General features: G+C 36.6%; 113 protein-coding genes and 6 tRNA genes (1 of these 119 running past the window's edge). 33 read left to right on the top strand and 86 right to left on the bottom strand.

What is annotated here, in order from left to right:
• From KDE13_RS03715 to KDE13_RS03640, 16 genes are all read right to left on the bottom strand, one after another.
• On the bottom strand, positions 1 to 404 hold the start of the coding sequence (locus tag KDE13_RS03715; RefSeq protein WP_212142884.1) for a tetratricopeptide repeat protein. It extends 1966 nt beyond the left edge of the window; only the first 404 of its 2370 coding nucleotides appear in the window; its start codon is at positions 402 to 404; its stop codon lies off the left edge, out of view.
• Positions 405 to 440: 36 nt separating this feature from the next.
• On the bottom strand, positions 441 to 1931 hold the full coding sequence (gene nuoN / locus KDE13_RS03710; RefSeq protein ID WP_212142883.1) for an NADH-quinone oxidoreductase subunit NuoN: 1491 nt from the start codon (positions 1929 to 1931) through the stop codon (positions 441 to 443).
• On the bottom strand, positions 1924 to 3438 hold the full coding sequence (locus tag KDE13_RS03705) for an NADH-quinone oxidoreductase subunit M (protein WP_212142882.1): 1515 nt from the start codon (positions 3436 to 3438) through the stop codon (positions 1924 to 1926). Before KDE13_RS03705 ends, nuoN begins: the two co-directional genes overlap by 8 nt.
• Positions 3438 to 5279, bottom strand: a complete 1842-nt coding sequence (nuoL, locus tag KDE13_RS03700) for an NADH-quinone oxidoreductase subunit L (RefSeq protein ID WP_212142881.1) — start codon at positions 5277 to 5279, stop codon at positions 3438 to 3440. The genes KDE13_RS03705 and nuoL overlap by 1 nt, the downstream gene beginning before the upstream one ends.
• A gap of 1 nt (position 5280) precedes the next feature.
• The gene (gene nuoK / locus KDE13_RS03695) at positions 5281 to 5583 is read right to left on the bottom strand and encodes an NADH-quinone oxidoreductase subunit NuoK (RefSeq protein WP_212140642.1); all 303 of its coding nucleotides are present in this window, start codon (positions 5581 to 5583) and stop codon (positions 5281 to 5283) included.
• Positions 5580 to 6116 carry an NADH-quinone oxidoreductase subunit J gene (locus KDE13_RS03690; RefSeq protein ID WP_212143045.1) on the bottom strand — a complete coding sequence of 179 codons (537 nt, stop codon included), beginning with the start codon at positions 6114 to 6116 and terminating at the stop codon, positions 5580 to 5582. Before KDE13_RS03690 ends, nuoK begins: the two co-directional genes overlap by 4 nt.
• Positions 6109 to 6729, bottom strand: coding sequence for an NADH-quinone oxidoreductase subunit NuoI (gene nuoI, locus KDE13_RS03685; protein WP_212142880.1), 621 nt, complete (start codon positions 6727 to 6729; stop codon positions 6109 to 6111). Before nuoI ends, KDE13_RS03690 begins: the two co-directional genes overlap by 8 nt.
• Before the next feature lie 16 nt (positions 6730 to 6745).
• Positions 6746 to 7738 (bottom strand): NADH-quinone oxidoreductase subunit NuoH, encoded by a 993-nt coding sequence (gene nuoH, locus KDE13_RS03680; RefSeq protein ID WP_212142879.1) that lies wholly within the window; start codon positions 7736 to 7738, stop codon positions 6746 to 6748.
• Complete coding sequence (locus KDE13_RS03675) at positions 7731 to 10193, bottom strand: NADH-quinone oxidoreductase subunit G (protein WP_212142878.1); 2463 nt, start codon at positions 10191 to 10193, stop codon at positions 7731 to 7733. Before KDE13_RS03675 ends, nuoH begins: the two co-directional genes overlap by 8 nt.
• Positions 10183 to 10920 (bottom strand): hypothetical protein, encoded by a 738-nt coding sequence (locus tag KDE13_RS03670; protein ID WP_212142877.1) that lies wholly within the window; start codon positions 10918 to 10920, stop codon positions 10183 to 10185. The genes KDE13_RS03675 and KDE13_RS03670 overlap by 11 nt, the downstream gene beginning before the upstream one ends.
• A gap of 2 nt (positions 10921 to 10922) precedes the next feature.
• Complete coding sequence (locus tag KDE13_RS03665) at positions 10923 to 11147, bottom strand: NADH-ubiquinone oxidoreductase subunit E family protein (protein ID WP_212142876.1); 225 nt, start codon at positions 11145 to 11147, stop codon at positions 10923 to 10925.
• Positions 11144 to 12373, bottom strand: coding sequence for an NADH dehydrogenase (quinone) subunit D (gene nuoD, locus KDE13_RS03660; RefSeq protein WP_212141441.1), 1230 nt, complete (start codon positions 12371 to 12373; stop codon positions 11144 to 11146). Before nuoD ends, KDE13_RS03665 begins: the two co-directional genes overlap by 4 nt.
• Positions 12370 to 13164: an NADH-quinone oxidoreductase subunit C gene (locus KDE13_RS03655; RefSeq protein ID WP_212142875.1), complete on the bottom strand. Its 795-nt coding sequence runs from the start codon at positions 13162 to 13164 to the stop codon at positions 12370 to 12372. The genes nuoD and KDE13_RS03655 overlap by 4 nt, the downstream gene beginning before the upstream one ends.
• Positions 13161 to 13673, bottom strand: coding sequence for a NuoB/complex I 20 kDa subunit family protein (locus KDE13_RS03650; protein ID WP_212140634.1), 513 nt, complete (start codon positions 13671 to 13673; stop codon positions 13161 to 13163). Before KDE13_RS03650 ends, KDE13_RS03655 begins: the two co-directional genes overlap by 4 nt.
• Positions 13655 to 14044 (bottom strand): NAD(P)H-quinone oxidoreductase subunit 3, encoded by a 390-nt coding sequence (locus KDE13_RS03645; protein WP_212141443.1) that lies wholly within the window; start codon positions 14042 to 14044, stop codon positions 13655 to 13657. Before KDE13_RS03645 ends, KDE13_RS03650 begins: the two co-directional genes overlap by 19 nt.
• A gap of 112 nt (positions 14045 to 14156) precedes the next feature.
• The gene (locus KDE13_RS03640) at positions 14157 to 15797 is read right to left on the bottom strand and encodes a multidrug ABC transporter permease/ATP-binding protein (protein ID WP_212142874.1); all 1641 of its coding nucleotides are present in this window, start codon (positions 15795 to 15797) and stop codon (positions 14157 to 14159) included.
• A gap of 93 nt (positions 15798 to 15890) precedes the next feature.
• Between KDE13_RS03640 and KDE13_RS03635 the strand changes: the two genes are divergently transcribed.
• Complete coding sequence (locus tag KDE13_RS03635; RefSeq protein WP_229204359.1) at positions 15891 to 16898, top strand: AI-2E family transporter; 1008 nt, start codon at positions 15891 to 15893, stop codon at positions 16896 to 16898.
• Here the strand turns inward: KDE13_RS03635 and KDE13_RS03630 are convergent.
• The 7 genes from KDE13_RS03630 to rpsU form a co-directional block, all read right to left on the bottom strand.
• Complete coding sequence (locus KDE13_RS03630) at positions 16895 to 18268, bottom strand: coproporphyrinogen III oxidase family protein (RefSeq protein ID WP_212142873.1); 1374 nt, start codon at positions 18266 to 18268, stop codon at positions 16895 to 16897. The two genes, KDE13_RS03635 and KDE13_RS03630, sit on opposite strands and share 4 nt — an antisense overlap.
• Positions 18269 to 18416: 148 nt before the next feature.
• Positions 18417 to 18914 carry a YajQ family cyclic di-GMP-binding protein gene (locus KDE13_RS03625; RefSeq protein ID WP_212142872.1) on the bottom strand — a complete coding sequence of 166 codons (498 nt, stop codon included), beginning with the start codon at positions 18912 to 18914 and terminating at the stop codon, positions 18417 to 18419.
• Positions 18914 to 19843, bottom strand: a complete 930-nt coding sequence (locus KDE13_RS03620; protein WP_212142871.1) for a D-2-hydroxyacid dehydrogenase — start codon at positions 19841 to 19843, stop codon at positions 18914 to 18916. Before KDE13_RS03620 ends, KDE13_RS03625 begins: the two co-directional genes overlap by 1 nt.
• Before the next feature lies 1 nt (position 19844).
• Positions 19845 to 21026: a glutathionylspermidine synthase family protein gene (locus tag KDE13_RS03615; protein WP_212142870.1), complete on the bottom strand. Its 1182-nt coding sequence runs from the start codon at positions 21024 to 21026 to the stop codon at positions 19845 to 19847.
• 2 nt (positions 21027 to 21028) lie between these two features.
• Positions 21029 to 21664: a UPF0323 family lipoprotein gene (locus tag KDE13_RS03610; protein ID WP_212142869.1), complete on the bottom strand. Its 636-nt coding sequence runs from the start codon at positions 21662 to 21664 to the stop codon at positions 21029 to 21031.
• Positions 21661 to 22356, bottom strand: a complete 696-nt coding sequence (locus tag KDE13_RS03605) for a helix-turn-helix domain-containing protein (protein WP_212142868.1) — start codon at positions 22354 to 22356, stop codon at positions 21661 to 21663. Before KDE13_RS03605 ends, KDE13_RS03610 begins: the two co-directional genes overlap by 4 nt.
• A gap of 109 nt (positions 22357 to 22465) precedes the next feature.
• Positions 22466 to 22678 carry a 30S ribosomal protein S21 gene (gene rpsU, locus KDE13_RS03600; protein WP_169937989.1) on the bottom strand — a complete coding sequence of 71 codons (213 nt, stop codon included), beginning with the start codon at positions 22676 to 22678 and terminating at the stop codon, positions 22466 to 22468.
• A gap of 143 nt (positions 22679 to 22821) precedes the next feature.
• Between rpsU and ccoG the strand changes: the two genes are divergently transcribed.
• The 6 genes from ccoG (at position 22822) to KDE13_RS03570 (ending at position 30986) form a co-directional block, all read left to right on the top strand.
• Positions 22822 to 24150: a cytochrome c oxidase accessory protein CcoG gene (gene ccoG, locus KDE13_RS03595; RefSeq protein WP_212142867.1), complete on the top strand. Its 1329-nt coding sequence runs from the start codon at positions 22822 to 22824 to the stop codon at positions 24148 to 24150.
• A gap of 54 nt (positions 24151 to 24204) precedes the next feature.
• Positions 24205 to 24822 carry a TetR/AcrR family transcriptional regulator gene (locus KDE13_RS03590; protein ID WP_212142866.1) on the top strand — a complete coding sequence of 206 codons (618 nt, stop codon included), beginning with the start codon at positions 24205 to 24207 and terminating at the stop codon, positions 24820 to 24822.
• 116 nt (positions 24823 to 24938) lie between these two features.
• The gene (locus tag KDE13_RS03585; protein ID WP_212142865.1) at positions 24939 to 26087 is read left to right on the top strand and encodes an efflux RND transporter periplasmic adaptor subunit; all 1149 of its coding nucleotides are present in this window, start codon (positions 24939 to 24941) and stop codon (positions 26085 to 26087) included.
• Entirely contained in the window at positions 26087 to 29242 is a 3156-nt protein-coding gene (locus KDE13_RS03580) for an efflux RND transporter permease subunit (protein WP_212142864.1), read from the top strand. The genes KDE13_RS03585 and KDE13_RS03580 overlap by 1 nt, the downstream gene beginning before the upstream one ends.
• Entirely contained in the window at positions 29235 to 30617 is a 1383-nt protein-coding gene (locus tag KDE13_RS03575; RefSeq protein WP_212141453.1) for an efflux transporter outer membrane subunit, read from the top strand. Before KDE13_RS03580 ends, KDE13_RS03575 begins: the two co-directional genes overlap by 8 nt.
• Positions 30618 to 30743: 126 nt before the next feature.
• Positions 30744 to 30986: a hypothetical protein gene (locus tag KDE13_RS03570; protein WP_212140620.1), complete on the top strand. Its 243-nt coding sequence runs from the start codon at positions 30744 to 30746 to the stop codon at positions 30984 to 30986.
• A 74-nt stretch (positions 30987 to 31060) separates the two neighbouring features.
• Here the strand turns inward: KDE13_RS03570 and KDE13_RS03565 are convergent, their stop codons facing one another.
• The 16 genes from KDE13_RS03565 to tig all read right to left on the bottom strand — a co-directional run bounded on the left by KDE13_RS03565 (position 31061) and on the right by tig (position 43283).
• Positions 31061 to 32053, bottom strand: a complete 993-nt coding sequence (locus KDE13_RS03565) for an iron-sulfur cluster assembly scaffold protein (protein WP_212140619.1) — start codon at positions 32051 to 32053, stop codon at positions 31061 to 31063.
• A gap of 29 nt (positions 32054 to 32082) precedes the next feature.
• The gene (locus tag KDE13_RS03560; RefSeq protein ID WP_212142863.1) at positions 32083 to 33273 is read right to left on the bottom strand and encodes a NifS family cysteine desulfurase; all 1191 of its coding nucleotides are present in this window, start codon (positions 33271 to 33273) and stop codon (positions 32083 to 32085) included.
• Between the two features lie 353 nt (positions 33274 to 33626).
• A tRNA-Leu gene (locus KDE13_RS03555) sits at positions 33627 to 33711 on the bottom strand.
• Positions 33712 to 33724: 13 nt separating this feature from the next.
• Positions 33725 to 33801: transfer RNA gene (locus KDE13_RS03550), tRNA-Arg, on the bottom strand.
• Positions 33802 to 33810: 9 nt separating this feature from the next.
• A tRNA-Arg gene (locus KDE13_RS03545) sits at positions 33811 to 33887 on the bottom strand.
• Between the two features lie 6 nt (positions 33888 to 33893).
• Positions 33894 to 33970: transfer RNA gene (locus KDE13_RS03540), tRNA-His, on the bottom strand.
• A gap of 8 nt (positions 33971 to 33978) precedes the next feature.
• Positions 33979 to 34056: transfer RNA gene (locus KDE13_RS03535), tRNA-Pro, on the bottom strand.
• 105 nt (positions 34057 to 34161) lie between these two features.
• Positions 34162 to 35487, bottom strand: a complete 1326-nt coding sequence (locus KDE13_RS03530; protein ID WP_212142862.1) for an MATE family efflux transporter — start codon at positions 35485 to 35487, stop codon at positions 34162 to 34164.
• 5 nt (positions 35488 to 35492) lie between these two features.
• Positions 35493 to 36212 (bottom strand): TerC family protein, encoded by a 720-nt coding sequence (locus KDE13_RS03525; protein ID WP_212142861.1) that lies wholly within the window; start codon positions 36210 to 36212, stop codon positions 35493 to 35495.
• A gap of 46 nt (positions 36213 to 36258) precedes the next feature.
• Positions 36259 to 36834, bottom strand: coding sequence for a phosphoribosylglycinamide formyltransferase (purN, locus tag KDE13_RS03520; RefSeq protein WP_212142860.1), 576 nt, complete (start codon positions 36832 to 36834; stop codon positions 36259 to 36261).
• Positions 36816 to 38228 carry an NAD(P)H-hydrate epimerase gene (locus KDE13_RS03515; RefSeq protein ID WP_212142859.1) on the bottom strand — a complete coding sequence of 471 codons (1413 nt, stop codon included), beginning with the start codon at positions 38226 to 38228 and terminating at the stop codon, positions 36816 to 36818. Before KDE13_RS03515 ends, purN begins: the two co-directional genes overlap by 19 nt.
• Position 38229: 1 nt before the next feature.
• Entirely contained in the window at positions 38230 to 39786 is a 1557-nt protein-coding gene (locus tag KDE13_RS03510; RefSeq protein WP_212142858.1) for a YifB family Mg chelatase-like AAA ATPase, read from the bottom strand.
• Entirely contained in the window at positions 39783 to 40316 is a 534-nt protein-coding gene (gene def / locus KDE13_RS03505; RefSeq protein ID WP_212140612.1) for a peptide deformylase, read from the bottom strand. Before def ends, KDE13_RS03510 begins: the two co-directional genes overlap by 4 nt.
• 1 nt (position 40317) lies before the next feature.
• Positions 40318 to 41361 (bottom strand): GGDEF domain-containing protein, encoded by a 1044-nt coding sequence (locus tag KDE13_RS09740; protein ID WP_212140611.1) that lies wholly within the window; start codon positions 41359 to 41361, stop codon positions 40318 to 40320.
• A gap of 9 nt (positions 41362 to 41370) precedes the next feature.
• Complete coding sequence (gene clpP, locus KDE13_RS03495) at positions 41371 to 41961, bottom strand: ATP-dependent Clp endopeptidase proteolytic subunit ClpP (protein WP_212142857.1); 591 nt, start codon at positions 41959 to 41961, stop codon at positions 41371 to 41373.
• Entirely contained in the window at positions 41961 to 43283 is a 1323-nt protein-coding gene (tig, locus tag KDE13_RS03490; RefSeq protein WP_212142856.1) for a trigger factor, read from the bottom strand. The genes clpP and tig overlap by 1 nt, the downstream gene beginning before the upstream one ends.
• Positions 43284 to 43408: 125 nt before the next feature.
• Here tig and folE point away from each other — a divergent pair, with 125 nt between their 5' ends.
• Together folE and fliI are read left to right on the top strand one after the other, a co-directional pair.
• Positions 43409 to 43981, top strand: a complete 573-nt coding sequence (gene folE / locus KDE13_RS03485; protein ID WP_212140608.1) for a GTP cyclohydrolase I FolE — start codon at positions 43409 to 43411, stop codon at positions 43979 to 43981.
• The gene (fliI, locus tag KDE13_RS03480; protein ID WP_212140607.1) at positions 43978 to 45288 is read left to right on the top strand and encodes a flagellar protein export ATPase FliI; all 1311 of its coding nucleotides are present in this window, start codon (positions 43978 to 43980) and stop codon (positions 45286 to 45288) included. The genes folE and fliI overlap by 4 nt, the downstream gene beginning before the upstream one ends.
• Positions 45289 to 45520: 232 nt before the next feature.
• Here fliI and KDE13_RS03475 read toward each other — a convergent pair whose 3' ends face one another.
• The 6 genes from KDE13_RS03475 to gltX are packed head-to-tail and all read right to left on the bottom strand — an operon-like array spanning position 45521 to position 50644.
• The gene (locus tag KDE13_RS03475; protein ID WP_212142855.1) at positions 45521 to 46195 is read right to left on the bottom strand and encodes an MqnA/MqnD/SBP family protein; all 675 of its coding nucleotides are present in this window, start codon (positions 46193 to 46195) and stop codon (positions 45521 to 45523) included.
• 2 nt (positions 46196 to 46197) lie between these two features.
• Positions 46198 to 46749, bottom strand: a complete 552-nt coding sequence (locus tag KDE13_RS03470) for an NAD(P)H-dependent oxidoreductase (protein ID WP_212141464.1) — start codon at positions 46747 to 46749, stop codon at positions 46198 to 46200.
• A gap of 54 nt (positions 46750 to 46803) precedes the next feature.
• A complete protein-coding gene (locus KDE13_RS03465) occupies positions 46804 to 47379 on the bottom strand; it encodes a DJ-1/PfpI family protein (protein ID WP_212140604.1) in 576 nt (191 codons plus the stop codon).
• An 8-nt stretch (positions 47380 to 47387) separates the two neighbouring features.
• Entirely contained in the window at positions 47388 to 48014 is a 627-nt protein-coding gene (gene upp / locus KDE13_RS03460) for a uracil phosphoribosyltransferase (protein ID WP_212140603.1), read from the bottom strand.
• A complete protein-coding gene (locus KDE13_RS03455) occupies positions 48015 to 49268 on the bottom strand; it encodes a malic enzyme-like NAD(P)-binding protein (RefSeq protein WP_212140602.1) in 1254 nt (417 codons plus the stop codon). It lies immediately after the preceding gene.
• Positions 49265 to 50644: a glutamate--tRNA ligase gene (gene gltX, locus KDE13_RS03450; RefSeq protein ID WP_212142854.1), complete on the bottom strand. Its 1380-nt coding sequence runs from the start codon at positions 50642 to 50644 to the stop codon at positions 49265 to 49267. Before gltX ends, KDE13_RS03455 begins: the two co-directional genes overlap by 4 nt.
• A 72-nt stretch (positions 50645 to 50716) precedes the next feature.
• Here gltX and KDE13_RS03445 point away from each other — a divergent pair, with 72 nt between their 5' ends.
• Entirely contained in the window at positions 50717 to 51541 is an 825-nt protein-coding gene (locus tag KDE13_RS03445; RefSeq protein WP_212140600.1) for a peptidylprolyl isomerase, read from the top strand.
• Positions 51542 to 51645: 104 nt separating this feature from the next.
• Here the strand turns inward: KDE13_RS03445 and KDE13_RS03440 are convergent, their stop codons facing one another.
• The 4 genes from KDE13_RS03440 to KDE13_RS03425 all read right to left on the bottom strand — a co-directional run bounded on the left by KDE13_RS03440 (position 51646) and on the right by KDE13_RS03425 (position 55495).
• Positions 51646 to 52416, bottom strand: a complete 771-nt coding sequence (locus KDE13_RS03440; RefSeq protein ID WP_212142853.1) for an SDR family NAD(P)-dependent oxidoreductase — start codon at positions 52414 to 52416, stop codon at positions 51646 to 51648.
• A 360-nt stretch (positions 52417 to 52776) separates the two neighbouring features.
• A complete protein-coding gene (locus tag KDE13_RS03435) occupies positions 52777 to 54108 on the bottom strand; it encodes an acetyl-CoA carboxylase biotin carboxylase subunit (protein WP_212140598.1) in 1332 nt (443 codons plus the stop codon).
• A complete protein-coding gene (gene accB / locus KDE13_RS03430) occupies positions 54108 to 54569 on the bottom strand; it encodes an acetyl-CoA carboxylase biotin carboxyl carrier protein (RefSeq protein WP_212140967.1) in 462 nt (153 codons plus the stop codon). The genes KDE13_RS03435 and accB overlap by 1 nt, the downstream gene beginning before the upstream one ends.
• Positions 54570 to 54661: 92 nt before the next feature.
• The gene (locus KDE13_RS03425; RefSeq protein WP_212141471.1) at positions 54662 to 55495 is read right to left on the bottom strand and encodes a hypothetical protein; all 834 of its coding nucleotides are present in this window, start codon (positions 55493 to 55495) and stop codon (positions 54662 to 54664) included.
• A 295-nt stretch (positions 55496 to 55790) separates the two neighbouring features.
• Here KDE13_RS03425 and KDE13_RS09530 point away from each other — a divergent pair, with 295 nt between their 5' ends.
• The 6 genes from KDE13_RS09530 to KDE13_RS03405 all read left to right on the top strand — a co-directional run bounded on the left by KDE13_RS09530 (position 55791) and on the right by KDE13_RS03405 (position 60841).
• Positions 55791 to 56006: a hypothetical protein gene (locus KDE13_RS09530; protein WP_229203945.1), complete on the top strand. Its 216-nt coding sequence runs from the start codon at positions 55791 to 55793 to the stop codon at positions 56004 to 56006.
• A complete protein-coding gene (locus KDE13_RS09525) occupies positions 55976 to 56209 on the top strand; it encodes a hypothetical protein (RefSeq protein WP_338083715.1) in 234 nt (77 codons plus the stop codon). Before KDE13_RS09530 ends, KDE13_RS09525 begins: the two co-directional genes overlap by 31 nt.
• Positions 56170 to 56394, top strand: a complete 225-nt coding sequence (locus tag KDE13_RS09520; protein ID WP_229204373.1) for a hypothetical protein — start codon at positions 56170 to 56172, stop codon at positions 56392 to 56394. Before KDE13_RS09525 ends, KDE13_RS09520 begins: the two co-directional genes overlap by 40 nt.
• Positions 56395 to 57472: 1078 nt before the next feature.
• A complete protein-coding gene (flgE, locus tag KDE13_RS03415; protein ID WP_212140595.1) occupies positions 57473 to 59941 on the top strand; it encodes a flagellar hook protein FlgE in 2469 nt (822 codons plus the stop codon).
• 181 nt (positions 59942 to 60122) lie between these two features.
• The gene (locus KDE13_RS03410; protein ID WP_338083711.1) at positions 60123 to 60530 is read left to right on the top strand and encodes a DMT family transporter; all 408 of its coding nucleotides are present in this window, start codon (positions 60123 to 60125) and stop codon (positions 60528 to 60530) included.
• Complete coding sequence (locus tag KDE13_RS03405) at positions 60527 to 60841, top strand: DMT family transporter (protein WP_212141472.1); 315 nt, start codon at positions 60527 to 60529, stop codon at positions 60839 to 60841. Before KDE13_RS03410 ends, KDE13_RS03405 begins: the two co-directional genes overlap by 4 nt.
• 58 nt (positions 60842 to 60899) lie before the next feature.
• Here KDE13_RS03405 and KDE13_RS03400 read toward each other — a convergent pair whose 3' ends face one another.
• From KDE13_RS03400 to KDE13_RS03390, 3 genes are all read right to left on the bottom strand, one after another.
• On the bottom strand, positions 60900 to 63347 hold the full coding sequence (locus KDE13_RS03400) for a molybdopterin-dependent oxidoreductase (RefSeq protein WP_212140593.1): 2448 nt from the start codon (positions 63345 to 63347) through the stop codon (positions 60900 to 60902).
• A 21-nt stretch (positions 63348 to 63368) separates the two neighbouring features.
• Positions 63369 to 63938 (bottom strand): hypothetical protein, encoded by a 570-nt coding sequence (locus KDE13_RS03395; RefSeq protein ID WP_212140592.1) that lies wholly within the window; start codon positions 63936 to 63938, stop codon positions 63369 to 63371.
• A gap of 606 nt (positions 63939 to 64544) precedes the next feature.
• Positions 64545 to 64642 (bottom strand) — tRNA-Sec (locus KDE13_RS03390).
• A gap of 132 nt (positions 64643 to 64774) precedes the next feature.
• Between KDE13_RS03390 and KDE13_RS03385 the strand changes: the two genes are divergently transcribed.
• Positions 64775 to 65329, top strand: a complete 555-nt coding sequence (locus KDE13_RS03385) for a BON domain-containing protein (RefSeq protein ID WP_212140591.1) — start codon at positions 64775 to 64777, stop codon at positions 65327 to 65329.
• A gap of 94 nt (positions 65330 to 65423) precedes the next feature.
• Here the strand turns inward: KDE13_RS03385 and KDE13_RS03380 are convergent, their stop codons facing one another.
• The 3 genes from KDE13_RS03380 to KDE13_RS03370 are packed head-to-tail and all read right to left on the bottom strand — an operon-like array spanning position 65424 to position 69189.
• On the bottom strand, positions 65424 to 67883 hold the full coding sequence (locus KDE13_RS03380; RefSeq protein ID WP_212142852.1) for an efflux RND transporter permease subunit: 2460 nt from the start codon (positions 67881 to 67883) through the stop codon (positions 65424 to 65426).
• A 6-nt stretch (positions 67884 to 67889) separates the two neighbouring features.
• Positions 67890 to 68477 (bottom strand): MlaC/ttg2D family ABC transporter substrate-binding protein, encoded by a 588-nt coding sequence (locus tag KDE13_RS03375; RefSeq protein ID WP_212140589.1) that lies wholly within the window; start codon positions 68475 to 68477, stop codon positions 67890 to 67892.
• A gap of 1 nt (position 68478) precedes the next feature.
• Entirely contained in the window at positions 68479 to 69189 is a 711-nt protein-coding gene (locus KDE13_RS03370) for an MlaA family lipoprotein (RefSeq protein WP_212140588.1), read from the bottom strand.
• A 160-nt stretch (positions 69190 to 69349) separates the two neighbouring features.
• Between KDE13_RS03370 and KDE13_RS03365 the strand changes: the two genes are divergently transcribed.
• The 6 genes from KDE13_RS03365 (at position 69350) to KDE13_RS03340 (ending at position 73512) form a co-directional block, all read left to right on the top strand.
• Positions 69350 to 70135 carry a TOBE domain-containing protein gene (locus tag KDE13_RS03365; protein WP_212140587.1) on the top strand — a complete coding sequence of 262 codons (786 nt, stop codon included), beginning with the start codon at positions 69350 to 69352 and terminating at the stop codon, positions 70133 to 70135.
• Positions 70136 to 70138: 3 nt separating this feature from the next.
• Positions 70139 to 70891 (top strand): molybdate ABC transporter substrate-binding protein, encoded by a 753-nt coding sequence (modA, locus tag KDE13_RS03360; protein ID WP_212141480.1) that lies wholly within the window; start codon positions 70139 to 70141, stop codon positions 70889 to 70891.
• Complete coding sequence (locus tag KDE13_RS03355) at positions 70888 to 71286, top strand: TOBE domain-containing protein (protein WP_212142851.1); 399 nt, start codon at positions 70888 to 70890, stop codon at positions 71284 to 71286. The genes modA and KDE13_RS03355 overlap by 4 nt, the downstream gene beginning before the upstream one ends.
• A complete protein-coding gene (locus KDE13_RS03350; RefSeq protein ID WP_212142850.1) occupies positions 71279 to 72160 on the top strand; it encodes an ABC transporter ATP-binding protein in 882 nt (293 codons plus the stop codon). Before KDE13_RS03355 ends, KDE13_RS03350 begins: the two co-directional genes overlap by 8 nt.
• Before the next feature lie 152 nt (positions 72161 to 72312).
• Positions 72313 to 72993 carry a molybdate ABC transporter permease subunit gene (gene modB / locus KDE13_RS03345; protein ID WP_212140583.1) on the top strand — a complete coding sequence of 227 codons (681 nt, stop codon included), beginning with the start codon at positions 72313 to 72315 and terminating at the stop codon, positions 72991 to 72993.
• Between the two features lie 21 nt (positions 72994 to 73014).
• Positions 73015 to 73512 carry a redoxin family protein gene (locus tag KDE13_RS03340; protein ID WP_212142849.1) on the top strand — a complete coding sequence of 166 codons (498 nt, stop codon included), beginning with the start codon at positions 73015 to 73017 and terminating at the stop codon, positions 73510 to 73512.
• Here the strand turns inward: KDE13_RS03340 and KDE13_RS03335 are convergent.
• The 3 genes from KDE13_RS03335 to KDE13_RS03325 all read right to left on the bottom strand — a co-directional run bounded on the left by KDE13_RS03335 (position 73509) and on the right by KDE13_RS03325 (position 77127).
• Positions 73509 to 74315: a 3'(2'),5'-bisphosphate nucleotidase CysQ family protein gene (locus KDE13_RS03335; RefSeq protein WP_212142848.1), complete on the bottom strand. Its 807-nt coding sequence runs from the start codon at positions 74313 to 74315 to the stop codon at positions 73509 to 73511. The genes KDE13_RS03340 and KDE13_RS03335 overlap by 4 nt on opposite strands.
• Positions 74316 to 74684: 369 nt before the next feature.
• A complete protein-coding gene (locus KDE13_RS03330) occupies positions 74685 to 75959 on the bottom strand; it encodes a citrate synthase (protein WP_212140580.1) in 1275 nt (424 codons plus the stop codon).
• Between the two features lies 1 nt (position 75960).
• Positions 75961 to 77127, bottom strand: coding sequence for a cation:proton antiporter (locus KDE13_RS03325; protein ID WP_212141485.1), 1167 nt, complete (start codon positions 77125 to 77127; stop codon positions 75961 to 75963).
• 109 nt (positions 77128 to 77236) lie between these two features.
• On the opposite strand from KDE13_RS03325, the gene KDE13_RS03320 reads away from it, so the two are divergent.
• On the top strand, positions 77237 to 77794 hold the full coding sequence (locus tag KDE13_RS03320) for a hypothetical protein (protein ID WP_212142847.1): 558 nt from the start codon (positions 77237 to 77239) through the stop codon (positions 77792 to 77794).
• Between the two features lie 46 nt (positions 77795 to 77840).
• Here KDE13_RS03320 and KDE13_RS03315 read toward each other — a convergent pair whose 3' ends face one another.
• From KDE13_RS03315 to topA, 3 genes are read right to left on the bottom strand one after another with little or no spacing between them, the layout of a single operon-like run.
• Positions 77841 to 78680: a biotin synthase gene (locus tag KDE13_RS03315; protein WP_212142846.1), complete on the bottom strand. Its 840-nt coding sequence runs from the start codon at positions 78678 to 78680 to the stop codon at positions 77841 to 77843.
• Positions 78677 to 79225, bottom strand: coding sequence for a YfcE family phosphodiesterase (locus KDE13_RS03310; protein ID WP_338083710.1), 549 nt, complete (start codon positions 79223 to 79225; stop codon positions 78677 to 78679). The genes KDE13_RS03315 and KDE13_RS03310 overlap by 4 nt, the downstream gene beginning before the upstream one ends.
• Positions 79201 to 81324 (bottom strand): type I DNA topoisomerase, encoded by a 2124-nt coding sequence (gene topA, locus KDE13_RS03305; protein WP_212143042.1) that lies wholly within the window; start codon positions 81322 to 81324, stop codon positions 79201 to 79203. The genes KDE13_RS03310 and topA overlap by 25 nt, the downstream gene beginning before the upstream one ends.
• 323 nt (positions 81325 to 81647) lie before the next feature.
• On the opposite strand from topA, the gene KDE13_RS03300 reads away from it, so the two are divergent.
• Positions 81648 to 83153, top strand: a complete 1506-nt coding sequence (locus KDE13_RS03300) for a flagellin B (RefSeq protein ID WP_212141489.1) — start codon at positions 81648 to 81650, stop codon at positions 83151 to 83153.
• 182 nt (positions 83154 to 83335) lie between these two features.
• Here the strand turns inward: KDE13_RS03300 and KDE13_RS09515 are convergent, their stop codons facing one another.
• From KDE13_RS09515 to dcd, 9 genes are all read right to left on the bottom strand, one after another.
• Positions 83336 to 85369 (bottom strand): motility associated factor glycosyltransferase family protein, encoded by a 2034-nt coding sequence (locus KDE13_RS09515; protein WP_212142845.1) that lies wholly within the window; start codon positions 85367 to 85369, stop codon positions 83336 to 83338.
• A 26-nt stretch (positions 85370 to 85395) separates the two neighbouring features.
• Positions 85396 to 86424, bottom strand: a complete 1029-nt coding sequence (pseI, locus tag KDE13_RS03290) for a pseudaminic acid synthase (protein WP_212142844.1) — start codon at positions 86422 to 86424, stop codon at positions 85396 to 85398.
• A gap of 62 nt (positions 86425 to 86486) precedes the next feature.
• A complete protein-coding gene (locus KDE13_RS03285; RefSeq protein WP_212140571.1) occupies positions 86487 to 86876 on the bottom strand; it encodes a hypothetical protein in 390 nt (129 codons plus the stop codon).
• Positions 86854 to 87474, bottom strand: a complete 621-nt coding sequence (pseH, locus tag KDE13_RS03280; RefSeq protein ID WP_212140570.1) for a UDP-4-amino-4,6-dideoxy-N-acetyl-beta-L-altrosamine N-acetyltransferase — start codon at positions 87472 to 87474, stop codon at positions 86854 to 86856. The genes KDE13_RS03285 and pseH overlap by 23 nt, the downstream gene beginning before the upstream one ends.
• On the bottom strand, positions 87459 to 88328 hold the full coding sequence (gene pseG / locus KDE13_RS03275) for a UDP-2,4-diacetamido-2,4,6-trideoxy-beta-L-altropyranose hydrolase (protein WP_212142843.1): 870 nt from the start codon (positions 88326 to 88328) through the stop codon (positions 87459 to 87461). Before pseG ends, pseH begins: the two co-directional genes overlap by 16 nt.
• A 232-nt stretch (positions 88329 to 88560) precedes the next feature.
• Positions 88561 to 89280, bottom strand: a complete 720-nt coding sequence (gene pseF / locus KDE13_RS03270; RefSeq protein WP_212142842.1) for a pseudaminic acid cytidylyltransferase — start codon at positions 89278 to 89280, stop codon at positions 88561 to 88563.
• A gap of 1 nt (position 89281) precedes the next feature.
• Positions 89282 to 90412: a UDP-4-amino-4,6-dideoxy-N-acetyl-beta-L-altrosamine transaminase gene (pseC, locus tag KDE13_RS03265; RefSeq protein ID WP_212140567.1), complete on the bottom strand. Its 1131-nt coding sequence runs from the start codon at positions 90410 to 90412 to the stop codon at positions 89282 to 89284.
• Positions 90409 to 91395, bottom strand: coding sequence for a UDP-N-acetylglucosamine 4,6-dehydratase (inverting) (pseB, locus tag KDE13_RS03260; protein WP_212140566.1), 987 nt, complete (start codon positions 91393 to 91395; stop codon positions 90409 to 90411). The genes pseC and pseB overlap by 4 nt, the downstream gene beginning before the upstream one ends.
• Positions 91396 to 91682: 287 nt before the next feature.
• On the bottom strand, positions 91683 to 92243 hold the full coding sequence (dcd, locus tag KDE13_RS03255; protein ID WP_212140565.1) for a dCTP deaminase: 561 nt from the start codon (positions 92241 to 92243) through the stop codon (positions 91683 to 91685).
• Positions 92244 to 92363: 120 nt separating this feature from the next.
• On the opposite strand from dcd, the gene KDE13_RS03250 reads away from it, so the two are divergent.
• Positions 92364 to 92999: an NAD-dependent epimerase/dehydratase family protein gene (locus KDE13_RS03250; protein ID WP_212141496.1), complete on the top strand. Its 636-nt coding sequence runs from the start codon at positions 92364 to 92366 to the stop codon at positions 92997 to 92999.
• 211 nt (positions 93000 to 93210) lie between these two features.
• Here the strand turns inward: KDE13_RS03250 and tsaD are convergent, their stop codons facing one another.
• The 7 genes from tsaD to KDE13_RS03215 are packed head-to-tail and all read right to left on the bottom strand — an operon-like array spanning position 93211 to position 100302.
• Positions 93211 to 94224 (bottom strand): tRNA (adenosine(37)-N6)-threonylcarbamoyltransferase complex transferase subunit TsaD, encoded by a 1014-nt coding sequence (gene tsaD / locus KDE13_RS03245; protein WP_212142841.1) that lies wholly within the window; start codon positions 94222 to 94224, stop codon positions 93211 to 93213.
• Positions 94221 to 95525 (bottom strand): M14 family metallopeptidase, encoded by a 1305-nt coding sequence (locus KDE13_RS03240; RefSeq protein ID WP_212142840.1) that lies wholly within the window; start codon positions 95523 to 95525, stop codon positions 94221 to 94223. Before KDE13_RS03240 ends, tsaD begins: the two co-directional genes overlap by 4 nt.
• The gene (locus KDE13_RS03235) at positions 95512 to 96750 is read right to left on the bottom strand and encodes a uracil-xanthine permease family protein (protein ID WP_212140561.1); all 1239 of its coding nucleotides are present in this window, start codon (positions 96748 to 96750) and stop codon (positions 95512 to 95514) included. The genes KDE13_RS03240 and KDE13_RS03235 overlap by 14 nt, the downstream gene beginning before the upstream one ends.
• 8 nt (positions 96751 to 96758) lie before the next feature.
• On the bottom strand, positions 96759 to 97844 hold the full coding sequence (dxr, locus tag KDE13_RS03230; protein ID WP_212142839.1) for a 1-deoxy-D-xylulose-5-phosphate reductoisomerase: 1086 nt from the start codon (positions 97842 to 97844) through the stop codon (positions 96759 to 96761).
• On the bottom strand, positions 97838 to 98569 hold the full coding sequence (locus KDE13_RS03225) for a phosphatidate cytidylyltransferase (protein WP_212141500.1): 732 nt from the start codon (positions 98567 to 98569) through the stop codon (positions 97838 to 97840). Before KDE13_RS03225 ends, dxr begins: the two co-directional genes overlap by 7 nt.
• 51 nt (positions 98570 to 98620) lie before the next feature.
• Positions 98621 to 98950, bottom strand: coding sequence for a hypothetical protein (locus tag KDE13_RS03220; RefSeq protein WP_212141501.1), 330 nt, complete (start codon positions 98948 to 98950; stop codon positions 98621 to 98623).
• Between the two features lie 11 nt (positions 98951 to 98961).
• On the bottom strand, positions 98962 to 100302 hold the full coding sequence (locus KDE13_RS03215; RefSeq protein WP_229204356.1) for an NFACT RNA binding domain-containing protein: 1341 nt from the start codon (positions 100300 to 100302) through the stop codon (positions 98962 to 98964).
• 760 nt (positions 100303 to 101062) lie between these two features.
• Between KDE13_RS03215 and leuC the strand changes: the two genes are divergently transcribed.
• The 7 genes from leuC to KDE13_RS03180 all read left to right on the top strand — a co-directional run bounded on the left by leuC (position 101063) and on the right by KDE13_RS03180 (position 108146).
• Positions 101063 to 102331, top strand: a complete 1269-nt coding sequence (leuC, locus tag KDE13_RS03210; RefSeq protein WP_212140557.1) for a 3-isopropylmalate dehydratase large subunit — start codon at positions 101063 to 101065, stop codon at positions 102329 to 102331.
• 367 nt (positions 102332 to 102698) lie between these two features.
• The gene (locus KDE13_RS03205; RefSeq protein WP_212140556.1) at positions 102699 to 103262 is read left to right on the top strand and encodes an NTP transferase domain-containing protein; all 564 of its coding nucleotides are present in this window, start codon (positions 102699 to 102701) and stop codon (positions 103260 to 103262) included.
• Positions 103259 to 104239, top strand: a complete 981-nt coding sequence (locus KDE13_RS03200) for a phospholipase A (protein ID WP_338083709.1) — start codon at positions 103259 to 103261, stop codon at positions 104237 to 104239. Before KDE13_RS03205 ends, KDE13_RS03200 begins: the two co-directional genes overlap by 4 nt.
• 72 nt (positions 104240 to 104311) lie before the next feature.
• Positions 104312 to 104881, top strand: a complete 570-nt coding sequence (locus KDE13_RS03195; protein ID WP_212140555.1) for a YceI family protein — start codon at positions 104312 to 104314, stop codon at positions 104879 to 104881.
• Positions 104882 to 104983: 102 nt separating this feature from the next.
• Positions 104984 to 105538 (top strand): YceI family protein, encoded by a 555-nt coding sequence (locus tag KDE13_RS03190; protein WP_212140554.1) that lies wholly within the window; start codon positions 104984 to 104986, stop codon positions 105536 to 105538.
• Between the two features lie 104 nt (positions 105539 to 105642).
• A complete protein-coding gene (locus KDE13_RS03185) occupies positions 105643 to 107019 on the top strand; it encodes a GntP family permease (RefSeq protein ID WP_212140553.1) in 1377 nt (458 codons plus the stop codon).
• On the top strand, positions 107016 to 108146 hold the full coding sequence (locus KDE13_RS03180) for a glycerate kinase family protein (protein WP_212140552.1): 1131 nt from the start codon (positions 107016 to 107018) through the stop codon (positions 108144 to 108146). The genes KDE13_RS03185 and KDE13_RS03180 overlap by 4 nt, the downstream gene beginning before the upstream one ends.
• Positions 108147 to 108290: 144 nt before the next feature.
• On the opposite strand, the gene KDE13_RS03175 is transcribed toward KDE13_RS03180, so the two are convergent.
• From KDE13_RS03175 to KDE13_RS03135, 9 genes are all read right to left on the bottom strand, one after another.
• Complete coding sequence (locus KDE13_RS03175; protein ID WP_212140551.1) at positions 108291 to 109289, bottom strand: hypothetical protein; 999 nt, start codon at positions 109287 to 109289, stop codon at positions 108291 to 108293.
• A gap of 5 nt (positions 109290 to 109294) precedes the next feature.
• Positions 109295 to 109576, bottom strand: a complete 282-nt coding sequence (locus KDE13_RS03170) for an FtsB family cell division protein (RefSeq protein ID WP_212140550.1) — start codon at positions 109574 to 109576, stop codon at positions 109295 to 109297.
• A complete protein-coding gene (gene eno, locus KDE13_RS03165; RefSeq protein ID WP_212141530.1) occupies positions 109573 to 110823 on the bottom strand; it encodes a phosphopyruvate hydratase in 1251 nt (416 codons plus the stop codon). Before eno ends, KDE13_RS03170 begins: the two co-directional genes overlap by 4 nt.
• Positions 110823 to 111884: a recombinase RecA gene (gene recA, locus KDE13_RS03160; protein ID WP_212140549.1), complete on the bottom strand. Its 1062-nt coding sequence runs from the start codon at positions 111882 to 111884 to the stop codon at positions 110823 to 110825. Before recA ends, eno begins: the two co-directional genes overlap by 1 nt.
• A 77-nt stretch (positions 111885 to 111961) precedes the next feature.
• On the bottom strand, positions 111962 to 112438 hold the full coding sequence (locus KDE13_RS03155; RefSeq protein WP_212141509.1) for a hypothetical protein: 477 nt from the start codon (positions 112436 to 112438) through the stop codon (positions 111962 to 111964).
• A gap of 8 nt (positions 112439 to 112446) precedes the next feature.
• The gene (locus KDE13_RS03150; RefSeq protein WP_212141510.1) at positions 112447 to 113220 is read right to left on the bottom strand and encodes a UDP-N-acetylmuramate dehydrogenase; all 774 of its coding nucleotides are present in this window, start codon (positions 113218 to 113220) and stop codon (positions 112447 to 112449) included.
• Complete coding sequence (fliQ, locus tag KDE13_RS03145; RefSeq protein ID WP_212141511.1) at positions 113217 to 113483, bottom strand: flagellar biosynthesis protein FliQ; 267 nt, start codon at positions 113481 to 113483, stop codon at positions 113217 to 113219. Before fliQ ends, KDE13_RS03150 begins: the two co-directional genes overlap by 4 nt.
• On the bottom strand, positions 113484 to 114356 hold the full coding sequence (locus KDE13_RS03140; protein ID WP_212141512.1) for a menaquinone biosynthesis family protein: 873 nt from the start codon (positions 114354 to 114356) through the stop codon (positions 113484 to 113486).
• Between the two features lie 112 nt (positions 114357 to 114468).
• Positions 114469 to 115343, bottom strand: an 875-nt coding sequence (locus tag KDE13_RS03135) for a nicotinate phosphoribosyltransferase (RefSeq protein ID WP_212142838.1), incomplete at its 5' end; no start/stop codon positions are given.

Raw genomic sequence — 115343 nt, 5'->3', positions numbered from 1 at the left:
TCAAATTCTGGTAAATTTTGATCTATCACTATACTAAAATGTTTTGATATAGTCCCACTTGAGCGATAAACGCTTTTAGAGTTATAAAGCTCAACCGGGATATTTAATATCCGCGAGTAAGCCTTTGGCATAATAATGATGAAAAGCTTACCATCTTGTTTTTTGTATTTTATATCCATAAGCGGGAGTATAGTATCATCTATATGTGGTAAAGCACCATCATCTAGCATACAAACGTATCGCTTTGTATCATAAGCTAAAATTTGTTCTACACACTCAAACTCATTATCATCACTTAGATGCAACACGCTATATGGTTTATTGTTTTCTATACCACTATTTAAGCTTAAATTAAAAGCTAATAAAAAAATCGGTAAAAATAGGATAAATAACGCCTTTTTCATATTGGTATTATAACCAACTTTTAGCCATTTTTAAATTCAAAATCCAGATGCATGGACAAAATAACCAATATACTCAATCAAAACACCGCCAAATAAAAATGCAAACATAGTCCCAACTACAGCAAAACCGACAATAACTTTAAGTGCCATCGAGACATTTGCTGTATATAGACTTTTATCCGTTACAATAGGTTCTTTTAAAAACATAAAAACAATGAGTTTTGTATAGTAATATATCGCAATGGCAGAGTTTATCATCACAATGATCGCAAGGATGATAAAGCCTGAGCTTATAAGTGAGTTAAGCAACAGCATCTTGCCCCAAAATACGCTAAATGGCGGAATGCCAGCCAATGCTATCATAAATATCGCCATTATGACTGCGTAACTTGGTAAAAATTTAACAATACCAGCAAATTTCTCATATGGATGTTTAAATCGCTTATCAAAGCAGACTATATCATCGCACCTTGCAACCCAAAGCATAGAAAACGCCCCTAAATTTGCAAAAACAAACATTATCCAGTAAAAAAATAGTGCGATATTTGCATTACTATCGCCCACCACAAGGGCACAAAGCACGACACCAGCGTGAGCAATTGAACTAAATGCTAACATTCGCTTAACATCTCTTTGCACTAGTGCCATTATGTTTGCAATACTCATTGTAGCGACCGCAACTATATAAAGTATGTCTTGCACCCACGCAAGTCCCGAGCTACTAAGCATCTCAAAAAATCGCATAGCCACGATAAATCCAGCGACCTTTGGCACGATCGACATATATCCAGCAAGTGGTGCATTTGAACCCTCATAAACGTCCGGCACCCAAGTGTGAAAAGGTATAAGCGAAAGCTTAAAGCCGATCGCAGATGCGATAAAAACGCATCCAAACAAGACGATGATATTATCGGATAAATTTAAATTTGCTATCGTTGCCCCAATGTAGGCTATGTCTATAGAGCCACAAACCAGATAAAACATCGCCATACCAAATGAGAAAAATCCAGCCGAGAGCGATCCCATCGTAAAATATTTAAGTGCTGCCTCCACACTTTTGACTTTGTTATGTAGTGCGATGATAGTATAAAGTGCAAGTGAGCTAGTCTCAAGTCCGATGAAAATGACGAGCAAGTTATTTGAACTCACCATAAACTCAAATCCAGCCAACATAAACAAAAATAGTGCGTAATACTCGGCGATCTTATACTCAAAATACTCTTTTGAGCTAAGTGCAAGTGGTATAAAAAGCGATGAGGCAAGAAGTATGATAAGTTGCGAAATAATAGCTATGCCATCTATTAAAAGCATATCAAAAAAGCTACTGCTAAGTCCATTAAAATCGAGCACCAAGCCAACATTGATCGATATAGCAATGATACAAAATACCGAATAAAATCTCCGCGAAAGATCTTTTTTTGCCACTCCAACACAAAGGATAAATAGTGCAAAAACGATGAGCGAAAGCATAGGAGAGATAGATGCAAATGAGAGCTGTTTTAAGTTTAAAATAGTTAATTCATTCATCTTTTTGCCCTTGATTTAAGTTTGAAAGTATATTTTTAGTCTCTATTCCAACTGCACGCTTTTGCATTAAATTTATTATATTTTCTACACCATTTTCGATAGGCTTTAAAGCTAAATTTGGACAAATTCCAAGTGCAATGATAAGCAAACAAAGTGGCACGATAGACAAAACTTCTTTTAAATTTAGATCATTTAGAGCTAAGTTTTTTTCATTTTTACACTCACCAAAAAATACTCGCATATAAAGACTAAGCATATAAATAGCTCCAACTATAATACCAACTCCACCAAAAAATGCAAAAATTTTGCTAAATTTAAAGACACCAATTAGACTTAAAAACTCGCCCACAAAGCCAATAGTAAGTGGCAAACCAATAGAGCCTAGCATAACGATGGCAAATATAAGAGCATATCTAGGCATAACTTGTGAAAGCCCACCAAACTCGCCGATGAGTTTCGTGTGACATCTATCATATATCATACCAACGAGTAAAAATAATGCACCACTAACGATACCATGGCTAATCATAAAAAATACTGAGCCACTTATGCCTATCAAATTTAGTGAAAATATCCCAAGCACTACGACACCCATATGAGATATCGAGCTATACGCAATGACTTGCTTCATGTCATCTTGTGCGAATGCGACAAGTGCAGTATAAATAACCATAATAACCGCTAAAATACAGATAAAATTTGTTAGATACAAACTTGCATCAGGGAAAAGCGGTAACGAAAAACGTACAAAGCCGTAAGTACCCATTTTAAGCAGAACCGCAGCAAGCAATACCGAGCCTATAGTCGGAGCTTGTCCGTGTGCGTAAGGCAACCACGTGTGAAATGGAAACATCGGCGTTTTAACTGCAAATGCAAATGCAAATGCTAAAAATAGCCAAATTTGAGTATTAAATTCTAAAGGCAATTTATACCAATCAATCAAACTAAAGCTTAATGCACCAGTTGCTTTAAAATGTAGATACGCCATAAATATAAGCCCAACAAGCATAAAAACTGAGCCAAAAAACGTATATATAAAAAATTTAATCGCCGCATAAATTCGTCTTCCACTACCCCAAGCACCGATGATATAGAGCATAGGAAGTAGACTAAGCTCCCAAAACATATAAAATACTACCGCGTCCAAACTAGCAAAAACACTCATCATCGTCATCTCTAAAAATAAAACACTAATGATTAAATTTTTTAAATTTTGTTCTGCCTGCACAGTCACGATAGCGATAAAACTCATAAATGCACTCATCGCAATCAAAAGTGCCGATACACCATCGACGCCTACAATATAGTTTACGCCGATATTTGGTATAATTCTTATCTGATATAAAAACGAAAACGGTATATCAAAATCAATTCCAAAACATAGCACAATAGCTAAAATAAGCTCTATAAAAGCGATCATCGCACCATAAAGTTTAATACTATTTTGCTCTATCAAAAAGCCAAGTATAGCACCAATAGCTGGAAAAAATATCAAAAGTGTAAGCATCAGCGAACCCCTTTAAGCAAAAATATCAAGCCTAAAAGTATCGCAAATCCCACGACCATAAGCCGTAACATCATCGAAAGATCTCCACTTTGCATTTTGTTTGTTTTTAAGGCGATAAAATTTAACATAGTTGCTATACTATCAACGCTCCTATCGACAATAAGCTCATCAATTTTTTTGCAAATTTGAGCTAATCTCACGTAATTTTTTATAATAAACTTATAATAAATTTGTGGGATAAAATAGTTATTTATTAAAATTTTATAAATTTTAAGGTTTTCAATCCTCTCACTAAAAATTCCTTTTTTATAAGCAAATATCGCAAATGCCGTAGAGAGCGTAATAAACAAAAGTGTAGCAGCAATTAAAACAATCTCTGTCGTATGCGAAAGATGATCGTCTACCTTAGGCAAAACCATAGATGTCATATTGTAAAATCCGCCCCAAAACCAACCAGCCACGATAGCAAAAAATGCCAAAATACTCATAGCATAAAGCATAAATAGCTTTGCTTCGTGCGGATGATGAACGAATTTACTCTTACCAAAAAATACAAGCATAATAAGTCTAAAACTATAAAACGCTGTCATAATTGCACCCATAAAAAGCATAGCATAAATCACAAAATGACTTTGCAAAAAAGCAAATTCTAAAATTTTATCTTTTGAATAAAATCCAGCAAATGGGTAAAATCCAGCCAAAGCAACCGAGCCTATCATCATCAAAATGGCTGTCGGCTTCATAAATTTATAAAGTCCGCCCATTTTTTTGATATCTAGTTCATCATTCATTGCATGCATGACATTTCCAGCTCCCAAAAATAGCAACGACTTGAAAAATGCATGTGTAAAAAGGTGAAATAATGCAACAATATAAGCTCCTAGCCCAGCTGCAACAAACATATAACCAAGCTGAGAAAGTGTGGAATAGGCGATGATCTTTTTTAGATCAGTATGGACTAAAGCAATCGATGCAGCAAAAATCGCGACAAATGCACCCAGATACGAGATAAAAAGTGAAATATCTGGCGTTAGTGAAAATATCGCATTTGCACGGATCACTAGATAAACTCCAGCTGTTACCATTGTCGCTGCGTGTATTAAAGCAGAAACAGGTGTTGGACCCTCCATCGCGTTTGCAAGCCAAGTATGAAACGGAAACTGAGCACTTTTGCCCATCGCACCGATAAATAAAAATATAGCGATAAAATTTAGTGAAGTTTGGCTAACAGTGCTAACGGAGCTAAAAATTTCATTAAATTTAAGCGTATTAAACTCAGAAAATATCCAAAAAATTCCTATCAACATACCAAGATCGGCTATACGATTCATTATAAAAGCTTCGTTGGCTGCAACATTTGCACTAAATTTTTTATACCAAAAACCGATAAGTAGCCACGAGCTAAGTCCGACACCCTCCCAGCCGATAAAAAGCCCAACAAAATTGTCACTCATAACCAAAAACATCATACAAAATACAAAAAGTCCAAGATAGCTAAAGTAGCGATTATACCCACTATCTTTACTCATATATCCGACCGAATAGATATGTACTACGCTCGAAACGACGCTTACAACGCACATCATAACAGCACTCACAGCATCGATAGTGAAGCTAAAATTTATATCAAGATCACCTAAACTTATAAAATTTTTTAAGTTTAGATCCATTACCACGCCATCAAAAACTATGCACGTTAACATCACCGATGAGATCATACTAAGCACAATAAGAGCCGAGCAGATCACTCCAAGCACTAAATTTTTACGACTATGCGAAAATGCTCCAGCAATGACAAAACTCAAAAGCGGTGAAAAAAGCGATATTACAAGTAGCTCCATCTTAGCCTCTCATATTTATCATTGAGCTAAGCTCAACTGAGCTAGTTTTTTTATACCAAAGTACAAGTAGCCCAAGCCCAACAGCCACTTCACTTGCTGCAATCGCTATAATGAAAAACGCCACGATCTGCCCTGTGATATCATTTTGAAATTTTGATATCGCCGCTAATGCGACGTTGGCGGAATTTAGTAAAATTTCACTTGAGAAAAAGAGCATTATAAGGTTATTTCGCTTCATAATGCCAACAAGACCTATCACAAACATAAGTGCAGCGACTATCAGATAGTGATTTAACGTTATCATATTATCTCCTGCATATCAGTGCTTATCGCGTCCATATCTTTATGCACTAAAACGATACCAGCAACCATAGCCACAAGTAACATCACAGCCGTCATCTCAAAAACAAGTAGGTATTTGCTAAATAGCATAAGTCCGATAAGCTCAATATTGCCTAAATTTTGTATATCTAGCTCATTTGAGAGATCTTTTCCAATGATAGGAGCACAAAACACAACTACTAAAATCAAAGCTATAAACGTGCTAAGCGTATAAATCAGACGTTTTGCACTCGCACTTTTAGCATCATCTACATCTTTGCTAACATCAAAAAACATAATCGAAAATGCATAAAGCACCATAACTGCACCTGTGTAGACAATGATCTGCACGACACCTAAAAACTCCGCCCCAAGCAAGAAAAATAGAGCTGAGATAAATATCATACCGCCTGATAAGGCACTCATAGCATAAAGGATATTTTTACTAAATACACTAAACGCAAAACAAGCAATACTAAGTGTGCTAAAAAGATAAAATGCGACCACTTCAAACATCACTTTGCTCCTTTGTATCGTCTGTGTTTAAATTTATATGGGCATTTGGCGTTTTTTGCACCATCTCATCTGCATTTTGTGGTAGTGAACCAAACCCGTCAAACTCACGTTGCATTTTTAAGCTCTCATTGCTTGTCAAAAAATCACTCTTCATACCAAAATGTGCCCTTTGCTCACTGGCAAACTCATAATCTTTACCATGAGTTATCGCAAGCTCTGGACATACATCCGCACAAAATCCGCAATAAACACATCTACCTAAATTTATAGAGTATTCATTAACGACTTTGCGACCATCAACTCCAAGTGAAGTTTGCATAGATATGCAGTTACTAACACAAATTTTCTCACACAGCCCACAACCGATACACCGCTCACTCTCGCTTTCGATGAATCTCATCAGTGTATGCACTCCGCGGTAACGCGATGAGAGCTGCATCTTTTGCATAGGATATTTTAGTGTATGAGAAGGTGCAAAAAGCATCTGTTTTAGCACCACCAAAAGTCCGACAAAAAGCTCGGCTTTAAAGCTTCGTGAAATAAAACGTCTAAATTTATCAATTTTAGTGATATTTAAAGGACGAGTATCAAGCAAAATATATCTTTTATCCATTTTTCATCCTAAATTCCTAAATCAACACAATGCCCGTAATAACGACATTTGCAAGTGCGAGTGGCAATAAAATTTTCCAACAAAGCGACATAAGCTGATCTGGTCTTAAATGAGGCCAAGCAGCACGTGTCCAAAGAAAAAAGAAAAACACAAAACTCGACTTAATCAAGATCATTATGCCTCCATGCAAAAACCAAAATTGGTTAAAACCACCCAAAAATACAAGTGTGATGATAATGCTATATGTGATCATATTTGCATATTCACCGATGAAAAACATGCCCCAACGCATACCACTATACTCCGTGCCATAACCAGCAACAAGCTCTGTTTCATTCTCAGTCAAACAAAATGGCGTTCTATTACACTCTACAAAACTAGCAATCAAAAATAACACAAATGCAAGTGGCTGCTTAAATGCAAACCACGTAAATACGCTACTTTGATAGTTATTTATGTCAATGAGTGAAAGTGAGCCTACTATCATAACAACGCTTAAAAGTGCTATACCAGAAACAACCTCAAAACTTACAAGTGCCATTACTGCACGTGCGGCACTAATGAGTGCGTATTTATTATAACTAGCAAGTCCAGCCATAAATGGCGAAAAGACACACACCGCTGTAACTCCCATAATGTAAAGCACTCCGACATTTATATCAGCAAGTATCGGTCGTATCGTGCGACCAAATAGCTCAAACTCAGGTAGAAATGGCACAGGTGCAAGTGCTGCAAACGCCGCTATAGCCGAGATAAGCGGTGCGATAAGAAATATAAATTTATTTGCATTTATGGGGACGATATCCTCTTTTGTAAATAGTTTTATCATATCCGCAACTATCTGTAAGATCCCCGCAGGACCAACCATATCAGGGCCAATACGTCGTTGCATATAGGCTAAGACTTTACGCTCAGCGTATGTTCCAAGTCCTGCTAGTGATGCCATAACAGTGAGTATAACGGTAGCTTTTAGCAATGTCTCTATGATAAAAAATAGCGTATCACTCATCTATGTCCGCCTTTTGTATCTTTTGTATCTGCACGTTTGTAAAACGCGATCCATTAAACACTTCATCAGTTAAAATTTTATCATCAAAATCCCCAAGATATGCCCATTCGCCACTTATCTCAGCATCAAGTTTAACCGATATAGCAAGGCTTATATCGCCATTTTTTACGATAACCACTTCATCTTTGCAAAGCTCAAATTTATCCATAAATTCGCCACTTGCATATAATGCACTCACGCCACCTAAAAGCCTTGTGTGATTTACCATTTTAGATGGTAATGCAATAGGGTTTGCCCTATAAATTTGAATAGTTTGCGTATCATTTTGATTTTTTGTTTTAGTGTTTAAATTTATATCAAAATTTAGCATATCGCTGATCTTATCGCCATTTACAAACTTTAAATTTTCTAGCTCATATCCGCGATGTGAAACTCCACCATTATCGTAAAAATTACTAAGTTTATCAAACTCAACTGCCTTAAAACCCTTATCTCGCGGTAATTTTGGCGTATACTCTATCGTATAGTGTGCATTTAGTTCGAGCACATTTGCAAGATCGTTTAAAAAGTAGCCATTATGTGATAATGCTGCATTAGTCGGCACTACGACTTTATTTATGCTTACAAATGTCCCCTCTTGTTGATTTAACGCACCTGCGTCGATATCGCCACCAAAAATACTAAATTTAAAGTCGCCTTGCTCGTTATATCCGAGCGTTTTACCGCTATTTGGCTCGTTTAAAACACTAGAGTGCGAAAGTGTGCAAATTTTAGCCACACCAAGCGAGTTGGTGCGTGGTGGTATCAAAATAAGCCTAAATTTTGTATATTTTTGCACTAGTCCGACTAATCTTGCTAACTGTGCCCAACGTAAAGAGGCGTAAAAGTCAGCCCCTATTATGAGCGTTAAATTTTGTTTGTACTCGCTTAATACATCAAATCTCGCTTCATCAAGCCCAAGCTCTTTTGCAAATACACTTTTAAAATTTTCATCATTTTGAACTTTGCTTAAATTTTCTAAATCCTGATCGTTTTGTAAGCTATTATCAGCTATGTCTTGGTTATTTTTATATCTAAATTTATCCAGCTTATTTTTTAACTCATTTGGTAAATTTTCACCAAATTTTTGTAACAAAAATAGCAAAATTTGCTCTTCCTGTCCTACTTTATGCGTAATAGTGTCAAAATTTTTAGAGTATTTTGACACGACTTTATCGCCAAGTGGGTGAAAATAAAATCCACTAGCCTTATTTATCGTAAGAGCGTTATTTATCTTATAGCTTGTGTTCGGACTATCGTGGCGTAAAAATGTCCCTGCAACTACGATAAAATCAGCCTTAGCAATATTTTCATAATTACCATTATAAAGGGTTTCGCCACTAAATTTGCTAAATTCGTCTAAAAATTTCTGATAAGCCAAAGCTTCATCATTTATCAAGTTAAGATCAAATTTTTTACGCAAAAGTTCAAGTATAAAAGCCTCTTCGTTTGTAATAAAGCTGTTAAATTTTATATTTTTTATCTCGCCATTTTTGATTTTATTAACAATTTCATTAAATTTTGTCTCATTTTTTGTTGCATTCTCATTATGAAAGTCAAATCCATAACGTGTCGCAGTACTAATCTCACCAAAGTTAAAGTCATTACTAACGCGGTAAATTCGCTCACTCCTATCACTTATACCTTTTGGCTTTACTTCATAAAAAATAAGTTCACAATCACTAAAATGCGGATTAGAGGCTGGGATTTTACGCAGTTCCCACGCATTTGAAGTATATTTAAAGTCACTAGAAACTAACGCTCCTACCGGACAAACACTAGTGCATTCACCACAAAATGAGCACTCAAGCATCTCGCCAACACTTGGAGCGATAAGGCTCTTTTGAAATTTACTCCAAACAGCAAAAGCATCCTTTGGCATACGCTCTTTTAACTCTTTTGGTACTTGATCGCCACCACGTGGTATCGTCTTTAACGCACTTTCGCCGATCTTATCTTTACAAATCGTAATACACCTTTCACAAACTATACAAAGCGATGGATCATAGCTTATAAGCCCCCAGTTTTTTACCGGCTTATGAGTATCTTTGATTGTATAGTTTTGAGAATTTACACGCATTTTTGCGGTAAAATTTTGTAGCTCACACTCACCGCTTTTATCGCAAACTCCGCATTGAAGCGGATGATTTATACAGTAAGTTTGCATTATTACTTCACGCTCACGCTCTATCTCATCAGTGTGCGTGATGACGCTCATCCCATCTTTTACTTTTGCATTACAGCTATATACTCGTTTGCCATCAGCCTCGACCATACAAAGACGACAAGCAAGAGTGGGCGAACAGCCACTAAGATAGCAAAGGGCGGGGATAAATATCCCCTCTCGTCGTGCGATATTTAGGATATATTCGCCTTCATTTGCGTGGCAAATTTTACCATCTATGCTAATCTGCATTGACTTTACTCACCTTTACAAGCTTGAAATTATAGCCATCTAAGCTACTTACACTAGCTAAGGCAACCGTGCCTTTTAGATTTGTATCAAGCCTAAATTTGCGTTTTAATTTAAAATTTAAAGCATCTAGCTCCACACAATCACCATCTTTAAGCTTTGCAACAATGCTAAACTGCACTCCACCAACTAGCTCATCATAAACTTGCCCCAAATAAGTATAAATGACGCTTCCATCAAAGCTCATCGGCTCAATTAGCTTACTTAGTTTGCCATCTGTTTTTACCGATATAGCGTCGCTGCCGACCATAATGACATTTAAGCTCAAATTTGTCTTTAATAAATTTAAAAACTCAAATATCAGCTTGTTATCAGGATGAGTGATAAAGCTATCATCTATGATAATATTTTTAACATCTTTTAGCCACTCACTAAGCTCTTCAAATTCCTCTTCGCCCACATTACACTCGCCACTTAAATAACCATCATCCAAAGCATGGAAATACTCATCATTTAGATCTAAAGTATATTTGCAAAGCAAAGCAAGAACGTAATTTATAGAGCCGATTTCACAGCGGATCAAATTCTCACTACCAAAGACTGGATCTTGTAAGCAAGAGATGTATTTAAAGTCATTTTTAAGTACATTTTTAGCCATTTTCATATCAGTAAGACTTAGAAAATTTGCAAGGCTTAACGTCTTACCTAGTATGAATTTATCAAATATCATGATTATACCTTTTTTATTATTATCGTCCAATCAACTTGGTTAAATTTAAGCGAGTTCATAAGCTCGCATTCGCTTTCCTTTACTAAATTTATAGCACTCTCAACTGCACTAAAATCGCCTATCTCAAACAAAAACACTACTACTTCGTCGCGATAAGAGTGGTCTATCTCTTGTTTCATTTTAACTAAAAATTCGCCCTTTAAATGACGTAAATCCACTCGTCTCATCGATCGATCTCACCTAAGATGATATTTGTGCTACCAATGATAGTAGCGACATCCGCGATATACTGCCCTACTAACATCTCTTCATATATCGCACAATGATAAAAGCTTGGAGTGCGAATTTTGAGCCGATATGGGCTAGCTTCGCCTATTGAGTTTATATAAATTCCAAGCTCTCCTTTTGGCGACTCGGTAGCAAAATACACCTCTCCACACGGTGGACGAATGCCTTGTGTAACTAGCACAAAATGTTGCATAAGTGAGTAGTTTTGACTCATTATCTGCTCTTTTGATGCACTCACATAATCAGGTGCATTGGCTAAGATTTGCGGTTCACTATCTCTATAAAGCCTTTCGCACTGGTATAAAATTTTCACACATTCACGCATCTCACGCATATAAAGCACGTATCTGGCATAGCAATCCCCCTGTATTGCATAAGGCACATCAAACTCAAGTTCATCATATATCAGATATGGTTGCTCTTTTCTAATATCCCATTTCACGCCACTAGCACGTAGCATTATGCCAGAACATCCACTGCTAAGAGCTAACTCTTGTGAGATGATGCCGACATTTTCAAGTCGCATCTTCCAAATTCTATTTTCGCTCAAAAGCGACTCATACATATCTATATCGCTTGGAAATTTGTCGCAAAATTTTATCAAATTTTCACACCAGCCACTTGGCAGATCAAGTGGCATACCGCCGATACGAACGCTTGAGTGTGTCAGTCTAGCACCACAATACTCTTCTATAAGATCAAGCACATACTCACGCTCTCTAAATGCATACAAAAACACACTCATTGCACCGACATCAAGGGCGTGAGTGGCTAGAAAAAGCAGGTGTGAACTTATGCGGTTTAGTTCTAATAACATCACACGAATAATCTGTGCTCTACGTGGCACATCGATACCGCAAAGCTTCTCAACTGCTCCGCAAAATGCGTAGTTGTTTGCTGTAGCAGCGATATAATCAATGCGGTCAGTAACTGGTATAAACTCCTGATAGGTCATATTTTCAGCCATCTTTTCAACACCTCGGTGCATAAAGCCAACCTCTGGCATAGCCCTAACCACACGTTCACCATCAAGCTCGAGTACTAGTTTTAGCTGTCCGTGGGCACTTGGGTGTTGCGGTCCAAAATTTAGTATCATCTTGCCGTCATTTTGCTCGAATTCGATATTTTCAAAAAATGGCTTTAATCTATTTGGTGCCTGGCTCACGGACGCTCCTTTAATATCTCATTTGCATCGCGTTTTGCACGTTTGACAAATTTTATGCCACCACTCTCTTGATACTCTTGCAAACTTTTCTCATCTTTTGGCATCTCGCCAAGTGAAACTTCATGGTAAATGCGTGAAAAGTTAAATGTATCCTTTGGCTCGATATATGCTGGATCACGGTTTTCTGCACCGATCTCATCACGTCTTTCATATCCAAAAATTTTATCTACCTCATACCACGCCGCGGCTTCATCGCCTACGAGCGGATAACTCTTTAAAAGCGGGTGTGAAAACCAATCATCAGGCATTATAAGGCGTTTTAAATTTGGATGATCTTTTATCAAAACACCACTCATATCATACATCTCACGCTCTGCCCAGTTTGCACTTTTATAAATTTCACACACACTTTTTAGCATTTCACGTTGTAAAACAAAACATTTTAATCGCATTCGGCGATTGTGAGTTATACTTAAAAGCTGGTAAAATATCTCATATCCACCACGATCTGCGATGAGATCGATCGCCCCTACTTCATTTAATTGTTCATATCCAAACTCTTTTAACGCCTTTAATGTTTTAAAATTATCATTGGAATTTACAAATACAATAAGTTGATCAAGCTCGATGTAACTATCCATAACATTTATATCTGAATTTTTAAGCACTTCAAGTTCATCTTTAAAACTACTCTCACTAGCTGGTAGTCTTTGTGTCTGCTTTGCAACGTCAAATTTGTTATAATAATACTGCTTTTTAGACGCGTCTGTGCGGTTTATAAATTTTCTCATACATTAAGCCTTTTTGGCTCACGCGACCTAAATGCACTCTGACGACGGATCTTTTTTTGTAGTATCATCAGTGCATATTGTAGCGTCTCTGGACGCGGAGCACAGCCTGGTAGATAGATATCAACAGGCACGATACGATCGACACCTTGTACGACAGCGTAAGTATTAAACATACCGCCGGTATTTGCACAACTCCCCATTGAAATAACCCATTTGGGCTCAGGCATCTGATCATATAAGCGACGTGTGAATTCAGCATGTTTTTTTGAAAGCGTTCCAGCTATTATCATCACTTCGCTATGACGCGGAGAGGCTCTAAATATCGTGCCAAAGCGATCAAAATCATACCTACTAGCACCCGTTGCCATCATCTCTATAGCACAGCACGCAAGCCCATAGCTTAACGCCCAAAGCGAATTTGACCTGCCCCATTGCACGAGCTTATCTACGGTTGTTAAAATAACTGGCAGACCGCCATTTTGTGCATAGTTTATCTGATGCCTTGCCACTCAAATGCCCCCTTACCCCAAGCATATATAAAGCCAATGATTAAAAGTGTTACAAAAAGTATCATCTCTATCAGTCCAAAAATTCCAAGCAATTTAAAATCAACCGCCCAAGGATACATAAAAATCACTTCAACATCAAACAATAAAAATAAAATTGCATATAAAAAATAGTGTATATTTATGCGATTTGGTTGCTTTACTGCCTCTGGACCACACTCATAAATTTGAAGTTTTAATCTCTCTGTATTACGATTAGCCAGTTTTTTACCAATATGTGATGAGAGAAACACTATCAAGCTAAATGAAAAAGTCGCAAGTAATAATATAACAAAAGCCCCAAAATACGGACTTATCGCGTCAGAATGAGACATTAACCTAACCTTTTTTAAACTATATTGTTAATTTTATACAATTTTGTTTTGATTTTACTTTAAATTTAGCCAAATAATATACTGCACTTAAAATTTGTGTAAAAACGAAGCTCTATTCTTTAAGCTTTTCTACAGCATCCTTGCTTGTCGTCTTACGCTCATCGCCATGCAATTCACGTATAATGCCATCTTTTACAAGTATTATACGATCAGCCACATCAAAATATACATCATCATGACTAATGGCAACTATAGTAATGCCTTTATCACGTAACATTGGTAAAATTTCTAAGTAAAAAATACGCTTAAATATCGGATCTTGATCCGCCGCCCATTCATCAAGTACAAGCAAACTCCTGCTCTCAAGTAGAGCAATAAATAATCCAAGACGCTTTCGCTGACCTTGAGAAAGTGAAGTTGTGCTAAGTCTATGATCTAAAATTTTTATCTTTTTATCCATCTCAAGCAGTGCTAAAATCTCATCACTATTTTTTGCCTCAGCCCCCTTTCCATCCGCACCGATAGCCTGAGAAAATAGATAAAAATTTGTAAAAACGGCACTTATGTTTGACTGATAAGATCTGATATTTAAATCATCAATACGCACATCATCTAAATACATCTCGCCACTACTTGGTGGCAAAAGACCACACAATATATTTGAAAATGTGCTTTTACCACTGCCATTTTTACCGATAACAAATACAAGCTCACCGCGATTTATCTGCAAATTTAAATTCCTAATACTAAATTTATCATCCGCATAGCTAAAACTAACATCTTTAAATAAAATTTTACGCCAGTTTTTATCCAAAATATTATCAAATTTAAACCCGTCTTGATACTCAACAATGTTTAAATTCGCTATCTTTTCTAAGCTCACCTTTGCACTAAGTGTAGCAGGAATGGCTGAGACGATGCCGATAAATGAACCACGCAAAAAAAGTATTGCAAGGCTCACGGTTACGGCAGTTTGCAGACTAGCCCACTCAAGACTGACGCATAAAAATAAGCAAATCCCAACTGCTCCAAGGAGCATAATATTTGTAAAATTATCAGAGATGGAGTGGTATATATCAGCTTTTGACATACTTATGCGTTTTCTCTCGCCAATTGCATTTAGCTCATCAAAACAGATCCTTGCTCGATCGCGATTTAAGCTTAGTTCACGATGTCCTTCGACTATATCATTATAACTTTGTTGCAACTCATCATCATCTTTTCTTGAAAGTATGAAATAGTGCCTGATCTTTCTCATCAAAAATGCACCTACTACTAAAACTATACCGATCCAAACAGCTACAAATAAGAATAATTTTAACGATATGTAAAATATATAAAGGCTTGAAGCGACGATAAAAACTGAGCCTTGTATCAGGCTAGGGGCACTCATAAAAGCAAATGATATAGTCTTTATATCTGAGTTTAAACTAGCAATGATCTTTGCACGTGTGGTAGCGTCAAATTTATAATTTGGAGTGTCTAAGATACGCTTTATTAGGCGATAGCGTAGCTCAAAAACTAGCTTATGCCCAAAATTTGTAAGCGTAACATTAGCATAAACTGCCGTTATAAAAAATACAATCAGTATCACTATAAACTGCACAGCAAGAGTAAGGCTAAACTCTTTTGCACCAAGCAAACGATCATTTATAAACGCCAAAACGCCTATACCAAAACCACTAAAGATAATCGTAAGAAGTACTATCTTCGCTATTATAAATTTGCTATCTTTTATGAGAGTTTTTATCATTCTGCCACCTAAAATTTAAAATCTGAGTATATCACACTTAGAATAAAATTTGATAATATTAGCTATAATTGCTTAAAATTTTAAAGGATAATTTTGAGAAATATCACAGTTGTCTATATAGCTAGTTTTATCGTGATAGCAGGTGGACTTAAGCTCTCAAGTGTCGTTATTTTGCCATTTTTAATGGCAGTTTTCATAGCTATCATCATCTCGCCTGTCATCAAAGAGCTAGAAAATCTTAAAATTCCACGAATTTTAGCCTTTATACTCGTTATAACGACGATATTTATAGCACTCGGATTTATTGGTAATACAGTTATAAGCACGATAAATGGATTACTTTCACACTTGCCTGAACTACAAACTAAATTTAAAACCTTTAGCGATAATATAATGTCATTTATAAGTAGTTACGGAATTACAAATTTACAAGATTTAATCGTCCCAAGCGAGTTTGAATCAAGTAAAATTTTTGCAAGTCTTGGCTCGATTTTAAGAAGTAGTACACAACTTGCTTCAAAGATATTCTTTGTACTTTTGCTTGTCACATTTATGCTATTTGAAACGCAAATTTTTTCTCAAAAAGTTGAATATTTTGCGAATAAAAATCCACAAACTCACCATATAGTCGATACTTTCATATCAAATTTAAAACGCTATTTAGCCATCAAATCTGCTGCATCGTTTGCAACTGGTGTTTTTGTATGGCTTGGACTTGAAATTTTAAATGTCCCTTATGCACCACTTTGGGGCATCGTAGCATTTGTATTAAATTTTATCCCTACTATTGGTTCTATTATAGCGGCGTTTCCTGCGATATTTGTAGCACTTTTACTAAATGATATAGCCACGACTATTTGGGTTATAACATTATACTTAGTGGTAAATGTTGTGATAGGAAATTTCATAGAGCCTAAATTTTTAGGAAAAGGTCTTGGCATAAGTACTCTTGTTGTGCTCCTTAGCTTGCTATTTTGGGGATTTTTGTTTGGCATTGGCGGTATGTTTTTAGCTGTGCCACTTACAATGAGTCTAAAAATAGCACTTGATGCAAACCCTAGTACGAAATTTATAGCAATTTTACTTAGTGATAAAGTTTAGCCCATAGCAGCACGTGGACTGTTGATAATCTCTTCAAAATTTAGCTCAGTATTTTCACTCATTATATGGATATTTTTGCTACGTTTTATTTTTGCGTCATCTTTAAATATAGCACGCACCTTATCCATACCAGCGTAAAAATCACGCATAAGCACAACGCAGATATAACGCCCAAAAAATGTAGGCTTTATCTTGCCCTGCTCTTCATAAATCGCATTTACGAGTTTTAATAAATTTAGCTCTACAAATAGATCTTTATAGATATTTGCATTATTATTTTTATTGTATTTTGTAACATCTACGCTACCATCAAAAAGCTCAGTTAAGAATATATATTTTAGCCTCTCTTTGCGTTTAAAACTACATTTTGCGATAACTGCACTCTCATTGGCCTTTATCTTACGTCCATAGTCTAAAAGATTAAATGCATTTATCACAAGCTCTCCATTTAAAAAGCTAAATGCACCACTGCCGATGCCGACATATTCGTGATTTGAGCCAACATACTCATCACGCATATCAGCACTTTTCTGGTTCGAAAATGCCCACGAATTGCTTTGATAATAACCACCTTTATTAAACTCACTCACGATAGTTTCATAAAATTCTCGCTCATTATCAACATTTGAAATACCTAGTGTTCTAGCTATATTTTCACGTGTTAGCTCTGATTTCATCAATGGATATAGCGTGATCTGCTGTGGCGTAATATCTTTTGATACGTTTATATCGTTTATAAGTTGCTCTTTTGTTTGATTTGGTAGATTAAATATCAGATCCAAACTTATAACAGGAAGCATTCCAATAGCCTTTTCAAGACGTTTTCTAACCTCAGTGGCACTTCCAAATTTCTCATATCTGCCGACACGCTTTAATATCTCATCATCAAAGCTTTGCACTCCTACGCTTAGGCGGTCTATCAGTCCATCGAATCTAGCCAAACTCTCGTGCGAGATATGGTTTGGATCACTTTCGGCTGAGATATCTTTTATGTCAAAAAGATCTTTTGCTAGACGAAGGGTCTTTTCTAATTCTGGCTCATTTATGAGCGTCGTACCGCCGCCAACGTATAGCGAACTGAAGTTAAATCCAGCATCTTTTATCTGTCGCATCTCTTCACGTAAATTTTTAAAATAAGCCTTAGCAAGCTCTTGTTCGTAATGGTATTTATGAAACGAACAATAAGGGCAAAATGTATGACAAAATGGTACATGTGCGTAAAGCATATATTTTTTACCATCTTTTGGTGTTTTTATATATCTTTGATCTTTTTCTAAAATTTTTATATTAAATTCATTATAAAGGGACTTCTGTATTGTATTATGAGCATAATTTACTGCAAAATTTTCAATAATATTTTTAAAAACCATAATTAATCACCTTAAATAAGTTATTATTAAATTAATCTATTAAGAATAGCGGATTTTAACTAAATTTTTCTTTTAATTGTATAAAGATGGGTAAATTTATAGTCAAAAACTGCACCTAATTTATACCATATAAGTGCGATTTTAGATATTATTTTAAATTTTTAAAACTTATTGGAAGTTCTAAGCTTAACCCTTTTACAAGTCGAATACACTCCTGTAAATCATCTATACTCTTTCCACTCACTCTAACCTCTTCGCCACGTATTGTGGCTATAACCTTTAGCTTTGTATCCTTTATGGCTTTGGTTATCTTTTTTGAATTTTCGCTATCAAGAGTATCGTTGAGTTTTAAAGTTGCTTTTATATTACCGCCACTCGCACTCTCACGCTTTGTCTCACTCACTGCAACAGGCGGTATATTTCGCTTTATCAGTTTTGATATGACTATATCCTTTAAAGCATCTATTTTATTATCACTACTGCTTAAAAGCGTGATCGTCTTATCTTTCTCATTTAGCTCTATCTCAGCCGTAATCCCCTTAAAGTCATACTTAGCCGATAACTCTTTTTTAGAGGTTTCAAGTGCATTTTTCACCTCCATCATATCCACTTCAGCACTTATGTCAAAGCTATGCTCACTAGCCATCAACTCTCCTTTATATAATTTTCTATATTTTTAGCTATTAAATTGATGAGTTTTTCACGTGCTTCTTTACTAGCCCATGCAACGTGCGGTGTGATTATCAAATTTTCTTTATTTTTGATATTTAAAAACGGATGATTCTCTCTCATTGGTTCACTCTCTAGCACATCAGTGCAAAAGCGTAGATTATTTTCATCTATCGCCCTAGCCACCGCACTTTCATCAACAATACCGCCACGTCCAAAGTTCATCAACACTGCACCATTTTTCATTAAATTTAGCTTCTCGTTACTGATTAAATTTTTAGTATTTTCATTTAGTGCTGCATGTATGCTTATAATATCGCAAGTTGTTAGCATCTCATCAAGCTCAATGCGTTTAAATTTAATATTTTGGTTGCGTCCACTAGTTGAGTAATAACACACCTCTGCTCCAAATACACACGCCATATTTGCCACACTACGACCGATCTCGCCAAGTCCTATGATACCAAATTTTTTACCGCTTATCTCACCTATCGTGCGGTCCAGATTTGTAAATATATCGCTCTTTACCCACTCACCACTTTTAACGTAATCATCATAAAATTTAATCTGATTTATTAAGCTTAGCAGACAAGCAAAAGTATGCTGAACTACGCTATTTGTTGAATATCCTGCAACATTTTTAACTACTATGCCCTTTTGTGTGGCGTAGGATAGATCAACGTTATTCATACCAGTCGCACTTATACAGATGAGCTTTAAATTTGTAGCATCCATTACCTCTTTATCTATTATGACTTTATTTGTGATGACGATATCTGCGTCTTTTAATCGAACTATACGCTCATCCGGCTTAGTTACATCGTAGCTTATAAACTCGCCAAATTTTTTAAAGACACTTAGATCTACATCACCAAGAGTATCGGCATCAAGACATACTATCTTCATCTTAATCCTTTATATAATGTCCTACAAATTTTGAGGTATTATTTATTATCTCACCACCTTTGCGATATCCCAATGCACAACCCTCATACGCGAAAAATACTCCAGCTTGATACTTTGCTCCGCTAATATCTGTGTTAAACTCATAAAATTCCTGATATACACTACGACTTTCATCGTATTCGCCAATATTTTTTAAGCTCACGCTACCATCTTTTTCTACTATGGAAACATTTGCACCCTCACGCCCAAACACTGGCTTTTTAACACATTTTACACCATTAAGTGGCTCGTAAGAGGTACGTAAAAGTAGTGGATGATCTGGATAAAGATCCCATAAAATTTTTAAAATTCCCTTACTTTGAAAAAGTAGCGTATAGGCAGGATTAAGCACGATTGCCTTTTGATTTTGTACGATATTTTTAAGGATTAGTGCAAGCGTGCTTTCTTGTATCGCTATATCCTCCCAAGGCACGAGCTTAAATAGATATTCATAATTCACATCGCCCTTAAATACGCCATTTTCATCGCTAAAATCAATCTCATTAATATAAGCAAAATCAGTCTCAAATCCAGCCTCGCTAGCTGCACTTTGAAGTAGTTTTGTTGTATTTTCATCCTCTATACTACCAGCTACACAACTAAATAAAATTTTCCAGCCTTCATAAAATTTATCAAACTCCACCGTATTGCCATCAAGCACGATAAGACGTTTGAAATTCTCCACTAATCCTGCGTAAAGATCGTTAAACTGACTAGCTTCATCCATTTTATTAAATTTAAGCATCGCCCACTGAATGATCGCTGTCTCAAACACTGCTGTTGGTGTATCTGCATTAAACTCGATGAGTTTTATAGGCTTACCATCTAATCCACCAGCTAAATCAAAACGTCCATATAAATGCCAATGCACCTCGTTCTCCCAGCTATCTTTTATAAGATCAACTAGGTTAAAAGGTATACCAACCTCATGAAATAAGTTATTATCTATTATATGCTGTGCAGCTGTTATATACATATCATATAGCTCATTTACTGCCCTATAATACGCCTCTGCTTCATCACTACTAACCGCCACAAGCTCATCTGCAACATACGCACTACCATCAGCATCTGTATGCCACGCAAATCCAAGCTGATTCATAAACTCATTGTTTAAGGGTTGAATTTTCTTTAAATTTATCATCTTTAGCCACCGTAGCTTTGGCTACTTGATCTTGAACTAGTAGCTTTTGATCCACTTGAGCCAGAGTTACCACCAAAAAAACCACTCTTAGAACTACCCTTTGGACTACTACTTGTCGTAGACTTTGCCTTATTAAAGCTATCTACAGAGCGTGTGTATGCACTTGGGTTTTTATACGCTGTTTGGCGTTGATTTTGAAAATTTTGATTGCCAAAGAGTTTGTTGCCTATCCAGCTGCCTATTATTGCACCAGCAGCAGAGCTAAGTAATATCTCGCCTAAACTCGCTCCACCGCTACTTAACTGTGCGTCAGACTTGGTTAAATTTGATGTGCCATTGTCTATCTTGGCGTTTTCTTCTGCCACAAGTGCATCCATCTCCTCTTTGCTTAACACTCGCTCTGTGCCATCAAGTTGTTTTAGCACAACTCTTGTTTCACTACTTGGATACTCCTCAAGCACTTTATACTGCCCTCGTGCTGTCTCTTCTATAATGACAAAGGCACCTTGTTTTTGTGCAACCTCACTCATTGCATCGCCTGACTTCTCGTTGCCGCTACACCCTAAAAGTCCTGCCATCACAACCGCACCAAAACCACCTATAGCTGCATAAGTAGCTATCTTTTTTATATGTTTCATATCTCTCCCATTAACTCTTTTAACGTTTTATTTTTCTTAACTAAAATTATGCCGTTTTTAAATTTAATAAATTTAGAACGACCAATTTGTCGGATTATTCTATTTTGTAGCTTTTTGCGTCTAACTTTATCAAACTCAAACACTCTTAAATACTCACTAAGACTCTGCCACTTCGTGCTTTGCTCATCATTTTTATAGTTTTGGCTAGCTGCACCCTTACTATCGCTCACACCGCTCTCTTCTACAACCGCTTCTATCGCCTCTTCATCTTTATAGGCTAAAAACGGATGTTTTATAGCATCTAAAAACTGCATAAGTTTCTCATCACGCTCTTTATAAATTTGAGAAATTTCATTTTTGCTTTCAACTAGCATCTGCTCTTTTTCTTTGAAAAGTCGCTCTTTATCAGCTTGTAGGTTTAAATTTATAGCTTTCATCTCATCAATCTGGGCTAAAAGATACTTTATAAACTCATCGTTTTTTAACTCATTTTGCTTAGTTGTTGGCATTTTTGCAAGTTTTACTTCGCTTTTTGACTTTTGTCGCTGCAAATTTGACTCATCGTCTAATATGACAAATTTCTGTCCGTTTTTCTCAATTGATTTTAGCGAACCACGCCGTATACGGTTATAGACAGCTTCTTTGGTTATACCAAGAATCTCTGCAGCGTCAGTAACATTTAATCTTTGCATAAATTTCCTATGCTAACTTAAATTTTAAATAAAGCTATTATAACAAAGCAGAATAAAAAAGAGTTAAAATGAATAAAAACAGACTAGCCAAAGCCAGTCTGTTTGGGTTTTAGAGTCTTGACTCGTAGCGTCTAAGCATATATAAACGTTTGAGCATTTTCTTTCTAGCCGCAATTTTTTGTTTTTTGCGGATCTCAGTCATAGGCTCAAAAAAGCGTCTAGCACGAACTTCAGTTACGACTAAGTTGCGATCAACTTGCTTTTTAAATTTTCTATAAGCTTCGTCAAAAGACTCATTAGGATGTACCTTAATGCCAGGCAACGTCCTCACCACCTTTCAATTAAAAAGTAAGATGTAATTATACTTTAAAATTTTTAAATTTACAAATTTTCAGTATAAATTCATTTTATTAGGATTATAATCAAATCCGATAAAATTTATAAAAATATTACTAGGAAGTCATTATGAGCCTACTAAAAACTCCTAAAAACTACGCAAGAAATCGCTATTTTGTTTTTGCAATCATCACGATTATCGCGTTTGTATTACCTTTTATTCGCATAAATGGTAACCATTTTTTCTTACTAAGCTTTGATAAGAGTAGCCTTCATCTGCTATTTACTAAATTTGATATGCAAGAGCTATATCTTATGCCATTTTTATTTATCATACTATTTTTATTTATATTTTTTCTCACTACACTTGGTGGGCGTGTGTGGTGTGGTTGGAGTTGTCCGCAGACGATGTTTCGCGTAGTTTATCGTGATCTTATACAGACAAAAATTTTAAAAATTCGCAAAAATGTAAGCAACAAACAAAAATCTATAGAAGGACATATGCTTAAAAAAATTTTGGCTGTTCTTATCTGGACGCTCATATCTGCTATTATCGCCTGTAACTTTATGTGGTATTTCGTGCCACCAGAGGACTTTTTCCTTTACCTCATAGATGTTGCAAATCACAAAATATTAATTAGCTTTTTAGCCTGTATAACAGCGTGGTTAGTCTATGACATAACTATACTAGCCGAAAATTTCTGCGTCTATATCTGCCCTTACGCTAGGGTACAATCAGTTATGTTTGACAATGACACAGTGCAAGTAATTTATAACGAAGAGCGTGGTGGTAAAATTTATGACAAAGGTATTAAGCTACAGAAAAAACCACTAGAACCAGCGGCACAATGCACTGGTTGTGAGGCGTGTGTTAGAATTTGTCCAACACATATCGATATTAGAAAAGGTATGCAACTTGAGTGTATCAACTGCCTTGAATGCTCCGATGCGTGTGCTAAAGTAATGGCAAATTTTAATCTCCCTTCACTTATCAATTGGACAAGTCAAAATGCACAAAAAACTCATACAAAGGTTAAATATGCTCGTTTTAGAACGATAGCTTATGTAGCAATACTTTGTGTAGCTTGTGTTGCTTTGGCTTTGATGAGTAGCAAAAAAGAGCATATGCTTTTAAACATAAATCGTACTAGTGAGCTTTATAATATCACAAAAGATGGAAGCATAGAAAACTCATATATATTTTTATTTCAAAACACAGATAGCAAAAATCATTCATATTATTTTGATGTAAATGATACAAACTTAAAAATAATTCAACCAAAAGAATCGATAGAAATAAAGGCAGGATTTAAACAACGCGTCATAGTAACACTTAGCTCAAATGCCGATATAGTCACGATAAGAGATAAAACAAAAAAAATAAATATAAATGCTTTTGCAATAGATGATAAAGATAAAATTAATGTAAATAGGGAAAGTATATTTGTATATCCATAATAATTGTGCTACAATTATGCAAAAATAATAAATCAAATGTAACAGGATAAATTTATGGGTATCTCAGAAAAAGGTAAAAAGCGTTACGAAACCATTATGAACGTAGGTCTTGAGTTGTTTTTGAAAAAGGGTTACGAAAACACTAGTTTAAACGATATAGTTTCAAAAGGCGGTGGCTCATTGGCCAGTATTTATAAATTTTTTAAAAATAAAGATGGACTTTTTATAGCCATAATACAAGAAAATATGGATAATGTTTTAAAAGATCTTGATGAGAAGATGAATATGCAAATTTCAAACAATTTGGAAGAAATTTTATTTAGATTTGGCATGATATATCTTGATCTGTTTTGTCAAAAAGACTCGATTGCCCTTTCTCGTTTAGTGCTTAGCGAATGCTATAAAAGCAAAGACCTTTGTGAAAATTTTACTACAAATATAGTCGGCAGAACTTGCAAAATTTTGACAAATTATCTACAAAGAGATGATATAAGACCAAAGCTTAAAAACTATGATTTAAACATAATTGCTCTTAAATTTTGTGCTCTTGTACGTGAGCCATACCATCTTGACGCCGTTATACTCGGTAAAGAGATAAAAATGGATGAAAAGCAAAAAGAAGAAAATGTTAGAAAAGTAGTTGACCTCTTTTTGCACGGAATTTATAGATAACATTATTGACTTTATTATATGTTTTGTGGTATAATCGTTCTCTTTTGAAGTAAAGTGTAATATATATTACTTGCTTTATAACCAACATAAATTTAAAAAATTAATAAGGAGAACACATGGGCAAAATTTTAAATTTATCGCTCGTATTAGTTGCGTCTGTCTTTCTCACAGGCTGCCTAGATGACATAAATATATTTAAGAAAAAACAAGACTCTGTAGCAACATCACAACGGCAAATGCCTCCCCCTGCTCACGTTGACGTTATAGTTGCAAAAAAGGGTAGTTATCCTATGAGCTTTGAATATCCAGCCAAGATACAAAGCGAACAAGATGTTGTGCTAAAACCAAAAGTTTCAGGCACACTCATAAAACAAAATTTCAAGCCCGGCGATAGCGTAAAAGCAGGTCAGATACTATTTATTATAGATCCATCAAAATATCAAGCCACATATGATGCATATGAAGCCAGTATAGCACAAGCTACTGCGAATTTAAAAAATGCAAAAAGTGAACTAACCCGCGTCCAGTCACTATTTAAACAAAAAGCAATATCACAAAAAGAGTATGACGCAGCAGTTGCGACACACGATAGTGCAAACGCGGCTTTGCAAAGTGCTCAGGCAAATGCTAAAAATGCTAAAATCGACTTAGGTTACACAAATGTAACCGCACCATTTTCTGGTGTCGTAAGTGAAAATTTAGTAGATGTTGGCACATATGTTGCAGCTGGTAGTACAGAGCTAGTTAGACTAACTAAGATCGACCCTATAGATGTGAGATTTTATATCACAGATATCGACAATCTAAATAGAGTTAAAAATTTAGATAACAATAGCTGGGAGCAGATAAACGAAGAAGCTAATCTAAAAATAGATGGACAAACCTACACTGGAAAAGTTAAATTTATAGATAGCGTTGTAGATGAAAGTAGTGGTGGCGTTTTAGCAAAAGCTGAGTTTGACAACAAAAATGGTAAGCTTATTCCTGGTATATTTGCAACTATATCAATGGATGGCTTTATACAAAGAGATAGTTTTGTGATACCTCAAATTGCAATACTACAAGATATAATAAGCCCTTATGTCTATGTTGTAAAAGATGGCAAAGTAGCTAAAAAAACTATAAAAATCGTATATCAAAAAGTTGCAGAGGCTTATGTGAGTGAAGGGCTAGAAGATGGTGATCTCATCATCACAAATAACTTTAAAAAGATCGGCATAGGTTCACCGGTAGTTGTTGATACACAAGGCAAGGAGAACAAGTAATGTTTTCTAAATTTTTTATCAATCGTCCGATATTTGCATCCGTTGTATCGATTATCATCGTTATAGCTGGTTTGGTATCAATGCTCGGACTTCCAATAGAGGAGTATCCCAAGCTCACTCCGCCACAAGTAAGTGTAAGTGCTACTTACACAGGTGCTGATGCTGAAGCTATCTCGACAACAGTTGCTTCTATCCTTGAAGATGAGATAAACGGTGTTGAAAATATGATATATATCCAAAGCACCTCAAGTTCAAGTGGCACTATGAGCTTAAATGTATATTTTAAAATCGGTTCAAGTGCTAAGCAAGCGACTATAGATGTAAATAACCGCGTTCAAGCTGCCCTATCACGTCTGCCTGATGAAGTGCAAAAAGTAGGAGTTATAGTCCGCGAAAGAAGTAGTTCCATACTTCAAGTCGTATCATTTACTACAGATGATCCAAATATGAAACGTCGTGAGTTAGCAAACTATGTGCTTTTAAATATTGCCGATGAAATTAAACGCGTCAAAGGTGTCGGCGATGCTACTGTTATCGGCGAACAAGCATATGCTATGAGGATTTGGCTAAAACCAGATCAGCTTTCTAAATTTAATATGAGCGTTTCAGAGGTATTAAATGCCGTTTCAGTTCAAAATAAACAATACGCAGCTGGTAAAATCGGCGAACAACCTTTGCAAGATTCTAAAAACCCGTATGTATATTCTATAAAGGCTGATGGACGATACAAGACAGTTGAAGAGTTTGAAAATATAATCTTACGAGCAAACTCAGATGGTACTATGCTTAAACTAAAACAAGTGGCAGATGTAAACATAGGCTCACGAAGTTACGCGTTTAACGGCTTTTTAAACAACCAAGATACAGTTCCTATGCTTATACTTTTGCAAAACGATGCAAATGCCCTTGAGACATCTAACCTTGTTAAAAAGAGACTAGAAGAGCTTTCTGCAAGTTATCCAAAAGGTTTTAAACACACAATTTCATATGACACTACAAAATTTGTTGAAGTATCCATACAAGAGGTTATTAAGACATTTATTGAAGCTATGTTTCTTGTTATGATAGTTATGTATTTATTCCTTAAAAGTATCCGTGCAACTATTATACCTATGCTTGCGGTACCAGTATCTATCATAGGTACATTTGGTGGTTTTTATGCGATGGGCTTTTCAATAAATTTAATAACTCTATTTGGTCTTATACTCGCTATCGGTATAGTCGTTGATGATGCGATCATAGTTATAGAAAATGTAGAACGTATAATGCACGAGAAAAAAGATATAAGTGTAAAAGATGCTACTATAAAGGCTATGGAAGAGGTAGCTACGCCGGTTATATCTATTGTGCTTGTTTTATCGGCAGTTTTTATACCGGTTTCATTTATGGAAGGTTTTGTTGGTGTTATACAAAAGCAGTTTGCACTTACGCTAGTTATATCCGTTTGTATATCTGGCTTTGTTGCACTTACGCTCACACCAGCACTTACGGCAATAATGTTAAAACGTGGTGAGAATAAACCATTTTGGATAGTTCAAAAATTTAATGACTTCTTTGATTGGAGCACAGATATATTCTCTGCTGGTGTTGCTAAGGTTATTAGACACGTTATACTAAGCCTCATCACCATTGGCATAGTCATATACTCTATGACACATCTATTTAATGCCATACCAAAGGGTCTTGTACCTAGCGAGGACAAGGGCTATATGATGGTTATATCATCTTTGCCACCAGCATCAGCAGTAGCTAGAACCATAGAAGAGACTAAAAAAATGGGCGATATGCTTATGGCTGATCCAAATATCAAATACATAACGCAGTTTGCCGGCTATGATATGATAGCAGGAGCACTTCGTGAGAATTCAATAGTAAATTTCGTAGGTACAACAGACTGGAGCGAGAGAAAGACACCTGAAACTAGTATGGATGCACTTATTGGCAAATATAATAAAGTATTTTGGCCTTCTAAAGAGAGCTTAAGCTTTGTTGTTAATGTCCCGCCAATTATGGGTCTATCTATGACTGGTGGCTTTGAAATGTATCTACAAAATAGAAGCGGTAAAACATATCAAGAGATAGAAAAGGATGTTCTTGAAGTAGTTAATAAAGCTCGTCAGCGTCCAGAGCTAACAAGTGTCAGAACGACGCTTGAGACAAATTTCCCACAATTTGATATAAATATAGACTATGAAAAAGCTCAACTACTTGGTGTTAGCAAGGCAGATATATTTAACACATTAGCTGCAACTATGGGATCTTATTATATAAATGACTTTAATATGTTTGGCAAGACTTATCGCGTTTATGCAAGAGCTGGAGAGACTTATAGAAACTCACCAGAAGATCTAAGAAATATCTTTGTAAAAAGCTCAAATGGTAATATGATATCTATTGGTTCACTAGCCACACTTACAAGAAGTATGGGGCCAGATCTAGTTGATCGCTTTAATCTCTTCCCAGCAGCAAAGGTACTTGGCGATCCTGCTAGTGGCTATACTTCAGGCGATGCAATCAAGGCCATACAAGAGGTCGTAGAAAATACTTTAAACAAGAGTGAATACTCTATCGCTTGGGCTGGAACAGCATATCAAGAGGTTGTATCAACCGGTGCTGGAACACAAGCATTTGTATTTGGTATGATATTTGTATTTTTGATACTCGCAGCTCAATACGAGAGATGGCTTATACCACTTGCTGTCATCACAGCCGTGCCATTTGCAGTATTTGGTTCACTTTTAGCCACTTGGGCTAGAGGGCTTACAAATGATGTTTATTTTGAAGTTGGTCTATTGCTGCTTATCGGACTCTCGGCTAAAAATGCGATCCTTATTGTGGAATTTGCTATGCAAGAGCGTGAAAGTGGCAAGAGTATATTTGACGCAGCTGTAAATGCTGCCAGACTTCGTTTTAGACCAATTATTATGACATCTATTGCATTTACTTTGGGTGTTTTTCCTATGGTTGTCTCAAGCGGTGCTGGAGCGGCATCTCGCCACTCGCTAGGCACAGGTGTTGTCGGCGGTATGATAGCAGCTTCAACGATAGCGATATTTTTCGTACCACTATTTTACTATCTGCTTGAAAATTTAAATGAGAAATTTTGGAGCAAAGGCAAAGTTGTTAAACGTGATGGAGGTGAGTTAAATGCGTAATTTAGCTATTTTTATTATTACTTTATTTATGGCTGGTTGTTCATTTCGCCCAGAGCTTCCTGAGGTAAATACAACATTTGAATATAAATTTGAAAGTAGCGATATAAATGATTATTGGTGGCGTGAGTTTAAAGACGAACGCTTAAATGCACTTGTAGATGACGCCTTAAAGCACAACATAGACCTTAAAATAGCATATATAAATTTACAAACAGCAGCTTTAACGCTTAAAAACTCAAAGGCGGATCTTTTTCCAACTTTGAGTGCTGAAGCTGGTGCGAGTAAAGCCAGGACAAGTGGAGAGACCTATACAGGACAGGATAATATAAAATATGATAGCTTTTCACTCAGTGCTGTTTTAAACTATGAAGTTGATCTTTGGGGCAGAGTAAGAAATTCTATTGCTTCATCAGATGCACTCTTACAGGCTAGTAAATACGACTATGCAAATGCTAGATTAACTCTTGCATCAAATGTTGCCAAAAGTTACTTTGCACTGATAGCACTTAGAATGCAAGAAGAGATTTTACAAAAGACACTTAAAAGCTATACAGATACGATGAACTACCGCAAAAAGCAGCTAGACGCTGGTACGATAACTCAGATGGTCTATCTGCAAAGCGTGGCTTCTGTGCAAAGTGCTCAGATAAATCTTGCTGATGTTAAAAACTCAATCATCGCAACATCAAACGCTTTAGCAATACTAGTCGGCAGAAATAATAATGAAATTTTAAACGAGATCATCACTACGGTAAATTTTATGCCTACAGCACCGCAGATAGAGGCTGGTATAAGCTCAGATATATTACTTCGTAGGAGTGATGTAGCTAGTGCTTATGAGAGTCTAAAAAGCTCAAATGCCCTTGTAGGCGTCGCAAGAGCGGCGTATTTTCCTACGCTTTCACTGACTGGTGTTTTTGGATTTAGCTCAAATGAATTTGATAGGCTTTTTGTCCAAAATGCAAATTTGTGGTCTTTAGCAAGTTCGCTCACACAGAGCATATTTGACTACGGAAAACGTGCAAATAAAGTTGAGATAGCCAAACTCGCACAAAGCTCAAATGCACTAAAGTATGAAAAAACTATCAAAACAGCACTTAGTGAGGTTAGAATTGCTTTACAAAACCGCAAAAATGCCGTATATGTAGCTGAAGCAACAAAAGATCTTTTAGACTCACAGGAGCAAATTTATACACTTGCCAAGAATCAGTTTGATGCAGGGTATGCGGATCACTTGACGCTTCTTGACGCCCAAAGAGCACTACTTAGCACACAGCTTAGCGAGATAAACTCTTGCCTTAATTTAAATAATGCTATCGTTGAAGTTTATAAAGCATTTGGCGGTGGTTTTAAAGTAGAAGAGACAACTAAATAAATTTTGTAGCACATAGGCATTTTGCCTATGTGTAAATTTTATATCACGTCAAAATATTGATTTACATTAACCATATTTTTTAAATTTTAAGATACTATATATTATAAAATTTTAAAAAGGAGTTCTATGAAAAAGGTTTTGGACTTTATCTTTTCTTGGGGATTTTTCGCTTTTGCGATCATTTTAGGTATAGCTTTATGGTTTTTGATTGATTATATAGACCAGTTTAGATTAGAAGCAACCTGGATTGATATTAGTGAGATATTTGCTATGGCTGCGGTTTTTGGGATAGTATTTTATCTGATCGCAGCGATATTTATTATGCCTATTAGAAAAATATATCACAAAAAAGAACACAACCTCAAATAAGAAATTTTAAAGTATCTCAAAACAACAAAAAGTCGTCTAGGTATTTTGTTTACCCAAACGACTTTAAAAATTTATCATACTGGCATTACACGAATTTTAGGACTTAGCTCCTCTTGAAGAACATTTTCTATAGCATATAGCGTTCCGCCTGCACCACTAGCACAACCAGAACATGCACCAAGATAACGGATGTAAATGTCGATATTGCTATCATTATCTTTTTGGATATCTAAGACTTCAAGATTACCGCCATCCATCATAAGCATAGGACGTATCTCTTTATCCATTAACGACTCGACCGCCTTTAACTGCCCAACAACTGTCATCTCATCAAAACTTAGATCATTTAGACTATGATTTACCTGTGCGTTAGCTTGTGTTTTTAATCTCTCTTGTTCCATTTCAGCTCTAGTATCACGAAGTATATCGACTAGATAATATTCACGTTTTTCGTGTCCGCCGGGCTTGACACAGCTTTTACAAAAAGCTCCTGCTTTTGTATATTGGGTGATCTCTTCTACTGATTTTAGATCGTTTAAGCGTATTACCTCTTTTATCGTACCAAGACTCACTCTTGCACACTCACAAACTATAATCTCATCCTCAAAATGTTCAGGATCTACACCCTTATAGCTGGCAGCAGCAGCCTTGATAACATCATATGCCATAACAGAACAGTGCATCTTTTGTGGTGGAACAGCTGGAGTGTCAGGCGTATCACGCATAGCTTTTTCAACATCTAAATTTGTTATCTTTACTGCTTCATCGACAGTTTTACCAATACAAAGCTCCGCCATAGTATCAGAACTAGCTATCGCGGTGCCACAACCAAAACTTTTAAATTTAGCGTCTATTATCTTATCTGTCGCCTCATCAACAAGCCAATATAATCTAACCGCGTCACCGCAGCTCTCTGCACCAAAATCCGCTACTATGAGTTTTGCATTTAGCCTTTTTGCATCTTCTTCGGTTAACTCTCCCATAAATTTTGGATTATTCATCCTATCTTGAACTTTATTTGAATACTCATCCCAGATCGAGCCACCGATTAAACTATTTTTTGCCATTTTTTATCCTTATTTTTTAATTTATAAATTTATAGACCACTTACGTGTCCTTCTGGTAAATAAGCAAATGTGCTTGATATAGATCTTAAACGTTGCGTCGCACGTCTTATATGCTCTATTGCATACTCTATTTCTTCTTCTGTATTAAACCTTGAAAGTGAAAGTCTAAGTGCTGTATGAGCTAGCTCCTTATCCGCTCCGATAGCCTCCATTATAGGATTGCTCTCTAGTGTCTCACTAGCACATGCTGATCCTGTTGAGGCTGCTATCTCAGCACGGTTTAGATCCCATAACATAGCCTCTCCTTCAACACCTTTTATAGATGCCAAAATCGTATTTGGCACTCTATTTTCACGTCTTCCAACTACCGAAACGTCAGGTATCGTTAGCAAGGCATCTTCTAGCTTATCACGCAGACGTCTTACATGCGAACGTTCAAAATCCATAAATTTATTAGAAAGTTCTAACGCCTTACCCATGCCAACTATGCCAGCAACATCAAGTGTGCCACTCCTACGACCGCCCATATGTTCTCCACCGTGCAGTAAACTACTAAGTGGCTGACTATCTTTTATATAAAGTCCGCCAACACCCTTTGGTCCATGAAATTTATGAGCTGAGAAGCTTAAGAAGTCCACATCCAAATCACATACATTTATCGTAATCTTGCCCATCGCCTGTACTGCGTCAGTGTGGAAAAGAGCACCATACTCGTGTGCAATAGCTGCAAATTTTTTAACTGGAAATATCATACCAGTTTCGTTATTTGCCATCATTATTGACACCAATGCAACATCATCACTCATAGCCTCTTTAAGCTGTTGTGGCTCTACAATGCCTTCGCTATTTACATCAAGTATCGTTATCTCTACTCCAAATTTCTTTAAAAACTCACATGTCATACGGATCGCAGGATGTTCAACAGCACTGATGATAACTCGCTTTCGGTTACCATTTAAGATATGATCAAAATACACACCCTTCATTACCCAGTTATTACTCTCTGTCGCACACGAAGTAACTACAATATCATCGCTATCTTTTGCATTTATACCAGTATAAAGCTGATCTAGGGCCGTTCTAAGTGCAGGGTGTGTCTCTGAGCCGAATTTATGAAGTGAGTTTGGATTACCATACTTTTCACAAAAAAATGGTTTCATAAGCTCATATACTTCAGGATCAACCATTGTCGTAGCGTTATTATCTAGATAAACTCTCACTATTTTGCCTTTAATTAGGATATTTTTTATCCTTTTTATTTTTTATGCGATATTATAACAAATTTAATAAAAAAAGGTTTAAATTTTTGGCTTAATTTTTTCAAATTTAGGTCCATTTTGATAAAAATATTATATTGAAATTCTTTATCAAGATTAGATTTTATCAATATTCTGGCAAATTTCAATAAAATAAGACTAAAAAAGTATGAAAATTAAGTTTTTTTCTTAAGCAAAAATATTTTTAATTTTTTACTTAAATGTATAAAATTTAAAAAATATCAAAAGCAACAAACAAAATTCAATAGGTAAAAATTTAAATAACTTAATAATAAATTTCTGAAAGATTAAAAAGATGGTGCGGATGAGAGGACTTGAACCTCCACGCCGTGAAGCACCAGATCCTAAGTCTGGCGTGTCTGCCAATTTCACCACATCCGCAACAATAATAAAGTGGTACGCCCATCAGGATTCGAACCTGAGGCCTACGGCTTAGAAGGCCGTTGCTCTATCCAGCTGAGCTATGAGCGCATAAATAAGTGGCACGCCCGATAGGAGTCGAACCCATAACCTACAGATCCGAAGTCTGTCGCTCTATCCAATTGAGCTACGAGCGCCCAAAATGGGGTGAGTGATGGGAATCGAACCCACGACCCTCAGGACCACAATCTGATGCTCTAACCGACTGAGCTACACTCACCATCTAAATGGTCGGGGTGAAAGGATTCGAACCTTCGGCCCTCTGGTCCCAAACCAGATGCGCTAACCAGACTGCGCTACACCCCGAGGCTGGGTTAAGTTTTGCCACTACCTCATTAAAAAGCGATATTTTAGCCAAAAATATTTTTAATGTCAAGGAAATTTATATTTTTCAAAATAAAATTACAAATTTTAAGCCTTATTAAATTTTCCTAACTTACTTAGCGTCCAAAATAGTATGCAAATAGCTATAAAATATACATTAAAAAACATCGCACCCCAAATAAACATAATCCCCTTTTTTAAGATAAAAACAACACAATAATATAAACCAACCTGTAAAACAAGCTGTCTAAGTGCGTTAAAAACAAGCACTGCCATAGGATGTTTGATGGCTTGCAAGGCACTACCTGAAACATTTAACACACCATAACCTATATATGCAAATGAATTTATAAGCAGATAGCTTTGAGCAACGTAGATAACTGCAATATTATCATCAAAAAATTTAATAATATGATACCCAAAAAGTATACAAAAACCACAGGCAAAAAGACAGTAATATACTAAAATTTTAAGTGCATTTTTATAACAAATTTGCACACGCTCATACTGCCTTGCTCCATAGTTGCGTGAGATTATACTTAGAACTGCTGCAGCTATACCGATGGTTGGTAATACCACGATCTGTTCTATCCGCAAAGCGATGCCATACCCAGCAACTGCCTCTGTGCCATAATAGCTTATAAATTTAAGAAGCACAAGCCCACCAAGCGACATAGAGAGATAATTTAAACACGCAGGAACGGCTTGTTTTAAAATTTTAATATATATCCTAGTATCAGGCATAAATTTATAAATCACGTCAAACTCTATCATATGAGTTTTACGGACTTTATAGGACATAAATATCGTACCAAGTAGCTGCACACTAGCGTTTGCTAAAGCGATGCCAGCAACACCGAGAGATAAAATTTCAGAGTATAAAAAACACAAAAAAGTATTTATAAAAAGTCCGCAAAATAGCCAGTTACGAAGCGTCCTTGTATCTCCGAGTGCAACTAAAATGCCATTTAGCGACTTTACAAGTAAAAAAAATGGAGATGCTAAAAATATAACACTCATATAATCAAGTGCTTCGCCCAAAAACTCATCATTTGCACCTAAAAATTTAAGTAAATTTGGAGCGATATTGTAACCAAACACCCCCATAAGCACACCAAAAAGTAGGACGAAAAAAACGCCCTTTGCCGCATAAATTTTTGCTAAAAACTCACGCCTTGCCCCAAGTGAATTGCCAACAAGTGCGGTCAGTGCCGAGCCAAATCCAAGCCCCATACCAACAATGCTAATGTAAAGTAAAAAGCTCATAGATAATCCAGCCACTGCCTGTGTGGAGATACGAGCGGCGAAAAATGTAGCCGTAACGTTATAAAGTGTGTTAAACATCATAGCCATCCCAGCAGGGACAGCCAAGGTGATGATGAGTTTATTTAGATTGTCGCTAAGTAGATTCACTAAGCCTATTTTGCCTTGTTTTTGGCGTAGATATTTATAAGCTCCACAACCAAAGAAAATGCCATCGAGAAGTAGATATAGCCTTTTGGTATATGCGTACCAAAGCCATCTGCGATAAGTGCAAAACCAACTAAGACCAAAAATGAAAGAGCAAGAATTTTTATAGTTGGGTTATTATCCACGAAATTTGATATAGCTTTTGAAGCAAACATCATTACTCCAACAGCTAAAATAACTGCAATGATCATAATCTCAATGTGCTGAGCCATACCCACAGCAGTAATAACACTATCAAGTGAAAATACAATATCTAAAATCGCTATTTCGGTGATAACGGCGAAGAAATTTGCATGTGCATTTTTGTCAATCTTTTTAGTCTCTTCATGTTCTCCTAAAACACTTGAGTGAATTTCTAATGTTGACTTGACTATCAAAAACAACCCTCCGAGTATCAGCACCAAATCTCGTCCGGCAAAACTAAATCCTAAAACGCTAAATAACGGCTTTGTGAGCTTCATTATCCAAAATAGAGAAAGTAGCAACAATATACGCGTTATCATCGCTAAGCTAAGTCCAACAATACGCCCCTTGTCTCTTTGGTGAAGTGGAAGTTTGCCGACCAAAATTGCGATAAAAATAATATTGTCAATACCTAAAACTATCTCAAGTCCCGTTAGCGTAAGTAGCGATATCCACGCCTCAGGTGATACTATCCATTCAAGCATTTTAATCCTTTTAGATAAAAATCACGATAATACTATAAATTTGATTTTATTTGGATAAAATTTTTATAATACTTTGTGGCAGTAGTTCATGTTCTATCTCGTGTATGCGGCTCTCCCAAGCTTCTTTGCTCATATTTTCCGTGCGTTCAAATGTGCGTTGAGCTATGATCTTGCCACCATCTAGCTCCTCGCTGACCCAATGCACACTCACACCACCAACTTGCATATCACTCTCATAGCTCTCTTTTATAGCATGAGCTCCTTTAAAAAGTGGTAGGATGGATGGGTGTAGATTTATCGCCTTTACCGCACTCGTAAAGACGCTTGTAAGAATACGCATAAATCCCGCTAGAACAACTAAATCCACATCGTATTTTTTAATCTCAGCTACGAGTGCTACGTCAAATTCCTCACGGCTTTTGTAAGCTTTATTTTCTATTACAACACTTTTTAATCCGTATTTAGCAGCTCTTACTATACCGTAGGCATCTGCTTTGTTGCTGATAGTTAGCACAACTTCAAATTTCACTCCGCTATAAATTTTATTATGCACATGCTCTAAAATCGACTCTAAATTTGAACCGTTGCCACTGAATAAAACTGCTATTTTTTTAGTCTGCATTTAACCCCTTTTATAATGTCTTTTGGATTTAAAGCGTAGTTATTTTTCTTAAATTTATGTGCCGATAAAGCGTGAGCTAAAGTTCCTGTTATGGCTGCTTTTAGCGGTGTGTAGCCTTGTGCCATCAGTCCAGCTATCAACCCACTTAACACATCTCCACTACCACCCTTTGCAAGTGCCGCTGTGCCGTAACACATGATATAGAGTTTACCACACTGGGCAATTATCGTATTTGCTCCTTTTAGCACTAAAACGCAACCGAATTTAAAACTAAACTCACGTGCAAATTTAAAGCGGTTTTGTTGGATTTCACTAACATCAACATTGGCGATACCACTTAAACGCAAAAGCGAGCTAAATTCTTTTGGATGTGGCGTTATGACTATATTTGAGTTTTTGCTTAAAAGCTCTATAATGCGTGACTCATAGCACATATCAGCGTCAACAACAAGTGATTTTTGGCTTAAAGTTTTTAAATTTATGCCATCTAGCCACTTACCACACCGATCTCGTCCTAGCCCCATACCTATCGCACCTGCATTCATTTTCTCGCTTATGCCCTGTGCTTGCATAACACTTATATCAGTTTTGTCCCCACCTATCACACTAACTAGCCCAGCCCCTATTGCACTAGCTGATAATGCTGCTAAACTAGCCGCTCCGCTATGCTCGCCACTAATAAAAAATGCGTGTCCAAACTCGCCTTTATTGGTATTTTTTTTATCTCTAAACGGCAATTTTAAATCGCCTTTTGTTAGCAAAAATGTGTCCGTTTGCGTTTGAAATTTACTTCCACTCACGCCTAAAAGTGCCACCTTTATCTTTCCAACATACTCTTTTGCTACATCCGAGTAAAGCCCTAGCTTTCTAGCACCCATTGTAATAGTAACATCTGCTTTAAAACAAGCTCCCATTACTACGCCATTTGCGTCTAGTCCGCTTGGTATATCACAAGCAATTTTAAACGCCTTTATTGAGTTTAATAAATTTATTAAATTTACACTTTTTTCATTCAAATTTCTATTTAGTCCAGAGCCAAAAATACCATCTATAATACAATCAAATTTATCAAACTCACTCTCATTTTCACACTCTTTTACACCTACTTTTTTAGCACTTTCAAGTTGCTTTTTAGCCATATCTTTTAAATTTAAACTCGCTAAAAAATAGCTCGTTTGATAATCTCCTTCAAGCATACGAAGTGCTGCAAATACGTCAGCTCCGTTATTGCCACCACCACATACACCAAGAAAACGTGATCCTTTTTTAAATTTAGAACGTATGAAATTTGCGATTTTTGTTGCTGCATTTTCAATCAGCACCTCTTCGCTCAGCCCAAGCTCACACACCGCACGAGAGTCTAACTCAGCCGTACTTAAATATAGCCCTTTCATCCTAGCTCCTAAACCTAAAGCTTAATGCCTCTAATATATGAGACTTTTGTAAATCCTTACAAAGCTCCAAATCCGCAATACTCCGTGCAACTTTTAATACCTTTTTCTTACTACGTTCTGAGAGATGATAGCGAGTTATGGCAGTGCTAAGCACCTGCGTAGCATCACTATCAAGGGTGCAAAATCTAACCATATCATCATCGCTAAGTTTGCCGTTTAGCTCACTCTGCCCCCTTAGCTTTTGAAACTCAAAAGCTTTATTTATACGCTCACTCATCTGCTTTGAGCTATTACACTCACTATCTTTTAAATTTTTATCCACATTTTTACTGACATCTTCATCTATGCTTTCACCTAAATTCTCCTGCATAGCAACATACAAATCTATGCGATCCATTATCGGCTCTGATAGCCTTGAACGATACTGACGGATCTCATTTTCACTACATCGGCAGTTTAGCTTAGCTGAGAGTAGGTTGCCACAAGGACAAGGATTTTGAGCTGCTACAAAGATAAATTTTGTCTCATAAGTTACCTTTGAATTTACTCTTGAGATATGAATTTTATGATCCTCTAGTGGCTCACGAAGGCTCTCAATCACTGGCTTTGCAAAGTGTAAAAACTCATCAAAAAACAGCACCCCACCGTTTGCAAGAGCGATCTCGCCTATCTTTGCCGAGCTTGATCCACCGCCGAAAATGGAGCTTTTAGTAGATGTATGATGTGGATGACGAAATGCACGAATGGCACTAAACTCACTATCTTGCAAGTTAAGCGAACGATATGCCGCGGCACTTAGCACCTCATCAATACTTTGTGGTGGCATTATATAAACCAACCGTTTAGCACACATACTCTTACCACACCCTGGACTACCTTCAAATAAAATATTATGCATACCAAGAGCAGCTATCATACAAGCTCTTTTAGCTCTAGTCTGCCCTGCTACATCGGCATAATCAAGAGTAAAATCTAAATTCGGCACATATCTTTTACCGTCAATCTCAATGACATTTTTAAAAATTTCATGCGTCCCATCAGCCTTGCAACTAGCCGCAAATTCACTATCTTCAAAAAATCTAATTGCTTCATTAAGTGTACTAACACCGTAAATATCTAAATTTGGTATAAGTGAAGCTCTAGTGGCTATCTCGCTTGGCACTAGCACCTTTACGCCATTTTGAGTGGTGCTTAAAAATAGCAAAAGCGAGAATAAATTTGCTGTATTTTTTACACTCCCATCAAGCCCAAGCTCCCCAAAAACAAAAATTTTCTCTAAATTTTTTGCCTTTTGCAGAGCGATTAAAAGTGCAATAGACAAGTCAAAGTGCGAACCATTCTTTGGTAGATCAGATGGAGATAAATTTATAGTGATTTTCTGAGCTGGAAAACTAAAGTTTAGCCCTAAAAGTGCAGCCTTTACTCGCTCAGTACTCTCCTTTATGCTAGCACCCGCAAGCCCCACGATGTTAAATCCAGGTAAGCCACGTGAAAAGACAGACTCAACATCAATAACCTTAAGCCCGTCTGCATAGGTGGCACATTTTAAGGACTTCATTTGCTGTCTTTTTTGTGTTTTTTACTTTTAAGCTCTTTATACTCTTTATTAAATTTTTTACGCTGATTGAATCCTATACGTTCAATAAACAGATGTCCATCTAGGTGGTCATTTTCATGCTGTATAGCAATGGCAAGTAACCCATCAGTCGTAAGCTCACACATCTCGCCAAACCTATTTTGATAGCTTATCTTCACTCGCTCGGCACGTTTTACGTCATCATAATATCCTGGCACAGACAAGCATCCTTCTTGGTAGGTGCATTCACCCTGCTTCATCTCAAATTTTGGGTTGATTATCTCAATCAAATCAGCCTTATCTTGTATCTGTCTTTCAGCATCAAATAAATTTATAATAAATATTCGCTTTGCGACCCCAACTTGAATCGCTGCAAGTCCTATACCATCTTTAGCTATCATCGTATCATACATATCATCGAGCAATTTATGAAGCTCATCGTCAAAGACTACAACATCTTTTGAAACTTCGTATAGTTTTTTATTTGGATAAGTTAAAATTTCTAATACCAACTCACTCTCCGCTCTTTAAATTTAAAAATATCGGCTGAGTTGCATTTATCGTAGTGCTTAAGGCATCAAGAGCTTCTGACATTATCTGCTCCATACTTTTAGTTTTTACTAGTACCGAGCAAATCATCTGAACATCTAGCTTATACTCCCTATCATCTATCTTCCAAGGTACATTTGAAAGCAAATTTAAAATTCTATTGCATGCTTGTTTAGTACCGTTCTCATCGGTATATTTCATCACCATAGCAAATAAGCCATCGCCATAGTGAGCGACTATATCGCTTCTGCGAGATGTTTTCAAAAGTAGTTGTGATATGCTTTTAAACATATTATTTCGCTCTTTTAAATTTTTAACATGTTCTACAAAGTCATCCTTAAGCTTTACAAGCAAAAATGATGAATTGTAGTTATATCTTTTAATAGATTCGATCTCATTTTGTATCGTTGTGATAAAGAATTTTTTATTATATACTTCAAAATTTATATCATAAACCGCCTGTTCTTCGACCGCTTTAAACATCTTACCTATCTCTTCGTAATTAATCTTTATAACGTCTATATGCTTTTCCATAAGAGAGCTAAGTCTAAGTAGGTCTTCATTAAAAGCACTAATAACATTTTGCACTGCTAACAAATTTGTATTATTTTCAAGGTTATTTATGTGTTTTTTTACGATCGTTCGCATAACGTTTAAATTTTTATATATGAGTGCTACGGCTTGTAGCATACTTTTGATCTGTATAAATCCTTGTCTTACCTCTCGCTCTATATGTATGTTACCATCAAATACCTGCTCCACCTTTTCAGAATATGTCTTAAGCATATCCCCGATCTGCTTCCTAAACTCCTCTGGCTGTTGATAGAGCATTTTATCAAAATATATCGAATAATTACTAGGTATAGATGGAACATTATCATCATTTAGCCCCTTTAAAACACTCTCTGAAAATTTATAAATACTATCGTGTTTTCCATCTCTAGTATTTATTTTTGTTCTATTTAATCTATCTTTATGAGGCTCTGGAGCGTTATCTATCTTTATCACCCAATATCCTTATTTGAAACTTTTCTCCAAGATTTTATCTATCAGACCATACTCTTGTGCCTCTTTGGCACTCATAAAGAGATCTCTTTCTGTATCTTTTGCAATCTTGGTTAGTTTTTGTCCTGTGTTTTTAGCCAAAGTTGCATTCAAAATTTCTTTCAAACGTAAAATTTCACGTGCATGTATCTCAATATCAGTTGCTTGGCCTCTTGCACCACCAAGTGGTTGATGTATCATAATGCGTGAGTTTGGTAAAGCATAGCGTTTTCCAGATGTCCCGCAGCTTAGCAAAAACGCACCCATTGATGCCGCCTGACCGATACATATCGTGCAAACATCTGGCTTTATATAATTCATCGTATCATATATACTAAATCCGCTAGTTATAACACCGCCGGGGCTATTTATATAAAGATAGATATCCTTTTCAGGGTCTTCTGCCTCTAAAAATAATAACTGGGCGACGATAGAAGCCGCCATGCCATCTTCTATCTCTCCGCTTAGCATAACTATCCTATCCTTTAAAAGACGAGAGTATATATCATAGCTTCTCTCACCCCTGCTTGTTCGTTCAACTACGACAGGAACATAGTAGCTCATTATTCAGCCTTCTCTTTTTTGGCTTTTTTATCATCTTTGTTAAATAGCTCGTTAAATAGTTTTTCTTCTATCATAGACATCTTAATGGCTGGTAGCATACCTTGGTTTTTATACATTTCAAGGTGTTTTTTTGGATCTTGTCCGCTTCTATAAGCTTCGAAATAAACCGCCTGAACGACCTCTTGATCACTTACTTTTACCCCACGCATACGAGCTAACTCATCTATGATAAATGTTAGCCTTACGCTCTTTTCAGCATCCTCGCGAAACTCTTCACGCTTTTTAGCAACTGCATCTTTATCATCTCTAAATTTATTCATCTCATCTTCGCTAAAGCTACTCCATGCGTTTCTAAACTGCATATCTATCTCTTGCTCTACAATATTTTTAGGCGTATCAAATTTAAACTTCTCTACCAATGCATCGGCAAATTTAGGTTTAAGCTCCTCTGCGATTAGAGTGAAAATTTTCTCTTGACGAATTTGCTCTTTTATACGCTCCTCAAGTAGCTCTTCAGTTGGATTTTCCTCATTTGGCATCATGCTTTTTAGAGTTTGCTCGTCTATACTTTCAGGAATTTTACGCTCTTGAATTTCGTGTAGTTTTACTTTAAAAACAGCCGCTTTCCCAGCCAAATGAGCCGCACCATACTCTGCAGGGAAGGTTACCTCAATGTCTTTTTCTTCATCTGGTTTTAGCCCTATCATACCATCTTCAAAACCCGGTATAAACTGACCTGAGCCAATTTCTAACACATAATTTTCTGCCTTACCGCCATCAAATGCTACGCCATCTACAAATCCCTCAAAGTCAAATTTAGCAAAGTCGCCACTCTTTAACGCACGTTTTTTATCTACTTTTTCAAGCGGAGCTATCATCTTTAAAAGATCATTTTTCTTCTCATCTATGTCTTTTTTAAGCACTCTTGGAGTAGCAAACTCAGGTATAAGTTCCTCGTATCCTTCAACGCTTACAACGGGCTTAAACGACACAGTCATCTCAACATCTATACCATCATCTTTTCTATCAAATTTAGAAATAAGTGGTTCACCTATAACATCATCATTTTTCTTATCAACCTTTTTAACCGCCTCATCTAAGATATCTCTTAAAATATCTTGCTCTGCATCGGCTCTTAGCTCTTTTTCATAGCGTTTTAACACTACAGCAACTGGTACGTGTCCTTGTCTAAAACCATCTACTTTCATATTTTTAGCCGCTTTTTTAGCTAGTTTTTCTACATTTGCTTTTATAGCATCGTTTGTTACTTTGGTGTTAACTTCAACATTTATGCTGTCTAGTTGTTTTGTTTTGATTTCCATCTATTTCCTTTTTGATTACAAAATTTAGCCTAAAATATATCAAATTTTTCCTTTTTTTGCTATAAATTTATCAGTGCAAAAGCGATTTTTGAATAAAATAAGGGCGTAAAATTAGGAGTAAATTTATGCAAGCTAGCTTTGAAGATTCTATCAAAAACATATTAAATTTAATAGGCGAAGACATTGAACGCGAAGGGTTAAAAAAGACGCCAGAACGTGTGAGAAAGGCATTTGAGTTTTTAACAAGTGGATATAAAGAGGATCCAAAAGAGGTGCTAAATGACGCACTTTTTACAAGCTCAAACAATGAGATGGTTTTAGTGAGAAATATCGAGTTTTACAGCCTTTGCGAGCATCATATGCTTCCTATCATTGGACGCGTTCATGTTGGTTACATACCAAATGGTAAAGTTGTTGGACTAAGTAAAATTCCACGTATGGTAAATATTTATGCCAGACGGCTACAAATTCAAGAGCAGATGACCGAGCAAATAGCCCAAGCACTGCAAGATGTCATAGCTCCAAGGGGCGTTGGTGTAGTAGTTGAGGCAAGGCATATGTGCGTTGAGATGCGTGGAGTACAAAAGATCAACTCAACTACGACTACATCGGCATTACGTGGAGCATTTATCAAAAATGCCGACACTCGCCGTGAGTTTTTCTCACTTATAAACTCGCCACGGGAAACGCACTTTTGAATTTAGATAGTTTAAAAGCAAAGCTCGTAGATGAGAATCTAAATTTGTCAAATATATTTGGTATTATCACCAAAATAACCTCTACAAATATAGAAATCACCGGACTTCGCCCAAGTATCGGTGACATCGTGCGAATAGTTGCAAAAGACAAAAGCAAGAGTGAACTTGGTATGGTGACGCAGGTTAATGGCAATAGTGCATTTATTAGCCCATTTGGCTTTGTTGAGGGTTTTAAGATAGGTGACTTTGTCTATGCAAGCAATCAAGGTATGAGCATACCTGTTGGAGCAGGCCTGCTTGGACGCGTAGTTGATCCATTTATGAAGCCTATTGATGGTAAAGGAGCTATTAACACTACAGACTTTATGCCGATCATGAAAGCTCCTATTGAAGCTATGAAGCGTGGGCTTATAAATGAACCTTTTAGCGTCGGCATAAAGACTATTGATGGGCTTTTGACGTGTGGTAAGGGACAAAAGCTAGGAATTTTTGCCGGTTCAGGAGTTGGTAAATCAACTCTAATGGGAATGATTGTAAAAAATACTCTTGCACCCATCAAAGTAGTGGCTCTCATCGGTGAGCGTGGCCGTGAAGTGCCTGAGTTTATAGAGAAAAATTTAGATGGGAATTTAGACGGCACTGTCATCATAGTGGCCACTAGCGATGATAGCTCACTTATGCGAAAATACGGTGCATTTTGTGCGATGAGTGTGGCAGAATATTTTAAAGATCAGGGCAACGACGTACTTTTTATAATGGATAGTGTTACACGTTTTGCGATGGCACAGCGTGAAATAGGTCTAGCACTAGGCGAACCACCAACGTCAAAGGGATATCCGCCTAGCTCACTCACTCTACTACCACAACTTATGGAGCGAGCAGGCAAAGAGAAGGATAAAGGTAGCATAACAGCATTTTTTACTGTGCTTGTTGAAGGCGATGATATGAGCGATCCTATAGCCGACCAGAGTCGCTCTATACTTGACGGACACATTGTGCTTAGCCGTGAGTTAACCGACTTAGGCATTTATCCACCTATTAATATTCAAAACTCCGCATCTCGTGTTATGAGCGATGTTATAAGCGACGAACATAAGCAAAATGCGATGAAATTTAAACGATTTTACTCACTTTTAAAAGAGAATGAAGTCCTTTTGCGTATAGGTGCGTATCAGCGTGGCAATGACAAGGAGCTAGATCTTGCTATCTCTAAAAAAGAGTATATGGAGAATTTTATGCGTCAAGATGCAAGTGAAGCTTATAAATTTGAAGATACACAAAAGCTTTTAGCTGAAGTGAATTTATAAAAATAGCATAAGACAAGATAAAAGCTACAATTGATTTGCTAAAAAGTGTTTTATTCACACTTTTTAGCAAGTTTATGATCTTATCTCAATGTGGTCGTGATTGCTAATCGCTACTCTGCAAAACGTTTAAAAACTAGAATATTAAATTTAAACCAAGGCTAAAAATATACTCTACCGCAGATTTAAATTTTCAAAATCATTCAAATATACTCACGATCAATATGTTTAAGATCTAAGGTTTAAAATTTAATGCTCTTGCACGGTTTAAAAACATAAACAGTGCCTTTTTCTCTTTTGTCCTTATTTTATAGCTTATAAATTTAAGATACCATTTGATATTATTTGGTGAAATGTCCCTAGTTTTGGCATATTCATTTAAGATATAGCTTGGAATTTTGACATTTTGACGCAGAAAACTATGTGAAAGTTTTTTATAAATTTTAGCATTTTTTCGGTAGCAAAATCTTGCAAATACAAATGGCAAATTTGTCCGCTTATGCCACAACTGCCCCATATCATAAAATTTATCACCACCCTCATCCACATATGCTTTTAAGGCTCTATCTCCGATGATAACCTCGCCCTTTAAGCCTAAAATTTTTGAGAGCATATTTGACGTGGCACTCGCACTATCTAGCTTTGTCTCACTACTCTTTCGCACTAAAACACTTTTAACATCACCCTTTGCAACTATACCAAAGTCTAGCTTTTTATACACCTTATGGCGACTCTCTACACTTGAGATGACAGCTGCATCTATGCGATTTTTAAGCAGCATTTTGTTTAAGTGGCTTGGCACTCCTTTGTTATGCTCTATGCTTTTTTTTACGTAACTTAGAAGTGCTGAACGTTTTAAAAATATATGAAAAGGGAGTAAATTTAAATAATCAATCTTGCCAAAAAGCAACTCTATGCCTCTTCATCATCTTCGTTAAGCTCATTAAGAACTAGCTTTTTATACTTTAAACAAAATGCGTTTAGTCTCTCATCACTAATACCCAATACACCATCTACAACGAAAATTTTATTAAACGTCATACCACAATATCCGGCAGTACCTCGAAGTGATAATAAAAACTCATCAACACTATACTTATTGCTACCCTGTTTTGAGTATGCACTTATATCACTACCGGTCGTAACTACTACCTGTAGCTCTTTGCCAACAAGTGCATTGCCATCCGAGCCATACGCCCAGCCGTGAGTAAAAACCTCATCAATATATGCCTTTAAAAGTGCTGGCATACTAAACCAAAATATCGGAAACTGCATAATAATACGATCCGCACTCTCTATAAGTGCGTGTTCTGTAGCTATGTCAAAGCTCCTAATATCAAAACCATAAATCTCCTCTAAGTGTCTAGCCGTGACATCAGGTAGTCCCTTAACAGCATCAAACAAGGCTCTATTTACTTTTGAGCCATCAAAATATGTGTGTGAAAGCAAAAGAAGTGTTTTCATCTTTAATCCTTAAATTTAATTTTTAAAATTATATCTAAAATAACCAAATATAGCTTAAAAGCTTAAATACATATCATTTTGCACATATTCCATCGCCCGAGCGACTGAGTTTGCCATATCTTTACCATGATAATCACTCACATAGGCTAATGCCATATCTATACCAGCACTTACGCCTGATGATGTGTATATATTATCATCTCTTACCCACCTTATATCGCGTAACCACTCTACTTTATTGCTACTTTTTAACGCAAACTCCCAAGCTAGTTTGTTACTAGTAGCGACTTTGGCATTTAAAAGTCCAGTTTTTGATAGTAGCACAGAGCCAGTGCAGACACAAAGGATAATCTTACTCTTATAAGCTAAATCCTTAAGAGAGTTTATAAATTCCGTATCGTTAATAAGCTTACGAACACCGTATCCACCGGGAATAAGCAAGATATCGTGATTAGAAATATCGCTAAATTTAAATGTATCTAGCTTTAAATTTATAGAGTTTTTAACTTTGCCACCATTAAGAGAAAAATAACCTATATCATAGCCATCAACACGAGAAAAAACCTCCACTGCACCAAATGCATCTAGTGCAGTAAAATCATCAAATAGTATAACGTTTAAGTTTGTCATGTTTAAATTTAAAGCGTATTAAACACCCTATCCCCAGCGTCTCCAAGCCCAGGGACTATATAATTTCGTTCATCCAATCTCTTATCAATAGCTGCCGTAAATACCTCTACATCAGGGTAAATTTCGCTAAATCTTTTTAGCCCTTCTGGGGCTGCGATGATGGATATAAATTTTATATTTTTCACACCCTTTTGATGTAAAAATTTAACTGCATCTATCGCTGTGCCGCCTGTTGCAAACATCGGATCAATAATGATAGCAAGTCGCTCAGTCGCATCTTTTGGTAGTTTAGCGTAAAAAAACTCAGCCTGTGCAGTCGTTTCATTACGCTGAAATCCTAAAAATCCTACACTTGCATCAGGAATGATAGTAAATACACTATCAAGCATACCCAAAGCTGCCCTTAAAATAGGACATATCATCACTTTTTCACTTAGCTTTTTAGCAACCGTTTTAGCCACAGGCGTCTCAACATCTACCTCACGCAAGGCTAGATCACGAGTAGCTTCAAATATCATAAGGTGACTTATCTCATCAACGAGCATCCTAAACTGAAACGGTTGTGTGTTCTTATCACGTAAAATTGCTAGTTTATGCTCTATTAATGGGTGTGAGATAAGCTTGATATTCTTCATTTAAAATCCTTTTGCGAGTTTAGCTCTATATGCTTCAACGTCAAAGTCCTTAACTCTAGCTACTCCATCATCAATCGCAGCTTTTGCAACTGCTGGAGCAACTGCTGTAAGCACACGCTTATCGAATGGCTTTGGTATAATATAATCTTTACCAAATTTAAGCTCACTCACACCAAATGCAGCTAAAACATCAGCTGGGACTGGCTCTTTTGCAAGCCCAGCTAGGGCACGAGCTGCTGCCATTTTCATATTTTCAGTAATCTTTTTAGCTCTTACATCTAATGCACCGCGGAAGATAAATGGAAAGCCAAGCACGTTATTTACTTGGTTTGGATAATCACTCCTGCCAGTCCCCATCATAACATCGCTTCTTACCTTAGCAACCTCTTCTGGGTAAATCTCAGGCACTGGGTTAGCAAGTGCAAAGATAATCGGCTCATCATTCATTGATGCTACCATTTCACCAGTTAAAACACCTGGCTTACTAAGTCCTAAAAACATATCCGCCCCACGCATAGCATCCGCTAAAGTCCTATCGCTAGTCTCAAGTGCAAACTCAAGTTTTTCAGGCGTTAAGTCTGTGCGACCACTGTGTATCACACCTCTACTATCTATCATCACGATATTTTTAGCACCTAAAGCTTTATACATCTTTGCACACGCGATACCTGCTGCACCTGAGCCACTAACAACTATCTTTATTTTATCTATATCTTTGCCTGAAATCTCAAGTGCATTAATAAGCCCAGCACTAGTTATCATCGCAGTTCCATGCTGATCATCGTGCATTACAGGAATGTCTACTACCTCTTGTAGTTTTCGCTCTATCTCAAAACATTTTGGAGCTTTAATATCTTCTAAATTTATACCACCAAATGTCGGTGCAAGTGCCTTACAAACCGCAACTATATCGTCTATCTCATGCACATCAAGTTCAATATCAAAAGCATCAATATTTGCGAATTTCTTAAATAAAACCGCCTTACCCTCCATAACTGGTTTGCCAGCCACTGCACCTATATCGCCAAGACCTAAAACCGCTGTGCCATCAGTGATGACAGCAACTAAATTTGCTTTATTTGTATATTTATATGCTAATTCATTATCTTCCTCTATCGCCTTGCAAGGCTCGGCAACACCTGGAGTATAAGCCATAGATAGATCCCTAGCACTCGCACAAGGCGTTTTTACACCGATCTCTATCTTGCCTCCAATGTGATAAGCCAATGCTTCTTCTTTAGTAACATGGTTCATTTTACTTCCTTCATTAAATTTAATATTCTTGTTTTAACTTCATCGCTGCCAAGTACTTCAAGTACTTCAAAAATACTCGGACTTACGCTCGTGCCCGTTATACTCACTCTTAACGCTTGAGCTAAATCTTTTAGCTTAAGTCCGTTTTGCTCTAAAAACTTAGCCGTTAAGGCTTCATACCCATTTGCATCTAGATCAACTACTAAAATTTCGCTAAATTTAGCTAGGATCTTCACGCTTTGTGGGTTTATAAATTTAGCCATCGCTTTTTCATCATAAGCACTCGGTCTATTTATGATAGCTTTTGCCCCATCTGCAAGTTCTATTAACGTTTTAGCTCTTTCACGAAGCGAATTTAATAACAACTCACCTTTTTTTAATTCAGCCAAATTTATGCCAAACTCACGTAATTCACGTGCCAAACGCTCATAAGGCAGAGTTTTTATATAGTGAGCGTTTAGCCAATCAAGCTTTTGAGCATTATAAGTACTTGAGCTTTTGTTTATATCGTGCGGATCGAAGTATTTTAACATATCCTCCATACTAAATATCTCATCATCGCCGTGGCTCCAACCAAGTCGCACTAAGAAATTTAAAAGTGCTTCTGAGAGATAGCCCATACGTTTATACTCCATCACATCAGTGGCTCCATGCCTTTTACTAAGCTTTTTACCGTCCTCGCCGTTTATCATAGCAACGTGAAAAAACTCAGGCACACTAAAGCCAAGCGCACGATAAAGTACGATCTGCTTTGGCGTGTTTGATAGATGGTCATCACCCCTTATAACATGAGTAACACCCATAAGTGCATCATCTACAACAACTGTAAAGTTATAAGTCGGAGTGCCGTCACTTCGTGCGATTATAAAATCATCTAAAATATCTTCGACTTTAAATTTAACCTCGCCCTTTATGCCATCTTTTATAACTATCTCGCCATCTAAAGGAGCTTTTATACGGATTACTGGTTCGATTCCAGCTGGTGGCGTGCCATTAAAATCACGATAGCGATTATCATACTTTGGTCTCTCTTTTGCTGCTTCTTGCTTTGCACGAAGTTCATCAAGCTCCTCTTTACTCATATAGCATTTATATGCCTTGCCTTGTTCTAAAAGCTGCTTTATATACTCTTTGTAAATATCAAGGCGACGAGACTGATACTCAGCCTCTCCGTCATAATCAAGCCCACACCACTCAAATGCCTCTTTTATAGCGATTGTCGCCTCTTCTGAGTTTCGTTTTAAGTCAGTATCTTCTATGCGAAGCAAGAATTTACCACCATTACGTCTTGCATAAAGGTAGCTATAAAGTGCTGTCCTAAGCCCACCAATATGCAGATAACCTGTTGGAGATGGTGCAAATCTAGTAACTATCATCTGTTTTGCCTTTTTTATATGTTATAATTGCGTAAAATTATAATTAGAAATTACTTAAATAAAGGTTTTATTATGTTAAAAAAAGGTATTTTTGTCTCTTTTGTATGTGCAATCTGCCTAAACGCACAGATGGTAAATGGTATAGCTGCAATCGTAGAAAATGAGCCTATAACAATTTTTGAGATACATAAACTCTCTAAACAGCTTAATACAAACGAGGTTGAAACGTTAAATTTACTCATTAAAGATAGATTACAACAAGCACAAATAAAAAATCTCGGCATAAGTGCGAGTATATTTGAGATAAATGAACGCATAGAGAGGTTGGCTCAGCAAAACGGTATGACAAACGCACAATTTAGAGCTTCCGTCGAAGCTCAAGGTATCAAATTTGCAGATTTTAGAATGGATATAGAAAAAGCGATCGTGCAAGAGAAATTATATCAAAGCATATTAGCCGATGCAAATAAAAACATAAATGAAAATGCAGCTAGAAACTACTATGAGACAAATATCTCTGAGTTTAGCGTATTTTCAAACGCTGATGTAGTGCGATACACCGCTAAAAGTGCCAATGAGCTACAAGCACAGATCGGCAAAGCGGGTGCTAACAAGGGCGTAACCGCACAAAATTTAAGCCTAAGCTCATCAAATATAGATCCACGACTAAATGCCGTAATAGCAAACACACCAAATGGTAATTACACACAAATACTACGCTCACAAGACGGCTTTGATATGTTTTATGTAAAAAGCAAATCAGGGCAATACACCCCTAGTTTTGAGCAAGTTAAAGATCATGTTTTAAACATACTTTATCAAAGAGAGCAAGAGAGTCTCATAAATGATTATTTTGACAAACTACGTGCAAAGGCAAAAATTCAAATTTTAAGGTAAATTTAGCGGTTAAAGCCGCTAAATTTTGGTTTTTCTAAATTTATAAAAACACATTTTAAGCTAAATTTTACTCCGCTTTTTATGTCTCTGCCGTATTTATATTGTCAATATTTCCTGGCATACTCAAATTTTGGTTGAGTTAATCTAAACTCAAAGCTATTTCTATCAACCGCACCAACGCAGAACTCACTATCATAAAGTGCAAGCAAAAACTCAGCCATCTGTTCGCTTGTATGGTAATTTTTAAAACTTGCGTCATAGTCATAATCATTGACATTTGCTGCGTCTATGGCTACTGCACCAAACTCGGTCTTAGTTGCAGCAGGTGCAAGGAGTTTAGCCGTCATTTTTGCATTTTTATCTTGTTTTAACTCGTGATAAAGACCCTCAGTAAAAGCACTCACATAAAATTTACTAGCACAATAAGTTATAGCGTTTGGCACGATAGTATAGCCACCCGCTGATGAGATGTTTATTAACTGTGCACCATCTTTGGCTATATAATCCCTTACAAAAAGTGTGGAAAATATCGTAAGTGCTTTAATATTTAAATCAATCATATGCTCTATTTTGTCTAAATTTTGCTCACCTACAAGACTATAATCGCCAAATCCTGCGTTATTTATCCAAGTTTTTAAGTTGTATACTTTAAGTTCATCGTAAACTTGATAGACATTTTGTATATTTGATAGATCACAAATTTTAACCACTACATCGATATCTGACATGGATTTTAAAATTTCAGCACGTAGGCTTTCTAAAAGCTCTTTTCTGCGTGCTATTAGGATCAAATTTTCACCACGCATCGCAAAGGCCCTAGCTGTTGCCATTCCTATACCAGAGCTAGCACCTGTGGTTACAATATATTCTTTCATATTTTTTCCTTTCAATTAGTTTTTATTTTTAGACTACTTATCTTGCGAGTTTATGTTATATTACTTTTAAATTTACTCAGTAATTACTTTATCTTTCATAGTGAAATTTAAACCGCCTAGCCTAAATCCGGTAATATTTTACCACCTCATAGTCTATGTGTAATTATACACTTGAAATTAAATTTAATAGTGCGATAGCTTTTTGTTAGATGGGATAAATTTAAAAAAGAAAAGCCAAGCAATAGTGTTACAAAAATTTATAAGGTTGCAAAGAAAAATTAAACAAAGATAAGGCATATACTCTATCAATCGTAAATTTTTCTAGCTCCCTTAAAGATATCTGCGAGAAAATACTTTGTTTTAACGATATGAAAGATAGTTTGTATCATAGTTATTATTTATAAAATCCTCATTTTCCATCATCGCAATATGAAAATCACGTGTAGTTTTGATGCCTTGTATAACAAGTTGTTCTAATGCTACTTTCATCTTGTGTATTGCTCTATTTCTATCCTCATCCCACACAATAAGCTTTCCTATCATACTGTCATAATAAGGCGGTATAGAGTAGTCTTGATAGATATGACTATCCATTCGCACATTACGGCCACCCGGACAGACATATCGTGTGATCTTACCAGGACTTGGAGTAAACGTCTTTGGATCCTCAGCTGTTATACGGCACTCTATGGCGTGTCCTTTTAGCGTTATGCTATCTTGGCTAGGTAGTCTCTCGCCTTGTGCGACCTTTATCATAAGCTCAATTATATCAAGTCCGCTTACCATCTCACTGACACAATGCTCCACCTGCAAACGAGTATTCATCTCAATAAAATAAAAATCTAAATTTTTATCCACTAAAAATTCAAACGTCCCAGCTCCTTCATATCCTATCGCCTTTGCCGCACGTACAGCCGTCTCGTGTAACCTTGCACGAGTAGCATTATCTAGCAAAATTGCAGGGCTTTCTTCTATTAGCTTTTGATGGCGACGTTGCATAGAGCAGTCCCTCTCACCGATATGAAGCACATTACCATAGCTATCGCCGATGACTTGAACCTCTATATGGCGTGGATTTAAGATATATTTTTCCATATACATAGTCCCATCACCAAATGCACTCATAGCCTCGCTCTCAGCCGACCAAAATGCTTTCTCCAAATCCTCTTCACGCTCGACCACACGCATACCACGACCACCACCACCAGCTGCGGCTTTTAGTATGACAGGATAGCCGATTTTTATTGCTAACTCTTTAGCTACCTTGATATCGCTTATCGAGCCATCTGAGCCGGGTATGACTGGCACTCCGGCACGCTGCATCATCTGTTTGGCCTTGCTTTTATCACTCATTAAAGCCATAGCTTTCACGCTTGGTCCTATAAATTTAAGCTTATGATGTTCGCAAATTTCAACAAAATTTTGATTCTCGCTTAAAAAGCCATATCCCGGAAATATCGCGTCCGCTTCGCTTATCTCAGCAGCTGATATAATGGCTGGTATATTTAGATAGCTGTCGCTTGAACGTGGGTTACCGATACAGATGGCGGCATCTGCATATTTTACATACAAAGCATCTCTATCTGCAGTTGAATGCACTACTATCGCCTCTTTGCCCATTTCCTTTATCGTTCGCAAGGCTCGCAGTGCTATTTCACCGCGGTTTGCGATTAAAATACGCTTTAGCTCCATTAAATTTTCTCCACACCAAATAACGGTAAACCAAACTCAACAGGTTGTCCATCAGCTACGAGTGCTTCAGTAATCTGGCAGTCAAACTCGGCTTCTATTTCATTCATAATCTTCATCGCCTCTATAATGCCGATAACATCGCCCTTTCGCACTCTTTGACCCACTTTTACAAAAGGGGTGGCACCCGGGCTTGGAGCGGCATAAAATGTCCCCACCATAGGTGAGTTAATGCTATCTTTTGGTGTAGTAGCAGCTGGTTTACTCTCAGCACTTACGACGACATTTACAGGCGTACAAGCAGGAGTTACAGCTGGATTAGATACCGCTACTGGTGTGGCAGGAGCGACACATTCAGTATATTTTTCAAGCTCTATCTCAAAATCTTTCTCTTTGATTTTGATACGATTTACATCCATTTTTTCAAAAAATTCCATTAAATCCTTTATGTCTTCTTTATTCATCATCAATGTATTCTCCTAAAATTTTATAAAATATGCTATTGTATCGTAATTTCGCAAATTTAAACTTTAAACTTATAAGGTCTATAAAGTCGCTATTGATCTAAATTTATCCTACCATTTTTCAGCATTTTTCTGATAATTTTAACCTCTTTATATGTCTTTTTTATATGCTTCATTATTTCGCCGTTTCTATAAATTTTATCACCATCGATATTTATTTCACCAAATTTCGCCTTTGTAATATCATAATACCCAAAGCGATCATTTAGCATATTTCGTATATCATAGTAACGACAAAATATCCCAACACGCTTTGGCTGAACGCTTGGTAAGCGATAAAACTTAAGCGATGAGCTGATGATATCACCAATATAGTCGTATCTTTTTGCCATTGCGTCAAATTTTCTAAGCGAAAAGCCACTGCTTGCTTTTGGTGTAATCTTAAAATATTTTCCTATATATTTTTCATAATCAGGCTCAGCTAACTCAAGGATAGGATAGTCTTTATAGCCATTTAAAATTTGTGGTAAAATAAGACTAAAACGCACTTTATAATCAGGAAAAATTTTACTCAAAAGCTCAAATTTTCTCGCAATCTCGCCTTTTAGCTCTTGCTGTGAACCTTTACTTATTGTACTCTCCCACCAATATATCTCATCGTCCTTAATGCCCAATATATCAAACTCTGCAAGAGTTATCCATGCCGCCCTGTAATAAATTTTGCCACTTTTTGAATATGAAAAATTTCTAAAATTCTGAGCCTGCGTAAAGTGAGCACGTAAAATTTGCACATCTTTTTGCGTTTTCACGATGTGATTGTAACAGTAAAGTTCATAAATTTGTCCTTTCATTGTAGCAAATGCTATATCTGTGGGATTTTTGTTGTATTGATCAAATTGTGCGATGATAGCTAAATTTTCACCCATTTTCTGCCTTTTAAATTTATAGAAAAATATCAAAAAATTTATAATTTTAAATTTTAATACATTAAAAGTATTTTACTATCTAGTTTAAAATTTTCAACTGAGAATTGTAAATATAGGTAAAATTTCTTTCTATTTTGAGAAATGTAATTTCGTGTTAAAAGCTACTAGAGTCGCACATGTCGGAAGCAACGGCATGCTAGTCTTTCGTAACAAAATGAATTCTGTGTTATTCCTGGTAAATTTTACAGCTAGAGATTATGATATTTTCTTTACAATTTGCTGATATGCAAAGCAGATGGACTACTCGGAAAATGCAAAAAATTATAAATTTATGCCAGCTACTTTAAATAAGACTAGATTTAATGATGAAGTAAAAAATTTTAGAGCTAAGGTTTTGGGTCAAGATGGCTCTGCGATTTATAGAAGCGTTGAAATAACGGATGATGATGAAATTACTACTGTTGGCGTGTTTTTACTGATATACGAATTTTTAGAAATAAACAATCTTTAAGTTTTAAATTAAATCCATTGGCTCTAGATATTCTTTTTAGTACTCTTAAATTTATGAGAATTAATATTAATGATTTTGTATCCATCCGTGGTAAATTTGCTAAGACTTTGTATCGTTTTTTACGGCAATATGAGAACATTAAGCCTGATAAAGATGGCTTTAAATGTGTAAAATTAATAGATCTGATTTTGAAAGATTTATGAGTGTTCCTGAAAAACATGAGACAAAAGGCTTGGATCGGCGTGTAATCAATCCCTCCATTGATGAGCTTAATGAAAACTCTTTAAAAAACTTATTTTTGAAAAGAAAATCGCAGATGGGTCTAAGAAAAACGTTGTTGGTTACTCTTTTAAATTTATGCTTAATGAGCGTGTTAGCTATAAGCTAACAATAGCCATATTGTGTTTTTAATAGTATAAATTGGTTATTTAAATTTGCTTTGTAGCTTGTAGGACTTCTAGGAGCTTAAAATTATTTTAAAAAGCAAAAAGGAGCGGAGCAATAGACTTAGAACAATCAAATCTATTACTTACACCAAAAGACATCGCAGATTTTAACTCAAAGTGGCTTATAAACATCTTGCCAACCCCTTATTCTCATTGTCATATACTCATCAAGTCTAGGTTGAAATTTAACGCTTCTGCCTTAAATTACATCAACTCATCAAATGTAAAAATATCTTTTAGCTCGTATGTGGATAAAATTTTAACATCCGAGTATATTAAAATGCTTATTTCTAGGCTATGTGTGATTTGGCGGATTTTTTCTTTTTTCTCTTTACTTGCAAATATAATATAATTTTTGATCTGCTCTTTTTTGAGTAATTTGGCTCTGGTGCTTCTTTTAGTCCCATCTTAAATCGCACAAACTCACTCATGCTTGTATTATGCCATTTGGCTTGATAATAAATCGTGATTAGCACTTCGTCTTTGATATATGGTATTGTGGTGGTTAGGGCTAGTTTTATAAATTTTGCAAGTATGTAGGTTGGATATTTTTTGCGTATTTTATGCCTAGCTCTTTTGAAAATTTAGTACCTATCGCTGTCTTTCCTTTTTTAGAGTTAGCTCTTTTTGGTTGACTTCTGCAAACTCAAAGCCTATTATATTTAACTCATCGCTCCGCATAAATTTAGGCTATCTCTTGAGCTTTTCTGTTCTTTTTGTCATAAGTAATGATGACTTTGTGGATTTAACCACTTATGATGATAACATAAATGATTTGGATAGATAAAAATGATGAAATTTTTATAAACATAGAGCTTAAAGACGATGTTGCGACGACTTTTAGCCTAGCTTTAAAGCAAACTTTAAACCACCAAAGATGATAAAATACTGATAAGAGAAAAATATGTATATTCAAAGCTAACTTTTAGATTCTAGAGTAAGTCGAGATAAAAATTTATACAAAATTTGGAACACCTTTTGCTTACACATTGCTAAATAAATTTTAATAAGGATAAAACCATGATGAGATCACTTTGGTCTGGTGTATCAGGACTTCAGGCACACCAGATAGCGATGGATGTCGAGGGCAACAACATAGCAAATGTAAATACTGTAGGCTTTAAATATTCACGTGCAAATTTTGCAGATATGCTTAGTCAAACACCACGTATCGCTACTGCCCCACAAGGCGAACTAGGTGGTCAAAACGCTATGCAAATAGGTCTTGGCACAAGTATAAACTCAACAACTAGAATTTTCTCTCAAGGCACTTTACAATCAACTGATAAAAATACTGATTTAGCTTTGCAAGGTAATGGATTTTTTGTCGTATCACCAGATGGCGGAAAGACGGATTATTACACTCGTAACGGCGACTTCGTACGTGATAAAGTTGGAAATTTTGTCAATAACTCAGGTTATATCGCACAGGGCTGGACGCGAGATGAAGAGACTGGAACTATCGATACTACCGCACCTATAAGCAACATCGTGATAAAAGAGGGATTGACCACACCAGCACGTGCGACGACTGTTATAAATATGAAAGGCAACCTAGACTCAGGCAATGACATAGGCTCAAGAAGTAGACCAGTCTATGCACTAGACTCAGCCACTGGCGGACGCGACTACGACGGCGATGGCGTAATAATGGCGACTGAAATACACAACGAAAACGATATAAACTCAAATCAATTTTATACAAATTCCAAAAACGAGCAAGTGCTAACAGAGCGTGGCGTGGATATGGGCGTAGTATTTGATGAGCTTGGTAATGGCTTAGCACTTCGTGATAACCAAGGCATATGGGTAAGCTATGCAAATGCCAAAACTCAACCAGTAACAATAGGTAGCACACAGCCACAGAATATAGGACAGCTCACAGCACCCAATAATACACTAAACATCACACTAAATGGTACGACCATCAACGCAACAGGGCTAAATAGCATAAGCGACGTCGCAGCCGCTATAAATGCCCAATATAACCGAACTGGCGTTCGTGCTGAGATATCAGCTGGCAACCAACTAACACTAATAAACCGCAACAACTCAGGCACAACAGCAAATACTAAAAATATACATCTAACCGTAAATGGTGGGAATACAATAGCTGGTTTAGTAAGCAAAGATATCATAACAGCGTATCAATATACCTACTCAAGCTCACAAACAACAGCTACACACTTACCACAAGATACGATACCAAGGACATTTACTACGACTGAGGACTTGCGTGCAGCTATACAAAAAGATGCTAGATATTATGTGGATTATGATGGTGATGGGAATATAAATGCTAATGAAAATGCCGTAACAGCAAACACGATAGCTGAAACTGCATTTAGAAATGGCCGAAATTTACAAGCCGTTACAAATGCCTTTGCTGGACTAACTCAAGCCCAACAAACAGCGTATGCAAACTATCTACAAGCATATACCACAGCATATAATGCCACAGCTGGCAATGATGATATAAAAAATGCAGCTGGTCTTGCAGCTATAAAAAATTCTTTCGGTACTGACGCAAACGATGGAGTGAAGCTCACTTTAAATCGTGAAGGTCAGTTCCAACTAGAAAATCCAAAAAATGATGTCAGCGATCAAGCCTTATACTTTACCGTTACCGGTCTAACCAAAGAATCAACAGGCAACGCTCAAGCGGTCAATGAAAATACAAGACTAACAACGATAATGAGTGCTTTAGAGGGTTCACTAAGCCCAGGTCAAGCCGTGAGAAATAGTGGCAAGATGATGATGAGTGCTCACGGCTCGACAGTCGAGATCCACGACTCGCTCGGCACAAAGCACACAGTCAGCGTCAAATGGACAAAAATAGGAACCACAACAGACGGTGGCACAGAGTGGGGCATGGTTATACAGGTGCCAGAACCAGCCGAGATAAACTTCTCAGGAGAAGGTCCTGCAAACGTAGTAACTGGCTCACTTAGGTTTAATGCAGACGGTTCACTGGCTAGTTTTAACCCTGCTAGTATTACATTTACGGGCAACAATGGCTCACAAGCTGGTCAAAGTGTACGACTAAATTTTGGCTTAGGCACGGACTTTAACGGACTTACAAGTTTTGATAAGGACTCAACAACAGAGTCAATCTCACAAGACGGCTATGAGGGCGGAACACTAAAAGATGTCAAAGTCGATGAGACAGGCACCATCATCGGAGCATTCTCAAACGGCATAAGCTTAGGTCTAGCACAAGTAGCAGTAGCGACATTTACAAACAATGAGGGCTTACAAGCCGAGGGTGGTAATATCTTCTCACGCACTGCAAACTCAGGCGAACCAGTCATCGGCGTAGCTGGTAGCGGAGATAAAGGCACGATAGCAGCAGCAAAACTAGAGCAAAGCAACGTCGATCTTAGCCGTGCTTTAACTCAGCTCATAGTCGTGCAACGTGGCTTTCAAGCAAACTCAAAGACTATAACCACAAGCGATGAGATGCTAAATACACTACTTCAACTAAAATAATCTTTTTAATTTATAGCTTAGACAAAAGATCGTCTAAGCTATAAGCCTACAATTATCGATAGCATAATAAATACCAACTATCAAAATAAAAGTTATCTTATATAAAAAACGACTTAGATAAATTTAAATTCAAATAACTAAACTACGCTACAATTATCATTTTAAATTTAAAGGAGCTTTAGTGAGTAAGGCGAATTTGTCCTGGCTTTTAGTCGTCGCTGGCGGTATCGTGGAGATATTTTGGGTGAGTGGACTAAAACACTCCGACACACTATTTTTATATACACTCACACTACTTGGCATTATGTTCTCATTTATAGCAATGATAATAGCTTGTAAATATCTTGAAGTCAGCATTGTGTATTCGGTATTTGTAGGCATAGGAGCAGGTGGAGTAGTGCTTAGCGAGATGATCTTTTTTAATGAGCTATTTTCAGTACCCAAAATCATACTTATCACTATTTTGATGATAGGTGTGATAGGGTTAAAACTAACAAGCAAAGAAAATGATGAAAAGGTAATGGCAAATTTATCAGATGAGCTTGGGCTTGATGAGATAGCAAATGAGTTTAGCAAGGAAGCAAAATGAGCTGGATTGCCCTGATGATAGCTGGGTGTCTTGAGATACTCGGTGTAATAATGCTAAAAAAATTTACTATAACTGGCAAAAAGATATTTTTACTACTTATAGCCGTGCAATTTACCCTCAGTTTTGGTTTTTTAGGCGTTGCTATGCGTGAGATCTCAATGGGGACAGCCTATGCGATATGGACAGGTATCGGAGCTGGTGGCGGCGTAGTGCTTGGGGTGATTATGTTTAATGAAAGCAAAAGTCTTAAAAAGCTCTTTTTTATCGCACTTATACTTAGTTCAAGCATAGGGCTAAAACTCATAAGTTAATAAAATTTTTAGCCCCATTTTTAAACTTGGAGGGGCTAAAAATTTAAGCTTTATAAATTTATAAAGACTGTAAAATTTTCGGCTTTGAAAATGCCGTGATAGGCCTTAACTCGCCTTTAAATTTCTCTATCTGTACTAGCGTCGTGTGAGCCGTGTTGCTCTGTGCTAGGCTACTTGTGCCTTTATCACGTGTTAATACATTGACGCACCCATGTTGACAAAGGCTCTTCTCGCCCCATTTCTCAGGGTCATACCATGCACCCTCGCAAAGTACCGCTACATTTTGCTGCATTAGATCAGTTACAAGCACGCCAGCTAAGATCTCACCCCTATCATTAAATACACGCACAATATCGCCAGTGGCTAATCCTCGCTCTTTTGCGTCCTTTGGATTTATAAGGATCGGCTCACGACCACTCACCTCGGCAAAATTTCTTATTATTGAGTTATTTAGCTGAGAGTGTAGTCTATAACGCGAGTGTGGGCTAACGATATGTATCGGATACTTTTTAGTTAGTTTTTTATTACCCAGCCACTCAAAAGGCTCTATCCAAGCAGGATGAGCTGGGCAGTCTGCATAACCAAATTTAGCGATTGTAGGAGAGTAAAGCTCTATCTTACCAGATGGTGTTCCTAGGCGATTTTTAGCTGGATTTTCCCTGAATGCACTAAGGCGAGTATATAGCTCGCTATCTGTGTTGTCTTTGTCAAATTTAACGTATCCAACCTTCAAAAACTCATCAAAGCTTGGCATAGTTATATTTAAGCCCTTAGCTTGTTCTGTCGCATCAGCGTAAAGCTCTCTCATCCAGCCAAGCTCATCTTTGCCTTCGCTAAATACTTCACCATACCCCCAACGTTTGCAGATTTGCTCACATATCCAAAAGTCACTTTTACTCTCGCCCATAGGGTTTATCGCAGGAGTGTAAGCCACTATGTATTCGCCAGTTGGAGCAGTCTGATTAATGTCATATCGCTCAACTTCTATCGCCACTGGTAGCACGATATCAGAGAGTTTTGCGGTACTAGTCCAGTATGGCTCAGCTGTGATAATCGTATCAAATTTACGCCACTGCTTAATGATATTATTTACATCTTGATGGCGAGTTAGCATAGAGCCTGACGCCATATATGCTACTCTCATATGTGGTAATTTTATCTTAACTCCGTCATAATCTATCTCTTTACCAGGATTTTCTAATGCTTCAATAGAACGTGATGATGGGATAGTTATATTTTTCGCCGTTCTCCAAGGAGCAGAACCCACGTTTTCATATTTCTCACTAACTCTCGTGCTTAGCCCTTTTAGTACTGGAGCTATCTTATCAGTCGCACCACTGGCACTATAACCTAGACTAAATTCAAATCCAAGCCCCTCAAGTCCCACATATCCTAGCATAGCATTAAGTGCTACTAAAGCCCAAAATGGTTGCTCTCCATGGTCAGCCCTTTGCAAAGCCCTACCGATAAGTATCATAGTTGGCTCTGCAGCTAGTGCTTTGGCAAATTTTTCTATCTCATCGCTACTTATTCCGCAAATTTTAGCAGCCCAAGCAGTATCTTTTACCACTTTGTCTGTTTCACCTAGGAAATACTCTTTAAATTTATTAAATCCAACGGTGTATTTTTTGATAAACTCAGCGTTATAAAGGTTATTTGTGTATAGATAGTGACACATAGCAATTATCATAGCTGTGTCGGTATTTGGACGCACTATAAGCATCTGACTATCATAATATCGTGCTGTGTCATTTTTCATAACATTTACGCTATAAGTTTTTATACCTGATTTTTTAAGCTCCATCATGCCGATGTAGCCATCATGTGTTGGTGGATTTGATGAAATTTGGTTAGTTACGATAGGGTCTGTCCCCCAAAATACTACATTTTTAGCGTTTTTAACGATTGCTTTCCACTTTGTCGGTGCGTCATAAACTGCAGAGCTACCAAGCACGTGAGGCATTATAACAAGTCCAGCACCAGTTGAATAATCCCCACTCTCCTCAACATATCCACCTAAAATTTTAAGCATCCTATGAACTACTGTCCTGCCCCAGCTAACCTTACCACTACCGCCCCACCAGTAACACTCGCCGTAGATACTTTGGGCTCCATATTTATCAAAGTTATCTTTTAAAGCTTTTGCTGCAAGATCAAGTGCCACGTCCCAGCTCACACGCACAAACTCATCTTTACCGCGTAGCTCAGGTTTGCTAGCACCTTTTGCTTTAAGATAGCTTTTACGCACCATCGGATACAAAACACGATTTTCATTTTGCACCACATCAGGGAGCGAATGATTCATTGTATTAGCAAATTTTTCACCCTCAAACTCACTAACCGATACAATCTGCTCGGAGTTTAAATTTACATAAAACGTTCCAAAGCGGTTTGCACCAAAGACTTTTTTGTTATCAAAAATAGTCTTATTTACGCCATCTATCCTAGCCGCACTTAGACTTGTCGCTCCAAGTGCTGACACCTTAATGAAGTCTCGTCTTTTCATAACTTTCTCCTTGTGATTAATCTATTCACTAGCTTTGGCGTTGTGTTGCAAATATTTAGTAACTAAATTTAGCTCATTAACGCCTAAAGCAACGTAGTTTGCATCTATCATACTTTGCAGATTCGATGGCCATTGATTAGCAGTGAAGCTATTTGGCTCGTGGAGTCTATGACAAGCAGAACAAGTCTGCTCATAAATTTCTTGTGCCTGTTTATAAAGTGCATTAGCATCGCTTGTAATGACATTTGCGTTCATCTCATACACGCCCTCACTCTCATACCAAATCTCACCATAATCATCCTCAATTTTTTTAACTTTTTTGAACAATTTATCACTCTCAGCGTCAAAAACGGCATAAATTTCGCCATCTTTTATGCTCTTTTGAATTTGTGCCTGATAGTTTTCACTCACGACACCTTTTATTTTTACACTCACTTTATCGCCATTTTTTGCGACTACTTCAACTGGTGTTAGTACCTCTATCTTGCCAACTACTTCGCCATTTAACATTATAGGCGAAGTTTGCGAGGTAAAATCACTACCAAAAGCCAGAGTAACACAGGATAGCAAAGCTACAAATTTCATTTTCATAAAATTTTCCTTAAAAAATAAATTTAGAAAATTCTATGATTTTTTTACTTAAAATTATATTGTTATATTTTGATTGGTTAAGATAAATTTTAATAAAAATTTTAGAGATTATTTCTCTAAAATATATAAAAATTCAGTGGTATTTAAGATTTATGATTTCTATTTTGTGTTTTATTATCCTTAAAGCGTTGATACTCTTTTTTTAACTAGATCATATTTACTATATCTTTATCTTTGCAAAATTCCCCTTATATCACTCTCACTCATTAATCATTTGTGACAAAACTCTATCTATAAGTTTATAAATAATAACTCACTAGACTTCATACTATAGCCTTTGACATTTATAATGAATAAGCGTTGTCATACTTAGCCTACTCACTCCCAATTGATGAGAAGATACTGAAGTTTTTAATGCTAGAAATTGCGATATTATAAGAGCTGCTGGTGATAGCATGGAGTTTGAAGTAAATGATGGTAATTTGTGTATCATAGAGTGACTTTGATATTAAAAGTGGTTTGACAGATTTTGCTACTTTTATTAGTTTAGCTTGATGATTTTTGATTATAATAAAGAGCAGATTTAAAAATTTATAAATTTAAAATTGGCGAGAGGATGAGAGAATCGAACTCCCCGCGAAACGGTCAACCGCCCCGCCATCGGATTTGAAGTCCGTGAGCACCACCAGATTACTTTATCCTCCACGTGAGAGCTATTTTACCAAATTTATATAAATTTTAGTCTAAATTTTATAAAATCTTTCAAATTTTATAAGGACTTTGTCATTTTTAGACCTATTTTGCTTGCTATCTTTGCTACGATCTTTAGCGGTTGTATGTCGCGACTGACACCGGTTACTGCACCACTAAATATCTATGACGTATATTCTATATCACGCGATCAACGCGATATCTCTACGATTGCGAGTGATAAATACATACAAAGCAAAATCGCTAGTAAAATTTTATTTACAAGTGGATTAAGCAGCAATGATATAGAGATTGAGTGTTTTTATGGCGAAGTCTATATCATCGGGCTTGTAAAAAACGAAGCTATGCATAAAAAGCTTATCGAGATCGCTAAAAATACCAGCGGTGTCAAAAAAGTTTATCAATATATAAGCATAAAAAAGAACTATTACCCTTGTGATAACATTAAAATTTTACTAAATTTAAAGCAAAATCTCTTTTCTGATAGTATCATAGAAGGCACAAATGTCCGCGTTAGTGTCGTTGGCTGCGACGTGGTTTTTAGTGGAGTGATTGAGAGTATTGAACAAGAAAAGCATGCACTTTGGTACGCCAAACATATTGATGGTGTAGAGAGTGTTTTTTCATTTATGCGAATGGTTGATAAGAGCTATAAAGAAAAAGATGGGATGACTGAGTGAAGGCTTTGAGTTTTATATAAAGATAAAATCAAACAAAGGCATATAAAATTGAAATAGTATGATGATGGATTATGTAAACAAAAAATATTAAAACTTAAATACCATTTTTTCTCACAAAACTGATTGTCAAGCTAGGTAGTATAATGAGTGCTCCAAGTAACATAAATACCATAACTAAATCAGTTAAAAGTCCAAAGTAGATAGTCGGTATGAAGTTGCTTGTCGTCATCACGCTAAAACCTAAAAATATCGTAAATGAAGTATAATACATTGCGTAGCCTATACTTGAGTGGCTTATGCGTATGCTTTCTATTATGCCACGAGTGTGGATCTCTTCGCGGAAACGGTGTATATAGTGTATGATATCATCAACACCTATACCGATACTGATCGCTGCTATCGTAATACTCATAACATCAAGTGGTATACCAAAAGCCCCCATCACGCCAAAGAGTGTACAAAGCGGTATGACATTTGAGATGATCGCGATAAGAGCGAGTTTTACGCTACGAAATATAAAACAAAACACGGCAAAAAGCACAAGTATCGTAAGGGCAAAAGTATCAACTTGAGAGTCGAGCAAATTCTGAAGCATATTGTTATAAAGAACCATTGTTCCTGAGACTTCAACGCTTACACCGTCATCTTTAACTAGATGTGTTACACTGTCTTTTAAATTTTGTAAAAATACTCCACGACGCAAATTCTCATCGCTATCAACGACTCGTATGCTAAATCTTAGCTGATTATCTTCGACACTAACAAATGGACTTAAAAGTATGTCTTTATAGCGTTTTGGTAGCTCAGAATACATTGCCGCAAGTAAAAAATCATCTACTTCACCACCATTTAGCTCTCTTATTACTTTGATAAGTGTGCCAAGAGAGCTGACATTGCCGACGAAATTTTGCTGCATTAAGTGATCGTGAATCTTCTCTGCAACGCGAGTATGATAGCTGTTAAACCAATACTTAACATCGTTTGCTGTAGAGCTAAACTCATTCTCAAATTCGTCAGTCTCAATGTTAGACTCAGTATTTTTGTTGTTTTGTACATTATCTTTAAAGGTTATAATCACATCAACAGGGATCGTACCACCCAGCTTTGTATCAATGACTTGCATACCTTGACGGATCTGCGTATCACTCTTAAAGTATCCTATGAAGCTATTTTCGACCTTTAATTTGCTGATACCATAAAGCCCAAAGGTGATAACTAAAATGCAGACGATATAGACCGTTTTTCGTGAGTGGATAGCGATATTGGCACAATGTTTAGTAAATTTAAAGCTATCTTCAAATGTTCTTGTTGGGGAAAGCTTGTTTAAATTTACAACTATAGCACCGAATAATAAAAACACGATAACAAGCGATACAGCGATACCTGAGCTCATCATTACACCTAGCATAATGACTGGCTTTATATCGGCAGTGATAAGTGAGCTAAAGCCGATAATCGTCGTCGCGATCGCCCAAAATGATGGGCTTGCCTTATCACGAAGTGTGAGATAAACTAGCTGCATTTGGCTGTAAAGTGGGTGTTTGATGAAAAATTCTCGATAGCTTACTATGAGGTGTATCGTCGTTGAGATAGTGATGATAAGCTGAAGTGCGATGTAGTTTGAGCTAATAACCGTTACTTCCCAGCCAAAGTAACCAAAGATCCCTGTCGTAAAAACTGCACTCACTGCACAGATAAATAGAGGCAATACAATCCAACGTATCTGTCTAAAAAATAGCCATAAACTAAACGCAAGTAGCAAAAATACGCTTATGCCATAGATATAAAGGTCGCTTCTGACAAAGCTTATCATATCATCAGCGATCATATTTACGCCACCTAAAAATAGAGTTTTATCACCATTGAATTTAGCTATCGTCGCTTTGATCTGTTCTAAATTATTATGCTCTTTTATACGGATCTCATCGCGGTATCGTTTAAATTCTGCCTTTATACTTTCAAATTTATCCAAGTCCGTTGCACTCAGTGTACCGTTTTTCTCCATTTGGCTTAGGATATTTCGCTCATTTAGCAAAGTATTATAACGCTCGTCATCTTTTAAATTTAAAACAATTGCCGTGGTTTTTAGATCTTTGCTTACAAGATTTCCACTATAAAGCGGACTAGTGCGGAACTCATTTTGTGCTTTTGTGACATTTATATCGGCGTCATTTAACGTTGGCATATGTTTTAAAACACCGCTTATTCCACCCTCGACACTTTGCAAAAGTGGAACGTTTAGTATTGATAATACGCCTTGCACCATATCATTTTTGGCTAGTTCGTCACTTAAATTTTTAATTAGCTCAAGACTTGCGGTGGATAAAATTTCATCCTTTGGCGTGTATGCGATAACTAAAAAATTTGGTGAAACATAACGTTTAGCTATCTCACGCCACTTTGCTAGATCTGGATCATTTTCTAGTAGGAGTGTTTCAGCGGATGCGTCGATGTTTAGCTTAGTGCTAAAATATCCCATAACAACGCAGCCAAGTATTACTGCGATGATGATGGCTTTATTAAATTTTATTATAAATTTAAATATTTTTCGCATTCAGGATTATTTGTCTTGGCTTGGTAAATTTGTATGATTGAGCTTTTCTAAAAGCGTATTAAAGTCTGCATTTAAAAGCATATCTGCAAACTGACTTCGGTAAGTTTGTATGATACTAACACCGATTATATCGATATCATATATGAGCCAACCGCGATCTTTGGCATCATAAAATTTATATACAAACTCATATGTTTTGCCTTCGCTTAATAGCTCAGATCTTAACCAATAGCGATTTGCTTGCGGTTTTGTAGCGTCTTTTATAATGACTTGCTGATTTGTATATGAAAGAAGCTTATCGATATATGATGACTTTAGTTTTTGTTCAAATGCCGTATCAAACTGGCTTTGTTCATTTATGCTTAGCTCATTATAGCGTTTGCCAAGGCTAATTTTAGCCATTTGTTTGTAGTCAAATATCGGATCAAATATAGCAAATAACGCCTTTTGTTTTGCATTATTATCAAGTGTAGTATCTTTTAATACAGCAATGGCACTATCTGTTTTTTGTGCTACGACACTCCTTATCTCGCTTTCGCTTATGCCAAATGCGAAAGTGTAGAGTGCTAAAATGGTTGTTATAAATTTTTTCATTTTAATCCTTTATAAGATATATGCGTCGCTGTTCATATGCGTCACGTAAAAATGGATATAGATCAATGGCATCCTTTTTAAGGTGTTCGTAGGCATAAGGATCGTGTGAGTAGTCATTAAGATAGTGAAACGCGTTTATACCAAGCGAAAGTGCATTTGGATCGACGTAGGTTATAGGATTAGTGAAATAATCGCCAACTTTGCCGATAGTGTCTCTTAAATTTGATGGTCCAAGTATCGGAAGCACAAGATGAAATCCACCACCAAGCCCCCAATATCCTAGCGTCTGACCGAAGTCCTCATCATGCTTTGGTATGCCGTAGTGTTTAGTTGCAACATCACTCACTCCCGCAAAGCCGATAATGGTATTTGCAAGAAATCTTAACGTTTCATCGCCTACATTTTTAAATTTAAACTGAAGCAAATTGTTGATAAATCTCATCGGAAACATAAGATTATCAAAGATATTTGTTATCGCTGTTCGTGCCGGTTTTGGCACCACGTAGGCGTATCCTTTGGCCGTTGGAGTTAAAATATTTACATAAAAAAAGTCGTTGATATTTGTCATAACGCGGTTGTATCCGCCAAGTGGGTCAAAAACTTTGGCAGGTGAGTTAAACTCAACATCAAAACCATCATTTTGCTCTACATTCTCATCAGTAGTTGCAAGAAGCAGTGCAAAGCTAAATATCAAAGTCGCAAAAATTTTCATAACTATCCCAAATTTAAATTCGATAACTCTTAATTCTACCTTCTTGTAACTTTAAAAAGATTAAATTTTATGGCATAAAATTTTAAGTATTTTGTTATATATAATTTTATATACTTTATAAATTATTTAATTATATAATAAGAAAATCAAGGGAGAAAAAGTGAAGGCTGATATAAATTTAGAGCTATTTTTAGATGAAGATGCACAAATTTTATCAAAACACATCGAGCTTTTAAAGGCTATAAAAAAGACAAAAAGCATAACTAAAGCCGCTGAATATGTTGGTATATCGTATAAAAATGCGTGGGATAGTCTTGATACACTAAACAACAAAAGTCATAAGCCACTCATAATACGTGCTGAAGGAAATAAAAAAAATAGTGGATCAAGCATAAGTGAGTATGGCGAAAAAATGATAGAAATATACGATACTATACTTAAGACACAAAAGGAGTATCTAAGTAAAATTTGCTCCAAAGTTGATTTTGAGGACATTGATATTATAAATTTACAGAGGATGGCTATGAGTTTGAGTGCTAGAAATCAACTAAACTGTGAGATCACGCAGATAAACTCAGGTGCTGTAAATACCGAGGTTGTCGCACGTCTTAGCAACGGGGAGTATTTAAGTGCGAATATCACAACTGAAAGTGAGAAAAATTTAAATTTAAAAGTTGGCAAAAAGGTTATTTACATCTTTAAAGCACCATCTGTGATTTTGCAAAAGGGCGATGATGGTATCAAGCTAAGCACTCAAAATGTCCTTCACGGTAGCGTTATACAAGCAAAGATAGGAGCTGTAAATGCCGAGATAACGCTAAAACTAAGCAACGATCAAACACTAACAGCTACGATCACAAAAGATAGTGCAATGGAGCTAAAAATCGGCGTTGGCGATAAGTTAAAAGCAATAATAAAATCATCACAAATCATCATAGGAGTGTAGAAAATGAAAAAAATTTCTTTATTAGTCGCGAGTGTGGCATTTGTTATTAACGCCTATGCGGGGGATGTGAATGTCTTTGCTGCGGCAAATACGACATACGCATTTCCTGAGCTAATCAGTGAGTTTAACAAACTAAACCCTGACACAAAGGTAAATGTAACACTAGGAGCGAGCGGAGGATTAACAAAGCAAATTCAAAGTGGTGCATTGGCAGATATATTTATGGCAGCGGATATGGATTTTACACATAAAGTGGATAAGAGCGGATTTAGTGCGACACGTCCAGTCGTGTATGCACAAGGGGCATTAGCGATGTTTAGCATACGTGATGTTGATTTTAGTAGAGGGATAGACGCTGTGCTTGGATTAAAAGCCATCTCAATAGCAAATCCTACTACCGCACCTTACGGCAAAGCGAGCATTGAAGCACTCAAAAATGCTCAAATTTATGACAAAGTGGAGAAAAATATAGTCTATACGCAAAAAATTTCAGAGACTCTCTCTCAGGCTCTAAGTGCAGCTGATGTTGGATTTATCGCAGCTAGTGCATTGTTTGATACAAAGATGAGTCAGTATAAGCAGGGCATTAACTACACTTTTGTTGATCCCGGACTTTACTCGCCTATAGATCAGGGTATTATCTTGCTTAAAAGAGCTGAAAATAATGCCGAAGCAAAGGCATTTTATGAGTTTATTCTGAGCGAAAAGGGTAGAGAAATTTTCAAAAAATTTGGCTACAATGTGCCTAAGAGATGATAAGAGCAATTGTCGAAAATATCGTTACAAGCGATGATGTAAGCTATTATAAATTTAAAATCATAAATTGTGATGTGTGTCTTTATATGCTATCACTAAGTCGCATTTTAGGTGTTGATGAGAGTGATAGCGTCTGGTTAAATTTCAAAAGCTCAGATGTTATCATTGCAAATGAGCCACTTAAAAATTGCTCTATAAAAAATGAGCTAAAGTGCGAGATTTTAGGACTTGTTAAAGGTGAGATATTAAGCATTATTCATCTTAAGTTTAATGATTATGAGTTTGAAAGTATCATCACAACAAGCTCGTGTGAGCAGCTAAATTTAAGAGTGGGCGATAGTATTTTTGCTTACATAAAATCAACCTCGCTTTATATAAGTTGCAAAAATGATTGAAATTTCTTGTAAAAAGCGACTAAATGGGGCTAGCGGAGAGTTTTTACTAAATGCAAATTTAAGTATAAAGCAAGGTGAGTTTGTCGCACTTTATGGTAGGAGTGGTAGTGGCAAGACGACTATTTTAAGGCTACTTGCAGGATTTGAGACGCCTGATAGTGGAGTTATCAAAGTTGGCGAAAGTGTGTTTTTTGATGAGAGAATAAATTTAGCTCCACAAATGCGAAACATCGGCTTTTTATTTCAAGATTACGCTCTTTTTGATAATATGAATGTTGAGCAAAATCTACTTTTTGCTAATAAAAATCACGCACTTGCTGACAAACTTTTAAGTATGTGTGAGTTAAAAAGTCTAAAAAATGCCTCCATTCAAAAGCTCTCAGGTGGACAAAAACAGCGTGTCGCCCTTGCTCGTGCTTTAATGCGTAAGCCAAAAATTCTAGCACTTGATGAGCCTCTAAGTGCGTTAGATAATGATATGCGTGAGAAGTTGCAGGAGTTTTTGCTAACACTTCACGCTGAATTTGGTATGAGTGTGATACTTGTTAGCCACGATGTTGGCGAGATTTACAAGCTTTGTAGTAAGGTTTTTGTGCTTGAAAATGGATACACCAGTGAGCCATTAAGTCCAAAAGAGCTGTTTTTAAGGCAGTCTGGTTCACAAAAATTTGCCTTTAATGCTAAAGTGCTTGATATAAAACGGTGTGATGCGATATATGTTGCACTCGTGCTTGTAGGGCAGCAACTATGCGAAGTGGTGTTAAGCCATAGTGAGGCTGATGGTATAATAAAGGGTGATAATGTCGTGCTAAGTGCAAAAGCCTTTGGACTAAATTTAACCAAGATTGTAGATGGTAAAACTACGGTGGAGTGAAGAATTGAGTATTAAAAAATTTAAAAATCCTATAATGCATTATAAAATCGAAATTTTTAAATTCATATTTTTACTAAAGTTTTTTATAAATTTAAAATTACCACAAATGGTAAAATTAAGCTTATGTTGCATTAAATTTAAAGGATAAAGCTATGTTTGATATTGACTTTACTCCATTTTTACTCTCTTTGAAGCTCTCATTTGTCTCTACGGCGATACTTTTTTGTGTAGTTTTACCACTTGCCTATGCTATGTCTCGCACTAGTTTTATTGGCAAACCATTCATTGAAACGATCGTCTCGTTGCCACTTGTACTACCGCCATCGGTGCTTGGATTTTACCTACTTGTACTACTATCGCCTTACGCACCGCTTGGGGAATTTTTAGAGCGTGTGTTTGACGTGCGAGTGGTTTTTAACTTTGCAGGCCTTGTGATAGCTAGTTGTATCTACTCATTACCCTTTATGTTCCAGCCACTTTATGCTGGGTTTAATGGACTTAAACCTAGTCTTTTTGAGGCGAGTTACTCACTTGGAAAGAGTAGGATATATACGCTATTTCGTGTGATATTGCCAAATATTAAGCCAAATCTGTTAACTGCCATCGTCGTGAGCTTCGCACACACGATGGGAGAGTTTGGTGTGGTGCTTATGATAGGCGGTAGCGTGGCGGGGCAGACAAAGGTCGCTAGTATCGCTATTTTTGAGGCGACTGAGATGCTTGATTATACCAAGGCTCATATTTACGCAGCACTTATGCTTATTATTAGTTTTTCGGTACTATTTTTAGTCTATTTTTTTAATGCAAATGTGAAAAAATCCGCTAAAATATAGCAAGAATTTCAAAGGATAAAAATGATAAAAATTCCAACAAATATAACTTTAAAAGGACTTGATGGAGCAGAGTTTAACCTTTCAAAATTCGCTATGACGCATAATTTTGTGATGTTTTTATACCCAAAGCTGGGCGAGAGTGGCAAGGGCTTAAGTGATGAGCTTAAAAATATGTGTGCGATGACTGGCTGTACGGTTCAGGCTAATGAGTATAAAAGGTTGCTTAGCGAGTTTAATACACTGGGCTTTAAACTTGTGGCTGTCGGCACTCAGGATGTCTTTATCCAGCAGAGCTTTAAAGAGAGCATTGGGGCTGAGTTTATATATTTAAATGATGATGAGTTTATGCTCGAATGTGCTTTAAAGTTGCCTACTTTTAAGAGTGCAGATGGTAAGAAATTTTATTTTCGCCAGACTTTGATTGTAAAAAATGGCGAAATAATACACAAAAATCTTATCTCAAATCCTGAACTTGACGCAGAAAATACGCTTAAGCTTATAAGAGAATTTAAAATTTAATAAGCATAGTAGCTTAAGCTATCTTTATAAATTTGCACGATTTTCTCTTTTAAGCTTTTTTTGTGTGGTGGTAGAGCGATAAAGTGGTTGCTTTTTAAATTTGTAATACTATAAAGTGGTAGCTTCATTGTGTTTATATCTATTACGCAACCACCTAAAAAGCTCACAAGTGCGTCTCCTGCGGCATTATCCCAGATATGACTTGGACTAAAACGCACGTATATGCCGCCATTTTCACAAACTCTAGTAAATTTTATCGCTGAACCGATGTGTGTAAGGCTAAAGCAAAGCTCGTTTGCGATTAGTTTTGCGACTTTATTTTTGCCGTAGTTGCCGACATATATCGTATCTTTATCTTGGATATTTTGCTTTAAATCTATCGTGTATTTTGGGCTAAAATTGCTATCTAAAATTTCTTTAAAAACACCGTTTTTATCGGCATAAAACAACTCATTTGTCTTTGGGATAAATATCACACCAAGCAAGGGTCGACCTAGTTTAATAAGTGCTATGCATACGCAAAACTCGCCGTTTCGTGCGACAAATTCTTTTGTACCATCAAGTGGATCAACTAGCCAAAACTCATCTACTTTTTTATCGTTGCTTAAAATTTGCTCTTCCGAACATATCGGTATATTGCTTGTGCTTAGAGTTTCAAATATCGCTTTATTTGCGGCTATATCGGCACTTGTGAGTGGTGACTTGTCTGATTTTATCTTTATGGTAAAATCATCATAATGTTTTAGTATCTGCTTACCGGCACTGATAGCAGCGATTTTAGCTAAATTTAATAAATCTTTCATATCTGCTTTGTTTATCCTTGTTTTAAATTTCATATTATTAAATTTCTCTTTTCCATTATAAAACAGATAGGTAGAATTTAAATTTCACTATTTGTAACGCTCTTTAAAATCTTTACCTACTCAGTAAAGTATATAACATAACACAAAATTAGCGGTCGCTTTACTCATAAATATTTAAAAGATAAAATATAAATTTTGAAAATAAAATCTTCGAATTTTAAATACAAAAAGATAAAGCAAAGTATCGTGAGATAAATTTAAATGTTGCGACACAAATCTAAGCAGAGCTAGACATACGAACTATCATAGCGTAAAATTTGTCAGCTCATTTAAAAATACCCACGAAACAAGTTGCTAAATTTAGCAAATTTATTTAGGTGTTCGGTCTGTCTCTCCTATGTAAAGTTGTCTTGGTCTGACTATCTTTATGCTATCTTGCTCTTTTAGCTCTATCCACTGACTTATCCAACCTGGTGTGCGTCCTATAACAAAGATAACTGCAAACATATTATTTGGTATTCCCAACGCTTTTAGGATAAGACCTGAGTGAAAATCAACGTTTGGATAGAGATTGCGTGATACGAAATAATCGTCATTTAATGCGATCTCCTCTATGCGATTTGCTACTTCTATTAGCTCTGAGTTTATACCGATTTCGTCAATTAGTTGATCACGCATCTTTTTAAGCACTTTCGCTCGTGGATCAAAGTTTTTATACACACGATGTCCAAAACCCATTAGTCTAAACGGATCGTTTTTATCTTTGGCTCGTTTGATGTATTTATCCACATTTGCGACATTTCCTATCTCTTCAAGTTGGCGTATCACCCCCTCGTTTGCACCACCATGTGCCCAACCCCAAAGAGCACCGATACCTGCTGAGATACACGCATACGGATGAGCGTGAGTTGAACCGACTGTTCGCACGGTCGTTGTAGAGGCATTTTGCTCGTGATCGGCATGTAGCATAAATACTGTATCAAGTGCCTTAATCTCTATCGGTTTAAGATCGACGTGTTCGTATGGATATCCACGCATCATATATAAGAAATTTTCAGTAAATCCCCTGTCTAAATTCGGATATATTATCGGTAGCCCACGTGAGTAGCGATAGCTAAATGCTGCTATAGTTGGGATTTTAGCGATTATTCGCATAGCCATTTCGCGATATTCCTTAGGTTTATCCATATTTAAATAATCTGAGTAAAAGGCAGAAAGCACTGAGACACTAGCTTGAAGTATAGCCATAGGATGGGCTTTATCAGGGAATGTGTCAAAAATTTTCATCATACCTTCGTGGATAAAAGAGCGTTTTTTAAGCTCCATTTTAAAATCTGCATACTCCTTCTCATTTGGTAACTCTTTGTTTAAAAGCAAGTATGCGACATCTAAAAATGTCTTATTTTCAGCCAGATAGGCTATGTCGTATCCGCGATACATCAGCTCACCCTTTAAGCCGTCTATGTATGTAATAGAGCTACGACACATCGCCGTTGAGGTATAGCCCCTATCAAAAGTAAACATCCCGGTATCGCTAAAAAATGTGGATATATCCACAACATCAGGCCCCATCGTACCTTGAAGAATCGGAAAATCCCAGCTTTTGCCAGTTCGATTGTCAGTTAATGTTGCTATGTTAGCCATTTTACCTCCTTTCAGGTTTGATAGCCATTATGATTTTTATGAGTACCATTGATATTATAGCTTGTAAAAGACTTGCAAGTATGAAAGATGAGTAAAATTTTTCACTTATGCCACCTGTTTTGTGTGCTATGGTAGCAACTGCGATAAGAAGTGTAAGTGGCATAGACTGTGAGAGTGTGTAAAGTGCCATTTTTTTAAATTTTAACATATTTAAGAAAGCAAAACTAGCTAAAAAGCGGCAGATTATCATTGAAAATACGATAAAAAAGGCGTCTTTTAGTATCTCGCTGACAAGTAAATTTGATAACTTTAACGTTGAGCCGATATAGACAAAAAATGTCGGTACCAAAAAACCAAAACCAAAACTAGCAAGTTTATGCGGTAGGTCTTTTTTATGATCAAAAAATGTAGTGATAAACATACCAGCGATAAATGCACCAAAGGCTACTTCAAGGTGCAGATATATCATCAAAACTATCATTAAAAAAAATACCGCAATGCTTAGACGTATGTCTTTTTCATCCTTATCGTAATGTGGCATAAGGATAATCTTAAGCGATGGATACCACCAAAAAAGAACTTTTAAAAATTTAAATCCAAGCACACTAAGCCCTAAAAATAGGGCTAAATATGTGATAGTCAGCCATAGCTCAAGTCCTGCACCAAACTGTAAATAAGCCGTTGCAAAGGTAAGAAACACGATACTAAATAGCTCACCGATGGAGGCGATTAGCATACTTAAATTTAGCCACTCTTCGTTCTTTCCATACTCTTTAAACAGCGTAAATATCATACCTACACTCATAATTGGGATAATGATGATAAACAGAGTATTTAAATTTAAGGCAAACGTCAGAGTAGCCGCAAGTGCATAAAGCATAGCTAGGTAGATAAAGCCTAGCTTTAACACACGGCGATCAGCGTTTATAAACATTTGTAGGTCTATCTCCATGCCCGCTAAAAACATCAAAAAGAAAAAGCCGACTTCGCTTATGAGCTTAAAAATTTCATTGTTACCGATAAAGCCAAGATATCCTGCCACAGCACCCAGCATAATCTCAACCGGTGCGATCGGAATACGCAAAACTCGCGAAAAATACGGCGATGCAAAGATGATAAAAGCTAGTGTAATAAGTATGCTAAGTTCGCTCACGTTATCAGTTTGCAAGATTTCCCTTTGTTAAAATTTGGCTGATTATATATTAAAATTTGTTATGATTTGATTAAGATAGTCTTGTGCGATAAATTTATATAATTACGCAAAAAAGGAAGTAAAAATGAAATTTAAAATTTTATTATCATCGCTTATGGCTTTTGCTTTGAGCGGTTGTTTAAATATGCAAAGTATCCCATATGCTACTACACCGAGCAAAAGTGATACGCTTAATGCTTTAAATCTGCCAGATACGATACTCTATAATGGTGAAAAATTTAGCAAAACTTATACTACGGATAATTTAGTGGAGTATTATCTAAAGGGCGAGAAGGATTTTAGCTGGAGTAAGCTAATAAGCGTAATGTATGATCCAAACTTAAAAGATATTGACGTTTATATAGATTCCATCAAAAACGTGCATGACATAGAAAATCATGAATACAGTATAACAAAGCTAGACGAAAATCGTGCTATTGACAAGACGCTTTACTATCCTATGCCAAACAATGCTAACTTTAGCGACTATGAAGTAAATTTTAATATTGCAACTAAGCAAAACTGCGGTATTATCATCTTGTTTTACGCACAACGATTTAATGATCTAAAGTCTGCACGTGAGTTTATAAACTCTCACGAGAGCTATTTTATGACAAACGCTCCAAAGGTGGAGTGTAGATAAATTTAAAAGAGATTAAGGTGTTTACGTGAGCTTAAACGCCTTAATCTTAGTGGCACTTGCTTGCAAAGCTAAAGCCCATCTTTTTAAACTGCTCTATATCTTTTAGTCTCTCTTCGCCTTTTGTTGTGAGATAATCCCCTATAACAACTGCACTCACACCATGATCAAATATCTCATACTGACGTTCCCCAAGTACTGCTTCACGTCCACCAGCTATCATTATACGAGTGTTTGGTAGGGTTTTTACCGTATCATCTATGATTTTTAGTGCTTCATCTACGCTTAAACGTGGCTGTTGTAAATTTAAAGCAGGGTTAGCTATGAAAAAATTTATAGGGCTTGAAAACGGCTTAAGCTCTGCCAGACTTCGTCTAAAACTCACTCTATCAGCTTCACTCTCGCCTATACCATAAATTCCACCACAACAAAGCTGTAATCCTTCGGCTTGTGCGTTTAAATTTGTCTCATATCGCTCATCCCACGAGTGCGTCGTGCAAATTTTACTGAAGTACTCACGGCTTGTTTCAAGGTTGTGATTGTAGCTAAATACTCCAGCCTTTTTTAGTTCACGTAGCTGCTCGCGTGTTGCCATACCATTACAGGCGATAAGCATAAGCTCAGGCACCGCCTCACTCACAGCCTTGGCTATTCGTGCGACATCTTCGGTCTTTTTATCTGTCAGCCTAGCTCCACTTGTAACCAGACAAAAGCCCAAGGCGTGGTATTCGTAGGCTTTTTTAGCTTCGGCTATAACTTGTTCTGGCGTTTTTAGATTGTAGCGTTGTATATCGCTTTTTACACCTACACTTTGAGTGCAATACGCACAATCTTCACTACAATTTCCTGCACTCAGTGAGCTTATGGCACACAGCATTATCGTATTCATCTTTGTCCTTGTAAATTTATATTTTCCACCTTAAACTCCGTGCTTTGGGGAGTTTTGCTAAATTTATAAACATTAAAATTTTTACCATCAAACTCTACCATTGCAAAAGTAAAAACGCCAAAATTTCTCCCACAAATCTCACCCGGATTGATTATTAAGCAGTCATTTTGAAGTAGTGTCGTAAAGCTATGTGTATGACCAAATACCACGAGATTTACATTATTATTTTTAGTGTTTATAAATTTAGAGTGGTGCATAAGCCTTATGCCAAGCTCTTTAAACTTAAACTCATACGGCTCATCAAATAGATCAAATTTGACCTTTAAAACACTTAAATGCGAGTCGTTATTTCCTATCACTGCACGATACGCTACGCCACTATCTTGAAGATATTTAAGACATTCACTCTTTAATATATCCCCAGCGTGAAGCACTAGCTCGCAACCATTTTTCACGAGTAAATCTATAGCCTCTTTTGCTACATCCATCCTATGATGACTATCGCTGATGATACCTATCTTTAAATTTCTTTTTTGTTCTTGCACTTGACACACTCTAAGAATGTCCCTTTTTTCAGCTCTTTTTTAACTATCATACCACCACACGTATCACACTTATACTCAGTTGGCTCGTAGTTGCTGATAAAGTCGCATTTGGGGTAGTTTGCACACCCATAAAATTTACCACGTCTACTAAATCTCTCCACTATATCCCCGCCACATTTTGGACACGGCACTTCAAGCTTAACGATCTCTTTTTTCGCTCTTATTGGTTTTGCTACATCTTCGCCACTCTCACCGTTTATGCTTGACTGATTTTCATCTGATTTGATATTGCGTGAGTATTTGCATTTTGGGAAGTTTCCACACGCTATAAACTCGCCATATCGCCCCTTGCGTTTGACTAGTTCACCGCCACATTCCGGGCATTTTTCTCCGATCGGTGTGGATACTTTTAGGCTTTTTATATTTGTTTTACCCTCTGAGATTTTATCAATAAACGGATAGTAAAAGTCATTTAGCACCTTTTGCCAGTCGGCTTTATCTTCAGCGATCTCATCTAGCTTTTCTTCAAGGCGAGAGGTAAATTCGCTATCAACAATGTTGCTAAAATGCTCTTCTAAAACGCTCATCATTGTAAACGCCACTTCATTTGGTATGAGCTGTTTTTTCTCTATTCGGACGTATTCTCGGCTTGTTAATAGCGATATGGTCGGTGCGTAGGTGCTAGGACGTCCGATACCTAGGCTCTCTAGCTTTTTAACTAGTCCTGCCTCTGAGTAGCGAGAAGGCGGCTCAGTAAAGTGCTGAGTGGACTTAATGCTCTCTAAGCTCATCTCGTCGCCGATGTTTAAATTTGGTAAAATTTTATCTTTATCCATATCGCCATAAACGCGGTAAAATCCATCAAATACAACCTTGCGACCACTTATCTTAAACTCTGCATTTTCGCTTACAACAAAGACATTTTGCGTTTGGCTAACACAAGGGTTCATCTGAGATGCTAAAAATCTGTTATATATAAGCGTATAAAGTCTTAAAGCGTCCTTTTCTAAAAATTTCGCCGCAATAGCTGGAGTAAAGCTTAAATTTGTCGGACGTATCGCTTCGTGAGCCTCTTGAGCTCCTTTTGAGTGCGTAGTGTAAAAGACCGCCTTGCTCGGCAGATACTTATCACCAAATTCATTTTTTATCATCTCGCGAGCCGCCGCTACCGCCTCTTTGGCTAAATTTAAGCTATCTGTTCTCATATATGTTATCGCACCCATAAAGCCCTCATGCGTCTGCACGCCTTCATACAATGTCTGAGCTATCATCATCGTCTTTTTGGGGCTAAATCCTAGTCGGTTACTCGCACTTTGTTGAAGTGTTGAGGTCATAAACGGCGGACTTGGCTGGATCTTGCGATCTTTGCTCTCTATATCGCGGACGCTAAATTTTTTATCTTTTAAATTCTGCACGATATACTTCGCACGATCGGCATTTGTGATCGTTAGCTTCTCTATCTTTTGACTTTCAAATTTTATCAGCTCAGCCTCTAAGTCTTTTTTAAATTTTGTATCTATCAAGTAGTATTCGATCGGTTTAAATGCTTGAATTTCACGCTCACGATCGACTATTATTTTTAAGGCTGCACTCTGCACACGCCCAGCACTAAGCCCCTTTTGTATCTTTAAATTTAAAAGCGGACTTAGCTTGTATCCGACTATGCGATCGAGTAGACGACGTGTTTGCTGAGCATTTACGCTATGCATATTTATATGGCGTGGATTTTGCAAGGCATTATTTATAGCACTTTTTGTTATCTCGTGAAACACTATACGCGGTAGCTTTGTAGCGTCTTTGCCTATGGCGTTTGCGATGTGAAACGCTATCGCCTCTCCCTCTCTATCCTCATCAGTTGCTAGATAGATCTCATTTGCGTTTTTAGCTAGTTCTTTTATCTCTTTTACTATTTTAGAGTGATCGGTACTTACGCGGTATTCAGGTATAAATTTATCATCTTCTATCTTTATGCCAAAGCTTGTTTTTGGCAGATCTCTTATGTGTCCTTTTGAGGCGATGACGTTGTAGTCCTTGCCTAAGAAGTTATTTATCGTCTTTGCTTTGGCAGGAGATTCTACGATGATTAAGTCTTTCATTATCTAGCCTTTTTGATTTTTTCGCGTAATTGTAACAAAAAATTCTATAATATAGGTAGAGATGGATAAATTTATCATATTCAAAGGGCTTGATTGCACTATTTTGCAAGATAGATAAACACCTACACAGACAAGGTAAAGATATATGTAGTGTCTAGCATAAGTAATTGCAGAGAAGCTTAAGCTTTTTAGTAAATTTCACCCACAACATATATAAAACAAACAATATAAATTTAAATTTATCATCACCCCTAAAGTTTTTAAAAAAACTTCCGATATAGTATTTGTGCGACAAGATGTCGTAACTAAAACTAAAAGGATTTACAATGAGTTTTCGTATAAACACTAACATAAATGCGATGAATTCACACGCAAACGCAGTTGGAAACAACAGAAACCTTTCTAACTCACTAGGCAGACTAAGCTCTGGTTTGAGAATTCAAACAGCAGCTGATGATGCATCAGGTTTGGCTATCGCAGATAGTCTTCGTTCACAAGCTAGTACACTTGGTCAAGCTATCGCAAATGGTAACGACGCTATCGGTATCATTCAGACAGCTGATAAAGCTATGGATGAGCAACTAAAAATTCTTGAGACTATCAAGGTTAAAGCTACTCAGTCAGCTCAAGATGGTCAAACAACTAGCTCACGTCAAGCACTTCAAGCTGACATCGTTCGCCTTATGGAAGAGCTTGATAACATAGGTAACACCACATCTTTTAACGGTCAACAACTTCTAAATGGAACATTTTCTAACAAAGAGTTCCAAATAGGTGCATACTCTAACCAAACAGTTAAAGCTAGCATAGGTGCTACTACATCTGATAAGATAGGTCTTACAAGATTTGAAAGCTCTAAGCTTTTAACAGCTGGCGGTAAAATAACTCTTACATTCTTAAACGTAGATGGTATAAATGATGTAAAAGTAGCAGCTGCTACTATATCATCTAGCTTAGGAACAGGACTAGGTGCTTTAGCTGAGAATATCAACAAAGTATCTGATAAAACAGGTGTCCGTGCTACATATGACGTTACTTGGAAGAGCTCTAAAGCTATATCTGGTGGTTTAATTAAATCATTTAGTATCAATGGCGTAAAGATAGGCGACCTAGATGTTAAGGCTGGTGATAGCAACGGTGCTTTAGTAAATGCTATAAACGCTGTAAAAGATCAAACAGGCGTAGAGGCATCTTTGGACGCAGAGGGCAGAATGGTCTTAACAAGCCGTTCAGGACGTGCTATAGAAGCTAAAGGTACTGATATATCTAAAGGTCTTGGTGGCAAAGGTAAAGATGCAAATGGTACGGCTTTGACTAAAGGATTTATCGGAAGACTTAATCTTGTTAGACTAGATGGTCGTGATATAAAGATGAAAGGCGGAAACGGACCAAAACTATCAGTAGCATTTAGCGATAAAGGTGGTGCACAGCAGTCAGTATCTCTACGCGATATCCGCGGTCAGATAGATAAAAATCTAGCTACAGCTATGGGCTTTTCAAGAATGAGTGGCAATATATCATCTAATCAAGCTGCTGGTGTTATGACACTACGCGGTGCGATGGCTGTTATGGATATAGCTGAGTCAGCTCAAAAGACTCTTGACCTTATCCGCTCAGACCTAGGTTCTGTTCAAAATCAACTTATATCTACTGTCAATAACATAACAGTAACTCAAGTAAATGTTAAATCAGCTGAGAGTCAGATCCGCGATGTGGACTTTGCTTCTGAGTCAGCAAACTTCTCTAAGTATAACATCCTAGCTCAGTCAGGAAGCTATGCTATGAGCCAAGCTAACGCTGTTCAACAAAACGTAATGAGATTGTTGCAGTAGTAATCTCGTAAAGTTTAAACTTTAGTATTGACGCTTTGCTACTTTTAGCTTAGCGTCTTTTCTTGCTTTGTGTCGCTAGTCGCTACAAAGCTTGATACTTCGAATTTAACGCATATAGTGTAAACTCATAAAGCTAGAGTCACCAAAGTGGCTCTAGTAAATTTAATACATAAAAATTTTTATTAAAGTTTAAAATTATCTTTACTTTTACCAAGTGATATATCAGGCATAATACCACGCTTTTTAAGCTCTTTTATGAGTGGTTTTGCAGCTTGGCGTGTGATCTGTATCTCTGCATTTAGCCCACCAGCTACTGAAAATAGCCAGTATTTATGAATTTCTACCCACTCAACGAGCTTATTTGTCTTTTGTAAGTTTGTATCACTTGGTGCGACTGAAATTTTAGCTAGTTCTAACTCTTGGAAAAATACTGAGATAGTAACGATATTTTCGATATATGTCTTATAGCGTGCTTTGCTTATGACATTTTTTATGTTGTCTATCTTTTTTGATATTTTTATCAATCTTGGAAATAGCTTTTCTGTTATCTTGCCATCATCACGCATCTTTATGATATCATCTATATCATTAACTATCTGCAAAAAGACTTTTTCTGTTTCGTTCTTGACCCTTTCTTGAATTTCAATTTTTTTGGCTATAAAGTTATAAGCTTTGATTAAATTTTTATTGGCGATTTGTGTTTTAACTTGATTTATATTTGGTAAATTTTTAACCTTTTTATCCTTGCAAAGCTCTTGCATTGTCTCTAAAAATGGCTTTTCTGTCGCTCCATTTATCCTTGCTCCGCCCTCAGTGCAGTTGTAGGTTATGACATCTTTGCTTTTTGAGTTTTCTATGTCAGCTTCAAACTGATTTTTAAATTTTTCCCATATATAAGTCGTCCTTACTTCGCCCTCTCCGCCATAAGCTGGGACATAAAGATACTCATCATCTTGTGCGAAAGCGTGTCCTTTAGCGTGGCTTGAGCCATCAGGAGCGAAAGCCAGATCTTGTCCTATAAGCACGATATTTTTATGTCCTAAAACGTATGCAAGTTGGTAGGCTTGATTTGCTGTAGAGTGTCCGATACCTAAATATCCGTAATTATTTAGCTTAAACACTGTCTCATTTTGCTGAGGTCTCATAGTCAATACCAAACGTCTTGGAAGTATATTTTTTATAGTTTGTTTATGTGTTAAAGACGCGACTATGAAGTATATATCTTTATCAAATTTGTTGTATCTTTTCTTAAAAAAGCTCGATGTGGCCTCTACACGCTCGATAGATGTAACATAATCAGGCACTATACCGTGCTTAGATAGTATCGGATAGGACGCATCTAAACTGATGACGGTCACATATGGAGCAAATTTTTTAAGAGTATCTAGCTGTTTGTCTAGACTTGGGCCGGTTGAGACAATGATAGCGGTATCCATAAGCTTATGGCGTTTTTTAATAAGATCTACATATGCGTAGTTTGTTATCATAGTCGGTAAATTTTCTATATGATTTTGCACTCCTATAAGATTATCATCTATGCTATTACCATGTCCTGCCACCATTTGCGATATAGCCTTGGTAAAATCTTTGTTTATTCGTGCGTAATCCTCATCAAATTGATCGTAAAATGGCGTGTGAATATGCAAATTATAAAGCTTTGCATAGATAGTAAATTCAGGCTTTGCCACTAGATAAAAAAATTGCGTATAGGTAGCAAATTTGGAGTAAAATAGTGTTAATCTCTCGCTCATAAGCTCTTGTGAAAGATCTAATAAATTTAAAACTATATATATTATATCGATATCTGGCTCTATAACGACTATCTTTTGGTGAGTTTGATTTGCCAACATAGCCTTGTAGAATATACCGTTACCTAATCCATAAAAATACATAATCGGATAGCGTTTATACTCTTTTTCTAAGCTTTCAAGCATATCTTGTACGTCTTTGGCTGGATGCTCGTAAATATATTTTAGAGTTTGTTTGTCTATGATATTTATATCGATTGGATCTTTACCTACGAAAACTTCATATTTATCTTGCGAATCAAGTGCAAAAAGCCTTGCGGCTAAAATTTCATCTTGTTGAAAGATAGCTTTTATATTTTTTTCAAATATTGGGTTTAAAGTCCCTTGAGGTATGACTTCCTTTTTTTGTTCTAAGCTTTTATCGTCTAAAGTTAGATCGTTTATCGATATTTTACTTTTTTTACTCACCTTAGCTCCTTTTTGTGATCTGAATTTTAAATATCATCTTTGCTTATCCTGTCGCCAAATTTTATATTTCGTTTGGCTATTTTGCCTAGTAGCTCTTTTTTAAATTTAGGATGTAGCCCATATCCTGGTCGCACACTACGGATATTTTCACTTGTGAAGGGTTCACCCATTTTTATATCGGCACTTGCATATAGCGAACGTGCGAAACGGCGATTGTGTAGAGCTTTTTCGCTTAGCTTAAAACTCGCTTCGCCTAGCAACGCTTCTGTGTCTTTAACAGCTTTAACCATTTGAGAAAACTCTGCTTCATCAAGCGAAAATGCCATATCTACGCTTTTAATGCTCTTATCAAGTATAAAGTGCTTCTCAACTATCCTAGCCCCAAGGCTTACCGCTACAACCGGAGCTACAATACCAAGCGTATGGTCTGAAAAGCCAATCGTTACGCCAAACTCACGTCTCATCGTCTCTATCGTGCGTAGATTCATCTCGCTAAATGGAGCTGGATAGCTTGAGGTGCATTTTAAAAGTGCAATTTTATCATTACCCACCGCTTTACACGCATTTATAGAATCAGCTATCTCATCTTTTGTAGCTATTCCTGTTGAGATTATCACCGGCTTACCCTTTTTTGCGATATGTTTGATAAAATCCACATCGTTTGCTTCAAAACTAGCCACTTTATACGCAGGTGGGTCAAACTGCTCTAAAAAGTCGGCGTCATCATCACAAAACGGACTAGAAAAACAGATAAGTCCTTCATCACGAGCAACTTTAAAAAGCTCACTGTGCCACTGCCTAGGCGTGAGAGCTTTGGCGTAAAGCTCATATAAATTTGCTCTATCCCAAAGTCCACCTTTTATCATAAAGTCATCTTTTCTCGAGTTTAGCGTCAGACTATCGGGCGTGTAGGTCTGGAGCTTGATCGCGTCTGCTCCTGCACGTGCTGCTGCTTTTATCGTATCAACTGCAGTTTTTAAACTTCCGCTATGATTTGCCGAGAGTTCAGCGATGATAAATACCTTTTTATCTGTGTCAAAATTTGCTATTTTCATAAATTTTCTCAAAAATTATATTTTTGTCATTTTAGCATAAATTACGATTATTAACTAAGAATCTAAATTAAAATTCTTATATCAAACTCTTGGGAAATTTTAGCAACTCTTTGCATTAATTTTGTGTTTTTGTGATCATTCCACTCTTTAATGCTCTGCTTTAAAAATGTAAGATTTTCATCTTTTTTAAACTCTAAAAAGCCAAAACTTTTATCAAATTTTAGTGCACTTTGATTATTATTTTTTACTAAAGCCGTAAGCTCATTAGTATTTTTAAAAGCAAAATTTAAAAATGAAAAAGTGCAAGAAGATATTAAAAATGAATTAGTTTGTGGCTTAAAGAACAGACCCCAACTATAAACTTTATCTTTGCAAACCAAATTTATACCACCACAAATTTTATCGTTTTCAAAGACAGCTAGGTAAGTGTTATTTGCCCCCCCCCATACCATCTTTAATCCATTTTATATGATTGTTAAAATCTATAACTTTATCATTTAAACTCATGTTTCTAATATATTCTAAATTTCTTATTTCTAGTATCTGCTTATTTTCATCATTATTTAAAAATTTATAGTTTTTCATTAGTATTTGCACAGCTTCTCTCCTTAATTCTAGTCTAGTTATCTCACTATCATATTCTGTAATCTCAAATTTAAATAGCTTATAAAGTGCGATCGCCTTTTGATTTTCGTTATAAGCGTAAGCTTTGATAATTTTTACATTTAAAATTTTAAATGCATATGCTAAAACAGTATGCATTAGTATTTTACCAACACTAAAAATATTTGGATTTGCATAGATCCCAAACTCACAAATATCATTTCTAATGCCGATAAAATCAACCACGCCGATATAAATGCCACCACTTTTAAGTAGAAAATACCTTTTGCTCGTATCGTTTTTTAAATTTTTTATAAAATTTAGATGATTTTTAAAGCTTATAAATTTAGTTTTCATATACTTTGCTACACGCTCATCGTTTCGCCACTGCCACACCATCATTGCTTCGCAATCATTAAGATGTGTAAAATTTATAAGTTCGCACATACCTCATCGCTCTCATACACTTCATAGTTGTTATCTTTTAGCCATTGATAGATCTCGTTTTGATTATCTGCAGTTTTTATCGCTTTAAATTTCGCTCCTAACACGATCGCTTCGTTTACCATTGAACTAGCTGAGATGATAAGCTCACGACTTTTATTCATAAGCTTTGCTATCTCGTTGGAGTTTATGAAGATATTTAAATTTTTATATCGTTTTTCAAGATCTAAAAGCTCATTTAAATGAGTGTTTGCCGATGTTGTGATAATGGCTATTTTATAGTTTTTATCTAATAAATTTTGTGCTATTTTAGCAGATAAATTTAGCACATCAGTTCCACCAAGTCCTATGAAAAAGTCATAAATTTTCTCTCGCTTTATATCACGCTCCACATAAAATTCATCTCTAACTAGCAGATACTCACGCCCTGCATAAATTTGCGTATCTGGCGGTGTTAGCGTAGCATAGCGTAGTGTATCGGCGTATAAATTTACATTTAGCACTGCATCACAAAAATGCCTTTTATAATTATCATCAAAGCTCATCAAAAATGCGTCAGTTCGCTCTTTGATCGCCTTTTCATCCTTTGCGTCTATACCGTAGTGATCTATGATGACAAGCTCAAAATTTTGCTCATTTATGATATCTATTAGCTCATTTATATCGCCATTTTGTAGAGTAAAAACCGGATATTTTATCTCATCTATCAAATTTCCATTTAAGGGTAAACAAGCAAAGCTAATATCTTTAAATTTGGTGGCTAAAACAAGGTCTCGTCTGATGTGTCCGTGTCCGATGAGTGCGGAGCTATCGGTGCGGATGAGTGTTTTTAAATTTAAAAGGCTTTCAAATTTCATAAAATACCTTGCTATTTTTGTAAGTATTTTATCAAATTTTATAACAAAGACAAAGTTTTACTATAAATTTATAGATCAATTTTGATACTTTTTATATCTTTGCTAGTGTGCCTTTTATACTTATAAGCTATCATCAAAGCTTTACACATTAGTTTTATCTTTATCAATGGCGATAGCAAGTTATTTTGTAAGATTGGCTCATTTTTGAAGTGGCTGGTTATTGTATTTAGTGCTAGATTGAGTTTATTTGATAAAGCTTTTTAGCAAATTCAAAATCATCAGGTGTATCTATGTCACAGACTAAATTTCGTGGAAGTAAAAACGCCACTGAATGCGGTGCAAATATTGATTTTTGTGTGAGCCAAGCAGACTTTTTACCAAAATAAAACTGCCCTGCATCATGATAAGCTGCTTCTAAATCCTGTGAACGAGTGTGCTCAAAATGTGGATAAAACATACTTACACGAGAGTTTTTATCAAGTTTTATCGCACGTTGGATAGGAAATGCAAACTCAGTGGCAGAGAATAAAAACTCAGCATTTGTTTCTTTAAATTTAACATATGCCCTACGTAAAATTTCATCTGTTAAAAGCGGTGCTGTGGCGTAAATACAGCAAATTTCATCAAATCTATCACCAAATTTTATTATCACATCACGCACAACATCACTACTTGTAGCGTAATCATCACTTAAATTTGTCTCTCTTATAAACGGCACTTTTGCACCATATTTAAGGGCGACACTCGCTATCTCATCATCATCAGTGCTAACGATAACATCGGTAAAAACTTGCGAATTTAAAGCCGCTTTTATACTATAAGCGATGAGTGGAAGTCCGCAAAAGTCTTTGATATTTTTGCGTGGTATGCGTTTGCTACCGCCTCTGGCTGGGATAATGCAAAGACACTTTGTGTTGTTATTGTAAGCTTGTTTGTATAAATTTTCACTCATCTTAAACTCTACAGCATTGTGGTTTGTCAAATTTAGCTAATATCTCAAACAAAGTATCAGCGACAAAATGGGCGTCTGTATCACTCATACTCTGATGACATGGTATGCTAAGCTCTGCGTTGTAAAACTCATCTGCATTTTTTAGAGCCATCTCGCCGTATTTTTGGTGATAGTAGTTAAATTTATACGTTGGCTTATAATGCACCTGAACACCTATGCCACGTGCATGTAACTCAGTAAAAATTTCCTCTTTATTGCACCAGAAATTACGAAAAAGCAGTATCGGGAAAAGGTGTCGTGAGCTTTTTGAACCATTTGGGATTTTTATAGTGCTAAAGTATGGATTTTTATCAAATTTTAGCTCATAAAATGTTGCTATTTCGTTACGTTTTGCTATCATATCATCAAATCTTTTAAGCTGAGAAAGCCCTAAAGCACAAGCTACATCGCTTAATCGGTAATTATATCCTAATAAACTCATATCGCTATCCCAAAGGCGAGTTTTGCTTATACCATGACTTCGGTAGAGCCGTGCTAAAGAAGCGATATTATCATCATCAGTTACCACCGCACCACCTTCAAGCGTGGTAAGTGGCTTAACAGGGTGAAAGCTAAATATGCTAATATCGGCTACTGTGCCGATCTTTTTGCCATTACTCTCACTGCCAAGTGCGTGTGAAGCGTCATCTATAAATTTAAGCCCATGTTTTTTAGCTATCTTTGCGATTACATCTGAAGCGACTGGGTTGCCACCAAAATCAACCGCTGTGATAACTTTTGTACGTGGATTTATGAGAGCTTCTATGGCATTTTCATCTATGTTTCCATCACGCTTTACATCGCAAAATTTAATCTCTGCTCCAGCCATCAAAGCTGCATTTGCAGTTGCGGCGAAAGTTATCGGTGTGGTTATCACTTCATCACCACTTTTTACACCAAGTGCAAGATATGCTACGTGCAGGGCTGAAGTGGCTGAATTCATAGCTATAACGTGCTTTGCTCCTACATACTCGCCAATAGCTTTTTCAAACTGTATAACTTTATCACCGCCTGTTAAAATATCGTCTTTTAGAGCGTTTACTACGGAGATTATATCATCATCTGTGATCTGCTGACGGCTATAAGGCATCATTTTATCATCTCCAAAAGCCCATTTGTATCAAGCCAAATTTTATTTGTATTTGAGATATATTCAAAGTTTTCAGCGACCTTTTTGCCATGTTCGCCAAGAGCGTTAGTGCTAAAATCTTGAATGGTTGAGAACTGAATAGATGGGCTAATGACGTAGTGATCACTAAACTCATACGTAAGGTGTGCGTCATCTCGCGATATCATCATCTCATGCATCTTCTCGCCCGGCCTTATGCCGATTATTTTCACGCCCAAATTCGGAGCTAATGCACGAGCTAGATCAAGCATTGTCATAGATGGAATCTTGGGGATAAAAATTTCACCACCTTTCATACGCTCAAAGTTTTTCAGCACGAAATTTACACCTTGCTCTAATGTGATCCAAAACCTTGTCATATCGCCATGTGTGATAGGTAGCTCTTTTACACCATCTGCAATGAGTCTTTTAAATAGTGGCACGACTGAGCCACGAGAGCCAACGACGTTACCATATCGGACTACTGCAAAACGTGTCTTTTTCGCTCCTGTGATATTGTTGGCGGCAACAAAAAGCTTATCGCTTGCTAGTTTTGTTGCTCCGTATAAATTTACAGGGTTGCACGCCTTATCAGTTGAAAGAGCGATAACCTTGCTGACACCGCACTCAAGGGCTGCATCTATGACGTTTTGAGCACCGTTTATATTTGTTTTTATACACTCCATTGGGTTGTACTCAGCTATTGGCACGTGTTTCATCGCGGCTGCATGTATAACGTAATCCACGCCGTTCATCGCCGTTTTAAGACGCTTTTCGTCACGCACATCACCTATAAAATACCTCATAGCTTTGTCGTTAAAAACTTGAGCCATTTCGTATTGTTTTAGCTCATCACGAGAGTAGATTATTACACGTTTTGGCTTGTGGTTTTTTAGAATTATCTCGGTGTATTTTTTACCGAAACTACCAGTGCCACCAGTGATAAGAATACTTTTATCATCAAACATCATTTATCCTTTTTATGGCTTGCTTTTAGTGGTTTATGTCTTTGCTTGATACTTTGTTAAATTTTTATCCATTTGCACTCATTAAACTCTTTTACTTCATAAAAATTCATCTTGTTTGAAGTAAAAATACCATACCACTTAAATTTAAAACAATAACCTATCAATTTTACAAATTCCATCTATTTTGATAAAGAGTTTTAGTTTTAGACGGTGCGACAAATAAACACATATAGTTTGCAAGAAAGAGACATTTAACGCAGTATAAAACTAAAACTCAAAGCCAAAATCTATTTTAAAATGCGTGGTAGAGTTATCCCCTCTTGTGCCTGATACTTCCCTTTCTTATCCGCATACGTTACTTCGCACGGCTCATCGCCTTGCAAAAACAGTACTTGAGCTATACCTTCATTTGCATAAATTTTTGCAGGTAGTGGTGTTGTGTTTGAAATTTCAATCGTTATATGCCCCTTAAATCCAGGCTCAAAAGGAGTCACGTTGACGATTATTCCACATCTTGCATAGGTGCTTTTGCCAAGACAAATAGCTAAAACATCATCAGGCATATTAAAATACTCAATAGTCCGAGCCAGTGCAAACGAGTTTGGTGGTACTATGCAGATATCACCCTCAAAATCCACTACATTTTTCTCATCAAAATTCTTTGGATCGACAACCGTTCCACCGATATTTGTAAAAATTTTAAACTCATTTCCGACACGTATGTCATAGCCGTAGCTACTCACGCCATAGCTTACTACTCCGTGACCAACTTGCTCTTCGCAAAACGGCACGATCATCGCCTTTTCCAGACTCATTTGGCGTATCCATTTATCGCTTTTTAGTCCCATTTTTATCCTTTATTTTAGCTTGATTATAACAAATTTATTCAAAAAGCCGTATAAATTTTTATTTAAATAGTATTGTTAAATTAATTTTGATAATATCAATAAAAATTTAAAGGATAAAACATGCTTAAAAATGCTTTGGTAGTAGGTGCAAGTGGAGTCGTTGGACGCGAGATCGTCAGACAGCTTTGTAGTGACAAGCGATACGCAAAAATTTATATTTTCGTGCGTCGAGAGTTTGGCTTTAGACACGAGAAATTAGTTGAAAAGATTATAAATTTTGATGAAATTTTGAGTGAGCCAAGATTTGAGATAAATGAGATCTTTTGTGCTTTAGGAACGACTATAAAACAGGCAAAAACACGTGAAAATTTTAAAAAAGTTGATTTTGATTACGTTGTAAGTCTCGCAAAATGGGGTAAAAATGTAGGCGTGACTAAATTTGTGCTATTTTCATCATTTGGTGCAGATGTAAGCTCGAAGAGCTTTTACCTACGTATAAAAGGCGAGACTGAAAGAGCTATAAGTGAGATCGGCTTTAAGAGCGTTCATATCGTGCGTTCGCCACTCATAGATGGTAAAAGAGATGACGCTAGGCTTGGCGAAAGACTGCTTATAAATATATTTAAATTTATGCCTACAAATTTACTCACAGGCTATCAGCCTCTTAGTGGTGAAAGTATCGCAAAAGCTGCGATAAAAATGGCTCAAAGTAGCGATAGGGACATTGAAATTTATAGACCAAGAGATATTTTATGATGATTTGCTATATTTGAAACGACAAATTGTTAAATACAAAAGCTTAAAATTATAAATTTTCTCAAAATCTCCACACACATAAAACTAAATCTAAATTTCAAACTCAAAGCTGTCATACTTTTATATATTATCTTTTACACTCTATCATTGTATAAAGCTCCCCAGATAATCGTTTAGTTTGCATATATAAATTGCTTAAAATATACTAAATTTAAAGCGATTTTAGCTCACTTTTAGGGCTAATTTTTAAATTTTTATACTCTATAAACTCATTTTTTATAAACTTCTCTCGCCCCACTCGTGCTATCATAGCCGCATTATCCGAGCAAAACTCAAGCGGTGCAAAGAGTAGTTCACAATCAAATTTGTCGCATAAATTTTGCAAACGAGAGCGTAAATTTAAGTTTGCACTAGCTCCGCCTACGATACCAAACCTACTCCATCTATGCTGAGCAAAAACCTTTTCAAGCTTATTGATAATATGCAAACAAGCTGTCTCTTCAAAAGCGTAGCAAATATCTGCTATATCGGCATTTGTAAGCCTGCCACCGCTACCTTCCCTCACACTCTCAATGCTTAGTCGTACTTGATTTTTAAGCCCTGAAAAGCTATACTCTAGCCGTTTATCATAAAGCAGTGGCACACTAAATTTAAACCGCCCCTTATTTTCGCACTTTAGGGCGTTTTCTTGCACGATCACGCCACCTGGATAACCAAGCCCCATCATCTTAGCGACCTTATCAAAGCTCTCGCCAAAGCTATCGTCACCTGTTGCAATAAGCGTTGAAATCTCACCATTTTTATCTATATCAAGCACCATCGTATGTCCGCCACTAACGAGCAATACACCAAGCGGTAGTTGAATTTGCTTATCCAAAAATAGCGAGTAGATATGTCCTACAAGGTGATTTACGCCTATGAGTGGAACATTTAAAGCGATACTTAAGGCTTTTGCCATACTCACGCCACCGATTAGACTCACGCTAAGTCCTGGCTCGTTTGTAACGGCAATCGCACGAATGCTGTTAAATTTATCCTTGATACCCTCAAGCAAAGCCGGAAGTGCCTGAGTATGAAGACGGGCGGCTAGTTCTGGTACTACACCACCAAATTCACTATGTTGCTGTTCTTGCGAAATTTTTTTATGGTATATTAAATTTAAATCGTCAATACCCAAAAGTGCGATAGAACTGTCATCGCAGCTACTCTCAATGCCAAGTATCATCTAAACTCCACTAAAATCATACCCATAAATTTATTATCCACTGTGCTGTAAAACTCCACACGATACGTTTTATTATCCTTGTCAATCGCATATGACGACATTAGCTGTTTACGTGTGATACACTGATCTGCTTCATCATTTAAATTTGCATTAAAGCCGATGATATTTGTGCGTATATTTTTAGCTTTTTGAACGATAAAACTATCATTTACCACGACTTTTTCACCACTCCTTACGCTCATATTTTTGTTATCTACTATTAAATTTATACTTTTAAGCGGTTCGCCAAACTCAAAATACTGCGGTTTTAGTGTAGTTACAAAGCGGTTACCGTATTGTACTTTAAAGTTTACCCCATCTTTTATAACGGCGATTAGAGGATTAGAAGAGCTATATTGTAGTTTACTCTTGTGAAATGGCACGTAATTTAGGGCGGCTTTTAAATTGTGGATATTTAGCACAAAAGCATCATCAAAAATGCTTAAACGGATCTCTTTTTCTATCGCACGTTTGACATCTCTAACATTTAGTTCAAACGGACGCTCAAACTCAATCCCTGCAACACGCATATACTCCTCAATAGCCAAAAGGTGATAATATGTGCGTTGCTCGGCGTTTAGGCTCTTGCTGGCCTCATTTGCAAAGGCTGATTTACCTTGTGTGATGACATAATAAGTCAGACTTTTTAACATCTGCTCATCACCATCGGCTGTGTGTGTATTTTTTACGCTATAAACGTGCTTTAATTCTAATAAATTTTTATTTATATGTCCTGCTACACGCTCCGCCACACCTTGTAAGTCAGCGTATTTTGCACCTTTTAACCCACTTTGATCTATTATGCAGGTATTACCCCATTTGTTTGGATTCTCATCTTTATTTATAAATTTTTCGCGGTAATAGCCACTGCCATCATGCAAATTTAGCACCAAAGATACGTTTTTATCATTTATAATATCTTTAATACGCATAACGGCATTAAAGTCTGGATCGTCTGCGTCAATGTGAGCAAATTTACGATTCATATCACCTTTTGTACCACGAGAACGCTTGATGATACTTGGGAAATTTAGATTAGGCACAATCCAAAGACTGCCCTTTGTGATGTTATAATCAGTCGCAACAATGGACGCAGCTAAAAATCCCCCAGGCTCATCACCTTGTATACCACCTATAAGCAGCATTGTATTATCGTCCGTTTCGCCCTTTTTTATAAGTGCATAGTCTAAATTTGAAGCAATTAAACTAAGACAAAATCCAAATAAAATAACTATAAATTTGTAGATTTTAATACCCTTCATAGTGTTTTGACTTTGGTAAAAATAAATTTAAAACGATACCCACTACCGCACCAAGCCCAATACCTGTAAAGCTCACAACGCCAAAGTCAAGCACCATACCGCCGATAGCAAATACAAATATGAGTGCGACTATCGTCATGTTGCGTGGGTCACCTAGATCAACGTTATGTTTTATGAGTGTTTGCAATCCTACACTTGCGATTATGCCAAATAAAAGTAGCATTATGCCACCGATGACTGGATCTGGAATAGTTGCCAAAAACGCACCAAGTTTACCAACAAATGCAAGTAAGATAGCCGTGATAGCGGTCCAAGTCATGATGCCTGGATTATAAGCCTTTGTAATACTAACTGCACCGGTTACCTCTGAGTAAGTCGTATTTGGCGGGCCACCAAAAAATGCCGCAAGACTCGTAGCTAAGCCGTCACCAAGAAGTGTATTTTTAAGCCCTGGATTTTTTAAAAAATCCTCCTTGCTAACATGCGATATCGTAAGCATATCGCCGATATGCTCTATCGCTGGAGCTATGGCAATAGGTATCATATAAAGTATCGGATCTATCTCAAAGCTAGGAAATATAAAATTTGGTACAGCAAACCACTTAGCCTTTGCGATAGGTGCAAAATTTACCATACCCATAAGATATGCCACTATGTAACCTGCTATGATTCCGCAAAGTATCGGCACGAGCCGTAGCATGCCACGCCCTTTTATCATCACGACTATAGTTGTAATAAGTGCGATGGCAGCGACTATGAGAGCTTCTGTCTGAGTATAAGCGACCTGGTTTTTACCCATCGCCATATTTACAGCCGCTGGGGATAGGATAAGTCCTATCGTCATTATCACAGGCCCAACGACAACTGGTGGTAAAACCTTATGCAAAAAGCTCTCGCCTCGAAAACGCACGATAAAGCTAAGCACAACATAAAAAAGTCCTGCAAATACGATACCCCCAAGTGTAGCTGTTACACCCCACTCGTTAACACCAAAGCTAATAGGTGCGATAAATGCAAACGAACTAGCTAAAAATATCGGTGGCACGTTTTTACGTGTGATAATCTGAAACAACAATGTACCAAGTCCTGCCGTAAAGAGTGCGACATTTGCATCAAGTCCTGTGAGTATCGGTACAAGCACCAATGCCCCAAAAGCGACAAACAAAAACTGAACGCCGATAAGGCTATCTTTTAGTCTAAATTTATAACCCTCATATTTTTGCATTTTATACCTTATAAATTTAATATTTTCTTCGCATAAGCTCTAGCCTCGCTATCAGTGACAAAAAGCTCATTTTTATCGTATATCTTTATATCTTTAAATTTATCTACCGTAGCCAAAACCACACGCGATATGTCTAAAAATCCACACTCGCCCCTTAAAAATGCAAATACACCCACCTCGTTTGCCGCGTTTACCACTACGCCAAGATCAGGTGTATCTAATACCTGATCTTTTAGCGAAAAGATAGGATATTTTTTTAAATTTATAGGATGAAATTTTATCTGTTTTAAGTTAAATAAATCGGCACACGGCACGATATTTTCATTTAAATTTTGATCTAAAATGGCGTGAGCGATGGCTAGTTTCATATCGGTCTTTGATATATGTGCCGTAGTTGAGCCGTCGATAAACTCAACTAAAGCATGTACCATAGATGTCGGCTCTACAACCGCATCAATGCAAGAGGTGTCATAAAGCCAAAAAGCCTCCATAATCTCAAAAAGCTTATTTGCCATACTTGCACTATCAATGGTTATTTTCGCCCCCATACTCCAGTTTGGGTGTTTTAAAGCATCGTTTGGAGTTACGTTTTTTAGAGCTTTGAGCGGAGTTTTGTAAAATGCTCCACCACTTGCTGTGATGATGAGCCTTGAGATAGCCTTATGGTTTTGTAGTAAAAACTTAAGTCCAAAATGTTCGCTATCAATTGGGCTAATCTCGTGTGAGTTTATAAATTTACCGCCCACAACAAGACTCTCTTTATTTGCCAAAGCTAGTTTTTTACCCAGCTCTTGCACTTTTAGGCTTGGTGCTAATCCAACAAAGCCAACGAGCGAATTTACCACTTTATCGCTCTTGCATTCGCCAAGCATATCCAAAATGCCCTGCTCTCCTACAAAAACACTCTTATGCTTTACTTTTTTTACGTCCTTTGGCTCTTTGATACATACAAATTTGGGATTAAATTTAATTATTTGTTCGTTTAAAAGCTCCACGTTTGAGCCACAGCTTAATGCTTCAACTGTGATGCTATAGCGTCTGCAAAGCTCAAGTGCATTTGTGCCAATAGAGCCTGTTGAGCCTAGTATTACCACGACAACGCCCACAATAAAGCAACTACGCCAAATAAATATCCATCTATCCTATCTAGCATACCACCGTGCCCTGGGAATAACGCACCACTATCTTTAACACCGCAAAGACGCTTTAAATAGCTCTCAAACAGATCACCCCAAATAGCAAACAAGCAAACCAAGAAGCTCGCACAAACGATCTGCAAAAATCCATCCATAACAAAACTCGCACATACCACGCCTACGATCGTACCTGCACTTACACCGCCTATGACGCCTTCGATCGTTTTACTCGGTGAGCTTGGACTAAATGGACGTTTACCGATCGCCTTACCTACAAAATATGCCACACTATCACTTGCAGCAACACTTAAAATAAGCCACACAAGATAGCCTAGCCCATATTCAGAGTAAAGCATCCAAATCATAAATATCGGCGTAGTCGGATATATAAAAGGTAAAACACATTTTAAATTTTCGCTTTTTATATGTGCTAAAATAGAGCTAACAAGCATTATAGTGAGCATCGCGATGAATATCGGATTAGTAAAAAATGTCAGCACATAAAAGGCAAGTGCAATAAACACGAGCTGCTTATGTTCTATGCCGTAAAGCTTTAAGGCTTCGTTAAAGGCAAAATACAGCACCACGCCAAGTATTATGAAATTTAAAAGATAGCTATTGATAAAAAATACTATCAAAATAGCCAACAGCATAAATGCCCCAGTTAATATTCTTGAACTCATATGTTTTCCTTGAGATTTCATTATTTTGTCGCGATTTTAGCTAAAATTTGCTTATATTTTTATATCTAAATGGTGCGTTTGTATTATGCTATCTAAATTTGGCTCTTTTTCATCACTATCTTCGTTTGTATTATTTTCTAAATTTTGGGCTAAACTCTCTTGCTGCTCTTGCTTTTTCTTCTCGTGTTCGTGCTGCGGATCGATCTTATAAGTCTCTTCAGTTGGTCTTAGTTGAGTTATCTGTTTATCTTTTTCCTGTGCTATTTGTTCTGTCATCGCACTTTGTAGATCAAATCTCGCTTGGTGGTTAGACTGCATAGCAGAAGCAACTGGGGCATTTTGGTTGATAAACGTGCTATTTCCTAATGGTGAAACTGACATCATAAACTCCTTTACTTTGTAAGTATTATCGTCTTATAATTGATATAATTAACATGTCCACCGCTAATAATCCTGACATTTTCACGTTTTGTGTAGTCTATGGCATATCGCCCAGCACCACTGACACTAAAATTTAGACAAATTTTAGCTGCGTAGTTTAACACCTCATCGCTTAGCTTTGCTTTGTTTGTCTTTATGATGACGTGGGCTGATGGTATGTCTTTGATGTGTAGCCAGATATCATTTTTATTTGCATTTTTAAGGAGTGTCTCGTTACCTTTTTCGTTTTTGCCGACTGCAATTTTATAATCAGCGATAAAAAAGTTCTGCACGTTCTCATCGGCATTTTTTTGCTTAATAAACTGCGTTTGTTTTGGCATTAAAATTTCAAGCTCACTAACACTTATTGCGTTTTTTACTAAATTTAAAAGCCCCTCATTAAACTTTATCTTTTTGTTTAGATTTTCTCGCTCGTTTATCACACCAGCTGCCTTTTGCCTGAGTCGTTTTGAGTGAGTAAAAAAGCTATTTGCAGCCATTTTTGGGCTTTCATTTAAACTAAATTTTATCTTTTTACCATTAAAATCCTTCAACTCAAATTCACGCTCATACTCTTTAATATTGCTTAAATTTGCAAGCAATACCTCAGCTTTTAAGCTTAATAGATCAGCTTGCTCTCGCAATTTATTTTCATTTTCTAAAGCATCTAAATTTACTTGTAAAGCCCCTATTTTCCGCTCTATTTGAGCTATTTTGATCGATTTTAGGCTTATAAGTTTTTCTGTATTTATCCTCTCAAACTCATCTTTAAAAAACGCTTTAAAATCGCTTATAGGCTGGTCTATTTTTTCCTTTATCACAATCGGAGCAAGCTGAATCAAATTTTTACCAGGTTTTATGACACGAAAACTATTATCTATATGTCTTAAAGCCTCGATGATAATACCATTTTTATCAGTTATGATAGCATTTGTAAAACGCCCTGTAAATTCCAAATAAAGTAGGCTGATCTCGGATTTATATGAGCCACTTAGTTCACATTCAAAACACATTATCCTATTATTTTCAAGTGTTTTTATACTTAGAATTTTTGACGCATTAAATCGCTTTTTTAAAGCGATATCAAACGGAGCTTTATACTCTTTTATCTGCATAAATTCAGGGTTTGTATAGATTGCTGATGAGCTTTTACTAAGATCAAAAAACAAACAACTCTCACTATCAAAATTTATACAAAGCACCATATCGCCACTGCGTTTTATGCTTGTTATCTTTTTAAATTTAGATAAAAATGTCTCGATCTGTCTTAAATGTGCGTATTTCATATGCATATTATATGAAAATTTTATCAAATTTCAAAGCTTAAAATTTAAAATTATGAGTAAATTTTAATTACACTTTTTATAAAATGAGAATATCAAACCTAAAACGATAAACGTCAGCCATAGTATAAGCAATGATAGAGCAACTAGCTTAGATTAATTTTAGAGACAACTGTCACAATACAATAACAACTCTAAGATGAAATTCTAGATGATGAAAGCAATGCTTAGTGCGAGAAAGACGGTTTTAAGCGTCATCAAAACACAGATCAAGGCTCTTTATCAACTACGACTCATCTTGACTTAAAAAGGACTTAAAGCAGGTAGCATAGCTAGATACTTTGGTCTTAGCATACTTACAACACCACAAATGTAGCATAAGCTACCAAACGCCGTTACTTATGATACACAAGACAAATTTTGCTATAAATATCAAAAAGCTAACCGATAATCTCCGGCAATCACTTCAGAAACAAATGCTAAAAACGTTATATCTTTTATCAACGCATAATACTTCTTAGAATTTATCAAATTTTAAATTTTTAGCCTTACTTTTGGGCTAAAATTTAGCTTTTTTTAGATAAAATCAGAGTGATTTTAGAGTTTTTAAATGTCAAACTTTGCTTTACTCAACAAACACCAAACGTATAGCACGATTTTATGGTCGCTTTGTTTCCTTAACAACCGATAGTATTTTGCAAGGTTGCAACGAAAATATAACAAAATAGTTTCGTAAAATAAAGCTCAATATTTAAATTTATAAATTCAAACCCAGCTAACAAGGACAATTATGAGTCGACAAACTATCACAGAAAAAATTTTTTCCGACCACGTAGGACGTGAAGTATATGCAAACGAGATCATTGAGAGCGACATCGATATGATTATTGGTAACGATATTACCACACCTATCTCTATCCGCCAGTTTGAACGCAGTGGAGCGACAAGACTAGCCAACCCTGATGGCCTTGCTATCGTGATGGACCACTATATACCAGCCAAAGACATCTTAAGTGCAAATCAAGCTAAAATTTCACGTGATTTTGCCTATAAACACGACCTTAAAAACTATTTTGACGAAAAAGATATGGGTATAGAGCACGCTTTATTGCCTGAAAAAGGCTTAGTAGTGCCAGGCGATGTCATCATCGGAGCAGATAGTCACACCTGTACACACGGTGCACTTGGAGCGTTTGCGACCGGTATGGGATCAACCGATCTAGCCTATGCAATGATAACTGGCAAAAATTGGTTTAAAGTGCCACCAACGATAAAAGTAATATTTAAAGGTAAACTTGGACCGCACGTATACGGCAAAGATCTAATACTTGAAATCATTCGCCGTCTGGGCGTGGATGGTGCTTTATACAAGGCACTAGAGTTTAGCGGTGAAGTGGTGGCGAATTTAGATATGGATAGCAGATTTTCAATGTGTAATATGGCGATAGAAGCAGGTGGAAAGAGTGGCATCATCGCGGTTGATGAGACGACTCGTAAATTTTTATCGGATAAAAATTTACGTGCAGAACCAAAAATATTTCATTCAGATGAAGGTGCAAAATATGAGCAAATTTTAGAGATAGACGTTAGTAAACTCGATCCAGTCATAGCATATCCATTTTTACCAAGCAATGGTAAGAGTATCAAAGAAGCGGTTAAAGACGATCTGAGTATAGATCAAGTATTTATCGGCTCTTGCACTAATGGACGCCTTAGTGATCTTCGTATCGCAGCCGAGCTTTTAAAAGGTCGTAAAGTAGCACGCAAAACGCGTCTTATCATAACGCCAGCTACGCAAAAAATCGCCCTAGCTGCACAAAAAGAGGGGCTAATGGATATTTTCGTTGAAGCTGGTGCTGTCGTAAGCAACCCAACCTGTGGTGCCTGTTTGGGCGGGTATATGGGGATATTAGGAGCAAATGAGCGTTGTGTATCAACAACAAATAGGAATTTCGTCGGCAGAATGGGCGATAGAACAAGTGAAATTTATCTAGCAAACTCAGCCGTTGCAGTAGCATCTGCAATAGCTGGAAAGATAGCTGATCCAAGGGATTTGTAAGATTAGATCAAGGAGCGAAAGCTCTTTGGTTAAATTTTATTATAAATGTGGTTATAAATATTAATTATCCATTTTTAATATTTTTTGCTCCACAACGCTTTTTGAAATTTTTACTAACTCAATAAGGAGTCGCTTTTACCGCTTAGCTTTGCTCGTGATGTATTTTCTCAAAGAGTACAAAACACGAGTGCATTTACGTAGCTTAGCTAAAAATTGAAATTATATTTGCTCATAAAATTTCAAAAAGCTATAGCGTTAAATTTGAATGTAAAACGATAATGCGAAGTATTTTGCCAAAGAATATACATACAATATGTGTCCGAAGTTTAATAAAATTTAACAAAGTATAGCGAAAAAGGAGAGATTTGTGAAAAATTGTGTTGTATTAGCTGGTGGTAAAAGCTCCCGTATGGGTCGTGACAAGACGCTATTGCCATTTGGCGATTTTGCCACACTTACACATTTTAACGCTCACAAACTTGGCAATATATTTAACAATGTTTATGTGAGTTCTAAACTCGATAAATTTAACCCACCACTAACACTCATAAAAGACCTAAATGATAGCGACTTTTCTCCTATGCTTGCGATTTTTAGCATACTTTCGCAATTTAAGAATGAGAATGAACATATTTTTATCATACCTGCCGATATGCCATTTGTAAGCGAAAATACTATAAGAGAGCTTTATAAATTTAGAGAAAATTTTGATATGGTTATAGCTCAAGATGATAAGTATACTCATTCACTTTGCGGATTTTTTAGCCCAAATTTATCCATTTATGCGAAGGAACTTTATGAAAAAGGCGAGCACAAGATAGGGCTTTTGCGTGATCTTTGCAAATGTAAAAAAGTAAAATTTGCAAATAGCGATGAGTTTTTTAATGTAAATAATCCAAGCGAATATGAAGAGGCAGTTAAAAGATTGTGATTAAAATTTTAGCATTTTTAGTAGTGGGGCTAAATTTAATGGCTCAAAGTGCAGATGAACTTTATCAAAAAGCACAAGAATATGAAAACTTAGGTGATATAAAAACCGCTATGAGCTTATATAAACAAGCAGCAAAAAAGGGGCTAGACTCAACCCAACAAAAGAACCAAAACTCTATAAATTTAACTCAAATACCGCAACCAAAAACAGCACAAAATCAAATAGCCATCAACCTAGCATCAGTCCAAAAAGCCACAAAAGAGTCAGAGCAAAATCCACTAGGCATAAAGCTATATGGACTAAACTACTTACTCCCCGCAACCTACACCAAAAATGTAGCAAACGACGAACGCAAAAAATTTGAAACCAAATTTCAATTTAGCATTCAAAAGCCACTAGCTTACGATATATTTGGACTAAAAGAGAGCATAGGCGTATCGTATTCGCAAACGTCTTGGTGGCAAACGGCACGGACATCAGCTCCGTTTCGTGAGAGCAACTATCGCCCTGAGATCTACGTAGACTTTAGCACACGTCAATCGCTTTTAAATTTTAACACCACTAGCATTAGGCTAGGCCTACTGCACGAGTCAAACGGACAAGCTGGAGATGAGAGTCGTAGCTGGAATAGACTTTACGCACAAGGCACATTCGAGTTTAATAAACTTAAAATCACGCCACGCATTTGGGCTGTGGTAGGCGATGTAAGTGACAACAAAGCCATAAGTGATTATGTCGGACGAGCTGACGTAAAGCTTAGCTATAAGCTGGGCGGACATATCTTTAACGCAATACTTAGAAATAACTTAAAGTTAGATAAAACCAATAAAGGTGCATTTGAGCTTGGGTGGTTATTTCCGATATTTTCAAATGGAATTTATGGCTATTTGCAGTATTTTAATGGATATGGTGAAAATCTATTTGATTACAATAAGCACACAAATAAAATAGGCATAGGCGTAGCTGTGCTTAAATAATTATAAAAATATTTAGTTTTTATTACCTATTTTTCATTATAATCTACTTAAATTTAAATCAAAAGGATAAAAATGAAAAATACACTTAAAGCTTCGCTTATTGCGATAATTTTTGCACTCAGTGCAAATGCTACTAATTACGAAATAGACCCAAATCACAGCAATGTTGGCTTTGAGATTAAACACTTTAAGATCTCAAAAGTAAGTGGGAATTTTAAAAGCTATAAAGCAGATATAGATTACGACAAAACGACAAATATATTTAATAAATTTGACGTTACTATCGACACAAGCTCCATAAATACACAAAATGACAAACGAGATGAACATTTAAGAACGGCCGATTTTTTCGATGTTTCAAAATTTGATAAAATAAAATTTAAGATGACAAAATTTGAAAAAGATGGCAACGACGAGGGTAAGATCTATGGTGATCTCACAATGAAAGGCATAACAAAACCTATAATTTTAGACTTTGATTATCATGGCGAAAACAAAAATGCACAAGGAAAAGAGATTATAGGATTTAGTCTAGAGAGTAAAATTTTAAGAAGCGACTTTGGTATTGGTGGCGGTTTTGCCGATGCAACAATCTCTGATAGAGTAAATTTAGAGATTGATGTGGAAGCAAAAGCAAAATAATGCTACTTTAATTTTTAATGTATAAGATAAAATTTATAATTATCTTATACCTTGAATGTTATAATGATTTGCAAAGTATTTCAAAGCTTTTAAGGAAAAATGATGAAAAAGTTTATTTTTCTATTTATATTTTTAACTATATTTGCCAACTCGGCAGAATATCAAATCGATAAAGATCATACAAATGTAGGCTTTAGAATCAAACACATATCCATCACAAATATCAATGGAAATTTTAAAGATTATGACGCTATACTCGACTTTGATAGAGATACGCAAAGCATCAACTATCTTAAAGCAACTATAAGAGTCGCCTCTATAAACACACAAAATACCAAACGCGATAATAACTTAACTAGTGAGATTTTTTTCGATGAGAAGAAATTTCCACTTATAAATTTCAAAATGACTAAATTTGATAGAGCAAATAATGCAGTTTATGGTGATCTAACGATAAAAAATATCACGAAAAATATCAAGCTAAACTACAACTACACGGGCAACGCTATTGATGTATATAAAAATGACAAAGATAGCTTTGAGCTACGTGGTAATATAAAACGAACGGACTTTGATATACATCCAACATATCCAAACACTCTATTAAGTGATGATGTTAAGATTATAGTAGACGTTCAAGCAAAGATGAACCACTAAAAGTTACTATAAAATTTTAATATCGTTTTTTAAGAATTTTTATAAATTTTATAAGAAAAATTTGCTAATATAAGTCTTAGAATACTCTATCTAAAGGAGCTTGCATGAGTGGAATTTCTTTGATTATTAGCTTTGTAATAGCTATTGGCGTTATGATCTGGATGATCTCAAAGCTAAAAGTACATCCATTTTTAGCTTTGATGAGCGTTTCGCTTGTTCTTGCCATAGTTGCTGGCATCGAACTGGCAAAGATTCCAGGTATAATCGGAAATGGCTTTAGTGGGACGTTTAAAAGTATAGGCATAGTCATCATCTTTGGTGCACTTATTGGTACAATACTTGAACGAACTGGGGCAGCATTAAAACTTGCCGATATGGTCGTATCTTTAGTAGGTCAAAAACATCCTGAGATAGCTATGCTCATTATGGGCTGGATAGTTGGTATACCGGTATTTTGCGATAGCGGATTTGTCGTGCTTAACCCTATACGAGAAGCACTTTATAAAAAGATCTCAGCTAACCCAGTAGGTACGGCAGTCGCCCTTAGTGGCGGATTATATGCAGCTCACGTCTTCATACCGCCTACACCTGGACCTATAGCTGCAGCTGGAATGCTCGGACTTGGAGAAAATTTGTTACTCGTTATCATAATGGGTGCTGTCGTATCCATACCTGTGCTTATTGGCGTATATCTTTTTGCTAAAAGCATAGGTAAAGATGTGCATATAAACGATGAAGAGGCAAACAAAATCATCACAAAAAGCTACGAAGAGCTGATAAAACAATATGGCAAACTTCCGGGTGGATTTTTAAGCGTAGCTCCGATATTTATGCCGATACTCTTTATGGCACTTGGCTCGATTGCTAAAATTTTAAAGATTGATGGCGTCGAAGGTGAGCTATTAGCATTTTTAGGCAATCCTATCATGGCTTTAACGATTGGCGTAATATTTGCAATATTTTTACTCTCCCAGACAGATAAATTAAGAGATTTCAACGAGATAACAAACGATACGCTAAAGACAGTCGGACCTATACTATTTATCACTGCAGCTGGTGGTGTACTAGGCAATGTTATAACAGCAGCTGGATTTGTAGAATATATCAAAGCAAACGCCCAAGTTATCAGTGTAGCGGGGATTTTCTTTCCATTTATCATCTCAACTATACTTAAAACTGCTCAAGGTAGCTCAACAGTCGCTATCATCACTACAGCGTCCATAATGGGAATGTATAGCGACACTAGTTCACTTATGGGTGCACTTGGATTAAATACCGAAATGGCAGGAGCACTTTGCGTTATGGCAATAGCAGCTGGTGCCATGTGCGTCTCTCACGCAAATGACAGCTACTTCTGGGTCGTTACAAATTTCAGCAAAATGACACCACAGCAAGGATACCGTACACAAACGATGATGACGTTTATAATGGGTATTGTTGGTATGCTTAGTATTTATGTGCTATCGTTGATATTATTATGAGAGTTTTGGTAGCAACAGATTCTTTTAAAGGTTCACTTAGCTCGCTTGAGGCAGCTACGGCGATTAAGGAGGCACTTGATGAGCTTTGTGATGTAGTGATAAAGCCCATCGCCGATGGTGGAGAGGGTAGTGTAGAGGCTCTTTGCGATGCACTAAATGGCGAATACATCGACATCATTACCAAAGATCCAATTGGTAATCAAATTTTAGCCAGATATGCCATAGCAAATGGACTTGCTATAATGGAAATGGCAAGTGCCTCTGGGCTAACACTGCTTCGACCACATCAACGCGATCCACGTCAAACTAGCACATACGGCTTTGGGCTTATGATAAAAGACGCAATAGCTAAAGGTGCCAGAAAATTTATCATCGGCATAGGTGGAAGTGCGACAAATGACGCTGGAACTGGTATGCTAAATGCTCTTGGCTTTGAGTTTTTTGATAAAGATGGTAATGCACTTGTAGGAGTGGGTAAAAATTTAATAAAAATAGCCAAAATTTCAACTAAAAATGTCTTGCCCGGTCTTAGTGAATGTGAATTTTTGATAGCCTGTGATGTAGATAACCAACTCTACGGTAAAAACGGTGCTGCCTACGTCTATGGGCCACAAAAAGGTGCTGATGGTAAGGTGGTAAAAGAGCTTGATGATGGGCTTATAAATTTTGCAAATGTTGTGCAAAATCAATTTGGCACTAAATTTTATGAGCTAAAGGGTGCTGGTGCAGCTGGCGGGCTTGGATTTGGCTTTGTTAGCTTTTTAAACGCAAAACTTGAATCTGGCATAAAGATAATCACGCAAGAAATAGGGCTAGAAGATGAGATAAAAATGGCCGATCTCATCATCACTGGCGAGGGCAAAATGGACTTTCAAAGCTCGATGGGTAAAACCCCAACCGGCGTAGCCCAACTCGCAAAAAAATATGGCAAACCAGTTATTGCCTTTGCGGGGTGTGTTCATCAAAGTGCCTATGAGTGTAACGACCACGGTATCGATGCATTTTTTAGTATATTAAATGAGCCTGTAAGCTTAGAAGAGGCGATGAGAAAAGATATGGCGATCAAAAATTTAAAAATAACAAGTGTCCAAGCAATACGATTATTTATGATAAATAACAAAAATTGAGCAAATTTTACTACATTACACAAATAGTTTAAAGTCTAATGATTATTTGTAAAGTCAAATACTGTAAATTTAAAAACAAGATAGCTTAAAATCGCCATTTATATCCAAGGATTATTGCTAAATTTTGTGTTTTAACTGCTAAATTTATTTAAGTTTTATCATTACCTTATAGCCATCATCTACTTTTTGAATAATATATCCACGCCTTTTATCAAGCACAACTGTGATACGAGAGTATTTATCATGCCAACCGATCGTTGCATTTTTAAAGATTTCACCATTAAAATTTATAAATTTGGTATAAAAGCTCTTTGGAGTTTTAGCAAAATCTATAACGATCTTTGAGCGTTCAAAGCTAAAATTTTTTATCATTTTCTCAGTAGTTTTTATATGAAGCACGCTTTTGTCAGCATCTAGCTTAAATAAACTCACAACATCATTCCAAGAGACTAGCTTTTTAACTTGTTTTATGTTAGTCTTTTTCTTTGTAGTTTTTTGTTTTATTTCAATCTTCTTGTCTGTTTTAGCAATTTGATTAAGATCTATTTTTATAATTTCATTTTTTTGATTATTTATAGCGTTAGGTTTTGTTTGAACTTTTATGTCTTTTTTAATTGTTTTATTTGTATCAAAATTTAACATTGTTACACTAGGAAGTGCTGTTATAGATGTATTTATATCCGTTTTTATACCTTTTAAAACCTCAGTTTTGCTTTTATTTATATCTAGTTTTGTTGTATTGTTTTTAATGATTTTAGCATTTTGTTCCATAACTTCACCAGGTATCTTTGGTACCGTCGGCTCAGCCATTGTTACAGAAACATCTAGATTTTTTGTTACTTGCGGAGTCTCTTTATGTACTCTTTTTATAATATATTCATCTTTTGTATCAATAGTTTTATTTACATCAGATATTATCTTTTCTTTTATACTGCCGTCATTTGCTCTATATTTTATAGCGATTTGCATAAGCAAATTTGTATCATTTGGAAATTTGATATTTTGTTTATCAAATTCATCATACTGCTCTTTTATATTGCTTGTCATAACGCTGGTATTTAGCTCACTTATAGAGCTAAAAGGATTCTCTCTCGCAGTCAAAATCAATACAAAAACAAAACATAAAAGCCAAATTTTTTTCATTATATCTACTTTTTAGTGGTATCAGGTTCAAGCTCTTTTAGCTCAAAATACTCTTTTTGAAGCCAAGCATTACGCTTTTTTAAAATTTCAACATCCTCACTTAAACGCTCTTTTTGACTTTGCAAACTAAGCATAACATCTAAAGAGCGTTTTCCAAACATTATATTTCCTACGTGTATAGCAAGTATCGCGACACAAATGATCGCAATGATATATCTAAAGAATGATTTAAAAAAGTATGACCACTTTGACTTTTTGACATCATACTCTTTTAAAATTTCACTCAAATTTTATCCCCCAAAAACTCACCATTTTCTAATTCAATCTCTAATAAGCGGTTATATTTTGCGTTTCGCTCACTTCGTGATGTCGCACCAGTTTTTATCTCGCCAGTATTAAGTGCTACCGCAAAATCAGCTATAAAACTATCTTCGCTTTCGCCACTTCTATGACTCATCACACAATTATAACCATTACGCTGTGCTAGACGTACAGTTTGCATAGTTTGGCTGACCGAACCTATCTGATTTGGCTTGATTAAGATAGCGTTTGCGATATTTTTCTCAATACCTTCACGTAAAATTTTCTCATTTGTAACAAACAAATCATCGCCAACTAGCTGAACCTTATCACCCAAACGAGCCGTTAACTTCGCCCAGCCGTCCCAGTCGTCCTCGCTTAATCCATCTTCAATAGAAAATATCGGATACTTTTCACAAAGTCTTACATAATACTCTATAAGCTCCTCTGAGCTAAATTTTTTACCCTCTAGCTCATATCTGCCATCTTTATAAAGCTCACTTGAAGCCACATCAAGTGCTAGTTTTATCTGCTTACCAGCCTCATATCCAGCCTCAGCTATCGCTTGCATTATAAGTTTTAATGGCTCTTCATTATCTTTTAAATTTGGAGCAAATCCACCCTCATCGCCCACAGCTGTGCTATGACCAGCAGCGTTTAAAATACCTTTAAGCTTGTGATAAATTTCGCTCGCTGCACGAAGTGCATCGCTAAATGTTTTAAATCCAAACGGCATTATCATAAACTCTTGAAAATCAACGCTGTTATTTGCATGTGCTCCACCGTTTATGATGTTAAACATAGGCACAGGCAATATACTTGCATTAGCACCACCAAGGTAGCGATAAAGTGGAATTTTAAGACTATTTGCAGCTGCACGAGCCACTGCCATAGAAACACCTAGCACTGCATTCGCACCTAAATTTGAATAATTTTGCGTCCCATCAAGCACAAACATCTCATCATCAACTGCCTTTTGGTTATACGCATCAAGTCCGATTATCGCTTCTGCGATTTGCTCATTTACATTTGCAACTGCCTTTAAAACACCTTTACCGCTGTATCGTTCATCTTTATCACGAAGCTCTAACGCCTCACGTTTACCAGTACTTGCACCGCTTGGCACTATCGCACTAGCCGTTGTGCCGTCGCTTAGAGTTACGACTGCACGGATGGTTGGGTTACCACGACTATCTAAAACTTCATGTGCTACAACATCTTCAATATAAACCATCACTCATCTCCTGCTTCATCAGTTTTTATCGTATCTTTGTCATCATCATCTTTACTGCCATTTAGTAGCTTTGCAATGCCTATTGAGTTTTTGATCGCCTCCACTATCTCATCAGCTATCTCTTTATGCTCTTTTAGATACGCTTTTGCGTTCTCACGACCTTGCCCTATTTTTGACGCTTTGTAGCTAAACCATGCACCTGATTTATCAATAATATCAAGCTTGACACCATAATCAACTATCTCACCCTCATGGCTAATGCCCTCGCCAAACATAATATCAAACTCAGCCGTCTTAAATGGAGGAGCGACTTTGTTTTTAACAACTCTAACCTTTGTCTTATTGCCTATTGGCTCATCATTTTGTTTTAAAGTAGCGACTTTTCTTACATCAAGTCTGACAGATGCATAAAATTTAAGTGCGTTACCACCGGTTGTAGTCTCTGGCGTACCATACCCCATTGCACCTATTTTCATACGAATTTGGTTGATAAATATAACAGTCGTTTTCATTTTATGCACAACGCCTGTTAGCTTTCTAAGTGCTTGACTCATTAAACGTGCTTGAAGCCCCACGTGTGTGTCGCCCATATCGCCATCTATCTCATTTTTTGGCGTAAGTGCAGCGACACTATCAACCACGATAAGATCTATCGCACCGCTACGAGCCATCGTCTCAACCATATCAAGAGCTTGTTCACCAAAATCAGGCTGTGAAACGTATAGATTGTCTGTATCTACACCTAAATTTGAAGCGTATTTCACATCTAAGGCGTGTTCTGCATCCACAAATGCACAAATCCCGCCAGCTTTTTGAGCTTGTGCTATGATATGAAGAGTAAGTGTTGTCTTGCCAGAGCTCTCTGGTCCAAAAATTTCAATAATCCTACCCTTTGGCACTCCGCCTATGCCAAGCCCTAAGTCAAGCCCTATTGAACCTGTCGGTATGCTATCTATCGGTTCTATCTGCTTATCACCAAGGCGAATCATCGCCCCTTTGCCAAATGCCTTATCTATCTGCTTTATCGCAAGATCAAGGGCTTTTTTCTTTTCTGCGTCCATTTGTAACCTTAAATAAAAATTTGATAGATTTTACCTAAAAAGAGATGAATTTTAGTTGATTTTATACGAATTTATAGCTAATCGCAAACAATGATATTCTCATTTAAATTTATTGCTATGTCCATCAAGGCGTAAAGCTCATCTTTTTCACACAAAATAGCAAAAAACTCATCACCATTTTTATAAAGCCCAAGCCCTAAATTTGGCTTTAAAGCTGCTACGACTTTGCTGATAAACTCCTGTGATATAATCTCATTACTCTCACAAATTTGCTCTTTTAAATTTTGTGAGCTTATTAAATTTATAAACTCATTTTGGCTAGTAAATTTACTAAATTGTATTACTAAATTCCGCTTTGCCAACTGCTTTAAAAGATCTTTTAAATTTATAGCATTTATATCTCTGACACCAAAAATAGCAGCAAACTCTTTTAAGCTCTCATCTAAATTTGGATTTTTCACTCTTTGTTGCTGTCTTGCTCTAAAAAAAGCAAAAATACAGACGAGTGCAAAGATGACTGACATCGTTGATAACTCAGTTATTATCTCTTTCACCTCTATCCTTAAAGCACTACAACTTCAGTTTTTAGCTCTACACCAAACTCCACTAAAACTAGCTCTTTGGCTAAGCTTATAAGACTCATCGCATCATCAAATGTAGCATTGTTAAAATTTATCAAAAAATTTGCGTGTTGTTCGCTAAATTTCGCACCACCTATAATGTGTCCTTTTAACCCTACAGCCTCTAGTAATCGTCCAGCATAATCTCCACTTGGATTGACAAAACAGCTACCAAAACTAGCACCCCTTGGCTGATTTGAACGCTTTGTGGCAAACTCATTTGCCCTTACTTCGCTAAATCCACTCTTAACTTTAAATTTAGCCCCAAATATCGGCTCACTAATACTACTAAAACGATACGAAAAGCCTATCTCATCACGACTAACCCAGCCACGCCCCAAATGCACCTGCGTGAGTGTGTCACTTATGCTAAACCCACAAAGTCCAGCATTCATCTTAACTAGTCCGCCCAAAGTACCCGGAATATTTTTTAAAAACTCAAAATTCGCTATATTATGCTGTTTTGCGAAGTTATAGATTCTACTGCTCTTTATCGCAGCTCCGATCTCTAGCTCATCGCCGTTTAAATTTATATAATCAAATGCATCGCCTAATATCGCCATTTTTGGTGGATTTGGTGAAACGAGAAGATTATTAGCACCGCCTATTAAAACTGCACCACAAAGACTTTCAACAGGCGAGTTTATAACGGCTACTTCATGCACCCCACCGATACGTACCGAGCTAAATTTGGTAAAGTCAATCACTCGCGTCATCGCACAAACTCAGGTATATACTCTATCATTCTTGTTGTAAATTCCACCATTAGCGAGATCATCCACGGCATCAAAAATATAATCACAACAACAACTAAAATGATCTTTGGCACAAAGCTAAGCGTAGTCTCATTTATCTGTGTAGTCGCTTGAAATATAGATATAAGAAGTCCAGCAATAAGTCCGCTAAGTAGCATAGGAAGGCTTAAATAAAGAGCTATCTTAAAAGTCTCAATACCTAGCGAAACGAGCATACTTTGCATTTAAGCAAACCTTATATCGTTGTATTCAGTTGGAATCAGATAGTCGTTTGCATTGATACATTCAGCGTAAAATCCATACCTATAACCTATCTCAAATAGTTTATTTACGGCATTTATCGCAAATGAATCCATACTAATTGAGCTTTCATTTGCATATAAATTTAGATAAGCTTTTAGTTGCTCTTTACCTACACGTACCAAGTTTCGCTCCATTAGCATATGTGATAAAAATGGCTTATGCGAGGTTGCAATACGCACCGCCTTTGTTAGTACCCTCTCGCACTCTATGGCGTCAGTTATCGTTAAACTTCTGCGAAGTGCCATACCGCCAAGTGGCAACGGCATACCATCGCCCCCAAGTTCACGCCAAATATCATATATCTCACGCTCAACTTCTAATTCATCGCTGAAATTTAAAATACTCTCATGTATCAGCACTCCAGCATCTACCTCACCACTAAGCACAGCATTTTCAATCTCTAAGAAATTTTTATAGACTACCCGTGTATCAGGATATGCTACGCGAAATAGTAAGGCATTTGTCGTGTGAGCCCCTGATAGTGCGACACGGGAATTTCGCTTTAGTTTAACACCCCTTTTTTTAACTAGCTTTGGCCCATAGCCATCACCAAAACTCACCGCACAACGCAAAAGTGCATAGTCATCTTTGATTAACGGATAGAGCGAAAAGCTAATGGCAGTGGCGTCATAAGTGCCTTTTAAGGCTTCATCATTAAGCGTTTGTATATCTAGTGCGACATTTGAAAATTTTAAATTTTTACTACTAATCCAGCCAAATTTGATCGCCTGATACATAAAAACATCATCCGCATCTGGCGAGTGAGCGACGCTTATATCTTTTAAATTTATCAAATTTTATCCTTTTAGAACATTTACCTTAATATAAATTTTAAACATAATACCAAATTTATGCTTATGATTTAAGCTATCGCTATCTTTGTCATCGTTTTGGCTAAATTTATATTTAAATTTTATCTATAAATTCTACTTTTTCAAGACGATTTGAGCTGATATTTTGACGTCCAAATTTTGCCTGGGCTTTGCCGTTTAACCCAACTAAGTCACCTGTAAAACCACAAGTTGTGTTTATCACGCTATAACTACCAACACCGTAGATATCCACAGGTGTACCATAACGCTCAAATTCAGCAATCTTTTCAGGTGTAAACCCTGAGCTAACGACTATTTTAACGTGGTTAAATCCGTGTATATCAAGTTCGTCTCTAAGCGCAAATATAAGCTCCCTACAAACTCCATGCGGATCAAATCCACTCACATCTTTACCATCAAAAAACCTATCTATCAAATTTTTAGATGTATCCACACGCACCGCACCAAGACGGTCTTTTAACGCATTTGCCGCTTTTATAGCGTCAGTTATTACATCATTATTATAATCAACTAGTGCAGTTACTTGCTCATCAGGAAAGGTCGTAGCGTAAATTTCACACGCCTTTACTACATCTCCTTCACACATCTGTATAAGTGCGTGTGGCATAGTCCCCATGCCAGTTCCGCCCCACCAAAAGCCCTGTGCATCAGTAGAAACTCTATCTATCCCTGCAACATAAGTCGCATATCCATCACCTATCTGAGTAACGATCTCATCTTGTCTATCCGCCATAGAAAATACAATCTTACCGTTAGCTACTTTTAACGTGCGATAGACATTTGTCGCGACACTGCTACGGCGAGTAAGCGTAGCATCTATGATATTTTCCAACCAACCAAAATCCTCATAAGCCCCACTTATCTTTAAAACTGGCTCATTTGCACTTATCATATCTCCATCGTTTAGTGCATATATCTCTAAATTTTGTGGATTTGTAGCAAATTTAT

Source organism: Campylobacter anatolicus (genome assembly GCF_018145655.1).
In the GTDB taxonomy this organism is placed as follows: domain Bacteria; phylum Campylobacterota; class Campylobacteria; order Campylobacterales; family Campylobacteraceae; genus Campylobacter_A; species Campylobacter_A anatolicus.
Note: the sequence above shows the minus strand (reverse complement) of the source record. Positions and strands in the feature narration are given on the sequence as shown.

What these genes read in the sequence shown, in the direction of transcription:
- KDE13_RS03690 (WP_212143045.1), bottom strand. Translation starts at nt 6,116, where the DNA reads ATGTTTGAAGTGGTCGCATTTTATCTTTTTAGCACACTTAGTATTGCT.
- KDE13_RS03340 (WP_212142849.1), top strand. Translation starts at nt 73,015, where the DNA reads ATGATAAAAATTCCAACAAATATAACTTTAAAAGGACTTGATGGAGCA.
- modA (WP_212141480.1), top strand. Translation starts at nt 70,139, where the DNA reads ATGAAAAAAATTTCTTTATTAGTCGCGAGTGTGGCATTTGTTATTAAC.
- KDE13_RS03380 (WP_212142852.1), bottom strand. Translation starts at nt 67,883, where the DNA reads ATGCGAAAAATATTTAAATTTATAATAAAATTTAATAAAGCCATCATC.
- upp (WP_212140603.1), bottom strand. Translation starts at nt 48,014, where the DNA reads ATGAAGAATATCAAGCTTATCTCACACCCATTAATAGAGCATAAACTA.
- KDE13_RS03395 (WP_212140592.1), bottom strand. Translation starts at nt 63,938, where the DNA reads ATGAAAATGAAATTTGTAGCTTTGCTATCCTGTGTTACTCTGGCTTTT.
- nuoN (WP_212142883.1), bottom strand. Translation starts at nt 1,931, where the DNA reads ATGAATGAATTAACTATTTTAAACTTAAAACAGCTCTCATTTGCATCT.
- nuoI (WP_212142880.1), bottom strand. Translation starts at nt 6,729, where the DNA reads ATGGATAAAAGATATATTTTGCTTGATACTCGTCCTTTAAATATCACT.
- accB (WP_212140967.1), bottom strand. Translation starts at nt 54,569, where the DNA reads ATGAATAAAGAAGACATAAAGGATTTAATGGAATTTTTTGAAAAAATG.
- KDE13_RS03470 (WP_212141464.1), bottom strand. Translation starts at nt 46,749, where the DNA reads ATGAAAACACTTCTTTTGCTTTCACACACATATTTTGATGGCTCAAAA.
- purN (WP_212142860.1), bottom strand. Translation starts at nt 36,834, where the DNA reads ATGCAGACTAAAAAAATAGCAGTTTTATTCAGTGGCAACGGTTCAAAT.
- KDE13_RS03355 (WP_212142851.1), top strand. Translation starts at nt 70,888, where the DNA reads ATGATAAGAGCAATTGTCGAAAATATCGTTACAAGCGATGATGTAAGC.
- KDE13_RS09530 (WP_229203945.1), top strand. Translation starts at nt 55,791, where the DNA reads ATGGACTACTCGGAAAATGCAAAAAATTATAAATTTATGCCAGCTACT.
- tsaD (WP_212142841.1), bottom strand. Translation starts at nt 94,224, where the DNA reads ATGATACTTGGCATTGAGAGTAGCTGCGATGACAGTTCTATCGCACTT.
- ccoG (WP_212142867.1), top strand. Translation starts at nt 22,822, where the DNA reads ATGAGCCTACTAAAAACTCCTAAAAACTACGCAAGAAATCGCTATTTT.
- KDE13_RS03385 (WP_212140591.1), top strand. Translation starts at nt 64,775, where the DNA reads ATGTCGCGACTGACACCGGTTACTGCACCACTAAATATCTATGACGTA.
- folE (WP_212140608.1), top strand. Translation starts at nt 43,409, where the DNA reads ATGCAAGCTAGCTTTGAAGATTCTATCAAAAACATATTAAATTTAATA.
- KDE13_RS03440 (WP_212142853.1), bottom strand. Translation starts at nt 52,416, where the DNA reads ATGAAAGAATATATTGTAACCACAGGTGCTAGCTCTGGTATAGGAATG.
- dcd (WP_212140565.1), bottom strand. Translation starts at nt 92,243, where the DNA reads ATGGGACTAAAAAGCGATAAATGGATACGCCAAATGAGTCTGGAAAAG.
- KDE13_RS03705 (WP_212142882.1), bottom strand. Translation starts at nt 3,438, where the DNA reads ATGCTTACACTTTTGATATTTTTTCCAGCTATTGGTGCTATACTTGGC.
- KDE13_RS03630 (WP_212142873.1), bottom strand. Translation starts at nt 18,268, where the DNA reads ATGGTTTTTAAAAATATTATTGAAAATTTTGCAGTAAATTATGCTCAT.
- KDE13_RS03220 (WP_212141501.1), bottom strand. Translation starts at nt 98,950, where the DNA reads ATGTCAGTTTCACCATTAGGAAATAGCACGTTTATCAACCAAAATGCC.
- KDE13_RS03335 (WP_212142848.1), bottom strand. Translation starts at nt 74,315, where the DNA reads ATGAAAGATTTATTAAATTTAGCTAAAATCGCTGCTATCAGTGCCGGT.
- KDE13_RS03180 (WP_212140552.1), top strand. Translation starts at nt 107,016, where the DNA reads ATGAGAGTTTTGGTAGCAACAGATTCTTTTAAAGGTTCACTTAGCTCG.
- KDE13_RS03565 (WP_212140619.1), bottom strand. Translation starts at nt 32,053, where the DNA reads ATGGCAAAAAATAGTTTAATCGGTGGCTCGATCTGGGATGAGTATTCA.
- modB (WP_212140583.1), top strand. Translation starts at nt 72,313, where the DNA reads ATGTTTGATATTGACTTTACTCCATTTTTACTCTCTTTGAAGCTCTCA.
- KDE13_RS03605 (WP_212142868.1), bottom strand. Translation starts at nt 22,356, where the DNA reads ATGCAAAGATTAAATGTTACTGACGCTGCAGAGATTCTTGGTATAACC.
- KDE13_RS03575 (WP_212141453.1), top strand. Translation starts at nt 29,235, where the DNA reads ATGCGTAATTTAGCTATTTTTATTATTACTTTATTTATGGCTGGTTGT.
- KDE13_RS03150 (WP_212141510.1), bottom strand. Translation starts at nt 113,220, where the DNA reads ATGACGCGAGTGATTGACTTTACCAAATTTAGCTCGGTACGTATCGGT.
- KDE13_RS03645 (WP_212141443.1), bottom strand. Translation starts at nt 14,044, where the DNA reads ATGTCTCATTCTGACGCGATAAGTCCGTATTTTGGGGCTTTTGTTATA.
- KDE13_RS03445 (WP_212140600.1), top strand. Translation starts at nt 50,717, where the DNA reads ATGTTAAAAAAAGGTATTTTTGTCTCTTTTGTATGTGCAATCTGCCTA.
- KDE13_RS09520 (WP_229204373.1), top strand. Translation starts at nt 56,170, where the DNA reads ATGTGTAAAATTAATAGATCTGATTTTGAAAGATTTATGAGTGTTCCT.
- KDE13_RS03570 (WP_212140620.1), top strand. Translation starts at nt 30,744, where the DNA reads ATGAAAAAGGTTTTGGACTTTATCTTTTCTTGGGGATTTTTCGCTTTT.
- KDE13_RS03585 (WP_212142865.1), top strand. Translation starts at nt 24,939, where the DNA reads ATGGGCAAAATTTTAAATTTATCGCTCGTATTAGTTGCGTCTGTCTTT.
- recA (WP_212140549.1), bottom strand. Translation starts at nt 111,884, where the DNA reads ATGGACGCAGAAAAGAAAAAAGCCCTTGATCTTGCGATAAAGCAGATA.
- fliQ (WP_212141511.1), bottom strand. Translation starts at nt 113,483, where the DNA reads ATGCAAAGTATGCTCGTTTCGCTAGGTATTGAGACTTTTAAGATAGCT.
- KDE13_RS03375 (WP_212140589.1), bottom strand. Translation starts at nt 68,477, where the DNA reads ATGAAAAAATTTATAACAACCATTTTAGCACTCTACACTTTCGCATTT.
- KDE13_RS03665 (WP_212142876.1), bottom strand. Translation starts at nt 11,147, where the DNA reads ATGAGACGAGTGGATTTACGTCATTTAAAGGGCGAATTTTTAGTTAAA.
- flgE (WP_212140595.1), top strand. Translation starts at nt 57,473, where the DNA reads ATGATGAGATCACTTTGGTCTGGTGTATCAGGACTTCAGGCACACCAG.
- KDE13_RS03350 (WP_212142850.1), top strand. Translation starts at nt 71,279, where the DNA reads ATGATTGAAATTTCTTGTAAAAAGCGACTAAATGGGGCTAGCGGAGAG.
- pseB (WP_212140566.1), bottom strand. Translation starts at nt 91,395, where the DNA reads ATGTTTGATGATAAAAGTATTCTTATCACTGGTGGCACTGGTAGTTTC.
- KDE13_RS03670 (WP_212142877.1), bottom strand. Translation starts at nt 10,920, where the DNA reads ATGATATTTGATAAATTCATACTAGGTAAGACGTTAAGCCTTGCAAAT.
- pseG (WP_212142843.1), bottom strand. Translation starts at nt 88,328, where the DNA reads ATGAAATTTGAAAGCCTTTTAAATTTAAAAACACTCATCCGCACCGAT.
- KDE13_RS03455 (WP_212140602.1), bottom strand. Translation starts at nt 49,268, where the DNA reads ATGAACCATGTTACTAAAGAAGAAGCATTGGCTTATCACATTGGAGGC.
- KDE13_RS03425 (WP_212141471.1), bottom strand. Translation starts at nt 55,495, where the DNA reads ATGGGTGAAAATTTAGCTATCATCGCACAATTTGATCAATACAACAAA.
- nuoK (WP_212140642.1), bottom strand. Translation starts at nt 5,583, where the DNA reads ATGATAACGTTAAATCACTATCTGATAGTCGCTGCACTTATGTTTGTG.
- pseF (WP_212142842.1), bottom strand. Translation starts at nt 89,280, where the DNA reads ATGAGTGAAAATTTATACAAACAAGCTTACAATAACAACACAAAGTGT.
- nuoH (WP_212142879.1), bottom strand. Translation starts at nt 7,738, where the DNA reads ATGAGTGATACGCTATTTTTTATCATAGAGACATTGCTAAAAGCTACC.
- KDE13_RS03400 (WP_212140593.1), bottom strand. Translation starts at nt 63,347, where the DNA reads ATGAAAAGACGAGACTTCATTAAGGTGTCAGCACTTGGAGCGACAAGT.
- KDE13_RS03625 (WP_212142872.1), bottom strand. Translation starts at nt 18,914, where the DNA reads ATGGCTAGTGAGCATAGCTTTGACATAAGTGCTGAAGTGGATATGATG.
- KDE13_RS03235 (WP_212140561.1), bottom strand. Translation starts at nt 96,750, where the DNA reads ATGCAAAAATATGAGGGTTATAAATTTAGACTAAAAGATAGCCTTATC.
- KDE13_RS03610 (WP_212142869.1), bottom strand. Translation starts at nt 21,664, where the DNA reads ATGAAACATATAAAAAAGATAGCTACTTATGCAGCTATAGGTGGTTTT.
- KDE13_RS03250 (WP_212141496.1), top strand. Translation starts at nt 92,364, where the DNA reads ATGCTTAAAAATGCTTTGGTAGTAGGTGCAAGTGGAGTCGTTGGACGC.
- tig (WP_212142856.1), bottom strand. Translation starts at nt 43,283, where the DNA reads ATGGAAATCAAAACAAAACAACTAGACAGCATAAATGTTGAAGTTAAC.
- KDE13_RS03675 (WP_212142878.1), bottom strand. Translation starts at nt 10,193, where the DNA reads ATGCAGATTAGCATAGATGGTAAAATTTGCCACGCAAATGAAGGCGAA.
- pseC (WP_212140567.1), bottom strand. Translation starts at nt 90,412, where the DNA reads ATGATGCCTTATAGCCGTCAGCAGATCACAGATGATGATATAATCTCC.
- KDE13_RS03580 (WP_212142864.1), top strand. Translation starts at nt 26,087, where the DNA reads ATGTTTTCTAAATTTTTTATCAATCGTCCGATATTTGCATCCGTTGTA.
- KDE13_RS03405 (WP_212141472.1), top strand. Translation starts at nt 60,527, where the DNA reads ATGAGCTGGATTGCCCTGATGATAGCTGGGTGTCTTGAGATACTCGGT.
- pseH (WP_212140570.1), bottom strand. Translation starts at nt 87,474, where the DNA reads ATGTGCGAACTTATAAATTTTACACATCTTAATGATTGCGAAGCAATG.
- KDE13_RS03515 (WP_212142859.1), bottom strand. Translation starts at nt 38,228, where the DNA reads ATGAAAGGGCTATATTTAAGTACGGCTGAGTTAGACTCTCGTGCGGTG.
- KDE13_RS03435 (WP_212140598.1), bottom strand. Translation starts at nt 54,108, where the DNA reads ATGGAGCTAAAGCGTATTTTAATCGCAAACCGCGGTGAAATAGCACTG.
- KDE13_RS03315 (WP_212142846.1), bottom strand. Translation starts at nt 78,680, where the DNA reads ATGAATACGATAATGCTGTGTGCCATAAGCTCACTGAGTGCAGGAAAT.
- KDE13_RS03510 (WP_212142858.1), bottom strand. Translation starts at nt 39,786, where the DNA reads ATGAAGTCCTTAAAATGTGCCACCTATGCAGACGGGCTTAAGGTTATT.
- KDE13_RS03655 (WP_212142875.1), bottom strand. Translation starts at nt 13,164, where the DNA reads ATGAGAAAATTTATAAACCGCACAGACGCGTCTAAAAAGCAGTATTAT.
- KDE13_RS03175 (WP_212140551.1), bottom strand. Translation starts at nt 109,289, where the DNA reads ATGAAAAAAATTTGGCTTTTATGTTTTGTTTTTGTATTGATTTTGACT.
- KDE13_RS03190 (WP_212140554.1), top strand. Translation starts at nt 104,984, where the DNA reads ATGAAAAAGTTTATTTTTCTATTTATATTTTTAACTATATTTGCCAAC.
- KDE13_RS03615 (WP_212142870.1), bottom strand. Translation starts at nt 21,026, where the DNA reads ATGATAAATTTAAAGAAAATTCAACCCTTAAACAATGAGTTTATGAAT.
- KDE13_RS03370 (WP_212140588.1), bottom strand. Translation starts at nt 69,189, where the DNA reads ATGAAAATTTTTGCGACTTTGATATTTAGCTTTGCACTGCTTCTTGCA.
- KDE13_RS03330 (WP_212140580.1), bottom strand. Translation starts at nt 75,959, where the DNA reads ATGGCTAACATAGCAACATTAACTGACAATCGAACTGGCAAAAGCTGG.
- KDE13_RS03285 (WP_212140571.1), bottom strand. Translation starts at nt 86,876, where the DNA reads ATGGTATGGGGGGGGGCAAATAACACTTACCTAGCTGTCTTTGAAAAC.
- KDE13_RS03620 (WP_212142871.1), bottom strand. Translation starts at nt 19,843, where the DNA reads ATGAAGATAGTATGTCTTGATGCCGATACTCTTGGTGATGTAGATCTA.
- KDE13_RS03320 (WP_212142847.1), top strand. Translation starts at nt 77,237, where the DNA reads ATGAAATTTAAAATTTTATTATCATCGCTTATGGCTTTTGCTTTGAGC.
- nuoL (WP_212142881.1), bottom strand. Translation starts at nt 5,279, where the DNA reads ATGGAGCTACTTGTAATATCGCTTTTTTCACCGCTTTTGAGTTTTGTC.
- KDE13_RS03300 (WP_212141489.1), top strand. Translation starts at nt 81,648, where the DNA reads ATGAGTTTTCGTATAAACACTAACATAAATGCGATGAATTCACACGCA.
- leuC (WP_212140557.1), top strand. Translation starts at nt 101,063, where the DNA reads ATGAGTCGACAAACTATCACAGAAAAAATTTTTTCCGACCACGTAGGA.
- KDE13_RS03195 (WP_212140555.1), top strand. Translation starts at nt 104,312, where the DNA reads ATGAAAAATACACTTAAAGCTTCGCTTATTGCGATAATTTTTGCACTC.
- KDE13_RS03465 (WP_212140604.1), bottom strand. Translation starts at nt 47,379, where the DNA reads ATGACAAACTTAAACGTTATACTATTTGATGATTTTACTGCACTAGAT.
- KDE13_RS03240 (WP_212142840.1), bottom strand. Translation starts at nt 95,525, where the DNA reads ATGAAGGGTATTAAAATCTACAAATTTATAGTTATTTTATTTGGATTT.
- eno (WP_212141530.1), bottom strand. Translation starts at nt 110,823, where the DNA reads ATGGTTTATATTGAAGATGTTGTAGCACATGAAGTTTTAGATAGTCGT.
- KDE13_RS03185 (WP_212140553.1), top strand. Translation starts at nt 105,643, where the DNA reads ATGAGTGGAATTTCTTTGATTATTAGCTTTGTAATAGCTATTGGCGTT.
- clpP (WP_212142857.1), bottom strand. Translation starts at nt 41,961, where the DNA reads ATGAGCTACTATGTTCCTGTCGTAGTTGAACGAACAAGCAGGGGTGAG.
- gltX (WP_212142854.1), bottom strand. Translation starts at nt 50,644, where the DNA reads ATGATAGTTACTAGATTTGCACCATCTCCAACAGGTTATCTGCATATT.
- KDE13_RS03640 (WP_212142874.1), bottom strand. Translation starts at nt 15,797, where the DNA reads ATGATAAAAACTCTCATAAAAGATAGCAAATTTATAATAGCGAAGATA.
- pseI (WP_212142844.1), bottom strand. Translation starts at nt 86,424, where the DNA reads ATGAAAATAGCAAATTTTGACACAGATAAAAAGGTATTTATCATCGCT.
- KDE13_RS03590 (WP_212142866.1), top strand. Translation starts at nt 24,205, where the DNA reads ATGGGTATCTCAGAAAAAGGTAAAAAGCGTTACGAAACCATTATGAAC.
- KDE13_RS03225 (WP_212141500.1), bottom strand. Translation starts at nt 98,569, where the DNA reads ATGAGTTCAAGAATATTAACTGGGGCATTTATGCTGTTGGCTATTTTG.
- KDE13_RS03525 (WP_212142861.1), bottom strand. Translation starts at nt 36,212, where the DNA reads ATGCTTGAATGGATAGTATCACCTGAGGCGTGGATATCGCTACTTACG.